The organism is Buchnera aphidicola (Muscaphis stroyani) (assembly GCF_005080865.1).
Taxonomy (GTDB): Bacteria; Pseudomonadota; Gammaproteobacteria; order Enterobacterales; family Enterobacteriaceae; genus Buchnera; species Buchnera aphidicola_AG.
Genome location: NZ_CP034861.1, coordinates 403,700 through 519,042 on the forward strand (window position 1 = coordinate 403,700; position 115,343 = coordinate 519,042).

Consider the following 115,343-nt stretch of genomic DNA (forward strand, 5'->3'; position numbering starts at 1 on the left):
AAATTTCCTTTTTGAACTAATATTGTCGCTATTGGACCTCTTCCTTTATCAACAAAAGATTCTATAACGACACCTTCCGCCATTCCAGTGTTTACTGCTTTAAGCTCTAAAATTTCTGATTGTAACAAAATAGAACTTAAAAGTTTATCAATTCCTTTTCCTGTTTTCGCGGAAATACATACAAATATGTTTTCACCACCCCATTCTTCTGAATGAATATCATACTTCATTAAATCATTTTTAAGTTTTTCAATGTTAGAATCTAATCTATCTATTTTATTAATAGCTACTATTACTGGTACATTAGCTTCTTTTGCATGTTGAATAGCTTCAATCGTCTGCGGCATAACCCCATCATCTGCAGCTACAACTAAAACAACTATATCAGTAACTTTGGCTCCTCGAGATCTCATTGCGGTGAAAGCAGCGTGACCTGGAGTATCTATAAACGTAATAGATCCTGCGTCTGTATTTACATGATAAGCGCCAATATTTTGAGTAATACCTCCAGACTCAGACGAAACTATTTTAGTAGAGCGAATACAATCTAATAAAGAAGTTTTACCATGATCTACATGACCCATAATAGTCACTATTGGGGCTCGATTTATAAAAATTTCATTACCCATATCTCGATCCTTCATTATTAACTCTTCTAATATATTTTCTCGGTGCAAAATTACTTTATGACCCATCTCTTCAGCGATTAATTGAGCTGTATCTTGGTCAAGAACTTGATTTATTCTCCCTGATATCCCCATGTTTGTCATAGTTTTTATGACTTCTGAGCTTTTAGTTGCCATTTTATTAGATAAATCTAAAACACTAATTTTACTTCCAAGTACAACATCTCTATTAATAGTAAAATCAGGTTTTTTAAACGTTTGATGAAATAAAATCGATTTATTTTTTTTATTATTATTTTTAATAAAAACAGATTTTAATTCTTCTTTTTTAATTTTATTATAATTAGATTTATTATTTTTTTTATTTCTATAATTTTTTAAATTTGAATGATATTTTTTTTTATCTTTTTCTAGTAATTTATTGTTATCTTCTTCAGATTCGCGAGAATGTAAAAATGTTGTTAAATGATAATCTGTTTTATTTTTTTGATAAAATTTATGAATTTCTATATTTTCTTTTAAAATTTTTTGAGTGTTTATCTCGTTTATTTTTGAATCAATGATTTTTTTAAATTTTTTATTTTTTATTGTATTGGATTTTTTTAAATTATTTGAAATATTTTGTTTTTTTTGCTTTTTTTGAATATTATTTTTTGTCATTAAAGAATTAGATTCTAAATTTTCGGAAAAAATTTTTGCATCTAATTTAGAATTTTTTACATAAGTTTTATTTTTTCTAATTTCTACTTGAATAGATTTGTTTTTGCCTCCAACTGTTAATACATTTAAAGTCCTTCTCGTTTTTCTTTTAAAGATTAAAGTATTTGATAAAAATTTTTTATTTTTATCTATGTGCTTTAATAAAGAGTTTTTTTCTTCTTTACTAATGGAATCATTCTCATACTTAAATATTCCGATGTTAGATAAATGCTCTATTAAATCTTTAACTGAAATTTTAATTTCGTGTGATAAAGCTTTTAAACTTATATCTGTCATACTATTTATTCCTATTGTCAGATCTCAGTGCCAAACCAGCAAATATTTCTAGCAGTCATAATTAATAAACCTGCTTGTTCAGAATTTAAATTTTCAATATCTGTTAAGTCATCTATTCCTTGATCGGCTAATTCTTCTAAAGTAAATATATTTTTTTTAGCTAATTGAAGAGCTAATTTTAAGTTCATTCCATTAATACTCAATAATTTTTCTGTTATTTTTTTTTCTATAGTTATTTCATTTTTTTTTGATTCCATTTTAATTAATCCTAATTTAGCACCTTCTCTTACTAAAACTGCTTCTTTTTGAGTTAGACTCTTAATAGAGAGTAATTCATTAAATGGTATGTAAGCTAGCTCTTCAAGAGAAGAAAATCCTTCTTTGACCAAAATATTAATAATGTTTTCATTAACTTTTAAGTTTTTTTTAAAAATATCAAAAGCAGCACAGGCTTCCTTTTGGTGTTTTAATTTTAAATCTTCAGTGGTCATAACATTTAATTCCCAACCACTGAGTTGCGACGCTAAACGAACGTTTTGACCATTCCTTCCAATAGCTTGTGCTAAATTTCCAGAATCTACAGCTATGTCCATAGTGTGATTATCTTCATCCACTACAAGAGAAACAACATCAGCTGGAGCCATAGCATTGATTACAAATTGAGTAGGATTATCATCCCATAAAATAATATCAATTCTCTCCCCGCACAATTCGCCGGAAACTGCTTGTACCCGAGCCCCTCTCATTCCAACACAAGCTCCTACTGGATCAATTCTCTTGTCATTGGTTTTTACTGCAATTTTAGCTCGAGATCCAGGATCACGTGCTGCTGCTTTAATTTCAATAACTTCTTCTCCGATTTCAGGTACTTCAATTCGAAATAATTCAATCAACATTTCAGGTTTAGAGCGGCTAATAAATAACTGAGAACCACGAGTCTCTGGATGAACTCCATACAACACTCCTCGAATACGATCACCAGGTCTAAAATTTTCTCTGGGTAGCATTCCTTCTCTTAAAATTGAAGCTTCAGCATTGTTTCCTAAATCTAAAATTAAATTATCTCTATTTATTTTTTTAACTATTCCAGTAATTATTTGACCAATATATTTACGAAACTGATCAACTAACATTGCTCGTTCAGCTTCTCTTACTTTTTGAACAATTACTTGTTTTGCTGTTTGAGTAGTTATTCTATCAAAATTAACAGATTTAATTTCATCTTCTACAAAATCATTTAATTGGACTTTATCCCCTTCAAAACATGCTGCTTCTAAAGTAATCTCTTTAGTTGGGTGAGTTACTTTTTCTACCACCATCCATCTTCTGAAAGTAGTAAAATGTCCAGTTTTTTTATTAATGCTAACTCTAACATCAATTTCTTGTCCATGTTTTTTCTTTGTTGCTGTTGCTAATGCAATTTCTAAAGCTTCAAAAATTTTTTCTCGTGGAAGCGATTTTTCATTAGAAACAGCTTCTACAACAGCTAAAATTTCTTTATTCATCTTGGTAGCCTCAAACTTAAAAGTTTTAAAATGAGAAATAGTTGCTCACTTTATATACCATGATCACAAACAAAAAATTTATTTTTGAAAGCAATAGTGAATATGTCTGATTCTTATTAAAATCATATAATTTTATTTTTTAATTAATACTGAAAGATTTAATTTATATAAAATAAACATTCTATACTAAAAACCCCCGAATTTTCGGGGGTTTTAAAGACGTTAAAAAATTTATAAAAACAAATTTTATAAAATATAAAATTTATGCCGAGGATGGGATTTGAACCCATATGCTTTTAGCACTACCCCCTCAAGATAGCGTGTCTACCAATTTCACCACCTCGGCGTATTTTTAAAAAAACTTATATGCAATAAATATTTTCTAACTCACAATTAATAATATTTAAATTAACGAGGTATTTCAGAAATTTGTTCTTTTTTATCTGATAAAAGATTGTTTAAAATATTTTTTTTATGATCATTTTTTAGAAAATCTAAATTAGTTGTTGAGTTATTAATATTGCATAGAACGATACTTGTTATCAAAAACAAACAAGAAAGAACACTAATAATATTTGTAATTAAATTACCACGACCAAAACTTTTAAATAAATTAATATTATTTTTAGAGTTTAAATGCACTGTATTATTAAGACTTTTTCCTGGTTGAAGTAAAATAAAAGAAATTAAAGAAAAAGAAATAAAAATAAAAAATACCAAAAAACATAAGTACATGTAATATTATTTCCTTTTTATACATTAAAAATTATTATTATAATATAATAGTTTAAATGTAAATTTGTTATTTAAAAAAATTGTGTTAATAAAAAATTTATTGTATTTTTAATTCATTGAGCGATTGAAATAATGTCTTAATGTAATAAAATAATCTTTTAATTTAAAAAAATTTACTGTTTCAGTTATGCTTAGAATATATGATATCATACTGGATTTTATTAATAACATATACCTTTGTTTATTTAACATTTTTAAATTTATTAAGAATAAATGTTAATTTTAACTGTGCTTTAAAATTTAAACTAATATTTATTTTAATACAAAAAATTTTTAATTTTAAAGTACTAATCACTTTTTAGTTTTTATTAGTATTTGTATTATTTTAATTCATCAAAAATTTATATATTAAATCTTAAATCTATTAGTACTTTAGATACTTAGTAATGATTAGTAATATAGTCAAAATTTAAAAGAATTATGAATTAAAATAAATTTATTCTGTTATCAATAGTATTCTTAAAACTTTTATGTATTAAAATTTAAGATTTATAATATTTTTTTAAAACCTCTAAAATCTTTTAAACAAAAGTTATCAAAACAATTATTAAATTATTATTGAATGTAACATTTTATTATCTAATTTGCTTTAATTGATTTTGTAGAAAAAATTTTTATGATTTTTCCTAACAAAGTTATGAAAATGGGAAATAAAAATTTCTGAAGAATTGTTTGAAAATTTTATAAAATATTGAATAAATAAAGCAAACATACATCTAATTAATAAAATAAAAAAATTTTTTAAAACATTATGTTTCAAATCAAATTGCAATATTTAATCTGAGATGCCTTAGTTTTTTCTAATAAAATAATTTTTATGTTTTAAAACTACGTTAGTGTTTTATTTATATTTTAACATAAAATCTAGATTTATTGATATATTTCCAAATCTTTTCTCATTTTTTAATTGAAAATAATTAAATCATTTATATTGATTTAATCTCTACTTTTTAAAAAGATTAAATTTCAAAGATAATAAAAAATACTTAATTAAAATAATAAACTTATATCTATTTAAAAAAAAAGTAAGATGAAGCCATAATAATCTTGTTACTTCATCTTATTTTAAGCAGAACAAAAAAAAATTTTAAAAATATGAATTTCTAAATATTTATAAAAATTAATTATATGCTAATATTTTTTAAAAAATTTATTTGTTAACATTCGTTTCATTCCATCCCTGAGGGTCTCGTACTTTTTTTCTTGCCATTAAATCATCAATCTGAAAAGAATCAATGGTTTCATATTTAATTAAAGCATTTTTCATAGAATGTAGAATATCAATATTTTCATTTAAAATATTACGCGCTCTATTGTAATTTGCTTCAATTAATAATTTTACTTCTTCATCAATAATTCTAGCAGTCTCATCAGACATATTTTTTGACTTAGAAACTGAACGACCTAAAAAAATTTCGCCTTCTTCTTCAGAATATAACAGTGGTCCTAATTTTTCTGAAAAACCCCATTGAGTCACCATATTTCGAGCTAAACTTGTTGCTACTTTAATATCATTAAACGCTCCAGTAGATACTTTCTGAGTGCCATAAATAATTTCTTCTGCTAATCGACCTCCATATAAAGTGGATATTTGACTTTCTAATTTTTGTCGACTAATACTAAGTGTATCTGACTCTGGTAAGAAAAATGTAATTCCTAATGCTCTCCCTCTTGGGATTATAGTGACTTTATGAGCTGGATCATGTTCTGGAACTAATCTTCCAATAATAACATGACCAGCTTCATGGTATGCAGTAGATTCTTTTTGAAAATCACTCATGACCATGGATCGACGCTCAGAACCCATCATAATTTTATCTTTTGCTTTTTCTAGTTCAATCATGGAAACTACTCGATGATTAAGTCTAGCTGCAAAAAGAGCAGCTTCATTTATTAAATTAGCTAAGTCAGCCCCTGAAAATCCAGGAGTTCCTCGAGCAATAATCATAGCATCAACATCTTTTGATAAAGGAACTTTTCGCATGTGAACTTTTAAGATTTGTTCTCTTCCGCGAATATCTGGTAAAGCTACAATAACTTGACGATCAAATCGACCTGGACGCAATAAAGCTGGATCTAATACATCAGGTCTGTTAGTAGCCGCTATTAAAATCACACCTTCATTTCCATCAAAACCATCCATTTCAACTAACATTTGATTAAGAGTTTGTTCCCTTTCATCATGCCCACCACCTAATCCAGTACCTCTTTGACGACCCACTGCGTCAATTTCATCAATAAATATAATACATGGGGCTGATTTTCTTGAATGTTCAAACATATCTCTTACTCTTGAAGCTCCAACTCCAACAAACATTTCAACAAAATCAGATCCAGAAATCGTAAAAAAAGGAACTTTCGCTTCTCCTGCAATTGCTTTAGCTAATAATGTTTTTCCAGTTCCTGGAGGACCAACCATTAATATACCTTTTGGTATTTTTCCTCCTAATTTTTGAAAACGACTTGGTTCTTTAAGATATTCGACTAATTCACTTACTTCTTCTTTAGCTTCATCACATCCAGCAACATCTTTAAAAGTTGTTTTAATTTGATCTTCTGATAACATTCGAGCTTTGCTTTTACCAAACGACATTGCTCCTTTCCCTCCTCCCATCTGCATTTGACGCATAAAAAAAATCCATACACCAATTAACAACAACATAGGAAACCAGGAAATAAAAACAGAAGCAATCAAACTGGGCTCTTCAGGTATTTCTCCTATTACCTTCACATTTTTAGTTAAAAGATTATCTAATAATTTAGGATCGTGAATAGGAATATAAGTAACGTATTTATTACTGTCTTTTCTGGTAACATGAAGCACTCGCCCATGAATATGAACGGAACGTACTTGATCTTCATTTACTTCTGACAAAAAAGTTGAATAATCAATTTTACTATTACTTACATCAGTGGAACTAAAATTTTGAAATATAGACATTAATATAACTGTAATAAATAACCAGAAAATTAGATTTTTAACCATATCACTCAAAGGAACGACCTCTCATTACTTCTATATTATTTAAAAACAAAACAGCATACTTAAAGTATTCATCTAGTTGCTAGAATGAATATTTCTCGAGATCTTGTTCGAGAAGTTTTAGGTTTACAAATTTTAACTTTTAAAAATACATTTTTAACTGATTCATAAAATTCATTGAAACCCTCTCCATGAAACGATTTTACCAAAAAAATACCATGTTTAGATAGTATACTGTTTGATATGTTTAAAGCTATATGGCATAATTCCAGAGCTTGCGACATATCAATAATAGAGTTACCTGTCATATTAGGAGCCATATCAGACATAACTAAATTAAATTTTTTATTATTTGAAAAATTTAATATTAAATCGGATATTTTTTTTTTCTACAATCTAATTTTAAAAAATTAATGCCTATTATTGGTTTCATCGGTAAAATATCACATGCTGTAACTCGTCCATTTTTACCAATTTTACTTAAAGCGTACTGCGTCCAGCTTCCGGGAGATGCTCCTAAATCAATAACTCTCATTCCATTTTGAAATAAATTATTTTTTTTATCGATTTGCTCTAGTTTAAACCAAGCTCTGGAGCGAATATTATTTTCTTTTGACTTAATAACATATTTATCTTTAAAATGTTCTAATAACCAACGTTTAGAACTATCTGATTTTTTTTTATAAATCATATTTTGTACTATTTTTGTGAGATAAACTTAAATCATAACTTGAGAAGTTAATCAATTAAAAGAGATTTAATTTTTAGATGAAGAAAAAAATTTTAAAAAGTGATTTTATTAAATCTAATTACACATATTCTATCTTTAAAATATTAAATTTAACGTTCCCTTTTGGTGTACATATAGTTGCGATAGAATTAATTTTTTTTCCAATTAAACCTCTTGCCATAGGAGAATTAATAGAAATTAAATTTTTTTTGAAATCAGATTCATCGTCTCCTACAATTTGATAATTAAATATTTCATTATTTTTTATATTTAAAATTTGAACAGTGGAACCAAAAATAACTCGTCCATTATTAGGAATTTTAGTTACATCTATAATTTGAGAATTAGATAATTTTGATTCAATTTCTTTTATTCTACCTTCACAAAAGCTTTGTTCTTCTCGAGCAGAATGATATTCCGCATTCTCTTTCAAGTCACCATGCTCTCTAGCTTCTGCTATAGAAATAATGATTCTAGGACGTTTTATTTGTTTTAATTTTTTTAATTCTTTTCGAAGTTGTTCTGCACCTCTTATTGTCATGGGAATTAAGTTAATCATATATATTCCTTTTAATTTTATGCATTTTTATTGAAAAAATAAATTTTTAATGAAACATATTAATTTTTGATGATTTTAAAATTTGAAAATTTTAAAAATTATTTTTTATTTTTTTTAAATAATGTTAAAATATTTAAGATATTAAATTAATTTAAATAAAGTTATTAATCAAAAAAAATAATTTATATATATTGTTTCATTCTTAAAATAATATACTTTTTTATTTAAAGAAATTTTAAAATAATATCATAAGTTGATTAAATTCTAAAAATAGAGATATAAAAAATTTTTAAAAATTCGTATAAAATTTTAATTTTATAGAATACACTTAATTTGATTAAATATTTTTAAATATTAATCTGTTTTGTAGAATTTTATTATATAAGATATACCTATCTATTTTAAATTAAAAAACACAATTTATCAAAAATTAATCCTTTCGTTTTTTTAATAATGTAAATTAAAATAAATAAAATATAAAATTTTTAAATTTCAAATTAATTATTTTCAATTTAATTATTTTGAAATATTTTTTATAAAGAATTTTTAAAATAAATTAAAAGCATATTAAAATGGATAAAAAAATAAAATCGTTACTTTTTAACAAATGGAATCTTAAAGAAATACATGTCACTGGAGACGAGAATCATTTTAAAATCATAGCTGTAGGAAGTGTATTTAAAGGAAAAAGCACAGTAAAAAGACAGCAAATGATTTATGAACCGTTAATAGATTTAATCACACAAAAAAAAATCCATGCTGTATCAATTGTTGCTTATACTTTTGAAGAATGGGAGAAAATTGAAAAAAAATAATTTTTATTATGCATAAAAAATTTCATAAATAAATTTTATAATACAACTTAATTCAGAGCCTTATTTATATGAATCAATTTTGTGTAGAAGGAAATAAAAAATTAAATGGTAATGTAATCATTTCAGGATCTAAAAATGCTGCATTACCCATTTTATTTATGAGTATATTAACAAATCACAAAGTAAAAATAAGTAATGTTCCTAAATTAACAGATATTGATTTAGCCATTCAATTACTAAAATATATAGGGGCTGAAATAAAACATCAAAAATGTATATTAATTGATCCTAAACCTATAAAATTAATTTGCCCTCCACAAAATTTAATATCAAAAATTAGAGGTTCTATCTGGATGTTAGCTCCTCTTTTAACTCGATTCAATCAAGCAAAAATTTTTTTTCCAGGAGGGTGTCAAATAGGAAAAAGACCAATAGATTTACATTTAAAAGGTTTAAAAAAGCTAGGTGCAACAATTAGAATAAAAAAAAATTCCATTCAAGCGTTTATTACAAAACGAATGAAAGGGACACATATTCTAATGGAAAAAATTAGCGTCGGAGCGACAGTTACTATAATTAGCGCCGCTGTTTTAGCTGAAGGTTTAACGGTGATTGAAAATGCTGCGCGTGAACCAGAAATTGTTGATATCGCAAAATTTTTAAATACTTTAGGTGCTAATATTACTGGAGCCGGGAATAAAAAAATATTTATAAAAGGCGTATCCAAGTTAAATGGTGGAAAACATAAAGTAATTCCTGATAGAATTGAAACAGGAACTTTTTTAGTAGCTGCAGCTATTTCTAAAGGAAGAGTAATATGTAAAAAAACAGAACCTAAACACTTAAAACAAGTACTTAAAAAACTTTCAGATTCTGGTGCAATAATTAAGTTTGGAAAGAATTGGATCAGTTTGGATATGAGGGGGAAAAGACCTCATTCTGTTGATATCTCTACAGCTGCCTATCCTGGTTTTCCCACAGATCTGCTAGCTCAATTTACTTTATTAAACTCCATCTCTAAAGGGAAAAGTAAAATTACTGAAACTATATTTGAAAATCGATTTATGCATGTTCCTCAGCTTATCAAAATGGGAGCTAACATCACCACAACTCAAGAAAAAAACATTATTTGCTGCGGAGTTCCTAAATTATTTTCAAAAAATGTTTTTTCTACTGACTTAAGAACTTCTGCAACATTAATACTAGCAGGTTGTATCGCTGAAGGAATTACTCAAGTACACAAGATTTTTCATCTTTTTAGAGGATATGAATACTTTTCTAAAAAATTAAATTTAATAGGAGCAAATATTAAAAGAAATAATAAAAAATAATATTTATACAACTTTAAATTTATAACTGATAATTTTAATTAGATTAAAATAAAAAAATAACCGGAGTATATTATGCATGCTGTTTTTACAAGTGGTGGAAAGCAATACAGAGTGAAAAAAAACCAAATTATAAGATTAGAGAAATTAGAAAAACCAGCTGGTGATACGATAGAATTTGATCAAATTTTAATGATTTCTAATAAAGATTTTGTAGAAATAGGAGCTCCATTTTTAACAGGAAAAACAATAACAGCAAGAATTGAAAATCATGGTCGCTTAAAAAAAATTAAAATTATTAAGTTTAATCGACGCAAGCACTATAAAAAAACACAAGGTCATCGTCAATATTTTACTAATGTAAAAATTGAAAAAATTAATTATTTTTAAGAAAAGGATAAATTTATGGCGCATAAAAAAGCTGGTGGATCTACTAGAAACGGAAGAGATTCTAATGCTCAAAGATTAGGTGTTAAATGTTTTGGAGGGCAATTCATTTCTTCAGGAAGTATTATTGTTAAACAACGTGGAACTAAATTTCATCCTGGTAAAAATGTCCGATGCGGAAAAGACCACACTATTTTTGCTACTGCGAATGGAACTGTACAATTCAAAAAAAAAGGATTAAAAAAAAGACAGTATGTAAATATATTAGTTTAAAAAAATAAATTTAATAAACAAATTATTGTTTAAAAAATAGTATGCCGATTTATCTAATAAAAAATGTTTAATTTTTACATTCTTAGTATTATATCGTAAAACTATTAATTTAATTAAACAAGAAACAGTGATGTTTAATGCACTTTATAAATATCTTAAATACAAAATGAAATTTATTGATCAAATAGTTATTCAAGTAATTGCTGGAAATGGTGGAAATGGATGTATTAGTTTTAGAAAAGAAAAATATATCCCGAAAGGAGGTCCAGACGGTGGAGATGGGGGGGATGGTGGAAGTGTATGGTTTGAAGCTAATAATAATTTAAACACTCTTGTAGATTTTAGATTCAAAAAAATTTTTCAAGCGAAAAACGGTAAAAATGGATCAGGAAATAATTGTTCTGGAAAAAAAGGAGATAATATAAAAATATTAGTTCCTGTTGGAACAAAAATAATTAATTTTGAAACAAAAGAAATTATAAGCGACTTAATAAAACACAAGCAAAAAATATTAGTTGCTCAAGGAGGTTGGCATGGGATCGGTAATACAAGATTTAAATCTTCAACAAATAGGGCACCAAGAAAATGTACATCAGGAATTAAAGGAGAAAAAAGAAATATAAAATTAGAGCTGATATTGATTGCTGACGTTGGAACTTTAGGAATACCTAACGCTGGAAAATCTACTTTTGTTGCAACAGTATCTAGTTCTAAAACAAAAACTGCAGAATATCCATTTACAACCTTAAATCCCATGTTAGGAAGTGTTACCTTAAACAATAAAAAGAAATTCATAATTGCAGATATTCCTGGTTTAATTAAAGGAGCTTCTCATGGAATTGGATTAGGTATTAAATTTTTAAAACACCTAGAAAGATGCAAAATATTATTGCATATCATTGATATAAACCCAAAAGACGGATCTCATCCAATAGAAAATATAAACACTGTTACAAATGAACTAAAAAAATACAGCCCAACGTTATATAATAAACCGAGATGGTTAGTATTTAATAAAATTGATTTATTGAGTAATTCAGAAATAAAAAAAAGAATTAATGAAATTAAAAATTACTTAAAAACAAAAGAAAAACACTATCTTATTTCGTCAACAAAGAAAATAGGCACAAAAGAAATATGTCTTGACATAGCAAAGTATTTAGAAAATGAAGTGTAAATTTTTAATCGAAAAAGAACTCGGTTTATTAAAAAACCAAGTTCTTTAATAATAAATTAACGTTTAGAAAACTGAGGGCGTTTCCTAGATTTCCGTAATCCTACTTTTTTTCTCTCAACCTGACGTGCATCACGAGTCACAAAACCTACTTTTCGTAATTTAGGTCGTAAAGATTGATCATACTCAATTAAAGCTCGCGTAATTCCTTGTCGAATTGCACCTGCCTGACCAGAAATTCCTCCTCCTTTAACTGTAACATAAATATTAAATTTATTTATCATGTCAACTAATTCTAATGGTTGACAAACAATCATACAAGAAGTTTCACGTCCAAAATATTGCTCTAAAGATCTTTTATTTATTATTATTTGTCCATTTCCAGGTCTCAGAAAAACTCTAGCAGAAGAACTTTTTCGACGCCCAGTTCCATAATTTTGAAAATTAATCATTTTTCTATACCTATTTTAAATGTTGAGAAATTTGGGACACTGTGCCGTGTGATCATGATTGTCATTAGAAAAAACTTTCAATTTTTTAAACATAGATCGCCCTAAAGGACCTTTTGGTAGCATTCCTTTTACAGCAATTTCAACAATTTTTTCTGGATAACGCGCCATCATTTCCTCAAATCTTAATTTTTTAATACCACCAACATAACCTGTATGATGATAGTAAATTTTATTAGTTCTTTTTTTTCCTGTAACTAATATTTTTGAGGAATTCAAAACAATAATATAATCTCCAGTGTCTAAATGAGGAGTATATATAGATTTATTCTTTCCTCTAAGATAAATAGCAATTGAACTAGCAAATCTGCCTAATATCTTATTAGTGGCATCAACGTAATACCAGTTTTTTTTTAAATCTCTTTCTTTAGCTGAAAATGTTTTCATTATGATATCTTCTTAAATATAATTATTTATATAAAAATCATACTATCATTAAAATTAATAAGATATAGTAAATATGTTTTTAATGATAAAATCTTGTAAATGATTTTTATATAAATTTATGTTTTTAGAAATAAGTAATTTTTAGTAAAAATTTTTTAAAAAGTTGATAATATCTAAAATAAAAAAATACTTTTTTTGAATAAAACATTTAATTAAAATGTACGTATCTTTTGTACAAAAAATAACGTCTACTGTTAAAAAATATTAAATTTTGTACTAAACACATGTTCATAGGTAACAAATTATGCTTTCTGAAAGTTGTTTATTAAATTTTCGTGATAAAATTAATGAAATTGACAAAAATATAGTTGATTTACTATCTAAAAGAAAGATTTTAGTAAAAAAAATTGCTGAATTTAAAATAAAAAACAATCAATCTATACGAGATAAAAAACGCGAAGAAAATATGTTAAAAAGATTAATTAATTTAGGGAAAAAACATCATCTCCCTTCTAAATATATTACTCAGTTGTTTCAATTAATTATTAAAGAATCTGTAGAAACGCAAGAAATGTTGTTAAAAAATTTTTATATTTTTAATAAAAAAAGAATTTTTAGTTTTTCTTTTTTAGGCCCGAAAGGTTCTTATTCACAGATTGCAACTACAAAATACGCAAATCAAAAATTGATTAATCATGTTGAAAAAGAATGTCAAACATTTAAAGAATGTATTTCAAATGTAGAGAAGAAAATATCAGATTATGCAATTCTACCTTTAGAAAATAGTTACTCCGGTCCTATTAATGAAGTTTTTATTTTGTTAAAAAAGACTCATTTGTTTATTTCAGGAGACATTAAGCTTTCTGTAAATCACTGTTTAGTAGGAATTAAAAAAATAAAATTAACTCATATTAAAACTGTATATAGTCACCCTCAACCTTTTAAACAATGCAGTAAATTTATTAAAAATTTTCCAAAGTGGGAAATTCAATATTCAAAAAGTACATCTGATGCAATGAAAAAAATTATAAAATATAATCAAATAAGCAATGCAGCTTTGGCAAGTGAGGATGGAAGTAAAATATATGGATTAAGCATTTTAGCTAAAAATATTACTAATCAGAAAAAAAATTTTACAAAATTTATATTATTATCACGTGACACTTTACATTCGCCTCAAAATAAAGCATATAAAACAACGTTAATTTTTAGTATTAAAAAAAAATTAGAAATTTTTAATCAATTCTTAATAATATCAAAAAAATATAATTTAATTACAAAAAAATTAATTTTTAAAGATAGCCATGAAAACACATTAGAATATAATTTTTATACTAATATCCAAGATCATGTTTCATCTTTATTGATTCAAAATATACTCCAAGATATTCAAAAAATAACTACGTTCATCAAAATATTAGGTTGTTATCCAATTGAAAATTCGTTACCTATAAAAATATAAATCTATTAAACATAAATATTTTAGCCAAATTTTTATAAAAAATGAAATGATTGTGAGATTTATTCACTGATACCTAGTATTTCAAAAAAATAATTTTAATAATCACTAATGTAAAATTTTAAAATGAGTTGAAAAAATAATGTTCAGTAATCTAACTAACCGTTTTAAACAAAGTTTAAGAAAAATCATTAATTCAGGTCGACTAACAGAGGAAAATATAAAAGAAACAATACGTGAAGTTCGAAAAGCTCTCTTAGAAGCAGATGTGGCTTTATCAGTTATAAAATCTTTTATAAACAATATAAAAACAAAATCTATTGGTCACAAAATTAATAATAGTTTAACTCCAGGACAAGAATTTATTAAAATAGTTAGAAGTGAATTAATATCAGTTATGGGAGAAGAAAGTAGCACCTTAAACTTATCTGATTCACCCCCTGCTATTGTTCTCATTGTAGGTTTGCAGGGATCAGGAAAAACTACCAGTTTAGCAAAAATAGCAAAATGGATTAAAAACAAATATAGAAAAAAAATACTAATAACATCTACTGATGTTAATCGAGCAGCTGCTATTCAACAGCTAAAAATATTATCAAATGATATTGAAATAGATTTTTTTTCAACAAAAGAAAATAAAACATCAATCGAGATATCAAAAGAAGCTATTAAACATGCAAAATTGAAATTATATGACATATTACTAATTGATACAGCTGGACGACTTCATATAAACGAAGAAATGATGAATGAAATAAAAGAAATACAAATTTTTTCTAAACCAATTGAAACTCTATTAGTAGTAGACTCTATGATGGGTCAAGATGCTATTAATATGGCTCAAATTTTTAATAAATTTCTATTTATATCTGGAATTGTATTAAGTAAAGTAGATGGAGATTCTAGAAATGGAGTGGCACTTTCCATGCGTTATATCACTAATAAACCTATTAAATTTATTGGAACAGGAGAAAAAATAACAGAATTAAAACCATTTTGTCCAAAAAAAATAGCAGATAAAATTTTAGGAATGAATGAAGTTTTATCTATTATTGAAGATATTGAAGAAAAAGTCGATAAATCTCATTTAAAAGAACTAAACAATCAATTCAAAAAAAGTCAAAATTTTAACTTAGATGATTTTTTAACACAAATAAAAAAAATGAAAAAAATAGGAGGTTTAAACCATTTGGTAAACAAACTATTAAAAAATTTTCAAACCTCTGATCATGCATCATTTAATACAGATTCAAACACATTAAAAAAAATAGAAGCAATTATTTCTTCTATGACTCGCAAAGAAAGAATGATGCCAATTATTATAAAAGGATCTAGAAAAAAAAGAATAGCATTAGGTTCTGGAACTCAAGTTCAAGATGTAAACAAGTTATTAAAAAATTTTGAAAATATAAAAAGAACAATAAAAAAAATCCAAACAGGAGGAATAGGAAATATAATGAAGAATATAAAAAATATGTTACCTAAAAAATTTTAATTATTTTTAAAATAACATACGTCCAAAAAAAGATTTTTGTGAAAATTTCATGTAAAATAAAATTTATATCTGTATGATTTTAAAAATATCATTTTACATTACTTGCAATTAAGAGAGAAAAATATGGTAAAAATTCGTTTATCAAGATATGGAATAAAAAAACGTCCATTCTATAAAATTGTAGTCGCTGACAGTCGATTTCCTAGAAATGGTAGATTTATTGAACGTATTGGTTATTTTGATCCCATTTCTAAAAGTTTGCTTGGAAGCCTTCAAATAAATTTAAATCGAGTTGAATATTGGATAAAAAAAGGAGCATTAATATCTGAAAGAGCAAAAAAATTAATCCAAATTCAAAAAAATAAAAAGGATTCGAATAATTAATATTAGCATCAAAAAACCTAAAAAATCTTTAATAGTGGGAAAAGTTGGAAAATCTTATGGAATTTTAGGATGGATAACAATTTTTTCTTTTACTGAAAAAAAAGAAAAAATATTCGATTATCTTCCATGGTTTTTCTTAAAAGACAATAAATGGATACAAATTTATTTAAAAAATTGGAAAAAATACAATAAAAATTTTATTATTCTTATAAAAAACATTTATGATCGTTCAACTGTAATGCAATTTACTAATTCAGATATAATTATTGATAAAAATCAGTTACCTTTTCTTAAAAAAAATGAATACTATTGGTATGATATTATCAATTATCAAGTAATCAATACAAATCAAATATATTTAGGTCAAGTTACTGATTTATTAAGAACAAAATATAATGATATTTTAATTGTAAAAAACAAAAAAAATAAAAATAATCATCAAAATACACTTATTCCATTTATTGAAAAAAAAATAATAAAAAAAATAGATCTAAGTAAAAAAATTATAATTGTCATCTGGAACTAAATTATGCCTGATAAATTAAAAAAAAATATAAAAAAACTTTAATGTGGTTTGAAATTATTACTATTTTTCCTGAAATGTTTCAAGCAATTACTGATTATGGAGTCACCGGAAAAGCAATTAAAAAAAACATTATTCATATTAATTTATGTAATTTAAGAAATTTTTCAAAAAAAAAATATAAATCAATAGATGATCGTCCCTATGGGGGGGGATCAGGAATGTTAATGAGTTTTCAACCATTATATAAAGCTATTCAGCATGTCAAATCTAAAATAAAAAACGCAATAGTAATTTATTTATCTCCACAAGGAACTACATTCAAACAAGAAAAAATACCTGAACTAATTAAAAGAAAAAAAATTATTTTTGTATGCGGTAGATATGAAGGAATTGATCAACGTATTATTGATGATCAAATAGACGAGGAATGGTCAATAGGAGATTATGTACTTACAGGAGGCGAACTCGCTGGCATGATTATTATTGATTCTATTTCTAGATTTTTGCCTGGTGTCGTTCATAAAAAAGAATCAGTAGAAAAAGATTCTTTCTCTAAATATCTACTTGATTACCCTCATTATACAAGACCAGAAACTATAAAAAATATGAAAGTACCAAGCGTTTTGTTGTCTGGACATCATGATAATATTCGAATCTGGCGTCTGCAAGAGTCTCTTAGAAAAACATGGATTAAACGTCCAGATCTATTAAAAAAAAAAACATTAACACAGGAAGAAAAAAGTCTGTTAAATGATTTTAAAAAAAAATTAAAAAAAAATAATTAATTTTTATTAGTGTTTCAAGGATAAATTATGTCAAATATTATTCAGAAAATAGAAAAAAAACAACTAAAAAAAAATATTCCAATCTTCAGATCAGGTGACACAGTTGAAGTTAAAGTATGGGTAATCGAAAGCTCTAAAAAAAGGCTACAAGCATTTGAAGGAACAGTAATAGCTATAAAAAATAGATATTTAAATTCATCTTTTACGGTTCGTAAAGTTTCTAATGGAGAAGCAGTCGAGAGAGTTTTTCAAACACATTCTAATAGTATTGAAAGTATTCTTATAAAAAGAAAAGGATTAGTGAGAAAGTCAAAATTGTATTACTTAAGAAATCGAACTGGAAAATCTGCTCGTATTAAAGAACGAATTAATTAATTTTAATATGCAGTCATGGCATAATTCTTGACTGCACTATTTTTATTTTAGTGTTAAAATTGTCAAAGTTAAACTGTACCACCTACAGTTAACTCTTCTATTTTTAAAGATGGCTGCCCTATCCCTACTGGAATATTTTGACCATCTTTACCGCATAATCCTGTTCCATTATCCATTTTTAAATCATTACCTATCATTGATATTTTTTGCATAACTTCTAATCCTGATCCTATTAGTGTTGTATTTTTTATAGGATAAGAAATTTTTCCTTTATCTATTAAATAAGCTTCTGAAGTTGAAAATACAAATTTTCCGGATGTAATATCAACTTGACCTCCAGAAAAATTAATAGCATATATTCCATATTCTACGCTTTTAATAATATCTTCTAATTTAGAATCTCCTGGTAACATATAAGTATTAGTCATTCTTGGCATTGGTAAATATGAATAAGATTGACGACGACCATTTCCGGTAGATTCTACGCCCATTAAACGAGCATTGAGTTTATCTTGCATATATTTTTTTAAAATACCTTTTTCAATCAAAACATTGCGCTGACCAGGAACACCTTCATCATCAATATTTAATGAACCACGATGATTTTTTAGTGTTCCATCATCAATGATGGTGCATAATTCTGATGCTACTTTCTCTCCAATAATATTTGAAAATACTGAAGTTCCCCGTCTATTAAAATCACCTTCTAAACCGTGACCAATTGCTTCATGCAATAAAACTCCTGGCCATCCAGAACCCAAAACTACTGGAAATATACCTGATGGGGCTTCTTTTGAAGATAAATTTAATAATGCTATACGAGCCGCTTCCTTAGCCCAATGATCAATTTTTATTTCTCCAGAAAAAACATCTTTATCAAAAAAAAATTCATATCCTGAACGACTTCCTCCACCACTTCGACCACTTTCTCTTTGGCCTTGATCTTCAACTAAAACGATAATCGAGCATTGTATTAATGGTCTGACATCTGCTGATAAATCTCCGTCGGTAGATGCAATTAAAACTTGCTCATATGAACCAGTCAAAGTGGCATTTACCTCTGTGACACGATGATCATAAGATCGAGCTATATAATTTATTCTATAAAGTAATTCAGTTTTTTCTCTGGCAGATAATGTTGTTAAAGGATTAACACTTGAATAAAATAAATTTGATTTTTTTTCTGATAATAACTTAACTTTTGAAGTTCCTTTTGAATTTATAATACTAAGCGCTATATTTGTGCTTTTTCTCAAAGAATCTATTGATATTTGATCTGCGTACGAAAAACCAGTTGTTTCTCCGATAATTGCTCTGACACTTACTCCTTGATCTGAATGATAACTTCCTTCTTTCACGATTCCATTTTCTAAAAACCAAGACTCATGAAGATGAGATTGAAAATAAAGATCTCCATAGTCTATATTATTCTTGCATAATTCTTCTAAAGATACAAAAAGATCTTGATGATTAATTTTGTTTCTAGTTAATAAAGATTCAGTCACTTTTTTAACTGTCATTTGAACTCACTTATTATATTAATTTTTTAGTTTTTATTAAATTAACAATAAAAATATTTAAAAATAGATAGTATTTTTTTATTAAAATATGTTATTTTATTTTATTTATATTTAATACTTAGATTTTTTAATTTATTTAACCATTTAAATGTTGAAATAAATAGTGTAATATTTTATTAATTATATGATATGCCCTTACATTTATTTTTTGAAAATAATTATAAATGTCTAAAATTTTATTGATTTAAGATAAACAATCTAATAAAAAAATTTAATTTCATCTATTTAAGAGATTTAAAAAATGAAAGACATTTTTCGAATACTATTAATTAACGGACCTAACCTTAATTTACTAGGAACAAGAGAAACTGATATATATGGAAATAAAACTCTTTCTATTTTAATTAGTGATTTAGAAAAAAAAGCCAAAAATCTTAACATATTATTAAGTCATATGCAATCTAATGCTGAACATGTTCTAATTGAAAAAATTCATTCTTCTAAAAATTATATTGATTATATTATAATTAATCCAGCAGCATTTACACATACTAGCATAGCGATTAGAGACGCATTAATTGCAGTGAACATTCCTTTTATCGAAGTACATATTTCTAACATTTATTCTCGCGAAAATTTTAGATCTCATTCATGGTTATCTGATGTTTCCAACGGTGTTATTTGCGGATTAGGTTTAGATGGTTATTATTGGGCATTAAAAACTGCATCTAAAAGATTGATGAATGAAAAGAAAAAATTTTAATTGTTTAATATTCATTAAGTTAAAACCGCTAATTATAAAATAAGTAATTAGCGCTTATCATAAAACTATCTAAAAAATTAATTTTTTAGACAATTTTTGTTATATTAAAGTTTGCATTATAAAAAAATTTTTAAAATATGTATCGTTTGAAATCTTATTTTTAAAAAACAATTTAATTAAATTTAATGCATACCATATTTTTTTAATTTTTTCCTCAGCGTACTTCTATTTATTCCCATCATTAATGAAGCTTTAGTTTGATTTCCTCGGGTAAATTGCATTATCATATCTAATAAAGGCTTTTCTAATTCTGATAGTGCTAATTCATATAAATTATTAATATTTCTTCCATCTAATTGCAATAAGTAATTTTTAATAGATTTTTTAATTAATTTGCTTAAAGGTTTTTTAATAACTTGATTCTGAGAATTCACAATAGAAACAACTAAAAATTCCGAATTTATTGATTCTTCTGACATAAGACTATTAACTCTTTATTTTTATTTATATATATTTAAGAATAGTATTAAAAAATAAGATAATTATAAAATTTAAATTATTAAAAAATAATTCTATACATTAAAAAATAAAATAATATATAAATTTTATAAATATTTTTTAATATTTTGATAAAAACAATCATATGTTTAATTAAAAAGAAATACAATAGATAAAACAATTTTAAATTTGTTTTAAAAATAATTTAATTCAATAAAATTATAAATATGAGAGCAATTCTGTCATGTCTTTTGGAAGAGAAACCGTCCAACTCATTTTAGATCGACTAATAGGATGGAAGAGTGATAAATGATTAGCATGTAATGCCTGACGAGAAAAATAACTTATTCTTTTTTCTACATCCTTACACAATTTATAGTTGAATTTACGATTCATCCCGCTATAAAGTGAATCACCAATCAATGGATGCCCGATATGCAACATATGAACACGAATTTGGTGTGTTCTTCCTGTTTCTAACTGTATTGATACGTGTGTATGAGAATGAAAACGATTAATTATTTGATAATGAGTTACAGATTTTTTACCTAAAGAATGAACCATCATAGATGTTCTTTTCCAATGATGACGGATAATAGGTGCATTTATTGTTCCACCTGAAATCATGCTTCCCTTGACAATTCCCTGATATTTTCGAATAATTTTTCTATTCTTTAGTGAATTAAATAAAAAATTATAAGCTGTTATTGTTTTTGCAATGACCATTAATCCACTGGTATTTTTATCTAAACGGTGAATAATTCCCGCACGCGGCAACTTTATAATTTTTAAGTTAGAATAACGATATAATAAAGCATTAAAAACTGTTCCTTTATGATTACCTGCTCCCGGATGAACAACTAAACCAGAAGGTTTATTAATAACTAAAATATAATCATCTTCATACACAACATTCAAATAAATATTTTCAGGAACATCTTGCTTGATATTTTGTGGTATAGGATAAATAGAAATTCTTTCCCCTCCTAATATTTTTTTATCTGGACGATTAGCAATCATGTTATTGACGTATACATGATTAAGAAGAATCCACTGTTTTAAACAAGAACGAGAATATTGTTTAAATGATTTAGATAACACTTGATCTAATCTCAATCCTGATGAAGAGATATGAGGAACAATTACGGTTAATTCTTTTGTGTTCAACTTAATTTTCCTTAGTTTTAATTAAAAATATATTTCTCTAAATCTATAATTTTTGTAGAATATGATATTCTGTATTACCATCTATAATTTCAAATTATTAAAAAATTAATTAAAATCTTATAAAATCCAATGAAAAAAAAAAATATTATATTTATTTTTATAACACTATTTTTGATTTCAATATTACCTTCTAAATCTCTAGGAAATTCTGTATTTTTGATTAATAATATTTCAATTTTAAAAAATCTTAACAAACCAATAAATAAAAAAATTAATTATATTAATTCAGATTTAGAAGAAATACCAAAAAACAGTATCAATTCAGAAAAAATAGAGATGAATTTAATCTACAATTTCTATAAAAATTCAAACTTTAAAATGGCTCAAATGAAAATAGAAAAATTTCAAAGATTGCATCCAAGTCATCCTAATATGGATTATATTACATATGTTCAAATTTTAATTAATATTGAAATGGATAAAAATACTACTGATTCAAACTACTTTTTTCTTCGGTTTTTTCCTATAAAACGTTATAAAAATGATCCTATTTATGCAATGAATGCATTTTTTCAATTAAAAAAATTTATCAACATTTATCCTAAAAGTTTTTATATTAAAAATGCGAAAAAACATTTAATTTCTTTAAAAAAACGCTTATCAGAAAATGATTTTGAAATATTAAAGTTTTATTTTACAAATCAAAAATATACAGCAGTCATTAATCGCGGAAAAGATATTCTTCAAAAATATCCAGAAACATTAGTTGCTCGAAAAACACTTATATATATGCAAGAATCTTATTCTTCATTAAAAATTTTTAATACAGCTGAAAAAATATCTAAAATAATCTCATCAAACAAAATTTTCAACTTTTTAAATTAATAAATAAAAATTATAATTTTTTATGAAAATACTATATATCATATTTATCATGCCTTTAAATAACATATAAAATTTCATCAATAATAATGTGAATTATAATTGATATGAATTTTAAAATTAATAAGAGTAAATATGAATAAAAGCACAAATCAAATCCGACAAGATTTTTTGAATTTCTTCAAAGAAAAAAAACATGTAATTATTCCAAGCAGCTCTTTAGTTCCAAATAATGACTCTACGCTATTATTTACCAATGCAGGAATGAATCAATTTAAAGATATTTTTTTAGGTTTAAAAAAAACAAAACATGCTCGTGTTACCACAGTTCAACGCTGCTTAAGAACTGGAGGAAAACATAATGATTTAGAAAACGTAGGATATACTCATAGGCATCATACTTTTTTTGAAATGCTTGGTAATTTTAGTTTTGGTGATTATTTCAAAAAAAAAGCTATTATGTATGCATGGGAGTTATTAACTTCTAAAAAATGGTTTAATATACCAAAACATAGACTATGGATAACAGTCTATGAACATGATGATGAAACTTATAAAATATGGAACCAAACAATTCAAATACCTTCTGAAAGAATCATAAAAATAGGTGATTATGAAAACCATAAATATAATTCTGATAATTTTTGGCAAATGGGTGATAGCGGACCATGCGGACCGTGTACTGAGATTTTTTATGATTATGGGAAAAACGCTTTAAATAGTTCTTCTGAATTTATAAAAAATGAAAATCATCGATTTGTAGAAATTTGGAATATTGTTTTTATAGAATATAATCGTATTTCACAAACACAAATAATTTCTTTAAAACAAAAATCCATTGACACAGGCATGGGGTTGGAAAGAATCTCGTCTATTTTACAAAATGTAAATTCTAATTACAATATAGATATATTTCAAACATTAATTAAATCCATATCTCAATTCAGCAAAGTTCAAGATTTTAATAATATTTCTTTAAAAGTTATTGCTGATCATATTAGAGCTTGTTCCTTTATTATTGCGGATAATATATTTCCTTCAAATGAACAACATGGATATGTTTTAAGAAGAATTATTAGACGAGCACTAAGTCATGGATATAAAATAGGAATAAAACAACATTTTTTTTACAAACTAGTTCCGAATGTCATTCGATCTATGGGAATATCTGCTAATATATTGAAAGATAAACAAAAAAAAATAGAAGATGTTTTAAAATCAGAAGAAATGCAGTTTTCTAAAACACTAGAAAAAGGTCTGCAAGTATTAAATAAAGAAATTAAAAATCTAGATAATCAAATCCTACCAGGAGAAATTGTTTTTTATCTGCATGATACTTTTGGATTTCCTTCTGATTTAACAGAAGATTTTTGTCGTGAAAAAAATATTAAAATAGATCATGATGGATATCAAAAAGCTAAAAAAAATCAAAAAAATCAATCTAATTTAAAAAAACCATTTTATAAAAATTATAATAATAATATTTTTTTCAACGATTCATGTATTTTTGAAGGTTATCAAAAACATAAAACTAAATCAATTATAAAATATATTTTTGTAAAAGACCAATCTGTTTTAAATATTACTAAAAACGAAGTTGGAATTATTTATCTCGATAAAACATCGTTTTACGCAGAATCTGGAGGTCAAATAGGGGACATAGGCTATATATATTACAAAAAATCATGTTTTATAGTCGAAAAAACAAAAAAATACGGAAATACAATAGGGCACATTGGAAAATTGATTTCAGGAACGATGACAGTCAATCAATCTGTGTATAATAAAATTGATAAACTTTATAGAAGTTCTGTTTCATTAAATCACTCAGCAACACATTTACTGCATGCAGCATTACGTAATACTTTAGGAGATGGAGTTGTTCAAAAAGGATCTTTTATATGTAATTCATATTTAAGATTTGATTTTTCTTACTCTAAATTAATTGACACATTTCATATACAAGAAATTGAAAATATCGTTAATGTTCAAATTCGAAATAATATTTTTATTAAAATTAAAGAAATGAGCTTTGAAGAAGCAAAAACTAAAAAAGCCACTGCATTATTTGAAAATCAATATAAATCTACTGTTCGAGTTGTATTTATAAGCAATTTTTCAATAGAATTATGTGGAGGTACGCATGCAAAAAGAACTGGTGATATTGGTCTTCTAAAAATTATTTCTCAATCAAGTGTAGCATCTGGAATTAAAAGAATAGAAGCTGTAACGGGACAAGAGGCTATTAACTATTTTCAAAAACAAGATAATAACATTCAAGATATCTCTTTCATGTTAAAAGTTAAAAGTTTTGATATGAAAGAAAAAATTAAAAAATTAATTCATCAAATCAAGTATTTAGAAAAAAAAATACAAGAATTTCAAAAAAAAGAAAATACACATCAAGTAAAAACATTATCTAACAATGCATATGATATTCAAGGAACAAAAGTTTTAATACACACATTTTACAATTATGATCATAAATCTTTAAGAGTAATATCAGATCAAATTACAGAAAAACTAAAAAGTTCAATTATTGTATTAGTTAATGTTACTAACAATCATTTTAATGTAATAACTAAAGTAACAAAAAACTTAATTAACTTTATTACTGCATCAAGCATTATTAACATGATCGTAACTAAAACAAATGGAAAAGGAGGTGGAAAAAAACATATTGCTGAAGGTAGAGGTTTAAATATAAACATAATTCCTGAAATTTTACAAAATATTAAAATTTGGATTAATAAAAAATTAAAAAATAAGTAAAGTTTTTTGAAAAAACATATTTATACATTTAAAAAAATTATTTTGAATCAAAAATATATTTTTTAAAATAATATCTATATATATTATATTCATGTTTAACGGTCTACATTTTAACCCTGTATTATTCATAACGCCAGGAATTAAATAGGTCAAACTTTTCTTTTTTATCTTGCAAGGAGCAAAAAAATGCTTATTCTAACTCGTCGAGTAGGCGAAACGTTAATAATTGGCGATGAAATAACTGTAACAGTACTAGGAGTTAAAGGTAATCAAGTTCGTATTGGTGTGAATGCCCCTAAAGAAGTTTCGGTACATCGTGAAGAAATATATCAACGTATTCAATCTGAAAAAAAACAAAAAAAAAGTTTATGATTTAAACTGCATCTTGATTATTTCAATTAAGATGCAGATCAATTTATATTCATATATCAAGTAAATAAAAATCTGTTTATTTTAAAAATAAAAATATTTGACTTATAAAAAAAAAAAAAGTAAATTAGAATTAGAAAAAATTAAATCAACAGGTGAGATGGCCGAGAGGATTAAGGCACTCCCCTGCTAAGGGAACATGTAGAAAAAACTGCATCGAGGGTTCGAATCCCTCTCTCACCGTTAATATGATTTTTTTATTTTATAAATCATAACATTTAAATTGCATCCGTAGCTCAGTTGGATAGAGTACTCGGCTACGAACCGAGCGGTCGAAGGTTCGAATCCTTCCGGATGCAAATAACAAAAATTAATATTCAAACTCACATTTCTTATTTAAAATCATAAATGCTTTATATTAATGAAATAAAAAATAGCTAACTTTCTTCCAAAAACAGGAGAAAAAATTGATACAAGATATTTCACAAAAAATTTCTTGGCTTCAAGAAAACCCTTTAATATTAAAAGGAATTTGTAGAGGAATTGAACGTGAAACCTTAAGAGTTGAAAAAAATGGTCATTTTTCTAAAAATATGCATCCCTATTTAATAGGATCCTCTTTGACTCATCAATGGATTACTACTGATTTTGCAGAAAATTTATTAGAATTTATCACACCCACTAGCACAAATATAGATAAATTAATGTTTTTTTTAAAAGATCTCCATTCTTTTGTTGCATCTTCAATAAAAAATGAACGTATGTGGCCTTTTAGTATTCCATATATTGGAAATAAAAAAACAAATATAAAAATTGCTCAATATGGCAATTCTAATCTTGGAAAAATGAAAACTACTTATCGAATAGGGTTAAAAAAAAGATATGGAAGTTTTATAAATACTATTGCAGGTGTACATTATAATTTTTCATTGCCTATAAAATTTTGGAAAGAATGGAATAAACAACAGAATAACAAATATTACAATGATTATATTTCAAATGGATACTTGCATTTAATTAGAAATTATTATAGATTTGGGTGGATTATTACTTATTTATTTGGATCTTCACCAGCAATATCCTCAAATTTTATAAAACCTAAAAATAAAAAGTATATTTTTAAAAAATATAACGAAAATGTTTTGTATTTACCTTGGGCTACTTCATTAAGATTAAGTGATATTGGATACACAAAAACTGCAATAGAAGATTTAAACATTACGTTTAACAATCTGAACTCATATACTTCATCATTAAAAAAAGCACTTCACACATCTTCTGATAAGTTTGCTCGATTGAAATTAAAAGATAAAAAAGGAAATTTTCAACAGTTAAATACAAATATATTACAAATGGAAAATGAACTTTATACACAAATAAGACCAAAAAGACGTTTGTATCCTGGAGAATCATTAATAAATGCTCTAGCCAATAGAGGAGTAGAATACGTAGAAGTTCGATCTTTAGACACAAATCCTTTTTCACCCATAGGAATTAATAAAAATCAAATACTGTTATTAGATTTGTTTTTAATTTGGTGCACTTTAATTGAGTCACCTGAAATGAAAAAAAAAGATTTTTTATTAGCGTCAAAAAATTGGGAAAAAATTGTTTTAGAAGGTAGAAAACCTTATCAAACTATCTATATAAATACAAAAAATGAAAAAATTACTTTAATTGAAATGGGAAAAACAATATTTAAAGATTTAAAAATGATAGCAAAAGTAATTGATTTTAATGATAAGAATACTCCATATTACAAAGCTTGCCAAAAATTTATGAAATATCTTTATGATCCAGATCTAACTTATTCATCTAAATTATTAAGATTAATTCTTCGTAAAGGAATAAAATTTTCTGGATTAGAATTAGCTAATCAGCATTATAAAGCTCTTATTAGCAGACACTGTTCTGACGAAAATCTCGCTCTTTTAAAAAAAGAAACTAAACGATCTCATGACAAACAAAAAAAAATAGAAAAAGAAGATTCACTTTCTTTTAGAGAATATATTAAAAAAATAATTCTCCCATGTTAAAAACATGGGGAAAGAATATAAAAAATTAATATTTTGAATTCATAACAAACAATGTTTTGCTTTACAACTTTAAAAAATATTTTTAACATGCTTTATTTTAATAATTTTATCAATTAAATTGATGTTAAAAAATTATTGCAACAATTCTTTTACCTTATCAATTTTTTCCCATGGAAATTCTTCTCTTCCGAAATGACCATAAACAGCTGTTTTTAAATAAATAGGTTGAAGAAGGTTAAGCATTTTAATTAGTCCGTATGGACGCAAATCAAAAACATCACGAATTAAAGAAATTAAATATTTGTTACTTACTTTCCCAGTACCAAAAGTTTCTACCATAATTGAAGTTGGTTCAGATACCCCTATTGCATAGGATAATTGAATTTCACAACGATCAGATAAGCCAGCAGCTACAATATTTTTAGCCACATATCTTGCAGCATATGCTGCAGATCTATCTACTTTAGAAGGATCTTTTCCAGAAAAAGCACCTCCTCCGTGTCTTGACATGCCGCCATATGTATCAACTATAATTTTGCGACCTGTTAAGCCGCAATCTCCCATTGGACCACCAATTACAAATCTACCAGTAGGGTTAATAAAGAATTTTGTATTTTTTGTTAACCATTTTTTTGGTAAAACTTTTTTTATAATTTCTTCCATAACGGCTTCAATTAAATTTTTTTGATTAATATTTTCTTTATGTTGAGTAGAAAAAACTACAGCATCTATCCCAACAATATTTCCTTCATTATATTGAAATGTTACTTGACTTTTTGCATCCGGCCTTAGCCAATTTAAAATGTTATTTTTTCTTAATTCAGATTGTTTTTTAACTAACAGATGAGCATAAGTAATAGGAGCTGGCATTAATACATCAGTTTCATTTGTAGCATAGCCAAATATAATACCTTGATCTCCAGCCCCTTGATCTAAAGGGTCAAATCGTTCTACTCCTTGGTTAATATCTGGTGATTGTTTTCCTATAGCACTTAGAACTGCACAAGAATTAGCGTCGAATCCTGCGTCAGAATCAACGTAACCGATATTACTGATAGTATTTCGAGTTATTTCTTCAACATCAACCCATGCAGTTGTAGTAATTTCTCCTCCAATTAAAACCATTCCTGTTTTAACATAAGTTTCACAAGCAACGTGCGCTCTTTCATCTTGTTTAAGTATTTCATCAAGTAATGCATCAGAAATTTGATCGGCAATCTTATCTGGGTGGCCTTCAGATACTGATTCAGATGTGAATAAATATTCGGTCATATTTTTATTCCTCATTTTTGATTATTTGAAAATAATTCTACTAAAAATATAAAAAATTTAAAAAATTTTTATATATGTTAATTCTTTTTTATTAGTTATACTATACTGCATTAAGAATAAGCGTTAATTTTAAAATAATTATATAAATATTATTATCAGGATAATGTTTAATATGTATTTAAAAAATAAATTCAAATAAAATGATAAAAAAAATATTTATCCCCATAATCAGTATATTATTTTTTTTTTATCTTCAAATAAAAAAACGAATTTTAAAAAAAATAATATAAAAAACTTTTACCAAGCAAAAATTGAAGCAATTAAAATTCATAAATATGCACCTAATTCTTTTTATTGTGGATGTAAAATTATTTGGAAAGAAAAAAAAGGAATCCCAGATTTATTATCATGCGGATATAAAGTTCGAAAAAATAAAAATAGAGCAACAAGAATTGAATGGGAACACGTAGTACCTGCATGGCAATTTGGAAATAAAAAGACATGCTGGAAAAAAGGCGGCCGAAAAAAATGTAAAAATAATAAAGAATATAAATTTTTTGAATCTGATTTGCATAATTTACAGCCTTCTATTGGTGAAATTAATGCAGATAGATCTAATTTTATGTATGGTTTATTGAATCATCATTATGATTTAAAACAATATGGAAAATGTAAAATGAGAATAGATTTTAAAAAAAAAATAGCTGAACCTCCTGAACAAGCTAGAGGTAGTATCGCTAGAACTTATTTTTATATGCATAAAAAATATAAATTTTATTTATCTAAAGCACAAAAAAAATTATTTAAAATATGGAATAAAAACTATCCTGTTACTGAATGGGAGTGTAAAAGAGATCAATTGATTTTTAATGTTCAAGGAAATCATAATCAATATGTTTATACGATGTGCGAAAAATATAAATTACATTTAACATTAAAAAAATAAAAGAAATTTAAAAAATGAAAAATCGAATTCCACGCATCTATATTAATAGTAATTTAAAAATCAATCAAAATCTTGATTTATTCGAACATAATGTTCATTACATTAAAAAAGTTTTACGAATGAAAATTAAGGATAAATTAGAAATTTTTAACAACACTAATTATGTATTTTTTGCTGAAATAATAAATATAAAAAAAAATGAAATTAACGTCAAAATTTTTCAGAATGAATTAAAAAATACTGAATCTTGTTTATATACCCATTTGGGACAAGTTATTTCAAAAAATAAAAAAATGGATTTTGCGATACAAAAATCTGTAGAAATGGGAGTAAACTCTATTACTCCTTTATTTTCTCAATATTGTGTTATTCAAAAAAAAAAGATTATATCTCAAAAAAAATAATACACTGGAAGAAAATTGCTATTTCTGCCTGTCAACAATGCAATAGAAATATTGTTCCAAAAATTCACAATCCTAATCATTTAATCGAATGGTGTAAAAATAAAAAAAATAGCGATACAAAAATACTATTTAATAAAGAATCTTTGTTAAAAATAAATAAATTTTCAAAATCAATTCAACGAATTCAATTATTAATAGGTCCTGAAGGAGGTTTTTCTTCTGAAGAAATAAAAGAAATTATTAATTCTGGATTTGTGTCAATATCACTTGGTCCTAGAAAATTAAGAACAGAAACTGCTGCTCTTGCAGCAATGACTGCTCTTCAAATGAGGTTTGGAGATTTAAGTTAATTAAAACTGATTTTGTTTTACATATTTTTAAATATCCATATATTATTAGGTGTTAGTACAATGGGCAAAGGAACATCCCAAGATTTAGTTGGTATATTTCTAATATATTGAAAATCGTATGCTAAACCCATAATAAAAAATTTTTTTTTGCACCAATTCATCAAAAAAAAATCGTAAAAACCTCCTCCCATTCCTAATCTGGATCCTTTTTGATCAAAAGCTACTAACGGTACTATAATTATATCTAAATACAAATCAGAAATAATATCTTTAGATTCGTAAAAAGGCTCCAATATATTATATTTATTTCGATATAAAATCGAGTTACAAGAAAATCGAACAAAAATCATTTTCTTATTACGTCTGGATTTTATTACAGGGACAAATGTTTTATAGTTATTTAGCCATAGCCTTAAAATTAAAGGATAAGTGTCTAATTCCCCATCAAATGGTATAAATAAGGCTATATTTTTAGAATTACAAAAAAAATTAAAATTAAATGCTATTTTTGATACTTTCATTGATGCAATGCGCTGATCTAAAACGGTTAAAGATTTTCTTAAATTTCGAATATTCTCACGAATTTTTCTACGATAGTTACATAATTTTGTTAATTTTTTCATTTTTAAATAATAAGGCATTAGTTTATAAAATATTTTAAATTCTATAAAAATTTAAAAAAATTTAGCATTTTTAAGTGACAATTTTATTTTTTAATTACTTCAACTCCATTTTTTTTTCCAATTAAAACAATATCAGCACTTCTTTTGGCAAATAAACCAACAGTCACTACTCCAGGAAATGAATTAATTTTATCTTCCATTAAAATAGGATTTTGTATGTGCAAATTATATACATCTAAAATTATATTTCCATTCTCTGTTACAACATTTTTACGAAATTTTGGATTTCCTCCAATTTTAATTATTTCTCTAGATATATAAGTAAGAGCCATTGGAATAATTTCAATAGGTAACGGAAATTTTCCAAGAACATCTACTCTTTTAGACTGATCAATAATACAAACAAATTTTTTAGAAATTTCAGCAATAATTTTTTCTCCCGTTAAAGCAGCTCCGCCCCCTTTAATCATTTGCATTTGATAATTGATTTCATCTGCACTATCTATATAAACATCCAATGAATTAAAATTATTAATATTTAACACTTTTATTCCATATTTTTTAAGTAAAACAGTAGAAGAATTAGAACTGGATATTGCTCCATATATTATTTTTTTTACTGCGCTTAAAGCTTGAATAAAATAAAAAACAGTTGTTCCAGTACCAACTCCTATTACAGTTCCAGGACAAATATAATCTAATGCAGCCCAAGCTGCTTTTTTTTTGAATTCGTTTAGAGTCATGATATAAAAAACCTATTTTCTTTTTTAAGAAATGCACTAAAATATAATTAATAAATATTCAACTTTGTTTCATTAAAAAATTTAATGTACAAAAAATTAATGCACTTTAAAAAAATTATATTTTTTTATTATCTATTAGAAAAAAGAGAGAGAAAAACACTTAGAATGGCTGGGGTACCTGGATTCGAACCAGGGAATGCCGGTATCAAAAACCGGTGCCTTGCCACTTGGCTATACCCCATTTTTTTTTAATATTCTCTTACGGGAGGCGAGACTTGAACTCGCAAACCTTTCGGCGCCAGAACCTAAATCTGGTGCGTCTACCAATTTCGCCACTCCCGCAAAAATAATAGCTACGATGGGAATCGAACCCATGACCTCAGCGTTATGAGTGCTGCGCTCTAACCGACTGAGCTACGTAGCCTATTAAATTAGATGTTATTTTTTTAATACCAATTTTATTTTATAATATATGCGTTGAATAATCAATATAATTTTATCAAATGTTTTTAAAAAATTAAGGAAAAAATATGAATATTAAAAAAAATAAGTTTAGCAACAATTTTATTTGTCATATTATTGAAAAAGATCTTAAAAAAAATAAAAATTTATCTCTTCATACTCGATTTCCACCTGAACCAAATGGATATCTCCACATTGGACATGCTAAATCGATATATTTAAATTTTGAACTCTCAAAATTATATAAAGGACAATGTAACTTACGCTTTGATGATACAAATCCTATCAAAGAACACGTTAAATATATCAACGCTATTAAAAACGACATAAATTGGCTAAAATATAAATGGTATAAAAATGTTCGATATTCTTCTCAATATTTTGAAATACTATATAGTTACGCAAAAGAATTGATTAATAAAAATTTAGCTTATGTGGATGAATTAACAAAAGAAGAAATAAAAAGCTACCGAGGCACTTTACATTCACCAGGAATCAACAGTCCATATAGAAATCGTACTGTAAAAGAGAATTTAGAACTATTTGAAAAAATGAAAAATGGATTTTTTGATGAAGGAAAAGCGTGTTTAAGGGCTAAAATTGACATGAATTCTAACACTATTATCATGCGTGATCCTGTGTTGTATCGAATAATTTTTTCAGATCATCATCAAACAAAAAATAAATGGTGTATATATCCGATGTATGATTTTGCCCACTGTCTTTCAGATTCCATTGAAGGCATCACTCACTCATTTTGTACATTAGAATTTCAAGAAAATAGGTTTTTATATAATTGGATTTTAGAAAACACTACTATAAAAAACTATCCCAAACAATATGAATTTTCTAGGCTAAACTTAGAATATTCAATTCTTTCAAAAAGAAAACTAAAAAAAATTGTTGATTATAAATTTGTTGAAGGATGGGATGATCCTCGTATGCCAACTATTTCTGGACTCAGAAGAAAAGGATATACCCCATCTTCTATCAAAAAATTTTGCCAAAAAATTGGAGTTACTAAACAAAACAGTTTAGTAGAATTATCTGTGTTAGAATATTGTATTAGACGAGAACTTAACCAAACTGCTATAAGAACTATGGCGGTATTAGATCCTATTAAGATATTTTTATATAATTTAGATTCAAGTCACAAAGAAACTTTTACTGTTCCTAATCATCCTAATAAACCAGAGTTAGGAACTCATGAAATTATTTTTACAAATACCATATATATTGAACGTTCAGATTTTAAAGAAAAATACGAAAAAAAATATAAAAGATTAACACTTGGTCAAAAAGTACGATTAAGATATGCCTATATAATAAAAGCAGAAAAAATTGAGAAAGATGATAATAACAATATTATTCATATAATATGCTCATGCGACTTAGACACTTTGGGAAAAAGACCAAAAAATAAAAAAAATCCATCAGTAATTCACTGGATCTCAACAGAAAATTCAATGCCAGCAAAATTTAGGTTATATAACAAATTATTTAATACTAAGAATCCAGAAAAAAAAGAACAATTTCTATCTTATATAAATCCAAAATCACTGATAATAAAATATGGATTTATTGAACAAAAAATAGGATATGAGATTATCAAAAAAATAAAAAAATCTTTAAATCATTTTTTTCAATTCGAAAGAATAGGATATTTTTGTATAGATTTATTTTCTCACGAAAAAAACTGTCTTGTTTTTAATCGTACTGTTCAATTAAAAGATTCATTACGATAAAAATTAAAACACAAAATTTTTAAACTTATTTATTAGTATCAAATAACAAATATAAAATTATAAAAATTAACACATTATACTCTGTATAAAAAATGATTTTAAAGATATTTATTTTAAGAAAAAATTACTTATAAAAAATCTTTAATCTTTATACTAATCACTTATGAATTTCAACTAATATCTTTATATTTAGAATGACTAAAAATTATATTTTTATTACTGGTGGAGTAGTTTCATCTTTAGGAAAAGGAATTACAGCGGCATCTCTTGGAGCAGTACTAGAAGCACGTAATTTAAAAATTACAATTATTAAATTAGATCCATACATAAATGTAGATCCAGGAACAATCAGTCCAATTCAACATGGAGAAGTATTTGTAACGGAAGATGGAGCTGAAACAGATTTAGATTTAGGACATTATGAACGCTTTATTAATACTAAAATGACATGTTTGAACAATTTCACTACAGGCAGTATTTACTCTCAAGTGTTAAAAAAAGAGAGAAGAGGGGACTATTTAGGATCAACTATTCAAGTTATACCTCATATAACTAATGAAATTAAAGAAAAAATTATTTTATGCTCTAAAAATAGCAACATTATTATTGTAGAAATAGGTGGAACTGTCGGAGACATTGAATCTTTACCGTTCTTAGAAGCTATTCGTCAAATGGCTTCTGATATTGGTCGAAAAAATGTTATATATATACATTTGACTCTTGTACCATACATCTCTACTTCTAGAGAAATTAAAACTAAACCAACTCAACATTCTGTAAAAGAGTTGCTTTCGATTGGCATACAACCAGATATTTTAATTTGTCGATCTAATCGTACTGTACCTAATCATGAAAGAAAGAAAATTGCACTTTTTTGCAACGTTCCAGTTAACGCTGTAATATCTTTAAAAGATGTAGATTCAATATATAAAATTCCAAAATTATTGAAGCACCAAAAATTAGACGATTATATTTGTAAATATTTTAAATTAAATGTTCCTAAAGCTAATTTAAAAGAATGGGAAAAAGTCATTTATGAAGAGAAAAATTCACATAAATCTGTAATTATTGGTATTGTTGGAAAATATGTTCAACTTCCAGATGCTTACAAATCGGTAATAGAAGCCCTTAAACATGGCGGGCTAAAAAATAAAATTAAAGTACACATACAATTAATCAATTCTCAAGAAATAGAATATAAAAATTTAAAATTGTTAAAGCATTTAAATGGAATTTTAATACCTGGAGGATTTGGAGACCGTGGAATAATCGGTAAATTAATCGCAGTTAAATATGCTCGAGAAAATAATATTCCATATTTTGGAATTTGTTTAGGAATGCAGATAGCAATCATAGAGTTTGCACAAAACGTTATTGGAATTAAAGAAGCAAATTCAACAGAATTTGATCCTAAATGTAAATATCCTGTTATTGATCTAATTTCAAAATTAAAAGATAATTTATATCAAAAATTGAAACAAAAAAATAAAAATTTAAGTTTAGGGGGGACTATGAGACTAGGAAGTCAATCATGTAAATTAAGCAAAAATAGTTTATCTAGAAAAATATATGACAAAGATGTTATTATAGAGCGACACAGGCATAGATATGAAGTAAATACTATTTTATTGAGAAAAATAGAAAAATTTGGATTTAAAGTATCTGGACGTTCTGAAAACAATAATGTAGTTGAAATCATAGAAATTTCTAATCATCCTTGGTTTATAGGTTGTCAATTTCATCCTGAATTCACTTCTACTCCTCGTTACGGGCATCCATTGTTCACAGATTTTATAAAATCAGCTGAAAAATATCAAAAAACTAATCTGAATAGAAATGCAGTTTCAATTAAATAAAAACAAATTAAAGGTTATAAAATGTCTAAAATTATTAAAATTATAGCTCGTGAAATAATAGATTCTAGAGGTTATCCCACTGTAGAATCAGAAGTTCATCTTGATGGTGGATTCGTTGGAATATCATCTGTTCCATCTGGCGCTTCAACAGGGTCTTTAGAGTCTTTAGAATTAAGAGATGGAGATAAAAATAGATTTGAAGGGAAAGGAGTGCAAAAATCAGTTTATTTTATTAATAATGCAATATCAAATATGTTAAAAAATAAAGATGCAAAAGATCAAAAAGATATTGATTATGCAATGATTCAACTAGACGGAACAGACAATAAATCAAGAATAGGAGCTAATACTATATTATCTGTATCCTTAGCTTCAGCAAAAGCTGCTGCATTATCTAAAGGGATACCTTTATACGAACACATTGCAGAAATCAATGATACTAAAGGTATATTTTCCATGCCACTACCAATGATTAATATCATTAATGGAGGGAAACATGCTAATAACAATATCGATATTCAGGAATTTATGATTCAGCCAGTCAAAGCCTCCACAATAAAAGAATCCATTCAAATAGGATGTGAAATTTTTTGTTCTTTAGGTAATATTTTACAAAAAAAAGGAATGAGTACTTCAGTGGGAGACGAAGGTGGTTACGCGCCAAATTTAAAATCAAACGAAGAAGCATTTAATATAATTCAAGAAGCAGTAGAAAAAACAAAATATAAAATCGGAGAAGATATTAAATTTTCTATAGATTGCGCAGCATCTGAATTATATGATAAAAATTCTAAAAAATATCAACTAAACGGAGAAGGATTAAGCTTTGATTCGCAAGAATTTACTCATTATTTAGAAAAATTATCAAAAAAATATCCTATTATTTCCATTGAAGATGGACAAGATGAGTCTGACTGGAATGGTTTTTCATATCAAACAAAAATATTGGGAAAAAAGATGCAATTAGTGGGAGATGACTTGTTTGTTACTAATTCTAAAATACTAAAATCAGGCATTCAAAAAAATATTGCTAATGCTATATTAATTAAATTAAATCAAATTGGAACTTTAACAGAAACTCTCGAGACAATTAGAATAGCAAAAAAAGCAAAATATAACGTTATTATTTCACATCGATCAGGAGAAACAGAAGATACATTTATTTCCGATTTATCAGTTGGAACCTCTTCGGGTCAAATTAAAACTGGCTCTATGAGTCGTTCTGATAGAACTTCAAAATATAATCAATTAATTAGAATAGAAGAAAAATTAGGGAATAAAAAAGCTCCTTTTAACGGTTTAAAAGAAATTCAAAATAAATTTTAGAAAAACTTATATGTTTAATAAATTTTAATGTACCAAAGAGAATCAGGTATTTTAAAATATATGCCTGTTTCTCACAGAGAGAATATTAAATTACTGTTATTTATAAAATTATCAATGTCACAAACAATTCGATTGATAAACATTTTAAAAATTCAAAAGAAGAGTCTATTTTATCGGTAAATCGTTTATTTTTACTTATTTACATAAATTTTGGGTAAAATATAACTTTATAACACTGAATGTTTATAAAAGAATAATATAAAAAATAAAATTTCTTATAAGGAACAATTAAAAGGAACAAAAAAGAATTAAAATAGAGTTACATATATTTAAAAGATATAATTTTAATTATAAAAAATAAACTGCTCATCGCGAAAAAATAACTAATAAAAAGCTACAAATATAATTTTTTAACAAAATGTCAAAAAAATACACAGATGTTAAATAAAAACTAGTAGAGTTTATCTTATTTATTTTTTTACCTATTTTAGGTAACTTTATCTTTTTACAAACATGTAAATACTTGAAAAATTTTTAACAATAAATATTGTTATATTTATCTTTAATTTATTAGTTGAAATAAAGAAAATTTTAACATTTATATTAAAAATTTTACAATCTACAATTAGAATATTTCAGTACAGATTTGAAAGTAAAGATAATTAATTCCTTAAAAATAATTTTTTAAAACTAATTTCTTTTATAAATATAATCAAATAATTAAATTTATTGAACTAACATCGAGTATAAAAAAAGTTAAATTAGTCTTAAAAACACTCAAATTTATTACCTAATACTTCTCTAATAAAACTTTCTAAATTAAGTATATTATTAAAAATAATAATTTAATTTTTAATAAATTAATTTAAATATTAATTTAAACTCCGAACAATTGATAATACATCTAGTTTATTATTAACTTTTATTTAAATTAACTAAAAAACATAGTTGTACTACTATCTGAACTTATATCAATTAAAAGATATAAGTTAAATAATAAACATCTTTTAAAATTAAAAAGATTTAAATAAAATAATATTTATGTTAAAAAACAATTGTTTATAAAATTACTAGCAATAAAATAAATGCATTTATTTTTATATAGAAATTTTTAATTTTAATGCATTGAGATTAATGATAAAACAAGTTGTTTTAATATATCTTACAAAAAATTATTATTTTTTTAAAATTAAAACAGAAGAATGACAAGCTATACCTTCTTTTCTTCCAATACAACCAATCATCTTAGAACTAGTAGCTTTAATGCTAATATTATCTATAGAAATTTTTAGATATCTTGACAAATTTGATTTCATAGAAAAAATATAAGATGACATTTTTGGATACTCTGCGATAATAGTAATATCAATATTACATATACAATAATTTTTTAATTTAATTTTTTCCCAAATATTTTGTAATAAAATTTTACTATCAATATTTTTATATCTTTTATCTTTGCTAGGAAAAAAAGAACCAATATCACCCATTGCGGCAGCTCCTAATAACGAATCAATGAGAGCATGTATTAACAAATCTCCATTGGAATGAGCAATTAAACCTTTTTTTTTAGAAATTAATACACCACCAATAATTAATGGCTTACTTCCTCCAAAAGCGTGAATGTCAAATCCATATCCTACTCTTATTAGCATATTATTTTTTATTTAATTCTATTACTCTTTGTTAGATAAAATTCAGCAAAAAAAAGATCTTCAAAACAAGTAATTTTAATATTTTGGCTGCTTCCTAGAACCATTAACGGACGATATCCGCAATATTCTAATGCTGAAGATTCGTCTGTAATCACGATTTTATCTTTGATAACCTTGTTTAAACAAAATCGTAACAAATTTAATGGAAAAATTTGAGGAGTTAACGCATGCCATAAATTTTTTCTATCTACAGTTTTTAAAATTCTTTCTTTTTTTACATCTCCATATTTGATTGTATCATGTATAGGTTGGACTAAAATTCCACCTACTTTACTTCTTCTAGTAATTAAAATTATTTTGTTTAAATCTTGACGACTTAAGCAAGGACGAACTGCATCATGTACTATGACCCAATCAGCGTCTATTTGTAAAGATAATCCAGACAAAACTGAATTAATTCTTTCTTTTCCTCCTATAACAGAAATAATACGTACATTAGATGATATAGATAAATTAAAAAAATAGTTATCGTTTCGATTCAAGCTCACAATGACATTGATAATATTAGGATTTGATAATAATGTTGTTAAAGTGTATTCAAGAATCGTTTGATTTTTAATTTTTATATATTGTTTTGGAACATTTGACAACATTCTTTTACCTATACCTGCAGCTGGAACTATAGCTATGATTTTAGGTTTTAAAAAACTTGCCGATTTCATTAAGAACTTTTAAAAAATATTATTAAAAAAATAATTATATCAAAATCATTTTATAAAAACATTTTTTAATTACTTTTATTTTTTTTAATTCCATTAATCTTATTATTTAAATTTTTAATTTCTATTATTAATTTGTTATTTTGAATTTGAAGATCATTGTTATATTTTTCTTCAGAAATAACTATTTTATAAATTCTAATATAATCAAAAATACCATTTTTACTAAACCAAAGAGAATATTGAAGCCATAAAAATATAAAAAATAAAAATGTTTTTAATATTTTCATACTTGTTCCGTATATTAATACATTAATACTAGATAAATGTTTATTATACTTTATATCTAACATATATTAAAAAATGGTATTATGTTACGATCATATAATATTTTAATTAATTTTTTTGCATTATCTTTCAACGATTGTGTTCCATCTAAATGCACGTCCGGTTTTTCTGGAATCTGATATTCAGATTGAATTCCAGTAAAATTAAATATTTCTCCTTTTCGAGCTTTTTTATATAAATTTTTAGGATCACGATTTTCACAAACTTGAATTGGAGTATCAACAAAAATTTCTAAAAAATTACTTTCACCTAACATTTTACGAATTAATTTTCTTTGATATCTATATGGAGATATAATTGCAACTAAAACTATCATTCCTGCGTCTAACATTAATTTTGATACTTCTCCAATACGTCTAATATTCTCTGTTCTATCAGAAATACTAAAGTTTAAATCACTGCACAAACCAGTTCTAACATTATCTCCGTCTAATATATACGTATGAACACATTTTTTAAACAAACATTGCTCTAAAATATTAGAAATACTAGATTTTCCTGAACCCGAAAGCCCTGTAAACCATAGAACTATTGATTTATGATTATGTTTTATTTCACGTTTGAATCGAGTTATTAAGTGTTTCTCCAAAATGACGTTTTTATCAAAATTAGCATTCATGTGCTTATTTAATTCCTTACTTTTAATCAATTCATCTTATTTTCCAATGAGGAAAATATTGACGAATTAAAGAATAGAGATCTTTTTCAAAAGACTGTTGATGTTCAGAAAACATGTTTTTTTTATTGCTAATATTTTCTACAATCATTCCGGCTCCAACCGTTAGATTGCTCAATAAATCTATAAAAATCATGCTTCCTGTAATTCTATTTTTTTTATATGAATCAAACATCATTAGTTCATTAAATTCTACTTTAATTCGACCGATACTATTTAATGAAAGAGAATCGGTATTATTTGGAGTTAAAGTATTAATTTCTATTTTATATAAAATTTCTTTTATGCGCACTCTCGTTTTTTTATTAGATGATTTTACATAAAATGCTTGTCCTTTAAATAAATTGTTCTCACTCATCCAAACCACATCGACAATTGCTTCTTGACACGGTTTTAAAGGAGAATCAAAATTTACAAACAAATCTCCTCTGCTAATGTCTATTTCATCCTTTAATACTATTGTAATTGATTGGCCAGATTCTGATTTTTGTATATCTTCATTAAAAACTACAATGCGAGAAATAAATGAATTAATATTAATTGGAAGTATTTTAACTTTTTGTCCCACATAAACATCACCTGAAACTAAAGTTCCAGAGTATCCACGAAATTCTGAATTAGGACGATTTATATATTGAACTGGAAATCTCATTTCTTTTAAATTTTCAGTATTTTTAATGTTAATCGTTTCTAAAATCTTTAATAATGTATGTCCATTATACCAGGGCATAAAATTATTTTTAAAAACAATATTTTCTCCAACAAGAGCAGATATAGGAACAAAAAAAATTTTAAGATCATTATTAAATTGTTTAGCAAAATCAAGAAATTTATTTTTAATATCTATAAATATTTTTTCTTTATAATTAACTAAATCCATTTTATTAACAGCAACAATTAAATATTTAATTCCTAGCAATATAGAAATAAAGCTATGTCGATAAGTTTGTTCCAATAATCCTTTTGTAACGTCTACTAATAAAATAGAAGCTTCACATGTTGAAGCTCCAGTTACCATATTACACGTATATTGTTTATGACCTGGAGTATCTGCAACAATAAATTTTCTTTTATTAGTGGAAAAATAACGATATGCTACATCTATGGTAATACCTTGCTCTCTTTCGTCATGCAATCCATCAACTAAAAGTGCAAAATCTATTACATCTCCTTGAGTACCATGACGCTTACTATCATCTTTCAGCAAAGTTAATTGATCATCATAAATTTGTTGAGTATCATGTAATAATCGACCTATTAATGTGCTTTTACCATCATCTACACTTCCGCATGTTAATAATTTTAATAAAGTTTTTTTTTGTTGAATATTTAACCAATTTTTAAATTTTTCTTTTTTGCTAATTATAGTATTCATTTTTTATACATCCATTTTTTAAAAATAACCTTTTTTCTTCTTAAATTCCATTGAATTTTTATGATCATAATCAATTGCTCTTCCAGTGCGTTCACTCTTTTTTGTAACTAATATTTCTTCTATTATTTCCATTAAACTTACAGCTTTTGACTCAACAGCACTAGTTAATGGCCAGCAACCAAGAGTTCGGAAACGAACCATTTTTTTTTCTATTATTTCATCAGGTTGAATATTAATTCGGTTATCATTAATCATTAATAACATTCCTTTTCTATTTAATACTGGACGCATATCAGCAAAATAAAGAGAAACAATTTCAATGTTTTCTAAAAAAATATATTGCCAAATGTCTATTTCAGTCCAATTAGAAAGAGGAAAAACACGAATATTTTCACCTTTATTAATTTGACCATTATAATTCCACCATAATTCTGGACGTTGTTTTTTTGGATTCCATTGGTTGAATGAGTCACGAAAAGAATAAATACGCTCCTTAGATCGAGACTTTTCTTCATCTCTTCTTGCCCCTCCAAAAGCTGAGTCAAATTGATATTTATTTATTGCATCTTTTAATCCTTCCGTTTTCATCACATCAGTATATTTATCAATACTATGTAAAAATGGGTTTAAACCAAGTAACTTTCCTTTTTTATTTGAATGAATAATTAAATTTATTTTAGATGATTTAACGATTCGATCTCTAAACAAATACATTTCTTTAAATTTCCATCCAGTATCAATATGTAATAAAGGAAAAGGTATACGTCCAGGATAAAAAGCTTTTTTAGCGAGATGCAACATTACTGAAGAATCTTTACCAATAGAATATAACATTACTGGATTTTCAAAATCTGACATTGCTTCACGAATAATATAAATACTTTCAGATTCTAATTGATTTAAATGATTATTATTTCTTTTAAACATTCTTTTTTTCTCCAATTAAATTTACTATAGAAGATGCATTATTTGTATTATCTAAAAATTTATTTGTATGAAACCATTTTAATTTTTTATGTAACAATACAACATCTCCAATGATTAACAAAGATGGACTATTTGCAAATTTAATTATTTTTTCAAGATTATCTAATCTTTCAATAATCACGTTTTGATTTGAAGTTGTTCCTTGAGAAACAATAGCTACTGGCGTATCTTTTGATCTATTGTGGAAAATAAGTTTTTTAGAAATATCTCCAACTTTTGACTTACCCATGTACACTACTAATGTGTAAGAGGAATCAGATAAAATAGACCAATTATTTGACATACCATGAATACATTTATGCCCTGTAATAAATATTACGCCTTGTGCGTATTTTCGATGGGTTAATGGAATTCCAGTATAAGCGGCAATTCCAATAGCTGCAGTGATACCTGGAATTACTTGAAATTTAACACCTGCTTTTTTTGCTGCTTCTATTTCTTCTCCTCCACGTCCAAAGATGAATGAATCTCCACCTTTTAAACGAACTACTTTTTTTCCTTTTTTAGCTAAAGATATTAAAATTTCAATAATTTTTTTTTGAGTAATATGTTTGAAACCAAATTTTTTCCCTACATATATTTTTTTTGCATCTCGACGGATTAATTCTAAAGTATTTTTAGAAACTAAATTATCGTATAATACAACATCTGCTTGCTGTAATACTTGAAGCCCTCTTAAAGTCAATAATCCACTGTCACCAGGACCTGCTCCAACTAAAATAATTTCACCTGTTAAAAAAAGAGATTTATCTTTAATTAATTTTTTTAAAAAATCTATTGCTTTTTTTTCATTATTGTTAATAATATATTCAACAAAAACGCTTTTAAATAATCTTTCCCAAAAATGACGTCTTTCATCCAAATTAATAAAATTTTTTTTTACTATAGACCTATAATCACCTGCAATTTTTGCAACTAAACCTAATCGAATAGGAAGAATTGATTCTATTTTTTCTCTTAATAAACGTATTAATACTGGAGCAGTTCCTGAAGAAGAAATAGAAATAACTATAGGAGACCGATTTACAATAGAAGGAAAAATAAAAGAACATTTTTTCTTATCATCAACAACATTAACCAGTAAAGAACGATCATTACATAATTGAAATATTTTTTTATTAAAATCTTTATCATTCGTAGCAACAATAACTAAAAATACTTTATTTAAATAAATATTTTTAAACTCTTTAGAAATCCAATTTATTTTTTTTTGGTCTAATAAAATCTTAATTTCTAAACATATTTCTTTTGAAATAATATTTACTATAGCTTTAGCTTGAAGTAAAAGCATTATTTTATGAAAAGCAACTTCTCCAGCTCCAATAACCAATACATTTTTAGATTTTAAATCTACAAAAATAGGAAGATAATTCACATTTACCTGTTCTTAAAATAAACTAATATTTTTAAAAAACGTATTTTTTCGTTAGATAATAATTTAATTATCTTTCATTTAGATGTATAAAAAATTCATGAAGTTGTTATGTAATATATAATTTTAAAAAATTATTCATAAAAAATGTTTCAAAAAACTTTTTAAGTTAATTTTTATGTAAACCACATTCTCTTTTTAATCCAAAAAAACGAGTTTCTTCTTCTGACATACCTGGTTTTAATTTTGAAGTCGTGTGAATATCCCCAACAGATATGTATCCATGTTTCCATAAAGGATGATAATTTAAATTATTATCTATTAAATATTTATGTATTTTTTTAGAAGACCAATCTAAAATTGGAAACACTTTAAAAACTTTTTTTTGAATGGATAAATAAGGTAAATCACTGCGACTTTTTGATTGCTCGCGACGCAGTCCTGAAAACCATGTTTGTACTGATAATTTTTTTATAGCAGCACGCATTGGTTTTACTTTATTTAAAGTATTATATAAATCTATTCCTTTTATCCCTTTTTCCCACAATTTTCCATATCGAGCTTCTTGCCAAGCAGAAGAAAGTTTTGGCCGAAATACTTTTAAATTAAGATTTAATTTTTTTCTTAAAAAATCAATAAAATGATAAGTTTCGGGAAATAAATATCCAGTATCAATTAACACAACAGGAAGATTAGGTTTTTGAAGAGTCATAAGATGTAACAAAACACATGATTGAATTCCAAAACTAGATGAAAGAATATGTGTAGCAGGAAGATTTTTTAATGACCATGAAATTCGTTGTTCTGCAGAATAATCATTTAATAACAAATTGTACTCAGATAACATTTGTTTTTCAGGATCTGAAATATTAATATCATTAAGATTTAATTTAACCATTTTAGTTTTTCTCGATTAGCTCCAAAAATCATGAATAGGATTGATTACTTCATTTACAATTTTTTTTCGAAGAACAAAATCACCAAAATCTTCTTCTTTTTTTCGTTCGTTTGCCCAAGTTTTTATTAAATCTTCTAAATGCACTAATATTTCTTGAGTTGTAACATTTTCTTTATAAATTTTAGGAATTCTATTTCCAATTTTATTTCCACCTATATATAAATTATATCGATTCATTGATTTTCCAATTAAGCCTATTTCTGCTAATAAAGATCTCCCGCATCCATTAGAACACCCAGAAATTCTAAAAACTATTGATTCTTTTTCTACATTGTACTTTGACATAATAATTTCTAATTGAAAAATAAAAAATGACAGTACACGTTCAGCCTCTGCCATTGCTAAAGGGCAAGTTGGAAAAGAAACACAAGCCATAGAATTTTCACGTAATTTACTAATTTTTCTTATTAGTCCATGCGATATTGCAATATTTTCTATAAAATCTTTTTTTTGTTCAGATATTTCAGAAATTACTATATTTTGATTAGAGGTTAATCGGAAATTTCCTGTATGAAAACTTGCTATTTTTGATAATCCTGATTTTAAAAGTGTCTTTTCATCATCATAAATACGTCCATTTGGAATGAATAATGTTAAATTCCAATAATTGTCAATACCTTTCATCCATCCAAATCTATCTCCACGACTAATAAAATGATAAGAACGAACAGATTTAAATTTCGCTTTAGCTCGACGTTCAACTTCTAATTTAAAACCATCTAAACCCATATTATTGATAGTATATCTAGTCTTTGCATTTTTTCGATCAATTCGATTACCCCAATCGCGCTGAGTAGTTACAATAGCTTCTGCAAAGACTAAAGTTTTATCTGCTGAAACATATCCTATTTCTGTTGCAGGAAAAGGCCATGTTGACTTATTTCTATGTTCAATTGATAACCCACCGCCAACTAATATGTTAAAACCCACAATTTTTTGATTATTGGTGATAGCTATAAAGTTCATATCATTTGCATATAAATCTACATCATTATAAGGAGGAACTACTACTGTTGTTTTAAATTTTCTTGGTAAATAACTTTTACCTAAAATAGGTTCATGATCTGGCGTAGTAACTTTTTTTTGATCAAGCCAAATTTCTGCATATGCTTTAGTTTTAGGCAATAGTAATTCTGAAATTTTTTTTGCCCATTGATAAGATTCTTTATGAATTAAAGATTCCATAGGATTAGAAGTACAAAGGACGTTTCTATTGACATCATTAGCTGTTCCTAATGAATCTAGTCCTATTTCAAATAGCATTTTATGTGCATCTTTTAAATCACCTTTTAAAATTCCATGGAATTGAAAAGTTTGACGATTAGTTAATCTAATTGTTCCATAAAGTGTATTTTTGCTAGCAAAAGAATCTATTTTAATCCATTTTTTTGCTTTTATAATTCCTCCTGGCAAACGACATCTTAACATCATAGCATGACGAGGTTCTAATTTCTGCAAATTACGCTCTGAACGTAAATCACGATCATCTTGTTGATACATTCCATGAAATCGAATAAGTGAAAAATTATCCCCACTGAATCCATTCGTAATTTTATTCTTTAAATCTTCAACAATAGTTCCACGAAGATAGTTGCTGTCTTTCTTAATTCGTTCTGCTTCAGTAGATATTTTTTCTAAATTCGATTTTTTAAAATCTTTTTTCATTAATATACATCTCTTTGATAACGTCGATTTTCACGCAATTCATTTAAAAATTCCTCAGAATTTTCAAGATTCATATTACTATTCTGATTAATAATATTTATTAACATCTTCTCTACATCTTTAGCCATTTTAGCAGCATTACCACAAACATAAATTTGAGCTCCTTCTTGTATCCAAGACCATATTTCTTTGCTTTTTTCTTTCATTTTGTCTTGTACATATATTTTATTCTTTTGATCTTTCGACCAGGCTAAATCAATCTTAGTAAGCAGTTGTTTCTTTAAATATTTCTGCCATTCCAATTGATATAAAAAATCTTCTGTAAAATTAGGATTTCCAAAAAAAAGCCAATTTTTTCCTCTAGATCCATCATTATCTCTTTGTTGCATAAAGGCTCGAAACGGAGCAATTCCAGTTCCTGAACCAATCATAATAATAGGTGTATCTTTATCCACAGGAAGCCTAAAATTATTATTAGATTCAATAAAAATATTTATTTTATCATCCATTTTTAAAAATTGTGATAAATAACTAGAAGCGCCTCCAAAATGCATAACACCAGAAAACATTTTTTTAACTAATCCGACTGTAATGTGTATTTCATCATTCTCTTCAGCTTGAGATGAAGATATGGAGTACAGTCGAGGAGTTAAAGGACGCAAAATACTGACAAATTTTCCAGGATTTATTGGAGATGGATGATCATATATCATGTTTACTAAAGGAGTCGTAGCAACATACTTTTTTAAATCTTTTTCATTAGAGATTATTTTTTTTAAATACATATTGTTTGTAAAAATAGCATATTTTCTGACAATTTCTTTTGTATTAACAGTTAACTCATAACTTTTTAAAAGAGCATCAAAGATGTTAAAAGTATTTTTTTTAATTTGAATTGTATCGGTTTTTTTTATAGATAGACATTTAAGTATCTTTTTTACCAAGTTGACATCATTTTTATACCAAATTCCAATTGCATCTCCAGGATGGTATTGTATTTTTAAAGTGCTAATATCAATTTCAATATGATAGATATCTTTAGTAGAATTACGTCCAGTAATTTTCTGACTATTTAACACAATTGCTGAAGCTGGTTTCATCTTTGTATAAACAGATGGTAATTTTTTTAATGTATTTTTTCTTTCTAAAAACGATGAAGAAGAATCCCATTGATTAATTTGATTAATAGAAGTGAACAAATTATACGACCATTTTTTATAAATATCCTCGTACTCAATATCTGCGTCTACTCGATCAATTAAACTTTTAGCACCCAGATCTCTAAATCTTTTATCGAAATCTTTACCTGATTGACAAAAAAAATTATAAGAAACGTCTCCTAAACCAAAAACACTATAATTTAATTTGTTTAATTTAGGAGCTTTTTTCGACATTATAAATTTATAAAAAGATAAAGCTTCTTCTGGAGGTTCTCCTTCTCCTTGAGTGGAAATAATTAAAATTAATATTTTTTCTTCATTTATTTTTTTAAAATTGTAATCAGAAATATTAACCAAATTAACATTTTTTTCTTTATCTTTTAAATATCTACTAAGACGCTGAGACAATAATTTAGAGTTACCAGTTTGAGAAGCATATAATATAGTAATTATATTATTTGATTTTGATTCGTTTAACTCAGATATTAATTCAGTATGTTTTTGATTAGCCGCTTTCCAGAAATAACCAGAAAGCCAAGCTAATTCTATTTTAGAACAAGTTTTTTCTAGTTTTTTTAAGTTTTTTAATTGTTCTGTGTTTAATGGAAGTAAATTGTTATATAAATTCTGATTGTTCATTATACTAAATACCTAAATTACATCATTCCAACATAGCAGATGTAAAAATATCTATTTCATCTGCTATCTGATTATAAAATTAAATTACTTGAAAATAATTATTTATTATCCAATTCTATTAATTTTTTATATATTTATAAAAAATTAAGTAAAATTAATGATAGCCATACTTTTTACATAATTTTTATTAAAGTAACATTTTTAATTTTATTTAATAAATATATTAAATAGTAATAAAAATAAAAAATTAATTATAAATTCAAATATGTTTTTAGCTTTTTAATTAAAAAATACACTGAGAAAAACTTTATAAGTTTAATATGATTAATTGAATGACTAGAAAATAAGTAATCTAAAAATAATTGATGTTTTAGCAGATGCATTTTCTAATTTATATATTAGAAAAATAGGAGATATGTCACATGTAAGAAATTATGCACTTAAGTTATTTACATAATAAAAAATTAAATATAGATTGATCTAATTATTTGAAAATAAAATAAGTGTAAAAAATTTTAAAATAACATTATTTAACTAATTGATAACTTTTTAAAAAATAATTTATAAAATTTATTTAATTATATAAAATAAAGTATATCAAGATATTTAAATCTAAAAAAATAAAAAATTTTTATTTTTTTATTTGTAAGTTTAAAATACAATTTTACATTAAAAAATATAAAAACAGGTTTTGAATATGAAAAAAAAATTAATTATTTTCTCTATTATATTCTTGTCTTTTCAAGCTTTTTCTTATGAACTTTATAATAATGGAGAGTACTCTATATTAAATAAAAGTATGCCTCACACTTCAACGATAATAAATTTTTTTTCGTTTTTTTGCCCATACTGTTATGAAATTGAAAAACAAAACAATATTAGAAATATCATAAAAAACAACATTGATGAAAAAATTGATATTAAAACTTATCATGTTGATTTTTTAGGTGGAAAGTTTAGTTATATATTGACAAAATCTTGGATTATAGCTCAACAAATGGGAATTGAAGAAAAAATTATAATTCCTATTTTTAATGGAATTCAACAAACTCATCAAGTTAATGACATTAATGACATAAAAGAAATATTTAAAGAAAAAGCAGGAATTAACAATCAGACATATCAAAAATTTTGGAATAGTTTTTCAATAAAAGTATTAATTCAAAAAAATAATCAAGAAATAAAAAAAATTAAATTAAAACATGTACCGACAACGATTATCAACGGAAAATACATAATAAACTATTCTAAATTAGAAGAAAATTTCAAATATAATTTTTCTGAAAATTATATTAATCTTATTAAATTTCTAATAAAAAAGCCAACATAAAATAAAAAATAATAAACTGTGTTATTTTGGATATATTTTAAAAAAAATTAATTATATAAAATAAATTTATTTTTTTGTGTTAAAATTATATCGTATACACATTAAATTATTAAATTAATTTAATCTTAAAATAACAAATTTTTTAAAAAATATTAATATTTTATAAAAATTATTAATAAAGTCTATATTTAAAAAAAATTTTATTAAATATATTTCAAACATCTAAAAGATATGTACTATGTGAATTATAAAGTCCTTATCATTGTTTGTATTATTAAAAATTTCAAACTCTTTCATAAAATATTTAATAAATTTTTAATAAAATAAAAAAATAAATAGATATAAAAAGTAAGACACTTATTATGAAAAAAAAACCGGTTCTTATAATAGATGGTAGTTTATATTTGTATCGTTCTTACTATGCATTTCCAAATCTCGTGAATATTGAAGGTCATCCTTACGGCGCAATATATGGGACGATTAAAACAATTTTTAATATTTTAAAACAATATCGTGAATCTAAAAAAATCATTATAATATTTGATTCTTCTCAAAAAACATTTAGAAACCAATTATTCAAAGAATATAAAAAAAATAGATTATCAATGCCTCACTCACTATATGTCCAAATTAATCCTCTCTTAATCGAGCTAAAAAAAATTGGAATAAAAACATTACAAATGCCAGGAGTAGAAGCTGATGATATTATTGGTAGTTTAGCTAAAAAATCCGAACTTCAAGGGGAGTACACGTTAATCGTTAGTTATGATAAAGATATGTTACAACTTGTAACAAATAAAATTAATATACTTCATACTAAAAATAGATCAATTATCACACCCGATGCAATAAAAAATAAATATGGAATAAAACCTATAGAATTTATTGATTTTTTAGCTTTAATGGGAGATACTTCGGATAATATCCCAGGAATACCTGGAATTGGTAAAAAAATTTCATTATCTCTTCTAAAAAAATTTTCAAATATTAAAAATATTTATAACAATATTGAAAAGATACAACATTTATCATTAAGAAGCGCTAAATACATTTCTAATCAACTAAAAATATATAAAAAAAACGCTTTTTTATCATACAAACTAGCAAAAATTAAATTAGATATAGCGACTAATATACGTTTAAAAGAAATAGAGTTAAATACAGTTTGTATGAAAAAATTTTATAGTTTTTTTAAAAAATGTAATTTCTAATAAGAAAAAAAGTTTTCATGTAAAAATACTAAAAAAATTTTATTAATTCTCACTTTATCATCTCTTTATTCAAAGAATATATTTTTTTTATACCAAAAATTTAATTTCAATTCCAATTTTTTAATTCCGATTCTTTTTAGAGATGAAAAAAATTCAATCTGAAAAGTATCTAACAACTGAATTAATTTTTTATTAACTATTTTAAATTGAAAATTTTTTTGACTCGTCGTTAGCTTATCGCATTTAGTTAAAAGTATTAAGATAGGTATATTTCGCTTTACGGAAATATTAATTATTTTCTGATCAAGTATTTTTAAAGGATGTCTAATATCCATTAAAAGTACTAAACCCTTAATTTGTTTACGTTTTGATAAATAATTATACAATATATTTTGAGATTTTAATTTTTTTAATATAGAAAATTTAGAATAACCATATCCAGGAAGATCCACTATTCTAAAATTTGAAACTACTTCAAAAAAATTAATCAATTGAGTTCTTCCGGGAGTTTTACTGGATCTAGCTAATTTTTTATGATTAGCTAATGAATTAATAGCACTTGACTTTCCTGAATTAGAATAGCCAACAAATGGAATTTCAATACCATTTTTAATATCTATGTTAGTTGTATTAGAAAAACTTTTTAAAAAAACTGTTTGATTATAATTAATTGAATTCACAATTTTTCCTAAAACTTTAAAAGTTGTAAAAAGTATACATAAAAAATATTGTTGTTTGTATAAATTATTTTAATCAAAGTAATTTTTACTATTCGCTGTTTATTTAATTTAAACAATATAAAAAATAATTTACACGTTTCCTTAAAAAATTTTATATTTAAATATTACAGATTTTATTTTTTTAAAAAGTTATTTTTCTTTTTTTGCGAGTCTTTAAATTTTTAAACTATTTATAATAAACCATTTTCTATAAATTTAAGGAAAAAAAATGCATCAAAATATAAGAAACATTGCTATTATAGCACATGTAGATCACGGAAAAACTACATTGCTCGATAAATTACTTCAACAATCTGGAACTTTTGAAGAACATGAAAAAAAAACTGAACGTATCATGGATTTTAACGATTTGGAAAAGGAAAGAGGCATTACAATTGTATCTAAAAATACTTCTATTAGATGGAAAAAATATAAAATTAACATAGTAGATACACCTGGACATGCTGATTTTGGAGGTGAAGTAGAACGTGTAATGTCTATGGTAGATTCAGTTTTACTAGTTGTTGATGCTTTAGATGGACCAATGCCTCAAACAAGATTTGTAACTAAAAAAGCATTTAAATATAACTTAAATCCCATTGTTGTCATTAATAAAATTGATCGAATAAATGCAAGGCCAAATTGGGTCGTAGATGAAATTTTTGATTTATTTGTGAGTCTTGATGCTAGTGATAAACAACTAGATTTTCCAGTAATTTACACTTCCGCTCTTCTTGGATCATCAGGTCAAGACTACTTAAAAATGGGAAATGACATGACTGCACTATATAAATCTATCATCGAAAACGTTCCATTTCCCAGAGTTAATGTTAACGAAAAATTTCAAATGCAAATTTCACAACTAGATTATAGTAATTATTTAGGAATTATAGGAGTAGGACGTGTTACACAAGGTTCAATTAAACCCAATGAACAAGTTGTTATTATAGATAAATTAGGAAAAATTAGAAACGGAAAAATTAGCAAAGTTTTGAATTACTTCGGACTAAAAAGAATCGATTCAAAAATAGGACAAGCTGGAGATATTATTGCTATTTCTGGTTTAAATGAAATACACATTTCAGATACCGTGTGTCATCCAGAAAGTATTAAACCATTGCCCGAATTGAGTATTGATGAACCTACAGTTAATATGTTTTTTTTAGTGAACACTTCACCTTTTTCTGGAAAAGAAGGAAAATATATTACATCTCGTCAAATTTTAGAGAGATTGAAAAAAGAAGCAATACATAATATTGCTCTTCAAATAAAAGAAACAAAAGATACGAATGTTTTTTCAGTATCAGGGCGTGGAGAATTGCATCTATCAATATTAATTGAAAATATGCGTCGTGAAGGATTTGAGCTAGCAGTATCTCGTCCTAAAATAATTTTCAAAGAAATTGAAAAAATAAAAAAAGAGCCATTTGAAAATGTTATTTTAGATATCGAGGAAAAACACCAAGGCAGTATCATGAAATTTATAGGAGAAAGAAAAGGTGAATTAAAAAATATGATTACCGATGATAAAAAAAGAGTGAAATTAGAATATATATTATCTAGTCGTGCTCTAATTGGTTTTCGTTCTGAATTTATGAACGTTACTTCTGGAAGTGGACTTTTTTATTCATCTTTCAGTCATTATGGAGAAGTTCAAAAACATGATATTGGGCAAAGAAAAAATGGAGTTTTAATATCAAATAGTTCAGGAATGGCTGTTGGATTTTCTTTATTTAACTTACAAGAAAGAGGGAAATTATTTATAAAACATGGCGTTCAAATTTATGAAGGACAAATAGTAGGAATTCACAACAGATCCAATGATTTGACAGTAAATTGCTTAACTGGAAAAAAACTTACTAATATGAGAGCTTCCGGAACTGATGAAGCAATCTCCTTAACAACACCTATTAATTTTACATTAGAAGAAGCCTTAGGGTTTATCAATGATGATGAACTTGTAGAAATCACACCAAATTCCATACGTTTAAGAAAACGTTATCTAAAAGAAAGTCAAAGAAAAATAAAAAATCGAAAAAAAAATATTGATTAAAAATTAATTATATAATTCTATTTACTTAATAGAATTATATAAAAATTATAAAAAATGACTAAATTAATATGTTTTTTAATTATCTAGCGTATTTCTTAAATAAACTAATGTTGCAGTAAATTTTTAATTAAAATTTTATGGATTTTTTTTTGATGCAGTAAGCATAAATGAGCAGAATTGATAATCGTCTTCAAATCGTTTACAGCAGTTTGAAAATCATCATTAACAATCAAATAATCATATTCGGAATAGTGATCCATTTCAGCTATAGCTTTTTCCATTCTCTCTTCAATAATTATATTAGTATCTTGGCCTCTTTTTTTTAATCTTTTGTATAGCGCATCTTTAGAAGGTGGTAATAAAAAAATACTTTTTGATTCTGGCATTTGAAATCGAATTTGTTTTGCTCCTTGCCAATCAATATCTAAAAAAACATCAATTCCAGAAAAAATCATTTTTTCAATATCTTCACGAGCTGTTCCATAATAATTTCTAAACACTTTTGCATGTTCCAAGAACAAATTATTTTTAATCATTAATCTAAATTTTTTTTTAGAAACAAAATAATAGTGCTTTCCATCAAATTCACCAGGACGCATATTTCGAGTCGTGTAAGAAATAGATACTTGAGCATTATACAATGGTTTTAATTTTAATAACTCTTTGATCAAGCTAGACTTTCCTGTGCCACTTGGAGCTGAAATAATAAAAAGAATACCTTGAGTCATAATATTTTAAAATATATTAATAAATAATATTATCTAAGTGCAAGATGTATAAAATATTTAAATAAAAAACATTTAAATTATTTATATATTTACAAAAGAAATATATAGTTATATTAAATTTTTTTTTCGTATAAAAAAAATATTTTTAAGATCATTTACCTTAAAAACGCTATTTATGTCTACATATTTATTCAATACAACTTGTATTTGAGTTTCTTTTTCTCTGATATGAACTACAGCTAATAATAATCCAATTTTTAACCATTCTCGTTGGGTTTTAATTTTTATAATTGACCCAATTTTACATGAAACTATTTCCCTACTATATAAAACACAAAGAAAACGCTTGTTTAATTTTTTAAAATATGTTTGAGCAATTATTTCTTGTCCATAATAGCATCCTTTATTAAAATTTATTCCATTTAAATTTTCTAAATTAATTGCCTGAGGTAAAAATTTTGAAGATGATTCTTTGTCTATTATGGGAAATCCGGACTCTATTTCTAATAGTAACCATTGCTTACTATCACTAAATAAAACTTTTGAAATTTTTTGTTTGTTAAAAATATTTACATCTTTTTTAGATAAAATCAACAAAAATCTCTCTAATGGATCTGAAAAAAAAAGAATAATTCTACTATCTTCTAAAATTAAAGGAGATAATTTATCGGGTACTCTAGTAAAAAAATTTAATAAAAATGATCTAGCGTTTAATCCAGCAACACCCAGTAAAAAAGTGTTTTTTTCTTCTTCAATAGTTACTTTGGAAAAAATAGAATATTTTCTTAATTCTTTAATCTGCATCTCAACAACGCTAGTTCTTACAATATAAGCATATCCTTGTTTATAATGAAATATACGCAAAGTACTCCATACTTTTCCATTGAAATTACAATGCGCACAGAGTACATGTTCGTTTTTGACTAATAAATTAATATCGATTGTTAATTGATTTTGAAGATATTTCTTATCATCTTTTCCTTTTACATAAACCAAGGACCATTCTTTAAGCGACATTAATGTTAACGGTAATTGATTAACAGGATAGATAAAATTTTTTTTTAATAAAGTAAACAACATTTGTTTTTCCTAAAATTTTTAGAAATTATACTATTTAAACAAAAATAAAAAATTTAACATAATTAAATATATAATTTCATAAATAGAAAAGATATAATTTTTATAAAAAATAACAAGAAAATACATAAAAATACCACTATATTTTATGTTTTTCAGGAATAGAGATCATCAATTTATGTTAGAAACAAATACAATTAAAAATCAAATTAATACTTTTATTAAAAAATTAACAGATATAAAGAGGTATCTTTGACTACAAAGAAAAAATAACACGTATTTCAGAAATCAATTTAGAATTGTTATTGCCTGAAACATGGAAAATCCAAAAAAATGTAAAAAAACTTAATAAAGAAAAAACAAAATTAAATACAACAATTAAAAAAATTAATACAATAGAGAAACAGATAAAAGAAGTAACCATTTTTTTAGAATTAGCAATCGAAACAAAAGATTCTATAATTTTAAAAGAAATTATTAAAGAACTTGAAAACATAAAAAAAAAAATAAAAACAATTGAATTTTATCGAATGTTTTCAAAAAAATACGATCATTACAATTGTTATATTGACATACAATCAGGTTCAGGAGGGATAGAAGCTCAAGATTGGTCTAAAATGCTTCTTAGAATGTATATTAAATGGGCTGATAAAAAAGGTTTAAAAACAGAAATTATTAATGAGTCATTTGGAGAAATAACTGGGATTAAGTCTGCTACAATTAAAATTTCTGGTGAATATGCATTTGGATGGTTAAGAACTGAAACAGGAGTTCATCGCTTAATTAGGAAAAGTCCTTTTAATGCAGGGAATAGACGTCATACTTCTTTTAGTTCTACTTTTATATATCCAGAAATAAAAAATAAAATTAATGTTAACATTCGTCTTTCAGATCTCAGAATAGATGTTTATAGAGCTTCCGGAGCTGGAGGTCAACATGTAAATAGAACAGAATCTGCTGTTCGTATTACGCACCTTCCTACTGGTATTGTTACTCAATGCCAAAATAATCGATCTCAACATAAAAATAAAGAACAAGCCATGAAACAAATGCAATTAAAATTGCACAATATACAAATAAAAATAAAAGAATTAGAAGAAAAAAAAATAGAAAAAAATAAATCAGATATTACTTGGGGTAATCAAATACGTTCGTATATATTAGATAATTCAAAAATTAAAGATCTTCGAACTGGTATTGAAAAAAATGATGTCCAATCCGTATTAAATGGAGATTTAGATGATTTTATTGAACAAAGTTTAAAAATGGGATTATAAAGGAAAAATAATGTGTAAAATAAAAAAATGTAAAAATCATTTCGCCAATCTTTCAAACAATGAAACAAACAATAGGGAAAAAAAATTTATTAATATAAAGAAAAAAGGATTTAATTTTCCAAATGACTTTAAAAAAAATGAAACCTCACATTTTATCTTTAAAAAATATCAAAACAAAACATTAAAAGAACTTAACATACTCAGCATTTACGTTTCTGTTGCTGGTCGGATGATACAGAGACGAATTATGGGTAAAGCATCTTTTTTTACTTTACAAGATATGGAAGGAAAAATACAGATATATATAACAGAAAAAGAAATGACTGATGAATTTTACAATGAACATTTTAAAAAAATAGATATTGGAGATATTTTAGGCGTTCAAGGAGTACTATTTAAAACTCGTACAAACGAATTATCCATCTTTTGTAATTTTTTAAAAATACTTAATAAATCATTAAAACCTCTACCAGACAAATTTCATGGTTTATCCAATCAAGAAAAACGCTATCGACAACGTTATTTAGACTTAATTAGTAATCAAAAATTATTTAACGTTTTCAAAATGCGCTCTAAAATTATTATGGAAATTCGAAAATTTATGACAGAAAATAAATTCTTAGAAGTAGAAACTCCGATGTTACAGAATATTCCAGGAGGAGCAAGCTCAAAACCGTTTAGAACATATCATAATGAATTAAACAAAGAAATGTACTTAAGAATAGCGCCAGAATTATATTTAAAACAACTTATAATTGGTGGATTTGAACGCATTTTTGAGCTCAACAGAAATTTTAGAAACGAAGGAATTTCTACTCGTCATAATCCGGAGTTTACTATGATGGAAGTGTACATCGCTTATTCTGATTACAAAGATATGATGATATTGATCGAAAATTTACTCAGAAATTTAACTTATTCTCTATTTGGAACTACAAAAATAAAGTATGATTCACATGATTTTGATTTTCAGATTCCGTTCAATAAATTCACTATGAAAGATGCAATTCTTAAATTCAATTCAAACTTAAATTTAAGCGATTTAGAAAACCTTAAAAAAATACAAAAAATTGCAAAATCTATTGGTATTGAATTAAAAAAAAAATGGGGAATAGGTCAAATAATTAATCAGATTTTTGAAAAAACTGTAGAAAAAAAATTAATTCAACCTACATTCATAACTCACTATCCAATTGAAGTATCACCATTAGCTAGAAGAAACAATTTTGATTTCAATCTTGCTGATAGATTTGAATTTTTTATTGCTGGATATGAAATAGGAAATGGATTTTCAGAATTAAATGATGTTCAAGATCAAAAAAATAGATTTTTAAATCAAATTGAAAATAAAAAAAGAGAGATGAATCAAAATATTTTGTATGATGAAAATTATATAGAAGCGCTTGAATACGGATTGCCTCCAACCTCAGGACTAGGGATAGGAATTGATCGTTTAATTATGATATTAACTAATCAAACTAGCATTCGCGATGTAATTTTATTCCCAACACTACGTTCACTAAAAACAAACAATTGATAAAGTAAATAAAAAATTTAAAAATTAAAAACATTATAAAAATACTTTTATTATATTAAAATGTTTGCAGAAAGGAAAAAAAATGCCTCAGTTATTAACTGATAAAAATAGCAACATTAATCTAAAAAATATTAAATCTTTGATAAAGAAATATGAATCTCCTTTTTGGGTTTACGACTCTGATATGATTCATAAAAAAATTAATTTACTGAAGCAGTTTGATATTATCAGATTTGCACAGAAAGCGTGTTCTAATATTCACATACTTCGTATTATGAAAAAAAATAAAGTAAAAATTGATGCAGTATCACTAGGAGAAATTGAGCGAGCTTTAGTTGCTGGATTTAAGCCCAAAAATAATGAAATAATTTTTACAGCAGATATCATAGATCAAGACACTTTATCTAAAATAGTAGATTTAAAAATACCTGTTAATGTTGGATCTTTAGATATGTTGACTCAAATTGGAAAAAGATCTCCTGGTCATCATATTTGGATCCGAATTAATCCAGGATTTGGATATGGACACAGTAAAAAAACAAACACTGGAGGAGAAAATAGCAAACATGGAATTTGGAGTCCTGACTTAGCCATTCCAATAATTCAAAAATATCAACTAAAATTAATTGGATTACATATGCATATAGGATCTGGAGTAAACTATACTCATTTAAAAAAAGTATGCAAATCAATGACAGAAAATGCAATAAAATTAAAACAAAAAATATCGTTTATTTCTGCAGGTGGAGGATTACCTATACCTTATAAGGTTAATGAAAAACCAATGGATGTAAAAAAATATTTTGAATTATGGAATGATTCCAGAAACAAAATTTCTAATTTTTTGGGTCAAAATATTCAATTAGAAATCGAACCAGGACGATTTTTAGTGGCAGAATCTGGAATTTTAATTTCGCAAATTAGAGCTATAAAACAAATGGGAAATAAAAATTTTGTTTTAATAGATGCTGGATTTAACGATTTAATGAGACCTACTATGTATGGAAGTTATCACCATATATCTATTATTCCTAAAAACGATAGATATATTAATGAAAAAAAAACCATAGAAACAGTAATTGCAGGTCCTTTATGTGAATCAGGAGATGTATTTACGCAAACAAACAAAGGTGATTTAGAAACTAGAAAATTACCAATTACACAGGTAGGAGATTATGTTGTTTTTCATGATACCGGAGCTTATGGCGCTTCTATGTCGTCTAATTACAACACAAGGCCTCTAATTCAAGAAATATTATTAGAAAAAAATCATTTTCGAACTATTAGAAGACGTCAAACAATTAAAGAACTATTAAATTTAGAAATATGATTTTTATATTTAATGCTCATAGGAACATCATTTAATAATATGTATATCAATTTTCCATCATTTAATCCTGTTGTCTTTTCTATTGGACCTATATCTGTTCACTGGTATGGTGTTATGTATTTTTTTGGATTCATGTTCGCAATATGGTATGGAAAAAAAAATCATAATAATAAAATTAAATTTAATCACAATCAAATAGAAACACTTTTATGCTCGACTTTCTTAGGAGCTTGTATTGGAGGTCGAATTGGATATATAATTTTTTATAATTTTTCATATTTCTCTCATAATATACTATCTTTGTTTTACATTTGGAAAGGTGGCATGTCATTTCATGGAGGACTAATAGGATCAATAATAGTTATTATTTATTACTCTTTTAAATACAATAAAAAAATATTAGAAATATCTGATTTTATAGTTCCATTAGTCCCATTTGGATTAGGAGCGGGAAGATTAGGAAACTTTATTAATGATGAATTATGGGGTCGAGTTTCTCCCAAAATGACATGCGCTATGCTCTTTCCTAACTCTTACTACAGAGATTTACATGAAGTATCTGAACATCCTGAATTAAAAATATTGATGGATAAATACGGAGTCTTGCCTCGTCATCCTTCGCAGTTATATGAATTCTTTTTAGAAGGTATTATATTATTTTTTGTTCTTTATTCATTTCAAAAAAAAAAAATATCAACTGGAATTTTAAGTAGTTTATTTTTAGTTATTTATGGTATTTTTAGGTTTTTTATAGAATTTTTTAGAGAACCAGATTTTAAAATTAAGTTATTTCAACACACCATTACAATGGGTCAAATCTTATCTTTTCCGATGATTATAATTGGAATAATAATTATAATTAAGACTATTGTTACAAAATAATTATATTTTAAGAAAATATGAAACAATACTTACAATTAATAAAAAAAATAATTAAGATTGGAAATCTAAAAAAAGATCGAACAGGAACAGGAACTTTATCTATTTTTGGTCATAATATGAAATTTAATTTAAAAAAAGGATTTCCTCTAGTTACTACAAAAAAATGCCATATTCCTTCTATTATTCACGAACTTTTGTGGTTTCTAAAAGGAGATACTAATATAAAATATCTTAATAAAAACAAAGTATCCATTTGGAATAATTGGGCAAATAAATTTGGTGATCTCGGGCCTGTGTATGGAGCGCAATGGAGGAGCTGGAAAACATCAGAAGGATTAAAGATTGATCAAATAAAAAAAATATTGAAACAACTAAAACACGATCCTAATTCTCGCAGAATTTTGGTATCTAGTTGGAACGTAGGAGACATAGACAAAATGGCTTTACCGCCATGTCACGTATTGTTTCAATTTTACGTATTTAATAAAAGATTAAGTTGTCAAATATATCAGAGATCCTGTGATGTATTTCTTGGTTTACCATTTAATATCGCAAGTTATTCTATACTAATCCATATGATAGCTCAGCAATGCAATTTATGCGTTGGAGATTTTTTATGGACAGGAGGAGACGTTCATCTATATAACAATCATATTATATTAGCAAAAAAACAAATGCTTAGAATACCACGAAAACTTCCAGAATTAATTTTTCTTAGAAAACCTAAATCACTATTCGATTATTCTATTAAAGATTTTCACATTAGTGGATATAAACCTTACCCATCAATCAAAGGAAAAATTTCTACATAAAAGATAACTGTTTCAAGTTTAAATATCTAATAAATTATTATATAACATACAAATAACACAGAAAGATTATTACTCGAGTTTAACTTGCACATATGAAATATATATACATAAAAACATGGGGCTGTCAAATGAATGAATATGACTCATCCATGATAATTACAATTTTACAAAAAAAAAATAAATATTCAATTACTCAATCAGCAGAAAATGCTGATGTTTTAATTCTAAATACATGCTCTATACGAGAAAAAGCGCAAGAAAAAGTTTTTCATCAACTGGGACGATGGAAAAAATTAAAAAATAAAAATACAAATATTATCATTGCTGTAGGAGGTTGTGTAGCAACTCAAGAAGGTAAAGAAATTTTTAAAAGAGCTCATTATGTTGATATTGTTTTTGGAACTCAAACTTTACACAAATTACCTGAAATGATCAATGAAGTGGAAAAAAGAAAACAATTCATAATAGATATAAGCTTTCCTAAATTAGATAAGTTTAAACATTATTTAAAACCTAAAAAAAAAAGCTGTACAGCATCTGTTTCTATTATGGAAGGATGCAATAACTACTGTTCGTTCTGCGTTGTCCCTTATACAAGAGGTAACGAAGTAAGTCGTTCATGTGACGAACTTATTTTTGAGATATCTTCTTTAGCGGATCAGGGAGTAAGAGAAATAAATCTATTAGGACAAAACGTTAACTCATACCAAGGATTAACTTTTGATGGTCAAATTTGTTGTTTTTCAGAATTACTAAGATTAGTAGCAGAAATAGATGGAATTGATAGAATTCGATTCATTACCAGTAATCCTCTTGAATTTACAGATGACATCATACAAGTCTATAAAGATGTACCAAAATTAGTCAGTTTTCTTCATTTACCTGTTCAAAGTGGTTCGAACAAAATACTCCAATTAATGAAGCGTTCATATACTGTAGAACAGTATGAGTTAATTATAAAAAAACTAATAAAAGCTCGATCTAATATACAAATTAGTTCTGATTTCATTGTAGGTTTTCCAGGAGAATCCGATCAAGATTTCCAAAAAACAATGGATTTTATAAACAAAATTAATTTTGATATGAGCTTTAGCTTTATATATTCTAAAAGACCTGGAACACCCGCTTCTAAAATGACTGATAATGTTAGCGAAAAAGAAAAAAAACAAAGATTATACATTTTACAAAAAAGAATTAATATTCAAACTATGTCATGGAGCAGAAGAATGTTAGGAAGTATACAAACTGTTTTAGTAGAAGGAATATCGAATAAAAAAAATACAGAACTATATGGTCGAACAGAAAACAATAGAATTGTCAATTTTAAGGGTTCACCTGAAATGATTGGAAATTTAATTAAATTAAAAATTGATCAAGTGCACACTCATTCTTTAAAAGGGAAAATAATATAATGAAAAATGTTATTTTAAATCTTCAGATTCTTTGTGAAAAAAAAAATATACCTACTAAAATAAATTTTAATCAATGGATTCAAAAAGTTTTACATAAAAAAAAAATTAATGAAATTACGGTACGAATTGTAAATGAACTAGAAATTCAATATTTAAACTATACTTATAGAAAAAAAGATAAAACAACTAATGTACTTTCATTTCCTATGAACATATTTTTAAAAAAAAATCATATTATATTAGGAGATTTAGTATTTTGTAAGTCAGTGATAGAGCAACAAGCGATAAAATATAAACAAGAATTAGAATCTTATTGGGCTCTTATGACAATACATGGCACTCTCCACTTATTAGGATATGACCATAAAACCAAAAAAACATCAATAAAAATGGAAAAAATAGAAAATAAAATTATGTTGTCATTAAATTATTCAAAACCATATTTATAACAAATATTATCATTTATGCTGTTCTTTGATAGAATAGCTCCATATTTTAAAATGTAGATACTTCAAAACCATGAGAGATAATCATTCAAAAAATCACGATAAAATAAATAGAAAAGGTTTTTTTTCTCTTTTATTAAATCAGATTTTTCATGATGAACCTAAAAACCGAGAAGAATTGCTGGTTCTAATTCGGGATGCAGAACAAAATGAACTTATTGATCAAGATACATGTGACATGTTAGAAGGAGTCATGCATATTGCAAAAAAAAGAATTAAAGATATTATGATTCCAAAAACACAAATGATAACATTAAAATTAAACTATAACTTAAACAAATGTCTTGAAATTATTATTGAATCTGCACATTCAAGATTTCCAGTGATGAGCAGCGATAATAATTATGTTGAAGGATTTTTAATCGTAAAAGATTTATTACCTTTTATGAGAACTGAAAAAAAAATTTTTTGTATTAAAAATATATTACGTTCAGCAGTAGTAGTTCCAGAAAGTAAAAATGTAGATAGAATGTTAAAAGAGTTTCGTTCAAAAAGAAATCATATGGCAATAGTAATTGATGAATTTGGAGCTGTATCAGGATTAGTAACTATAGAAGATATTTTAGAGCTGATCGTTGGAGAAATTCAAGATGAATATGATGAAGAAGAAAAATTAAATGTCAGAAAAATAAAAAAAAATACATTCTCTGTTAAAGCTCTTACAGAAATTAAAGAATTTAATAATATATTCGACACTAATTTTATTGACAAAGAAGTAGATACAATCGGAGGATTAGTAATGAAAGAATTTGGGCATTTACCAATTCGTGGAGAAAACATTAATATCAGCGATTATAATTTTAAAATATCTATCGCAGATAGTCGAAAAGTGATACAGATACATGTAACTGTTCCGGATAATAAAAAACCACCTATATTGGAACCATAAAATTTAGTTGAATGTTTTGAAAATATGTAATTTCTTAAAGTTTTTTATTTTAAAATGAATATTTAAAAAATAAGAAATTTTTATGAATTTTAAGTAATCAATTTAACAGTTTCATTATAAATATTAACATTTAAAATGTTATTAAACACACTTGTTTATTTATATAAATTGAGAAGTTTATTATAAAATATAATATATTTTTTAATTATTTTTGGTTACTACAAAATAAATAAAAAATTTTATACGAATTAAAATAAATCTTATCATCTAAGAAAATATCAGTTAATTTTATATAGAGAAAATATGAAAAAAGAATATACTCCAAAGGAAATAGAATTTTATGTTCAAAAACATTGGGATAAAAACAAAACTTTTCAAGCGAATGAAGATTCTACTAAAAAAAAATACTACTGTCTTCCTATGCTTCCATATCCATCTGGAAAATTACATATGGGTCATGTGAGAAATTATACAATTAGCGATGTAATTTCTAGATATCAAAGAATGTTGGGAAAAAATGTATTACAACCAATTGGTTGGGACGCTTTTGGCTTACCAGCCGAAGAAGCTGCGATTCAAAATAATATTGTTCCAGATGATTGGACTTATAAAAATATAAAATACATGAAAAATCAATTAAAATCAATGGGTTTTAGTTATGATTGGAACAGAGAATTAACTACATGCAAACCAGAATATTACCGATGGGAACAATGGTTTTTTATCAAATTATATAAAAAGAAATTAGTTTATAAAAAAAATAGTCTTGTGAATTGGTGTCCTTATGATAAAACTGTTTTGGCTAATGAACAAGTTGTTAATGGTTGTTGTTGGAGATGTCATAGTCAAATAAAAATAAAAAAAATTCCTCAATGGTTTATAAAAATAAGAAGTTATGCTGAATCTTTGCATAAAGATTTAGAAAAATTAAAAAATTGGCCTGAAAAAGTAAAAAACATGCAAAAAAATTGGATAGGAAGGTTAAAAGGATTTGATATTACTTTAAATCTTGAAAATAGTAATAAAACTATAACAGCATTCATTACTCAAATAGAAACTATAATGGGAGCGACTTACATCGTAATATCTCCTTGTCATAAAATTTCTATAGAAATATCAAAAAAAAATAAAATTATAAAAAAATTTATTCAGGAAAAATCCAGAAAAAACACTTTAATAAAAGAAACAAAAGAAGTAAAGTACGAAGGAACAAATAGTCATTTATTTGCACTTCACCCAATTACAACAAAAAAAATACCAATTTGGATATCTAATTTTATTGTAGAAGAATATGGGGTCACTTCAATGATATCAACTCCGGCTCATAATCAACATGATTGGAACTTTGCTACTCAAAACAATTTAAAAATTAAATATGTTATAAAAAATAATAATTTAAAAGAAATAAAACAATCACCTTACCTTTCTATTAAAAAAAAAGAAATATTATGCAATTCTGGAATATTTAATGGTTTTAATTTAACAGATGGAAAAAATAAAATTAAAAATTTTTTAATCAAAAAAAATGTCATAAAAGATAAAATAAATTACAAATTACAAGACTGGTGCATATCAAGACAACGTTATTGGGGAGCTCCAATTCCCATGGCTACTTTAAAAAATGGAAAAGTAGTACCCGTGCCGGAAAATGAATTACCTATTCTTTTGCCTCAAATCAAAAAATCAATTAATACGCTATACTCTACTCCTTACCACTCTTTGTCTAATAAGATATACATTAATAATGAACCAGCAATCAGAGAAAAAGACACTTTTGACACTTTTATGGAATCATCTTGGTATTATGCTAGATATACATGTCCCGATTTTCATACAGCAATGATAGATCCTGTTCGATCAAAATATTGGTTGCCTGTAGATCAATATATTGGCGGGATAGAACATGCAATTATGCATTTAATGTATTTTAGATTTTATCATAAGCTTCTTAGAGATTTTAAGTTAGTAGACTCTGATGAGCCAGTAAAAAATTTATTATGTCAAGGCATGGTTTTATCTGAAGCTTTTTATGAATCAGAAGATCACTCAAAACGTAATTGGATTCATTCATCATCAGTTTCAACTATACGAGATTCCAAAGGAAGAATTATTAAATCATATAATAATGAAGGAAAAGAAATTATTTACGCTGGTATGATCAAAATGTCTAAATCAAAAAAAAATGGAATTGAACCAGAATTAATGATTCACCGTTATGGAGCAGACACAGTTCGATTATTTATAATGTTTGCTGCACCTGTTGAATCTTCTCTTGAATGGCAAGAATCGGGAGTTAAAGGAATATATCGTTTTTTAAGAAAATTGTGGAAGTTAGCTTATAACTATGTTCAAATAAAACATACGCATACAGATATAAATTTTATTAATCTCAATAAACAGCAAAAAGAACTACGCTATTTATTGCATAAAACTATTGATAAAGTATCTGATGACATAGGGCGTCGAACAACATTTAATACAGCTATTTCTTCAATTATGGAATTATCAAAAAAATTGTTAAAAGCCCCAATGAAGACTCAAAAAGACAAATCTATTATGAAAGAAGCACTGTGTTGCATTATTAAAATGCTTTACCCATTTACCCCTCATTTTTGTTTTTTAATATGGGAAAACTTAAACAATAACAGTTCTATCGATTATGAAAGATGGCCTGTTTCTCATAAAGAAGCGCTATTCAAAGAATTTAATATTCTAATCATTCAAATAAATGGAAAAACAAAATGTACTATTAAAATTCATAAAAATTTAACAAAAGAGGAAATTTTATTAAATGCAAAAAGTGAACCTAAAATTAAGAAAAAAATAAAAGATATTAATATTCAAAAAATTATTTATATTCCAAAAAAAATAATAAATTTTATAACATAAAATAAATAAAAAATGATTCTTATCTACTTTTAAATAAAATTTAAAAAAATAGTCTTATAAACATTGATTATCATATGAACAACATATATCCAATAGAACTTAAAAACAAGTTAAGACAAAAATTTTACAATTGCTATATATTATTAGGAGAAGATTCTTATCTTCAATATCAAAGCCAAGATTTAATATTAAAATTTGCCAAAAAGAAAGGATTCTTCAAAAAAACTATAATTGATATAGAAAAAAGTGAAAATTGGATAAAAGTTGATCATTTTTATAAAAAAAAAGATTTATTTTCTCAAAAAAAAATATTAATTGTTAATTTGATTATTAATTCGTTAGATATATTATCAATAAAAAAAATCCAAAAAATATCTTCTTTATCAAATTTAGATGTTTTGTTAATATTAAAGTTTAATCATCTTTCTTTTACTTTTAAAAAAAATCAATTTAAAAGACCTCAATTGAATGTAATTATAATTTATTGTTTTACACCAAATAATTTTTATTTTAATAATTGGATTAAATATGAAATTAACAAGAGAAATTTAAAAATAGAAAAAAGTGCATTTTTATTACTATGTAAGCATTATGAAGGAAATACTCTATTCATACATCAAATTTTAAATATGCTATCAATGATATGGCCTGATAAAAATATCACTGAAAAAAAAATACAAACAGTTATAAATAAGTTCTGTAACTTTTTTCCATCACAATTAATTGATTCAATATTTAATCATGATATAGAAAGAGCTCTTTATATTCTAAACTCTTTTTATAAACAAAAATATAATTGTCTTCTTTTACTTCGTTCTTTACAAAAAGATTTATTAATCTTACTTTTGATGAAACGTAAAAAAAATTTAAATACAAAAATATTTTTAAAAAAAAACAATGTATGGGATAAAAGACATTCATTTTTTGAAAAAGCTTTTTTTCATATTAATTACGACAATTTATGTTATTCAATGACTATACTGCTTAAAATCGAAATACAAATAAAAAAAAATAACAACTTTTCTATATGGATGCAATTAAAAACATTAATATTGACACTTTCTTAAATTAAATTAAATATATTAATAATTATATGATAAAATTATATGCGGTTTTTGGTGGAAATTTTGATCCTATTCATAATGGTCATATCTATTTATCGGAACAACTAGCTAAAGAAATTTATATTAAAAAAATAATATTATTGCCAAACCATAATCCGCCACATCGAGATAAAACAGAAACCTCTATCACTGATAAAATTAAAATGATTAAATTAGCAATTTTTAATAATCCTTTATTTAAAATTAGCTATCTAGAAACAAAAAAAAAACTTTTTATACAATAGACACTCTTAAAAAAATTAGAAAAAAAATCGGCGCTTCAAGACCTTTGTGCTTTATAATAGGAGAAGACAATCTACAAAATTTTAATTTTTGGAAAAATTGGAAAGACATATTATATGTTTCTCATTTATTAGTTCTTAGTAGAACATGCATCAAAAAATATAATCCTCAATTAAAAAAATGGATTGATTCTCATCAAATTAAAGATTACCGTTTTTTATATAAACAATCATTTGGATATATTTTCTTTTCAAAAACAAAAGTAATAAATATTTCTTCTAGTCAAATACGAAAAAATTATTATGAAAAAAAAAAATCATGCACACTTTTACCATTAAGTGTTCAAAAATATATTGAATTAAACAAACTATATTATAAAAAATAAAATTACTAATAATTTTTTATTTTTAAAACATAAAAAGATTAATTTTAATAATTAAAATGTTAGAACATGAAAAAAAACACTATTTTAGATTTAATTGGGCTTAGATGTCCAGAACCAATTATGATGATCAGAAAAACTTTTCGTAATATGAAAAATAATGATCAAATATTAATTTTGTCAGATGACCCTTCCACGATTAGAGACATTCCAAATTTTTGTTTTTTTATGAAGCATCAACTTTTAGAAAACAAAATTAAAATTAAACCTTATTGTTATTTAATAAAAAAAGGAATATAAAAAATATTAATAAATACACTACAATTTTAATATATAGAAAACTTTTTATATATTAAAATATAGTGTAAATTTTACATGTAATGTATATTTATGTAATTTATTTTATTAATAATTAAATACTGATTTAATTTTTTATTTATATATTAATTTATAAAAAAATAAATAAAAAATACACAATTATACTTTAACTAATAAATTCAAAATTCTTCTTAAAGGTTCTGAAGCTCCCCACAATAATTGATCACCAACAGTAAAAGCAGACAAATATTTTTTTCCCATGTTTAATTTTCTTAAACGACCAATTGGTATATTCAAAGTACCAGTCACTGCTGATGGAGTTAATTTATTTAAAGTACTTTTTTTATCATTAGGAATTATATTAACCCATTCATTATGATTTGAAATAATATCTTTAATATCCTGTAAAGGTACATCTTTTTTTAATTTGACAACAAAAGATTGACTATGACATCGAAGAGAACTAATGCGAACACATGTACCATCAATTGAAATTGGTTTTTTTAATTGTAAAATTTTGTTAGTTTCAGCTTGACCCTTCCATTCTTCTTTAGTTTGACCATTTGTCATTTTTATATCAATCCAAGGTATTAAACTACCAGCTAAAGGTACGGAAAAATTTTCTACTGGAAAACTAAAATCACGAGATTTTTGAGTAACTTTATGTTCAATATTTAAAATAGAAGAGTTATTTATTAAATCTTCTGAAATTTCTGAAAATAAAACTCCCATTTGTTTTAATAATTCTAATATATGAGAAGCACCAGCACCAGAAGCGGCTTGATAAGTAGACACTGCCACCCATTCTACTAATTGATTAACAAATAGCCCTCCTAAAGACATTAGCATTAAACTAACTGTGCAATTTCCTCCCACAAAAGTTTTTATTCCTTTATCAATAGCATTTTTTATTAACTTATAATTGACAGGATCTAATGCAATTACAGAATCTTTACTCATACGGAGAGTAGAAGCGGCATCTATCCAGTACCCCTTCCATCCATTAATTCGTAATTTAGGATACATGTATTCAGTATAAATACTACCTTGACAAGTAATAATAATGTCCATTTTTTTCAATAAATTAATATCATATGCATTCTTTAATTTTTTACATGAAATACCATTTATATTAGGACCGTTTTGACCTTTTTGAGAAGTTGAGAAAAACTCAGGATTAATAGATAAAAAGTCATTTTCTTCTTGCATTCTTTGAATTAATACTGACCCTACCATTCCACGCCAACCAATAAATCCAACAGATTTCATCATTAATGTACAGATCATATGAACTAATATTTTAATGAATTAAAAATTAGTTTAAATAAGAATGATCCATCCTCCTTAAAAAAATAATTAATAATTTTGAATATACTATAAAATAGAAATTTTATGATAAAAATCATTTTTTATACAACAAATATCTTAAAACATAAATAAATTATTAATATAATAGTATATAATTTTTATTATTAAATCATTTTTATACAAAAAATATGCATTTTAAAAAATTTTAAAATAAATATATTTTATTAAAACACATAGTTTTTAAAAGGATACAATAAATTAAAATGAATGAAATAATTTCTACAACTATACTACTAGTGTTAATAATGGATCCTTTAGGCAATCTTCCAATTTTTATGACAATATTGAAACATTTAGAAGCAAAAAGAAGAAGAATTATAGTAATTCGGGAAATGATTATAGCTTTAATCATCATGCTTCTTTTTTTATTTGTAGGAGAAAAAATACTTGTTATTTTAAATTTAAAAACAGAAACAGTATCAATATCGGGAGGTATTATTTTATTTTTAATAGCTATTAAAATGATTTTTCCTAATGAAAATCAAAATGAAAATTGTTTTCCAAAAGAAGAACCTTTTTTAGTACCATTAGCTGTTCCATTAGTAGCTGGACCATCTTTGTTAGCTACATTAATGTTGTTATCGCATCAATACTTAAATAATATCTCTTGTTTAATTGGATCTTTGTTTCTTGCTTGGGTTTTAACAGTAATAATACTATTACTATCTGGTATTTTTTTAAAATTATTTGGATCAAAAGGAGTTAACGCTTTAGAACGTCTAATGGGTTTAATTTTAATAATGCTATCAACTCAAATGTTTCTTGATGGTGTGAAAACATGGTTTCAAAGTTATACATAAAATTTTTTAAAATAAAAAGTATATTTAAAAAGTTATTGCTATAAAAATAATCATTCAGTTAAAAAATATAAAAAGGTAAAATTTTATGACCATAAAATTAATGAACGAACTTGAAATTTCAGAAAAAAAAGTTTTAATTAGAACAGATTTAAATGTTCCTATAGAAAATGGAATTATTAAATCTGATGCTAGGATACTTGCTGCAATACCCACAATAAAATTAGCAATTGAAAAAAATGCTAAAGTAATTGTCATGTCTCATTTAGGAAGACCAGTTGAGGGTTATTATTCAGAAAAATACTCTTTACTACCTGTTTTTGAATATCTTAAGAAAAAATTAAATAAAACTAAAATTTATTTTTCTAGAAATTATTTTGATAATATTTCAATTAATCCTGGAGAAGTTTTAATTCTAGAAAATGTTCGTTTTAATAAAGGAGAATCAGAAAACAGTGATGAATTATCCAAAAAATACTCTAGTCTATGTGATGTATTTGTTATGGATGCTTTTGGTAGTGCACATAGAATGCAATCATCAACGTACGGAATTGGAAAATTTGTTAAAATTGCATGTGCTGGTCTTCTTTTAATGTCAGAAATTAATGCACTGAAAAAAGCACTAAAAAAACCAAAACGCCCAATGATATCAATAATTGGAGGTTCTAAAGTATCAACTAAATTCAACGTATTGAATGAATTATCTAAAATTTCAGATACAATGATAGTAGGAGGTGGAATTGCTAATACTTTTTTAGCTATCAATCACAAAATTGGAAAATCACTACATCAGCCAGAATTTATATCGACAGCTAAAAAATTACTTGATACATATAATATTGTTATTCCAATTGATTCACGTGTAGGAAAACATTTTAATAATACATCCGAATCTATTAATAAATTGCCTTCTGATATTTTAGAAGATGAAGAAATTATGGATTTTGGAGATGAAACTATTAAAAAAACCGTCAATATTATTAAAAAAGCTAAAACAATTATCTGGAATGGTCCGGTAGGAGTGTTTGAATTTCCAAATTTCAGAAAAGGAACCGAATTTATTGCTAAAGCCATTGCAAACAATAATGGATTTTCTATAGCTGGCGGAGGAGAAACCTTATCTGTGATTGACATGTTTAATATCAAAGAACATATCTCTTATATATCTACTGGTGGAGGAGCTTTCTTAAAGTTTATAGAAGGAAAAAAACTACCTGCAATACAAATGTTAGAAAACAATTTTAAAAAACAATTTTAAAAAATTTACATGGACAAAAAATTGAACATTTTAAATACAATTAAACCAGGTGTAATAACAGGTGATGAAGCTCAAATAATCTTCAATTTCGCTAAGAAAAAAAACTTTGCTATACCAGCCGTTAACTGTATAGGAACTGACTCTATTAACGCAGTATTAGAGACTGCCGCTCGACAGAGGTCACCAGTAATAATACAATTTTCTTATGGAGGAGCTGCTTTTATTTCTGGGTACAGTAATAGATTTTCAAAGAAAGCAGAACAATCGATTAAAGGAGCTATCTCTGGAGCTCAACACGTTCATTTAATGGCAAAACATTATAATATTCCGGTGATACTTCATACAGACCATTGTTCCAAAGAAAATTTAATTTGGATTGATCAGTTACTAAAAGAAGGTGAATCATACTTTAATTTTCATGGAAAACCTTTGTTTACATCTCATATGATTGATTTGTCAAAAGAAAATTTAAAAGAAAATATAAATATATGCAGCAAATATCTAAAAAAAATGAATAAAATTAATATGATGTTGGAAATAGAACTGGGATGTACAGGTGGAGAAGAAGATGGTGTAGATAACAGCCAAATAGATAAAAAACTACTTTACACGCAACCAGAAGATGTCAATTACGCCTACGAACAACTAATCAAAATTACTAAAAATTTTAGTATTGCTGCTGCATTTGGAAATATACATGGTGTATATAAATTAGGAAACGTAGATCTTAAACCAATTATTCTAAAAAATTCACAAGAATATGTAAGAATTAAACATAATTTAAATTTTAATCCATTAAATTTAGTTTTTCATGGAGGTTCAGGTTCAACTTTAAAAGAAATAAGAGAATCTATCACATATGGTGTAGTGAAAATGAATATTGATACTGACATTCAATGGGCTGCATGGACAGGAGTTTTAAAATTTTATCAAAAAAATAGAGATTTTTTACATCGTCAATTAGGAAATAAAAATGGTATAAATCAACCTAATAAAAAATACTATGACCCTAGATCATGGATAAGAAGCTCACAAGAATCAATATCGAAGAGACTATCTAAAACATTTAAAGAACTTAATTCCTTTAATATATTATAAAATACCAATTTAAACTCTATTCCGGGGAATAAAATGAAAAATATTCTCCGAATATTTTTTTAATATAAAAATAAATATTATGTTAAAAAAATAACATTTAATCATCTTAATATCATTCAAAATTAAGCACTAATAATTTATCTTTTATTAAAATAAGTAATTTTTTATTAAAAAATGTTTAATGTTGAAATTTACAAATATATTAACAAATAAAATCATATTTTATATTTTCATAAGATTTATAAATATGTTTAATAAATTTTATGAAACCCACTATATAAAACATTTCAAAATTACTTTAAATCAATTAAAAGAGGTAAAAATGAACGATTTAGATGTAGTCAATGATATTAATCATGCAGGAAATTGGATAATACGAAATCAAGAATTACTAATTTCATATGCAATAAATTTAACATTTTCTACTTTAATTATCATTACTGGTCTTTTCATTTCCAAAATAATTTCCCATGGAGTTCATCAAGTATTAATCACACGTCGTATTGATGCTACTATTGCAGGTTTTCTATCTGCTTTAATAAGATACATTATAATTACTTTTGCGTTAATTGCTGCATTAGGGAAAATTGGAGTACAAACCACATCAGTTATTGCAATATTAGGAGCTGCTGGCATGGCTATTGGACTAGCATTGCAAGGATCTTTATCCAATTTTGCAGCTGGAGTTTTGTTAGTTACTTTAAGACCATTAAAAACAGGAGAATATGTTGATTTAGGAAATGTTTCAGGAACTGTATTAAACATTCATGTTTTTTACACCACATTACGCACTTTAGATGGAAAAATTGTTGTAGTGCCGAACAATAAAATTATATCTGGTAATATCATTAATTACTCTAGAGAACCAGCTCGTAGAAATGAATTTATTATCAGTGTTTCATACAATTCAGATATTGATTTAGTAAAAAAAATTTTAAGAAACGTTATAGAAAAAGAAAATAGAGTGATTAAAGATCGAGATATTATCGTTGGTCTCAGTGAATTAGCTCCATCTTCTTTAAATTTTATTGTTCGATGCTGGAGTAAAACTGATGATTTGAATCAAGTATATTGGGATTTAATGGCTGAATTTAAAAAAGCTTTAGATAAAAATCACATTAGCATCCCTTATCCACAAATAGATATTCATTTATATAAAAAAAATAAAAAAATTTCTTGAAAATTTTTTTAAAAATTAATTAGGCGCTTATGTTTAATATCTACGAATCTAATAAAATCAGTATACTAATTGAAAAAGTATGTGACATTATTCAAAAAAAACCATTACTTAACATTTTTGAAAAAGAAATATTTATTAATGATAATTATATATTATTTCAATGGATAAACATGTTTATTGCTAAAAAAATAGGCATTTCAGCTAATTTAGAATTATATCATTTTAATCATTTTATATGGAGCATATTTGAAAAAACAAAAAATAAAAAGATAAAAAATGTGTATAAAAAATCGATTTTAACCTGGAAAATAATGAAAATTATAGAAAAAAACAATTATTTTCAAAATATCTATAAAATAAATCGTCAAATTAACAAATTTAATTTTTCTTTTTTAATGGGAAAATTATTTGAAAAATATATAATCTATAGACCTGAATGGATTAGTTCATGGGAAAATAAAAAAAAAGCATTAAAAAATTGTAATATTGAAAAATGGCAAAAAAAATTATGGATAGAAATTGAAAATTACGACAAACAATATAATCAATTAAAATACAATTTAGCATATCTAATCAACAATATTAATGCATTTATCAATGAAAACACAATAAAAAAGATGAATCTTCCGCATCGAATATTTGTAATTTCTTCACTTTCATTAAATTTAGCTCATATGAAGATATTAAAAAAAATGAGCAATTACATTGATGTACATTTTTTGTATATTACACCTTTTAAAAAAGATGTTTCTTTTAGTTTTAAAAAAATAAAAAAAAATAGAATGTTAGAAAAAAATTGTTTACAAAAAAAATTTAATAACTTTTCTTTTGAATCATGGGGGGCATTTGAAAATTTTTATATTTTTTTTATTCAATCTTTTAAACCTAAAATTTTTAATAAATTTAAAATAAACCAAGAAAATAACTTACTAAATATGATTAAAAAAGATATTTTAATGTCAAAAATAAATATGTTAAGAGGTGTAAATATTAATAAAAATAAAAGAGTATTTTCTAAGAAAGATGATTCAATTTGCATTAGTATATGTGATAATAAATTTCATGAAATTGAAATTTTGTATAAAAAATTAACATTAATTTTAAAAAATAACCCTAATATAAAGCCAAGTGATATTGTAGTTATTTCATTTTCAATGGATTCTTATATTCCATCAATTGAATCAATATTTAAATCATCAAATAAAACAAAAAATATGCCATTTTTTATTTCTAATGTACACTCTAAAAAAACAAATTTAATATTATCTATTTTTCAAAAAATATTAGATTTAAAAAATTGTCGATTTAACAATCTGGAAATATTAAAGTTATTAGATTTTGAAGCAATATCAAAAAAATTTGAAATTTCTGAAACAGAAATAGACACTCTATATAGTTGGATAAAAGATGTTAATATTAGATGGGGTGTTAATAACAAACATCAAGAAGATTTATTGCTACCAAAAAATCACCAAAACACTTGGCTATATGGTATTGAAAGATTACTCCTTAGTTACGCTTTAAACGATGATAAATATATTTGGGATAATATCTTGCCTTCTACTTTTATTAACGGATCTAAATCACAACTTGTAGGTAAATTAGTTAAATTTATTAATACTCTTGAAAAATGGAGAAAAAAGTTATTATATCCAAAACATCTTAAGTCTTGGTATAATTTGTTTAATGATTTTATTGACGATTTTTTTATCTATGATCAAGAAACGGAAAAATTCATTGTAATTATTCGTAAAAGTTGGAAAAATATGATTAATGATGGTTTATTATCTCAATATAAAAAAAAAATCTCTGTTAATCTAATAATTCAACATTTTTTTAGTTTAATGCGTAAAAAGATTAAAGAAGAATTTTTACCTGGAGTTATTAATTTTTGTCATCCTTCATCTATTCTTTTTATGCCTTTTAAAGTTATATATAATGTTGGATGTGATCAAAGTAGCATTCCTAAGAAAAATGAATTAAAAAATTTTAATTTATTAGAAAAACATTCTTTATCTAAAGATTTTAATGCTCAAGATAAATATGCCTATTTATTTCTTCAAAGCATTTCATGTGCTAAACAATATTTTTATATCAGCTATATCGGAAAATGCATTAAGAATAATACCAAAATATATCCGTCAATATTTGTTGATCAATTGTTTAATTATATATTATATAATTTTTGCTTTAAAGAAAATATAAAAAACAATTCAGAAGATAACATAAAAAAAATGTCTAATCATCTTATAAAAATATATGAAGCAAAACATTTTTATAAAAAAAAATTAATCATTAATAATTCTTATAAAAATTTTAAAAAATATAACTCTTTAATTTATAATAAAACAATTTTTTCTGAAGAATCAAAAAATACATCTGTTTTAACTGATTTAAATTTAAGACAATTAATTTTTTTTTGGCAAAATCCTATTCGTTATTTTTTTAATTTTAAGTTAAATATTAAAATGCATATTTTGAAAAAAAATATGAGTATAACCGAACCTTTTTCAATCAATACTTTAGAAAAATTTCGTATGAATCATTTAATCTTAAAGACCATTATATATAAAAAAAGCACAGAGAAATTATTCCAATATTACTCACTTTCAGGAATTTTACCATATGGAAACTTTGGAAAAGTGCACTGGAATCAACAAAAAAAAGAAATGGAAAATATAGCTAAATTAGTTTCTAAATTTAAAAATTCTAATAAAAAAGAACAGTTTAATTTAAAAATAAATAAATACCATCTAATCGGAACTTTAAAAGAAATTCAAAAAACAGGATTATTACGTTGGAAACCAAACAAAATAAATTATAGTGATCGTGTTTCTTTGTGGTTAGAGCATTTAATTTATTGCGCATTGGGTAATGTTGGATCAAGTATAATCGTGGGTTATAAAAATGAAGTGTGGTCTTTTTCTCCGATAAAACCAAAAATTGCATGTAACTATCTTTCTTTTTATATGTCAGGATACATAAAGGGCATGCATAAACCCTTATGGTTAACAAGATCCGGAATATGTTGGTTAGATAAAGTTTATGATAAAAAAAATGACTGTATCGTCCAAGACGAATCAGAGATAAAAAAAGGACGTGATGCGATCTTTAAAACATGGAGGGGAGACGATTATATTAAAGGAGAAAAAGAAGATATATATATTCAAAAAATAATTTTAGAATTAAATACGAAAAACATAAAAAAAATTTGTAATACGGCAGAAAAATGGATGATTCCAATGTTAAGGCATCAAGAATAAAAAATATAAATAAAATTTTTAAAATATTTATTATAAAAATTTAAAAAATTAATTTTTTAATATAAAATGTAAAAGTATCATATAAAAAGACATGAATAAAATAAACATAAAAAAACTAAATATATTTAAAATTTCTCTAAACGGTCTTAAATGGATTGAAGCTTCAGCAGGAACGGGAAAAACTTTTACAATTGTATTATTGTATTTACGCTTATTACTAGGTGTAGGAAATCAAAACAATTGCATAAAAAAATTATCAGTACATGAAATACTCGTTGTAACATTTACTAAAAAATCAAAAGAAGAATTATACATTCGAATAAAAAAAAATATTGAAAATTTATACTTAGCATGTATCTCAAAAACTAGTAAATATAATTATTTAAATGAATTTTTAGAAAAAATAGAAAATTTAAAAGAAGCTATGTACCTGTTAAAAAAAGCAAAAAATGAAATAAATACAGCCTCTATTTATACTATACACGGATTTTTTCAACAAATTCTTCAATTAAACAAATTAGATTTTCATTCTGTTTTTCAAAAAAAAATTATCGAAAATGAAGATGATTTATACTTGCAAGCTACTGAAGATTTTTGGAGATTTTTTTTTTACTCTTTACCAAAAGATATTGTAAAAATTGTTCATCAAGAATATAAAAATCCAGAATATTTGTTAAGTGTAGTAAAACCATTTTTAAAATTATATTCAATAAATTTTACAGAAAAATTTAAAAAAAATGAAACATTAACAATGTATCATAAAAAAAATATTTATAGAATTAATATTCTAAAAATAATATGGATTAATAACATTAAATCTATTTTAAAAAAAATAAAATATTTAACAATCAACAAAAGAACATATAGCGAATCTAACGTTAATAGATGGATGAAAACCATCACAGAATGGGCCATTTTAAAAACTAAAAATTATAATATTCCCATTCCGTTAAAATATTTTACTAAAAGTGTTATCAAAAAATATTCAAATAATAAAAACAATGATCAATATTTAATTTTTGAAAATATTGAGTTTTTATTAAGAACAGATATTTCTTTAAAAAAAATTATTTTATTTTTAGCCATTAAAAATATCCCAAAATTTTTACAAAAAGAAAAAAAAAGACAATCAATTATTAGCTTTAACGATTTATTAAAATTATTTTTAAAAAATGTAAAAGAAAAAAAAACATTTAGAAAATTAATAAGAACAAAATATCCAGCAGTATTTATTGACGAATTTCAAGATACTGACATTCAACAATATAAGATATTCGATTTAATTTATAAAAACAGTACAAAAACAATCCTATTTCTTATAGGAGATCCAAAACAAGCTATTTATAGTTTTAGAGGAGCAGATATTTTTTCTTATTTATATGCTAGATCTAAAATTCAAACACAATACTATCTAAATATTAATTGGAGATCTTCATTAGATATAATTAAAGGTATTAATTTTTTATTTTCTCAAAATCAATATCCGTTTTTATTAAAAAGTATCAAATACACACCTGTTGTACATGCTTTTCAAAATTTAAAAATGAATTTTACAATTAAAGGAGAACCTCAAACGGCAATTCATTTTTTTTACAATGAAGAAAAAGAAATGAGCATCAATGAATATCGTCAATGGATTTCAAAACAGTGCGCAAAAGAAATTTGTTACTGGTTAAATAAAGCTAATAAGGGGGATGCTTTAATAAATGTTAAAAATCAAGAAACAGTCTTGCAATCAAACGACATTGCAGTGTTAGTAAGAAATAAAAAAGAAGCTTGTATGATTCAAAGAGAATTAAAAAATGTTGGAATTACTTCAATATATTCATCAGATGAAAATAACATTTTTAAGAGTTCTGATTCAATCGAATTGTTATGGATATTAAAATCTATTATAGAACCAACAAATGAAATGTTTTTAAAACAATCTATATCTACTCATATTTTTAAAAACTTGTTACTTAAAACAGAAAAAAAATCAAATAAAGAATCTTTATATTTTATAATAGAAAAATTATATGAATATTACAACATTTGGGAAGAAATTGGAATTTTTAATATGATTAAAAAGATCATATTAGAGTATCAAATAAATCATGATGAAATGAATATTAATTCTGATTCTCAAAAAAATATAAATTTTTTACATTTAGGAGAATTATTACAGGAAAAAAGCTATCTTTATCATAAAAAATTATCTTTAATACGATGGTTTCAAAATAAAATTTTAGAGAAAAAAAATCAAACAAACCAAGATCAAATTCGTATTATCGATCATTCTAATATAGTTAAAATTGTTACTATACATAAATCAAAAGGATTAGAATATCCAATAGTATGGATACCCTTTATGATGGATTATCATCCATCAAAAACGGCTATATATCATCATGAAAAAAATTTCAAAATTTTGTTTGATCTAAATCAAGAAAAAAGAAACTTAAAAAAATCTGAAAAAGAAAGAATTGCGGAAGATCTAAGATTTTTATATGTTGCTTTAACTCGATCTATTCTTCATTGTAGCATAGGTGTTGCATTAATACGAAAAAAAAAGAAAAAACAAAATGTTAAAAAATTTATGCTCAGAAGCGCTTTAGAATATATCATCAACTATCAAAATATTGAATATCAAAAGACATGGAATGATAAATTAAATCAATTTAAAAAACATTCATTTATTAAAATTAAAAATATAAAAAAAAACTACATATTGATTGAACAAAAAAAAGAAATTTATTTAATACAAAAACCTGAAGAAACACATGAAAAAACCAAAAAAATTTGGAATGTAACCAGTTATACTAAACTATATAAAGAAAATTTATTTTTTTTAAAAAATAAAAATCCATTCTTTGAAGAAAAATTGTTAGTTTGTGATAAATCAAAAAATGTTAGAAATTATACTACTCATAATTTTCCAAAAGGAAAAAAAGTTGGATTATTAATTCATGATATACTAAAAAATCTAGATTTTATTAAAGAAATAAATTCTCAATGGATATCTCATAAATTAGAAAATTACAATATATCTCAAAAATGGAATAAAATGCTGATTTCTTGGATTGAAAATATTATTAGTTACCCATTAAATAATCAAAAAATTTTTCTATCAAATTTAAAAAAAGAAAATTATATAAAAGAACTAAAATTTTTTTTACCAATAAAAAATATTTTAAAAAGCTCAAAACTTAATAAAATAATGAAATCGCTTGACCCCATATCACATTTAGCTCCTAATTTAAAATTTGATTCCATTACTGGATTTATGACGGGATCTATTGATTTAATTTTTTTATGGAACAAAAAATATTATATAATAGATTACAAAACTAATTGGCTAGGAAAAAATAATAATTTTTATTCCGAAACGTATATGAAAAAAGAAATTATTAAACATCGATATGATTTACAATACCAAATATATACTGTAGTAATGCATCAATATTTAACTAAAAAAGATAAAAAATATAATTATAAATCTAATTTTGGTGGAATTTTTTATTTTTTTTTACGTTCTGTAAATGCAGAAAATAAAAAAAATGGTATTTTTTACATTTATCCTGATTATTCTTTAATAAAACAATTAAAAATTTTATTTTCAAACAATTAAATTCATAAAAATGATGATTTTACTTAAAAAAGCCATGATTCAAAAAATCATACATCCAATTGATTTTTATTTTGCAACGTTTATATCTAAAACGAATCCCATTATAATGCTGATATCTGCTTGTGTAAGTTATGAAAATAGAAATGGTCATATTTTTTTACCAATAGAATACTTTGAAAAAAATAGTTTTTTTTCTAGTTTAAATTTAAAATTTATTAAAAAAATTCTAATTCAATTAGGTAAAAATCCGAAATGGATATTAGAATTATCAAAATGTAAAGCTGTTAGCAATGGAACTATTCCGACACCTCTAGTGTTGTTTCAAAAAAAGATATATCTTTATAAAATGTGGAAAGCTGAAGATAACATTCTAAACTACTTATATGAAAATAACGTTTCACATGCAATTAATATATCAAAGTGTGCTAAAATATTAAAAAATTTATTTTGTGATAACGACAAAAATATCCAAAAAATAGCAGTTGCACTCAGTTTAATTCGAAATGTAATATTTATTACAGGAGGACCTGGAACTGGAAAAACAACTACTATTTATAAAATTATCGTTGCTTTAATTAAAATTTCAAACAAAAAAATAAAAATTCAATTATCAGCTCCAACTGGAAAAGCAACTGAAAATTTAACAAAAAATTTAAATAATAGTGTTTTCAATACCTTTCTTAATAGTGAAGAAAAAAATAATGTCATAAAAAATGCTATAACATTGCATAAATTACTCGGAATTCAAAAAATATCACAAAAAAAATTTTTTAATGAGAAAAACAAATTAGATATAGATGTTTTAATCATTGACGAAGCATCTATGATAGATGTTTTAATGATGGAAAGTATACTATTAGCATTAAAAAAAAATACTAAAGTCATTTTCGTGGGAGATTATAATCAGTTGAGCCCCATAGAAACCGGTGCTATTCTAAAAAATATTTGTTATTACTCTAATGAAGGATATCATAATCAAACTTTATCTTTGTTAGAAAAAATAACAAATTGCAAACTATCTTTCAAAAAAAATGAAAAAAAAACCGCATTCATTAGTGATAACATATGTACATTAACAGATAATTATCGATTTAAAAAATCTTCTAATATTAATATTTTAGCTGATGCAATATACAAAAATGACAAAAAAATAATTCAAAATCTATTTAAAAATTTAATAAAAAATGTTTATTTTTATGAAGTTAATCATGATCAAGATTATGAAAAAATGATGGAATTTATATTTCTTAATTATTTAGATTATTGGAATATAATTCAAAAAAAAGTAAATATTAAAGAAATAATTAAAAGTTTTCAAAAAAATCAGATATTATGTATTTTAAAAAATGGTTTATTTGGAACGCGAAATTTAAATAAAAAATTAGAAGAAATTCTAAATAGAAAAAAAATAATTAAATGTTTTTCTATAAAAAATAAATTATGGTATGTAGGAAAACCTATTATGATTGTCGAAAATAACAGAAGTTTTGGTTTATCTAACGGAGATATTGGGATTTCAAATATGAATTCTAAAGGAATACTACAAGTTTCTTTTCTGTTAAAAAACCAAAAAATTATAAACATACCGGCTCAAATTTTAAACAATTATCAAACTGCTTGGGCAATAACTGTACATAAATCACAAGGTTCTGAATTTAGCAATATAATTTTGGTTTTACCAAATGACGATTTAGAAATTTTAAAAAAAGATATCTTATATACTGCTGTAACTCGATCTCGAGAAAAAATTTTTATTTTTTCAAAAAAGAAAATATTTAAAATGGCTATTTTGAAAAAAACAAAAAAAGAAAATAGTTTAATAAAAAAAATTAATATTTTAAATAAAATACATGAAACTAAGACATAAAAATTTTATTTAATTTTTTATTAAAAATAAATTAACTGATAAAAATTTATATATTTGTAAAAAATAAGTAAATTTTTTTTGATTGATAAATCATAATTTTTGATTTTATATTGAATAATATAAAAATTTGGTTGCGGGAGTTGGATTTGAACCAACGACCTTCGGGTTATGAGCCCGACGAGCTACCAAACTGCTCCACCCCGCTTCTTTAAGATAATTATTATAAACTTATATTAAAAAAATTGCAAATATTTTATATTAAAAAACCAAAAAATTTATTATTAGAATCAAAAATGAAACTATTGTTTATATTTTTATATTACAACATAAATTTCTTTATAAATATGTTATAAAATAGATAAAAAATAAATTTAATCACTTTAAAATAAAAAAATAAAATTTATAAACTTGTTATGTAATATAATAAACAATCAAGCACAGTAGATAGATTTTATAAAAAATTATAAACATCTTAATTATTAAAAAAATAAGTAAAATTTAATTTATAAACATAACGTTTCAACGATATAATCAAGTTACTCTATTTAAATTACATAAAAAAATATGAATACAATTAATTCAGGAATCACAGTAAAAAACTCTTCTATTGCTATTATAATTTCCAGATTTAATGAATTTATTAATAAAAATTTGTTATTAGGAGCGCTGGACACGCTAATTCGACTAGGTAAGATGAAAGAAGAAGAAATCTTGAAAATATACGTTCCAGGAACAAATGAAATACCAGTAGTTGCAAGTTATATTGCAAAATCTCAAAAATATCATGCTATAATTGCAATAGGAACTATCATAAAAGGAAATACAGATCATTTTAAATATATATCAAATAATACTTTCAGTAATCTTTCAAAAATTAGTACAAAATATTTTATACCCATCACATTAGGAATATTGATTACAGACAACATAAAACAATCTATTGAAAGATCTGGAACAAAAATGGGAAATAAAGGATCTGAAGCAGCTTTAGCTGCATTAGAAATGATCAACACTATGAAATATGTTAAAAATAGATTTTAATTTAAAGTATATTATAATTTTAAAATTATTTTAATTAAATAAAAACATTTTATAAATAAAATCGGTTTAAAAAAATGAAAGATGAATTTTATATGAACAGAGCAATTAAAATTAGTAAACTAGGCCAATTTACGACGTCACCCAATCCTAATGTAGGATGCGTTATTGTTAAAAATGATAATATTATAGGAGAAGGATGGCATAATCAGTTTGGAGAAAATCATGCCGAAATAAACGCTCTGAAAATAGCTGGAAAAAAATCTAAAGGAGCAACTGCTTACTTAACTCTTGAACCTTGTAGCCATTTTGGGAAAACACCTCCTTGCTGTGTTGCACTTTTTCAATCTGGTATAAAACACGTTATTATTGCAAATATAGATCCTAATCCAAAAGTTTCTGGTAAAGGAATTTCGTACTTGACTAAAAAAGGTGTTTTAGTTAAAACAGGAGTACTGTCTCAAGAATCTAAAAAATGTAATAATGGATTTTTTAAACGAATGCATACAGGACTCCCATGAGCTCGGCTTAAATTAGCTATGTCAATAGATGGTAGAATAGCTTTAAAAAATGGTGAAAGCAAATGGATTACTTCTTTATTCTCAAGAAAAGATGTACAAATTTTCCGAGCAAAAAGCTCTGTAATTCTTAGTAGTAGCTCAACTATATTAAGAGATGATCCATTTTTAAACGTACGTTATAATTTATTTAACAAAAAAATGCTGTCTACATTCCCTAAAAAAATATTTAAACATCCAATACGAGTTATTATAGACAGTAAAAATCAAATTACTCCATTTCATAAAATTATTAACACTAAAGGAGAAATATGGTTAATAAGAATCAAACCAGATAATCAATTATGGCCTAAAAATGTCACACAAAAAATATTAAAACCATATAAAAATAAAATTAATCTTGTATCTTTATTTAAATTATTGGGAAAATTGGAAATTAATAATATATGGATAGAAGCTGGTAGCACTTTGTCTGGATCTTTACTAAAACTAAAATTAATAGATGAAATTATTATATACATCGCTCCTAAAATACTTGGTCATGAAGCAAAACCACTCTTTATTCTTCCAGATAAATCGAATTTAATTAAATGTATTCCATTTAATTTTCACAATATTTGTCAAATAGGTCCAGATATAAGATTAACACTTATACGTCAATAAAAAAAATAATATCTGTTTAAAAAAAAGAGATTTTTATGAAACCATCCTTTCGAAGAAAAGCACGTGCATGTGCTTTGCAAATGTTATACTCTTGGGAAATATCAAAAAATGAAATTAAAAATAGCGCTGTTCAATTTTTAAAAGAAAAAAATAAAAAAAATATTGATATTCCATATTTTTATGAATTAATTGTTGGAATAACTTTTGATTGTGAAAACATAGATAACTTAATGCAACCTTACCTCTCTAGAACATTAAAAGAGTTGGGTCAAATTGAAAAAGCAATTCTTAGAATATCATTCTATGAAATGTACAAAAGAACAGATATACCTTACAAAGTATCAATTAATGAAGGAATTGAATTAGCAAAATTATTTGGATCTGAAGACAGTCATAAATTTATTAATGGAGTTTTAGACAAAGCTGCATTAAAAATTAAATTAAAATAAAATATATAATTTTTCTTAAAAATTTATATTTTAAAATTTATGTAACCAAGAAGATATTTGTTTTTCAATACCTTTAGAATCTAATTGATAATCACGTAGAATTTCTTCTTGAGTGCCTTGAGGAATAAACAAATCAGGTAATCCAATGTTTAAAACTGGGATTAAAATTTTTTTTAACATTATAAATTCATTTACAGAACTTCCAGCTCCTCCTGATATTACTCCTTCTTCAAGAGTAACAAAATATTTATGCGTACGTGATAACTTAATAAGTATATTTTTATCTAAAGGCTTCACGAAACGCATATCAACTAAAGTAGTGTTTAAATTTTCTGCTACGCAAAAAGCATTTTTTAACAAAACTCCAAAATTTAAAATAGCGATTTCAACTCCAATTCTTTTTACAATAGACTGTCCAAGAGGGATAACACGCATTGGAGTTAAAAAAGATCCAATTCCACAACCTTTTGGGTATCTTACTGCACTCGGTCCTTTTTTATGCATATAACCAGTATAAAGCATTTGTCTCAATTCATTTTCGTTACTTGGCGTCATAAGCACAATTCCTGGGATACACCTTAAATAACATAAATCAAAAATGCCTTGATGTGTTTCGCCATCATTTCCAACGACACCACTTCTATCAATGGCAAATAAAACAGATAATTTTTGAAGTGCTATATCATGTATTAATTGATCATAAGCACGTTGTAAAAATGTGGAATAAATAGAAACAACCGGTTTATAACCTCCAATTGATAAACCAGCAGCAAAAGTAACTGCATGTTGCTCGGAAATAGCAACATCAAAATATTGATTAGGGAAAAGACGTGAAAATTGTACCATTCCTGAACCTTCGCACATAGCAGGTGTAATAGCAATTAATTTTTTATCAAATTGAGCCGTTTCACATAACCATGCACCAAATACATCTGAATAGCTCATAGAGTTTGATTTTAAAACATCATCCTGAGGAACTGTATGCCATTTTACAGGATCTAATTCTGCCGGTAAATGACCCTTTCCTTTTTTAGTTAAAAGATGTAAAAAATAAACTCCTTGTTTATTTTTAATATTTTTAAGGATTTTAATAATAGATAAAATATCATGACCATCAAATGGACCTAAATATTTAAAACCTAAACTTTGAAAGATAGAATTGAAACAACAATTTTTTTTTTTAATTTAATAGGATGAGAACTATTTTTTTTATTATTTTTTAAAACATTTAAATGGTTTTGTAAAGCACCTACATTTTTAGAAATAGACATTTCATTATCATTTAATATTACCAGTAAATTAGACTGAACATGCCCTGCATGGTTCATAGCTTCAAACGCCATTCCGGCAGTCATTGCTCCATCTCCAATAACGCAAATAGTTCTTCTATTTCTTCCTTCTTTTTGAGATGCAATAGATAGTCCCAAACCAGCGCTAATAGAAGTAGAAGAATGACCAACACTTAAAACATCATAAATGCTTTCTGCTCTACAAGGAAATGAATGTAATCCATTTTTTTTTCTAATACTCTGAATTTGGTGCATTCTTCCAGTAAGTATTTTATGAGGATATGCCTGATGACCTGTATCCCATAATAAATTATCAAAGGGAGTATTATAAATATAGTGTAATGCTACTGTAATTTCAATTACTCCTAATCCAGAAGCTACATGACCTTTAGGGGAATACGATGCATCTAATAAGTATTCACGTAATTCCATGCACAATTTAGACAATTGTTTAGTAGACAATAATCGTAAATTTTTTACTGAATTAGCAAACGACAAAATAGGGTATTTTTTAAAATTAAAGCTCATTAAAATGCTCATTTTTTAAATTTGTTAAATTGTATTAATTATGAATTTAATTAATATTTCTAATGTACTTATATTGAATTTTTTTTTTAAATCCCGCAAAGCAAAAAACGCTTCTTGATATAATTTTTTTATTTTTTCATATGATTGATCTAATCCGAATTTAAAGGGATATGTATAAATTCTTGAATTGCTTTTTTTAAATTTTTTAACATCACTTTTAAAATCAATAATATCATCTTGAATTTGAAAAGCTAAACCAATAGCTATAGAAAAACGATCTAAAGTTGATAAAGTTGTTTTAGAAAAATACTTAGAAGAAAGATAAGCTAAACGTACAGACGATCGAATTAAAAATGCGGTCTTGTATAAATTTATTTTTTCTAATTTATTTGTACTTTTTCCTGCTCTTAAATCTAATACTTGACCCATACACATACCAGAAAACCCAATTGAGTTAGAAAGTTCAGAAATCATTTTTAAACGCTTATAATAAGATACACCAGGCATTGATCTAGATGAGAGAATATTAAAAGAAAGACTCTGAAAAGCATCTCCGGCAATTAAGGAAACATCTTCACCATATCTTTTATGGCAGGTAAGTTTTCCTCTTCTAAAATCGTCGTTATCCATACATGGTAAATCATCATGGATTAAAGAATATAAATGAATGCATTCAACAGCCAAAGATATTGAATCAAGAGTAATGATATTAACTTTAAACATTGTTCCAAAAACATATATTAAACATGGACGTATTCGCTTTCCACCTGAAACAATGCTGTATTTAATAGATTCTAAAAGAACAGAATTCTGAAAAGGTAATTTTCTTATCATCTTTAACAATTTTTTATTTATACGATGTCTATACATTTCGCATAAATTAATAGAATTCATTTTACAACGCCTAATTAAGATAATTAATTTTTTTGAGTTTTATTTTATAAAAACATTATAATATATAATGTTAATCTAAAAAATATAAAAAAAAGTGTTTTATAATTTATATTTTTATTTATTCATTAAAATAACCAAATTAACTGAAAAAACTAACCATTAACCAAAATAAAACAAACAACGTTTCTAATAAAAATATCTCAGAAACATCAAAAAAACTACACAACCACCCGCTCAACACACCTCCAAAAAAAACACCTAAAAACTGACTAGTGGAATAAATACTCATCACTCTACCCCTACTGCTTATTGGTGCTTCTTTATTTAAAAATGAAGGGAAAAATACTTCAAGTAAATTAAAAGCAATAAAAAACAATTGTAATGAACATATTAAAACAAAAAGATTTTTGTTACACGCGTGCAATATAAAAAAAGAACAAAAAATAAAAAAAATACATATTTCAATAATGTTTTTTAAAATGCGTTTAGATTTTAAAAAAAACACAACAAAAAACAAAAAAATAAAAGAAGACGCAATAATGCTTAAATATACTTTCCAATGATTATTTAAAGATAATCCAGACAATATAAGTTGATGAGGTATAATCATAAAGTTTATCATTAATAAACAATGAAGACAAAATATACCTAAATAACACCTAAAAATTTTACTTCTGACAAAAAAAATTGATGATTTTTTAGATGAACAATATTGATTTTTTTGTAACTCTATATTTTTTGATTCAGGGATAAAAAAAATAACAGTAAAAATACATAGAACTGAAAAAAATACAGATATCCAAAAAATTGAAAAAAATCCAAAATATTCAAAAACCAATGGACCAGAAACAATAGAAAATAAAAAAGAAAGAGCAAAGCTGGCTCCTATTGCAGATATAGCTTTAACACGATGTTCTTCTCTGATTAAATCAGATAGCAAAGCCATTAAAACTCCAGATATAGCCCCAGATCCTTGTATAGCTCTGCCGACAATAATGCCCCAAATGGAATCAGTATCAGCGGCTATAAAACTTCCAATTAAAAACATCAGTAAACCTAATATAATTAATCTTTTTCTACCAAATTTATCAGATAAAATTCCATATGGAACTTGAAAAATAACTTGAGTAATTCCATAAATTCCAATTGATAAACCAACTAAAAAATGACTTCCATCTTTAAAAGACATACCGTATTCACTTAAAACAGGAAGAACCATGAACATTCCTAACATTCTAAATAAAAAAACAACAAAAAGACTGAATGTGACTTGTAATTCTATAAAATTCATCTTATAATTTTTCATTGTTTGCTCAATTCATATAAAGTTTGTGTTTATTGTAACGTCTTTAGGAAAATAAAAATGAAAGATGCTATTAATAAAAATTTATTTAAACATAAAAAAATTGAAACAGATCCAGAAGGATATCTTAAAAAAACTAAAGATTGGAATATTATTTTAGCTAGAGAAATAGCTGAAAAAGAAAATATTTTTTTAAAAAAAGATCACTGGAAAGTTATAAACTTTGTTCGAAATTTTTATTTAAAATTTAATACTACTCCCTCTATGAGAATGCTTATTAGAAGTATTAAATTAGAAATAGGAGAAAAAAAAAGCAACAGTATTTATTTACATAAATTATTTCCTCAAGGCCCAGCTAAACAGGCCAGTAAAATTGCTGGTATACCTAAACCCGTAAAATGTCTATAATTAAAATATAAAATCTAAAGAAATCAAAAAATTAAACATAACAACAACTACAATTGAAAAATAAAATAACTGCAAAGAATTTTTATGATTCTCTTTGTTTCTATTGTTTAAATTAACAAATGATAAATATAACCAAAAAAAATCAATTATAAATAAAAAAAATAAACATTTATCACTAATATAGTTCAGTATTTTCAATATGATATTAGAAATAATAAAACCGACTATATAATACACAATATGTTTTTTAGTTAAATAAACTCCTTTTATTACTGAAAAAACTGGAATTTTTGCGTTTTTATAATCATTTAATCTAAAAATGGAAATAGAATAAAAATGAGCCATTTGCCAAAATACAAAAGTAATGAAAAACAATACAGCACATAAATTTATATTGTTTGTAGCTGCCGTATGACCAATGACTGAAGGAATAGATCCTGAAAAACTTCCTACAAAAGTTGAATATATTGAATTTCTTTTATATATTAACGTGTATAAAAACACGTAAACTAAAAAACCAAAAACTGATAAAAACATTGATAAATAATTCACTAAATAACCTAATATAAAAACTCCAATTATCCCCAAAAATAAACTAAAAATTATAGCATTTATAGGTTTTATTAATTTTCTAGCTAAAACTCTATTTTTAGTTCTTTTCATTTTTTGATCTATATCAAAATCTATTAGATTGTTTAAAACACAGGCAGAAGCCATTACTAAAGACGTACCTAAAATTGTATTTAAAAATAAAAACGGACTAAATTTTATATGAGAAGAAAATAAAAAACCACCCATTATTAAAATTATATTACCAAATATAATACCTGGTTTAATTATTTCACAGTAATGCTTAATAGAAATTATCATATTTAAGTATCTTTAAAAAATTATCGTATGATGATTTAAATTCCACATAATCCATATCGAACCAAATAATACAATAAATAATATTATTAACGTAAATAATAAAGATACTATATTCCATTGATTTTTTTTAGATGGATTTAAATCTAAAAAACACAAAAAATGAATTACAATTTGAATTAAACATGAAGATAATATAACTATATAAGTTATTTTTTTAGAAAATAACTCATTAATTACAGACAAAAATGAAATTGCTGTAAATACAGCAGAAAATAAAAAACCAAAAATATAATATTTAATTTCTCTGTGACAATTTTTTAATAATGGAAAAAAATTATTCATAAAATAGCCTCATTTAAATAAACAAAAGTAAACACACAAATCCATATAATATCCAAGAAATGCCAAAACAAACTCAAACATAAAATACGAGTATGAACTGAATTAGTTACACCCGATATTATAGTTTGAAAAAAAATAAATAACATAAAAATTAAACCTAAAACAACGTGTGCTCCATGAATACCCACTAAAGAAAAAAAAGAAGATAACAAAGCATTTTGATTAGGACCTAAGTCATTAACAATAAGTTTATAAAATTCATTAATTTCCATTGTAATAAAGCATATACCTAAAATAAAAGTTATTATTAAATATACAAAAATCATTATAGTATTTTTTTGTTTAGCAGATATAACTATCATTCCACATGACAGTGAACTTAATAAAAGAACAATTGTCTCTAAAAATACATCAAACAAATTTAAAATTTTATAACTGAAATGAAAAGATGAACTGGAATGAGCAACAACATATACCGCAAACAAAACTGAAAACATTATGCAATCGCTCATAAGATACAACCATAATCCAAGTAATTTATTATTTTTAGACTGCTTCTTATGAAAATTATGCACAGTATTTGAATTAATGCATTTTATTTTTTTTTCTATCATTTTACTCTCACTTTAAAAATATTTTTAAAATTTTGATTTTTCTATTTTTTCAATTTCATCTATAGATATATTATATTCAAGGTCTTTTTTAAGACTATAAAAAAACAAACTTAAGATAATAGAAAAAAAAGAAAAAATACATAACCAATTAATATGCCATACCGCTGCAAAACCAAAAAATAATGCAAAAATGCTAATAAAAAAACCAAATCCTGTATTTTTAGGTATACAAATTTCTTTATAATTTTTTTGATTATATCTTTTTTCTTGAAATTGTTTATGAAACCAAAAATCATCTTTATATTTAATATTTGGAATAATTGCAAAATTATATATAGGAGCAGGTGAAGATGTAGACCATTCTAAAGTTCTTCCATCCCATGGATCTCCAGTAGTATCTAAATAAAATTTACGATCTTTTATTGAAACCCAAAACTGTACAATTTGACAAATAATTCCTATTCCAATTAAAATAGCTCCAAAAGCGGAAATAGACAACAATAGATGAAATTCTGGATTAATGTCTTGACTTAACCTGCGTGTCATTCCCATAAAACCTAAGAAATAAAGAGGCATAAAAGCAATAAAAAAACCTATAATCCAAAACCAAAAAGCACGCTTACCCCATTTTTCATTTAAAATAAAACCAAAAAGTTTAGGAAACCAATAAGTGATTCCAGAAAAACATCCAAAAACAACTCCTCCGATAATTACATTATGAAAATGAGCGACTAAAAATAAACTATTATGTAATATAAAATCAGCTGGAGGAACTGAAAGTAAAACGCCTGTCATCCCTCCAATAGAAAACGTAACTAAAAATCCAATAGTCCATAACATGGAAGAATGCATTTGAACGCGACCTTGATACATAGTAAATAACCAATTAAAAATTTTTACTCCAGTAGGAATAGCTATGATCATTGTAGTTATACCAAAAAATGCATTTACATCAGCCCCTGCGCCCATTGTAAAAAAATGATGCAACCAAACAACAAAAGATAAAATAGTAATAGCCAATGTTGCCCATACTAAAGAAGTGTATCCAAATAAAGTTTTTTTTGAAAAAGTAGCAACTACCTCTGAAAAAACACCAAAAGCCGGTAAAATTAAAATATATACTTCTGGATGCCCCCAAATCCATATTAAATTAACATACATCATTGCGTTTCCACCTAGATCATTAGTGAAAAAATGAAAATCAAAATAACGATCTAAAGTTAAAAAAATCAAAGTCATAGTTAAAACAGGAAAAGAGATAATAATTAAAATATTCGTGCACAGAGACGTCCAAGTAAAAACAGGCATTTTAAAAAAGTTCATCCCTGGAGCTCTCATTTTTAAGATAGTTACTAAAAAATTAATACCTGTTAATGTAGTTCCAATTCCTGCGATTTGCAGACTCCAAATCCAGTAATCAACTCCAACACCTGGGCTGTATTTAATTTCAGATAGCGGCGGATAAGATAACCAACCTGTTTCAGCAAATTCTCCTATTCCTAAGGATAAAGTAATTAATACTGCGCTGCTTGCATTTAACCAAAAACTTAAATTATTAAGAAACGGAAAAGCTACGTCACGAGCTCCAATTTGTAATGGAACGACTAAATTCATCAATCCGATCACAAATGGCATGGCTACAAAAAAAATCATTATTACGCCATGAGCAGTAAATATTTGATCATAATGATGAGATGGTAAAAATCCTTTACAACCAGATGACGAAATAACTTGTTGTGTGCGCATTAAAAGTGCATCAGCAAAACCTCTAAAAAGCATAATAAAAGCAAGAATTCCATACATAATAGATATTTTTTTATGATCAACTGTAGTGACCCACTCAGACCATAAATAATTCCATTTTTTATAATAAGTAAGCCCTGAAGCAATGCTTATTCCAATAAAAATTATTAAACTATATGTAACCATAATAATTGGTTCATCATAAGGTATCGCATTTAATGTTAATTTTCCCAACATTTTTTATTCCTCATAATTAAAAATTAAAACAATTTTTTAAAAATTTTATTTTTAAATTTTTTTTGTTTTATCATGAAATTGATGAATTATTTCATCAAACAAATTTTTTTTAACATCTGAAAAATATTCTATAAAATTGTTCTCACTTGGATCAGATATAATTTTAAAATTTTTTTTTGTGTTTATTTTTTTATTCGAATTTTGAATTTTTTTTACCCATCTCATAAATTCTTTATTTTTTGATACGCATAAAACAGTGAATTTCATGTTAGAAAAACCTTTCCCGCTATAATTAGATGATATTCCCTTGTATTTTCCAGAGTAATTAGAAATTAAATTTAATTGAGTTGTCATACCAGGCATGGCATATACTTGACTACCTAAGGATGGAATAAAAAAGGAATTCATAACAGAATTCGAAGTAATTCTAAAAATAACAGGATGATTTATAGGAAATACAATTTCATTAATAGTTGCAATATTATATTCCGGATAAATAAACAACCATTTCCAATCCAAAGCAATAACATCAATTTTTATTGAAGAATTTTTAGATTCTATTGGTTTTTTTGGATCTAATTCGTGACTAGAATTCCATGATAAAAATGCTAAAAAAAATATAATTAAAATAGGAATAGTCCAAACTGTAATTTCAATTTTTTTTGAATCAGACCAATTTGGCTTATAAATTTGATTTTGATTGGAAGCTTTATATTTTATTGAAAAATATATTGTCATAAAAATTACTGGAACAATTACTAAGAGCATTATAATAAATACTGTTAATATCAGCGATCTCTCCTTTATAGCAACTAATCCATGGGGATTTAATAATACACTATCGCAACCATTTAACAAAAAAACAACAGAAATCAAAAATATTTTTTTTAAATAATTGTTAAAATTTATATATTTCATTTAATAACCTCAAATTACAATAGTGTTTATTTTGTAATTAAAATAGTATCCTATTTAATATTTTATTACATGTGAAACTATGATTAAAAGTGTTATTTATTAGAATAGTTATTTTAATTATATATATTCAAAAAATAATAAATGCTTTAGGGAAATAATTGAATTTTTTATAAAAAATTGATAAAATTTAATCTTTTAATTTTACGTTTAAATTTTAAGTCTCTATTGTTGGATTTTATTGTAAAATTTTTAGAATTAAATAAATTTAAAATTTATTTTTAAAAAATAAAAATATTTTTTGAAAATGTGTTATTTTACTTTTCTAGAAAATAGAGGATATAAAACGTATTAATAATGCTAAAAAAAATAAAAAAATTTTTAATATCTCAAATGAAAATTGTTGATATTGAAATTTATAACGATAGCAATTTACATTACCATTCAAAAAAATGCCTAACGCACTTAAGATTACTGATTATTAGTGACGATTTTGTAAATCAAACATCAGTTTTTAGACATCAAAAAATTTTTTTAATGCTACAAAAAGTGAATAAAAAAAAAATATATTCAATAACACTTTACACTTACACTTTAAGTGAATGGAAAGATAAAAAAAATAAAAAAATCCATTGTATACAATGTTTTAAAAAAAGAAAAAATTACTTTTTATAAACTATATTCCAAAAGATAAAACATTAAAAAATTTATTTTTTAAGGTTATTAATTTTATTAATGAATATTTAAAAACCATATAATTGAATTAAATATAACGTTCACTAAAATAAATAAAAATTGTATGTAAGAAAACATCTCAAATTAACTAATTAATATGATTTATTTTAAGGTAAAATCAAGATGAAATTTTTTTTGGAAAAAAACAAAGATGCAGGTTATCGTGTCACAATTGAAATTCCAGAAACAATAGTTAAACAGACTGTTTACAAAGAACTTTACAGAATCAGTAAAAATGTAAATATTAATGGATTTAGAAAGGGAAAAGTTCCTATTAATATCATACAAAAAAAATATGGCAACACAGTGCATTATGATGTATTCAACAAAATGATGCAAAAATATTTTTACAAGTTCATTCAACAAAAAAAAATAAAAATTATAGGATCTCCGAAATATGAGATATCTGAAAATTTACAGGATCAAAAAAATTTAAAATATTCTGTAATTTACGAACTTTATCCGAATGTTAATATCGAAGATATCAATCTTATAAAAGCTCCAAAAATAATAGTACCAATTTCAGATGAAGAAATTAAAGAACAAATTAAAAAAAATAAAGAAAATATTATAGTATGGAATAAAGTAAATCGCACTATTAAAAATAATGATCGTGTAACTATTAATTATCAGATTTACGATAATAAAAAAGAAATAACAAAATTTAGAGCAGAAAATGTTACGTTTATTATCTCTAATAACACTTTTGTGTCTTTGTTAAATCAAAAATTAATAAATCATTATACTGACGATATTCTTTTTTTTAAAATAAAATTTTCTGATTTTCATCCAGAACAAGATCTTCAAAAAAAAGACATTACGTTTAAAGTGTATATTAAAAAAGTTGAAGAAAAACAAATACTAAAAAATAATAAAACATCTCAAGATAGCATTGAATTAAATCAATTTATCGAATTAAATTACAAAAAAATTAAAGACAATTTAGTTCAAAAAATAAAAATTCTTTCTGAAAATTACTTAAAAAATCAAATTATAAAAAAATTAATCCAAAAAAATTCAATCAAAATACCTTTGACATTATTAAAAGAAGAAATAAAATTTTTAAAAAACAAATATATAAAAGAATATAAAGAAAAAAAACACAGCATTCTTGAAGAAGAATATCATAATGATATTGGGGCTAAAGCTAGAGATAAAATTCATATTAATTTAATTATTCAAAAAATTATTACTGATAACAAAATTGTATCGAATCCAATAGAAATACAATCACTTGTTCAACAAATATCTAAATGTTCGAAAAAACCATCAGAAATTATTAATTTTTGTAAAAAAAATAAAGATTTAATAGATATTATTAAAAATATAGAGTTAGATAGAAAAATTATGAGTTTCTTATTAAAAAAAATTAAAATTTATAAAAAATATTTAACTCTCGAAGAAGCAATTAATTTTAAATGGATAAATAATATTACATTATTTGAATGAAATTTAACATAATCATGTTTTACTATTTAATTAAAAAAAATCTAAATAAAATTCTATAAATCGTTTTAAACTAAAATATCACAACCAAATCTATCATATAAAAAATTAATAGCATTATTAAAAAATTTAATATTAATTATTTTAAAATATTTAATATTTTTAGGAAAAAATATGCTGAATAATCAAAGAAAAATAAAAGAATCTTATTCAACAATAATCCCTACAGTTGTGGATCAAAATTCTAGAGGGGAACGTTCATATGACATATATTCTCGTTTATTAAAAGAACGAATAATTTTTATAACAGGTGTCATCGAAGATAATATGGCTAATAACATTATAGCCCAAATACTCTTTCTTGAATCTGAAAACACAACAAAAGATATATTTTTATACATTAATTCTCCGGGAGGAATTATTACCTCAGGAATGTCTATTTATGACACTATACAGTTTGTTAAACCAGATGTCAGTACTATTTGCTTAGGTCAAGCCTGTTCCATGGCTGCTTTTTTATTGACTTGTGGGAAAAAAGGAAAAAGATTTTGTTTACCAAATTCAAGAATAATGATTCATCAACCGTTAGGTGGTTATCAAGGACAGGCTTCCGACCTTGTTATTCATACTCGTGAAATAATAAAAATGAAAAAAAAACTTATTCAATTAATGGCACTTCATACTGGAAAAACAGCAAAAAAAATTGAAAAAGACACAGAAAGAGATTGTTTTATGTCAGCTGAAGAATCCATTAAATACGGTTTAATTGATTGCATTTTAACCAGTCGATAATACAACGACATTAATTTGATAAATTTTATATGACTTATACAATAGAAAAAATACAATAGAATCTATTTACTCAAAAAATAAAAAAGTTATTAAAAAGAGAGGATGCATGAAAGATAAGAGTAAAGATGATTCTAAAAAATTGCTTAATTGCTCTTTTTGTGGAAAAAATCAACAAGAAGTGAAAAAATTAATTGCTGGATTATCAGTTTACATATGTGATGAGTGCATTAAATTATGTAATGATATTATTCTTAAAGAAGTTTATAATAATGAAAAAAAAGAAAAAAAATATCAAAAAAAAATTTTACCTAAACCCAATGAAATCAAAAAATATCTTGATAATTATGTAATTGGACAAGAACATACAAAAAAAATATTATCTGTTGCTGTTTACAATCACTATAAACGTCTTCAAAATATCCAAAAAAATATAGATGAAGTAGAGCTGGATAAAAGTAATATTTTATTAATTGGACCTACTGGAAGCGGAAAAACACTGTTAGCTGAAACACTAGCTAGATTATTAGAAGTGCCTTTTGCAATCGCAGATGCAACTACTTTAACAGAAGCTGGTTATGTAGGAGAAGATGTTGAAAACGTAATACAGAAATTACTACAAAAATGCAAATATGATGTAAAAAAAGCAGAATTAGGAATTATTTACATAGATGAAGTGGATAAAATTTCAAAAAAATCTGAAAATCTTTCTATTACTAGAGATGTTTCTGGAGAGGGAGTGCAACAGGCTTTATTAAAATTAATTGAAGGAACTCTAGCTTCTGTACCTCCTCAAGGAGGACGAAAACATCCTCAACAAGAATTCTTACAAGTTAATACAAAAAATATTTTATTTATATGCGCAGGGTCTTTTTTAGGATTATCTGGAATTATTTCGAAAAGACTAGATAAAAAAACAGAGATAGGATTTAATGCAGTTATAAAAAATACAGAAATCAAAAAAATAAAAGACATTTTCTTAAAGCAAGTAGAACCAAAAGATTTAATAAAATTTGGACTCATACCTGAATTTATTGGTCGTTTACCCATAATTACTACATTAAATGAACTGACAGAAAATGCATTAGTAAAGATACTTTGCAATCCTAAAAACGCTTTAATTAAACAGTATCAAACACTATTTAAATTAGAAAAAGTAAAATTAGAATTCGATAAAGAATCTATTGTTGCTATTGCGAAAAAAGCTATGTTAAAAAAAACCGGGGCTCGTGGATTAAGATCCATAGTTGAAACAATTTTATTAGATATAATGTATGAATTACCGTCAATGACTAATGTAACAAAAATATTAATTAATGCATCAGTCGTTAATAATAATGCGCATCCTGAAATAATATATGAAAAACATAAAATATAGAAAGTATTAGATGAACAAAAAATAAATTTTAGTAATTAAAATTTTTTTTTATTCTCATCTTTTAACATTTAGTATGATTTAACCATTCCTAAAAAACTTATCTAATTGTAGATGTAATTTTATATTTTATTGCATCTTATAGTTTTCTAATAAATAAATAACGGAAATTCAAATAAGAGAGAGCTCTATGAATTCTGAGCGTTCTGAACGCATTAAAATTCCTGTTTTACCATTAAGAGACGTAGTCGTCTATCCTCATATGGTAATTCCATTGTTCGTAGGTCGAAAAACATCAATTAAATGCATTGAAACATCTATGAACAATGATAAAAAAATTATGCTGATTGCACAAAAAGACGCAGCTAAAGATGAACCTTCTACGAATGATTTATTTAAAATAGGTACCATTAGTTCAATTTTACAAATGTTGAAATTACCAGACGGTACAGTAAAAGTATTAGTCGAAGGTTTGCAACGTGCTTGCATTAAAAATTTAATAAACAATAATCATCATTTTATAGCAGAAGTTGATTTAATTGTTTCAAGAGACGTTTTGAATAAAGAAAAAGAAGTGCTAATTCGAACAACAATCAATCAATTTGATTCTTACATAAAATTAAATAAAAAAATACCGTCAGAAATATTAAATACACTTAATAATATTAAAAATTTAGAAAAATTAGCTGATACAATAGCAGCTCACATGCCATTAAAAATAAAAGATAAACAATCAGTATTAGAAATTGTTAACATTAACGAAAGATTAGAATTTTTAATGGCAATCATGGAAACGGAAATAGATTTATTACAAGTAGAAAAAAGAATTCGAAATCGTGTTAAACAACAAATGGAAAAAAGTCAAAGAGAATATTATCTGAATGAACAAATAAAAGCAATCCAAAAAGAACTAGGTGACATAGATGAAATCCCAGATGAAAACAAAATTTTAAAAGAAAAAATTAAAGCTTCAAAAATGACGAAAGAAGCTAAAGAAAAAACAGAATCTGAACTTCAGAAGTTAAAAATGATGCCTTCTATGTCAGCAGAAGCAACAGTTGTACGAAGCTATATTGATTGGATGATACAAGTACCTTGGAGCCTTAGGACAAAAACTAAAAAAAATCTTAGCCAAGCCAAAAAAATTCTTGATACAGACCATTTTGGACTTGAAAATGTTAAAGATCGAATACTAGAATATTTAGCAGTACAAAGTCGAACCAATAAAGTCAAAGGTCCTATTTTATGTTTAATCGGGCCTCCTGGTGTAGGAAAAACATCATTAGGAAAATCAATCGCTAGATCTACAGGAAGAAAATATGTTAGAATGGCTTTAGGTGGCATAAGAGATGAAGCCGAAATAAGAGGTCATAGACGCACATATATAGGATCAATGCCAGGAAAAATAATTCAAAAAATGGCAAAAGCAAAAGTTAAAAATCCTTTATTTTTGTTAGATGAAATTGATAAAATATCATGTGATATCAGAGTAGATCCCGCATCCGCATTATTAGAAGTGTTAGATCCTGAACAAAACGTTAATTTTAATGATCATTATTTAGAAGTTGATTATGATCTTTCAGATGTTATGTTCGTAGCAACCTCAAATTCTATGAATATCCCATCTCCACTACTTGATAGAATGGAAATAATTCGATTATCTGGATATACTGAAAATGAAAAGTTAAACATAGCTAAAAAATATTTATATCCCAAACAATTAGAAAGAAATGCACTGAAACAAAATGAACTAACAATTAGCGACTGCGCTATTATTAGTATAATTCAGTATTATACTCGAGAAGCTGGAGTTCGAAGTTTAGAAAGAGAAATATCAAAAATATGTCGAAAAGTAGTAAAAAATCTACTTTTGAAAAAATCAATAAAAACAGTAAAAATAACCCAAAAAAACTTAAAAAAATTTTTAGGCATTAAGCGTTTCGATTATGGAAGAGTAAATATTTCTAACCAAATCGGACAAGTGATGGGTCTTGCATGGACTGAAGTTGGTGGAGAATTATTGACTATTGAAAGCGCTTGTGTAATTGGAAAAGGAAAATTAACTTATACAGGATCTCTTGGAGAAGTAATGCAAGAATCTATTCAAGCAGCTCTGACTGTAGTTCGTTCTCAAGCTAATAGATTAGGGATAAAAAAAGACTTTAATGAAAAAAATGACATTCATGTTCATGTTCCAGAAGGAGCTACACCAAAAGATGGTCCAAGTGCTGGAATTGCTATGTGTACAGCTATCGTCTCTTCTTTGACAAATAATCCTATTAAGTCAGATGTTGCTATGACAGGAGAAATTACACTTCAAGGAAAAATACTGCCCATTGGAGGATTGAAAGAAAAATTACTAGCTGCTCATAGAGGGGGCATTAAAAAAGTTTTAATACCATACGAAAATAAGCGTGATTTAGAAGAAATTCCTAAAAATATTATTGACGGATTAATTATTTATCCAGTACAGCACATTCAAGAAGTTCTAAAATTAACATTAGAAAATTCTCCGTATAATTAGTTAGAATACATTACAAAAAACTTGGCTGACATAAAAATGTCAGCCTTTCTCATTGAACTAGAAGTAAATTTTTTATTTATTACTATTTTCAAAACTATATGGAATTGTTAGATGATGATGAAAAGTATAAAATCAAGATCAAACCGTATTATAGTAAAGTGCATATTAGGAATAATAATTTTGTCATTAATATTAAGCACTATGAATGGTTTTTTTTATAAAGATCTTGAGAACTATGCCGCACAAGTTAATGGAGAAAATATAAGTTTAAAAACACTACAAAATATGTATCTTATTGAACGATTAAATCAAAAAAAAATGTTAGGAACAAATTTTTCAAAAATTGAAAATAACCAACAAATCAAACAAGAAACATATAACTATGTTTTATCTCAGCTAATCAATAATGTTCTTTTAGAACAATATGCTAAAAAAATGAAATTTCAGATAGAAGATGAAACAATTAAAAAAACGATATTAAACGCTTCTATTTTTCAAAAAAATAAAAAATTTGATGAAAAAAAATATTTACAATATCTTTCATCTATGAATTTAAGAGATGATGAATATATTAATATTATCAAAAGAAAAGTTAACGCTGATAATTTTATTCATACTATTAGTAATACTGATTTTATTTTAGAAAATGAAAAAAAATATATTATAAAGCTGTTGTCTCAAAAAAGAAAAATTAGAACAACAGTATTAAATAGCAATTTATTTATTAATAAACAAAATATAAGCTATCAAGAAGCATTTAACTATTTTCAAAAAAATAAAAATCTCTTCTATATTCCAGAAAAATTTAAAATGAGTTATGTTAGACTGACACCTAAAATTTTTAAAATAAAATGCAATGAAAAAGAAATTCAAAATTGGTATATTAAACATAATAAACGTTATTTCACCGAAGAAAAAAGAAAATATGGTATTATTCAAATAAAAGACAAAAATGAAGCATCTTTACTGCTATCTCAAATAAATACGCCAGAAGATTTTTCAAGAATTGCTAAAACAAAATCAATTGATCCTATTTCTTCTAAAAAAGGAGGAGATATTGGATGGATGTCAATCCATTCGATTCCCAACGAAATTCAACAAGCTCATTTATGTAAAAAAAATCAAATATCTAATGTCATTCCTTTTAATAATGAATTCTTAATAATTAAACTAATTGATATCATTCCTAGTCAAAAAAAAAACCTATCTAAAGTTTATCAAACTATTAAAAACGAAATAAAAAATAAAAAATCATTAGATTTATATCATAAATTAAAAAACAAAATAAAAGAAATTACAAAAAATAACCCTGATAAACTTGATATTATTATACAAAAGATTAATTTAAAACCTATAAAGACCGATTGGTTTGATAAAAATTCTATACCGATATCATTAAATACACCTATACTCAAGTCAAAAATTTTTAAAACATTATTAATACAAAAAGAAAAAAAAAATAAATCTTATTCAAATTTAATTGTTTTAAAAAAACATCAATCATTTTTAATAAATTTAACAAAATATCAAAAAAAACAAATAAAAAAATTTGAAAATGTAAAAGATGAAATTATAAAAAAAATAAAAAAAATAAAAGCGATAGAAGAAACTAATAAAAATGCAAAAAAAATTGTTTTAGATTTAAAAAAAGGAAACAAAAATTTATTAAAAAAATTTAATTTATTTTTTAATAAATCAGAAATTATATCAAGATATGATAACAATGACATTTCAGAATTTATTTTTTCATTACCACATCCAAACAAAAAACAAAAAATATATGATACATTTCAAGATGAAAATAAAAATAGCGTTATTGTCGCTTTTGAAAGAATTTATTATGATGATTTTTCTGATGAAGAAAAAAATATTATTGTTAAATACTTGGAAAAAAATAACAAAGAAACTACGTTTTATTCTATTCTTAAAAATCTTTATCAAAAATCCAAAGTTATATATAAAAAATAAAGAAAATTCAACTTCTTTTAAGTAAACCATTTTCAAACATACAAATTAGACCTTTAACTCCTCAATCATATGTAATGTTATAATCAAAAAATCAATTTTATTAATACCGGAGAACGCTAAACTGAGTTTATGATGATATACATACATAGATGATAAATTAAAAAACAAAATATTTTGATTTAAAAACGCGCTTAATAAAGATTTATTTAAAGAATAAAGATCATTTAATAACATTTTATTGTTCGTTAAATTGATAATGAACATATCTTTATACATAAAACACCTAAAAACGTGTATTATTTCATCTCAATTTTTGAAATAAAAAATAAACAGCATAAATTTTAAATCAATACAATTAATTTTAAGTTAAAAGTTATTCAATAAACTTTATTATGTGAATTAACACAATAAATTAAACATGTTTTTTAAATTTTAACTGTTACCGAAAAATTATTTTTTTCATTTTTTATAGTTTTAATATATTTTTTAAAAAAAATTTTTGATGATAAAAGATAAAAACAAATTTCAGGTTTAAAAAAAACTATAATATGAAACATACATTTACCAATACTTAACTTTTAGGATTTTTCGTGAGATTGTTTAATCAATTAAAATGGTATTTTATAAGAGAATGGAAACGATATTTAGGAGCAATTTTATTATTATTAACAATCGCCATTTTGCAATTATTACCACCTAAAATTGTTGGAATTTTAATAGATTTAATCATAAAAAATAAAAAAAATGGAATAGAAATATTACCATGGATTTCCATCATATTTTTTGTAGCTATTACTGTATATATATTACGCTATTTATGGAGGGTATTGCTATTTGGAGCATCTTATCAATTAGCCACTGAACTTCGAGTAAAATTGTACTCTTATCTCAGCCAACAAAGTCAAGAGTTTTTTTTAATGAATAGAACTGGAGATTTAATGGCTAGAGCTACAAATGATGTTGATCGAGTTGTCTTTGCCGCAGGAGAAGGTGTTCTCACTCTTGTAGATTCTTTAGTAATGGGGCTGTCTGTTTTAATAATAATGAGTACTCAAATTAATTTTTTATTAACAATGATTGCCTTAATACCCATGCCTGTTATGGGAATCTTAATTAAGCAATATGGAAAAAAACTGCATCATAGTTTTCTAAATGCTCAATCAGCTTTTGCTTCTTTGAATAATCAAACACAAGAAATACTGACAAGTATTCGAATGATTCGATCTTTTGGATTAGAAAAGAATCAATTAGATAAATTTTATGCTATTGTTAATAAAACAGGCCGGAAAAATATGCAAGTTGCGAAAATAGATGCACGTTTTGATCCGGTAATTTATCTTTCAGTCGCTTGTTCTAATTTATTATCTGTTATAGGAGGAGGATGGTTAGTATGGAACAATCAAATCACAATAGGACAATTAACTAGTTTCATAATGTATCTTGGTTTAATGATTTGGCCAATGTTAGCATTAGCATGGATGTTTAACATCGTTGAACGAGGAAGCGCTGCTTGGGATAGAATTAATTCACTCCTGAATTTAAAATTATCTATAAAAGACGGAGACAAATTAATTTCTTCTTCGCCCGGAATATTAAAGATTAATATTAATTTATTTATTTATCCAAAAAATAATATTCCATCTTTAAAAAATATTAATATTATTTTAAAACCAGGAAAAACCTTAGGAATTTGCGGTCCTACAGGGTCAGGAAAAAGTACTTTATTAAAATTGATTCAACGTCAATTTAACATTACAGATGGAGATATAATTTACCATTCTCACTCAATTTCAGAATTAAAAATACATCAATGGAGAAGTAAGATTGCAGTTGTAAATCAAACTTCATTTCTATTTTCAGACAGCATCTATAACAATATTTCTTTAGGAAAACCAAGAGCCACTTATAAAGAAATTGAAACTGTTTCTAAAATAGCTGATATTCATAAAGACATTATTAGTTTTCCAGATGGATATAAAACTGAAGTTGGAGAAAGAGGTGTAATGCTTTCTGGTGGACAAAAACAAAGGATTTCTATTGCTCGTGCGTTATTATTAAATGCAGAGATATTAATATTAGATGATGCTTTATCTGCCGTTGACGGCGCAACTGAAAATAAAATTCTCAAAAACATTAACAATTGGAAGAAAAACAATCATTCTTTCATTGTTACTGCTCATCGCTTATCTTCGTTAATTAAATTAGATGAAATTATAGTTATTAAAGATGGATTAATAATACAAAGAGGAAATCATTTATCTTTAATTCAAGAAAAAAATTGGTACAGATCTATGTATAATTATCAAAAATTAGAAATCAAACTTGAGGATCAACAAAATCTAAGTGAAAACTTATAATATCGATTATTTAATAGAATTTTGGCCAATTTTAAAAAGATTAATAAAATATGTAACACCGTGGAAAAAAACACTAATATTAGCATTTTTTTTTCTTTTAGGTGGTTCAATTTCTGAAGTTTTAGGGCCTATTTTAATAAGCTATTTTATTAATAATATTTTATCTCAACATCAATTGCATTTGAAATTAACATTGATTATTGTGTTTGTTTTTTTAACTTTGCAAATAATATCAGTTTTTTTGAATTATTTTCAGAGCATCTTATTCAATAAAATTGCTGTTAGGGTAATTAATAAATTAAGAAAAGATGCAATGAATGCTGCATTAAATCAACCAATTAACCAATTTGACTGTCAACCTATTGGTCAAATAATTTCTAAAGTAACAAATGATACAGAAGCTATTAAAGATTTATATGATACTGTTATTCCATCTTTATTTAAAAGTATTACACTAATTTTTATGATATTATTTGCAATGTTTACTCTTGAATGGCACATGGCGATTATAGCTACATTTATTTTTCCGTTAATTATTACAATTATGTTAGTATATCAATATTATAGTACTCCACTTTTAAGAAAAGTGCGATATTATTTAGCTAACATTAATAACAAATTTAATGAAATAATTAATGGAATTAATATTATTCAGCAATTTGGTCAACAAAAACGATTTAAAAAAAACATAGAATATACAAGCCATTTACATTATCAAGCTCGAATGAAAATATTAAGATTAGATAGCTTTTTATTAAGACCTCTTTTGAGCCTTATATCAGCTTTAGTATTATGTAGCTTTATATTTTTGTTTAGTTATTGTACGGTTGGCTTTTTTAAAGTAGGAGTGCTATATGCATTCATTACTTATCTTGGTCGTCTTAATGAACCTTTAATTACTATCACTGTTCAGCAATCTTCTTTACAACAAGCTATTGTTGCAGGAGAAAGAGTATTTTTTTTTATAGATTCACCGAGACAAAAATATGGAAAAAAAAATAAAATATTAACAAATGGAAGTATAGATATTAAAAACCTTAGTTTCAATTATGAAAAAAGTAAAAAAAATACACTTTTTAACATTAATGTTCATATTCCTTCTAAAAGTTTTGTAGCGTTTGTAGGGCATACAGGGAGTGGAAAAAGTACTTTAGCAAATTTATTGATGGGACATTATCCAATAAAAAATGGACAAATATACTTAGATAAAAAACCAATTAATTCTATCAGTCATTATATCTTGAGAAAACACATATTAATAGTTCAACAAGACCCAATCATTCTTTCAGATACTTTTTTCAATAATATTGCTCTCGGAAGAAAAGTCTCTGAAGAAGAGGTGTGGAAAATATTAAAAACAGTACATCTTTTAAAATTAGTTAAGTCGATGCCAAAAGGAATTTATTCTGTTTTGAGAGAAGAAGGAAATGACTTATCTATAGGGCAAAAACAACTTTTATCTATTGCTAGAATATTAGTTATGCATCCTAAAATATTAATACTTGACGAAGCTACTTCTAACATTGATTCTGGAACAGAGCGATTAATTCAAAAAACATTATCATTTATACAAAAAAATTCAACTTTAGTTGTTATAGCTCATCGATTGTCAACTGTCGTTAAAGCTGATTTTATTGTAGTTTTGAAACAAGGAAGAATAATTGAGATTGGAACACACAATCAACTTTTGAGAAAAAAAGGAGTTTATTGGAAAATGTATAAATTTCAATTATTTAAATGTTAATTAACATTTTTTAGAGATTCTGTTAGCTTGTTCAAAACACCTGTATCATTTAATGTAGCTGCTTCTTTCCAGACCTGACTAATTATTTAAATTAACAGTGTCTGAGACTAACAGAAATCTCTTTTATTTTTATAATTTTTTATATTCTTAAGTTATTATTTATTGTATTATTAAATTATATATTTTACAAATAATATTTTTAATAAATAAAAAATAAATATATTTATATCTCAAAAATTTTATATAAAAAATAACATTTTTACATAAAAAAATAATATGAACTATGAAATATTAGCTAGAAAATGGAGACCTCAATCTTTTCAAGATATTATTGGTCAAAAAAATATTGTTTCTGCTGTATCTAATGGATTATCTCTTGGAAGAGTGCATCATGCATGGTTATTTTCTGGAGCGAGAGGAGTTGGAAAAACAACTATTTCTAGGTTGCTTGCAAAAAGTTTAAACTGTAAAGAAGGAATCACAGCAGCACCTTGTAGAAAATGTGATATTTGTCAAGATATAGAAAAAGGATTATGTTTAGACTTTATTGAGATAGACGCCGCTTCTCGAACAAAAGTAGAAGACATTAAAGAAATTTTAGATAATATCTATTATTTTCCTAATAAAGGACGTTTTAAAATCTATTTAATTGATGAAGTCCACATGCTCTCTCGTCATAGTTTTAATGCACTTCTTAAAACTCTTGAAGAGCCTCCAAAACATGTAAAATTTATCTTAGCTACTACAGATGTAGATAAAATACCTAAAACAATTATTTCTCGTTGTTTGTATTTTAATTTACAGTTACTTTCTGAAGAAAATATTTTTAAACATATAAAAAAAATTTTAGTAAAAGAAAACATTGATTTTCATGAAAACGCTTTAAAAACAATATCTTACTATGCTCAAGGAAGCATGAGAGATGCTTTAAATTTAATTGAACAAGCTATACAATTAGGAAAAGGTTACATTTCTTTTAATAAAGTTACAGAAATGCTAGGAATTCCAACTCAAAAACAATCTTTTTTACTGACTGAAGCGCTTTTAAATAAAAATTTTAAAAAGATAATCTTTTTACTAAATGAAATAAGTCACACGGGAATATCATGGGAAAAAATATTAATAGAAATGTTACATTTCCTGCACCATATTGCAATGTTACAGTCTTTTCCTTTAATATGGGAAGAAAATCAAGTAAAAAATTTTAAATATAAAATTAATAGTATAGCTAAAAAAACTAAAAAAAGTGATATTCAGTTATGCTACAAAATACTATTAAATGGAATAAAAGAATTAGAATTTGCTCCTAGTCAAAAAATAGGAGTAGAAATGACGTTGCTTAGAGCAATAAATGAAATATAAAAATTATAAGTGAAACATTTCATAATTTTAAACAAAAAATAATAAAAAGAGAAAATAAAATATGTTTACTAAAAATAGTTTAGGAAACTTAATGAAGCAAGCGCAACAAATGCAAGAAAAAATGGCAAAAATTCAAGCGGAAATGGCTAAAATAGAAGTGACAGGAGAAGCTGGAGCAGGATTAGTAAAAGTTACAATTAATGGCGCTCACAATTGTAGACGAGTAGAACTAGATCCTAGTTTACTGAAAGATGATAAAGATATGTTGGAAGATTTGGCTGCTGCTGCATTTAATGATGCCGCAAGAAGAATATCTGAAGAACAAAAAAAGAAAATGTCTTCTATATCTACAGGCATGCAAATTCCATCTGAATTTAACCTGCCTTTATAAAAACTAACAAAAAAAAATTTAAATATTATTAAAAAACATATTATTAATGCATATCTATTTTTTAAAAAAATATTTGTTTTAAAAAAGTACTTTTATTAAAAAATAAAATAATCATGATTCAATAAGAGACATTTAGATGAATATGCAAAACAAAGAAGTGTATAATTTTCAATCTGAAGTAAAACAATTGTTACATTTAATGATTCATTCTTTATATTCAAATAAAGAAATTTTTTTAAGAGAATTAATATCTAATGCATCAGATGCAATTGATAAATTAAGATTTGAATCTATATCTTCACCAGATTTATATGAAAACGATAGAGACACTCAAATTCAAATATCCATTAACAAAGAACAAAAAACAATAATTATCAGTGATAATGGAATAGGAATGACTCGTCAAGATACAATTGAAAATTTAGGTACTATTGCTAAATCTGGAACTAAATCATTTCTTGAATCCTTAGAAAGAAATAATAAAAAAAATGAACTTATTGGAGAATTTGGAGTTGGATTTTATTCATCTTTTATTATATCTGATAAAGTTTCTTTAAGAACTCGATTTGCCGGATCTCCACATAATACGGGAACGTTATGGGAATCTTTTGGAAAGGGAGAGTATAACGTCTCTGATATTGTTAAAAAAACAAGAGGTACAGAAATCACTTTATATTTAAAAAAAGAAGAAAATGAGTTTCTAGAAACATGGCGAATTCAAAATATTATTAAAAAATATTCTGATCACATTACTGTACCAATAAAAATACAAAATTATGATGAAAAAAATAAAACTTATTCTTGGGAGCAAATTAATAAAGCTCAAGCTCTTTGGACTTTGAATAAATCATCTATTAATGAACATGAATACAAAGACTTTTATAAACATCTTACCAATGATCAGAACGATCCACTGATATGGAGCCATAATCATGTAGAAGGAATTCAAGAATATATAAGTTTACTATATATACCAAAAAAAGCTCCTTGGGATATATGGAATAGAGATCATAAACATGGTTTAAAATTGTATGTTAAACGTGTTTACATTATGGATAATGCGGAAGAATTTCTTCCTAATTATTTAAGATTTGTTAAAGGATTAATTGATTCTAACAATTTACCTTTAAATATTTCGAGAGAAATACTTCAAGACAATCGAATTACACAAAACTTAAAGAAAGCATTAGTCAAAAGATCCTTAAACATGCTTTCTAAATTATCAAAAAATGACCCTAAAAAATACCAAATTTTTTGGAATGAATTTGGATTAATTTTAAAAGAAGGTCCTGCTGAAGACAGTAAAAATATAAATTTAATTTTAAATCTTTTACGATTTACATCAATAAAAAATAACAGTTCTGAACAAAATATGTCGTTAAAAAAGTACATATCTGAAATGTCTAAAGATCAAGACAAAATCTATTTCATAACAGCAGATAGTTATATATCAGCAAAAAATAGTCCGCATTTAGAATTATTTCATAAAAACAATATTGATGTGTTATTACTATCGGATAGAATTGATGAATGGATGATGAATTATCTAATTGATTTTGAAGGTAAAAAATTTCAGTCAATTAGCAAAGAAGATTCATCTCTCAGTAAAATAACAAAAGAAAAGAAAATAAAAAATGATGAATTTCCAAAAGAAATAATTAATTTTTTAAAAAATGTAAAAAAAATACTTGGTGATAGAGTTAAAGATGTAAGATTAACGAATCGATTAACAGATACTCCATGTATTTTAATTAGTGATTCTAATGAAATGACAACTCAAATGGCTAAACTTTTTTCTGCAGCGGGACAATCTGTACCAGATCTAAAATATATCTTTGAAATTAATCCAAAAAACAATTTAATAAAAAAAATATGTTCCATTAGTGATACAATTGAATTAAATGAATGGATTCAATTATTATTTGATCAGTCTTTACTCTCAGAAAAAGGAAATTTAGACAACCCACATGAATTTATTGCTAGAATGAATAAGTTATTAATTAAATAATAAAAAATATGATTACTACTCTACATAGTAGTAATCTCAAAACAACTATATTTACATATTAATAAGAAATAAAAATGCGTATTGTTTTATTAGGTGCACCTGGAACAGGTAAAGGAACTCAAGGAAAATTTATTGTAGAAAAATACAAAATTCCCTCAATATCAACTGGTGATATTCTAAGAGAAAATATTTATTTAAAAAACGAGATAGGTAACAAAATAAAGAAAAAAATCCAAAAAGGACAATTAGTTTCTAATAAAATTGTTTGTAATGTAATCAAACAAAGAATTGAAAAAAATGATTGCATAAATGGATTCATGCTAGATGGTTTTCCAAGAACAATTGATCAAGCTCATTTTTTATCAAAATTAAACATCAAAATTGATTATGTAATTGAATTTATAGTACCATATGAATTAATATTAGAACGAATTTCTGGAAGAAGAATACATGTTCCATCAGGAAGAGTTTATCATATTAAATTTAATCCACCTCAGATAGAAGAAAAAGATGATGTAACTGGTGATTTGCTCAGTCTTAGAAAGGATGATAATTTAGAAATTTTAAAAAAAAGATTAGAAGAACATAAAAAAAATAAAAATTTGTTAGATCAATATTATAAAAATGAAAAAAAGATTGGAAATATTAAATATTTTAAAATTAATGGCACTGATTCAGTTTTAAACATAAAAAATAAAATTCAATTTATTTTACAATAAATTATTTAAACATTTTTTATGCGTTCTACAGGATTCGAACCTGTGACCTACGGCTTAGAAGGCCGTTGCTCTATCCAACTGAGCTAAGAACGCATAAATAATTAAAATTAATAATATTAATATAATATATATATAATTAAATTGCCAGAAATATTATTATATTTTATTTTATGAAAGATAAAAAAATTCTTCTAACTTTATTATATAACTTTTTAATTTTTAAAATAAATAATCGAGTTACTAATGTCAGCAATAATTATAGATGGCTATAAAATATCACAAAATATACAATTGAAAATTTCAAATGAAATAAAAATACGAAAAAAAAATGGGAAAAGAATACCTGGATTAGCAATGATATCCATTGGTAATCATATTCCATCTCAAATTTATATTCAAAACAAAAAAATAGCATGCAAGAACGTTGGATTTTTTTCAAAATGTTGGAATTTTAATGAATATATTAATGAAAACGAAATACTTAATCTTATTGAAAAATTAAATAATGATAAAAATATTGACGGTATTTTAGTTCAATTACCACTTCCAAAACAAATTAATTACTCTAAAATACTGAGTAGCATTTCTCCTGATAAAGATGTAGATGGTTTTCACCCATATAATACAGGCTCTCTTTGTCAAAGAACTCCAAAATTAAGAGCTTGTACTCCAAGAGGAATTATTACAATACTAAATTATAATAATATTAAAACACACGGACTTCATGCGGTAATGGTTGGTGCATCTAATATAGTAGGAAGACCAATGAGTATGGAATTATTACTAGCAGGGTGCACTACTACTGTTACGCATCGATTTACAAAAAACTTAAAAAATCATGTAAAAATTGCAGATTTATTAGTTGTAGCAATTGGAAAGCCAAATTTTTTAAAAGGAGAATGGATTAAAGAAGGGTCTATTGTGATAGACGTTGGAATCAATCGATTAAAAAACGGAAACATAGTAGGAGATGTAGACTTTAAATCTGCTTACTTAAAAGCATCTTATATAACTCCAGTTCCTGGTGGAGTAGGGCCTATGACTGTTGCTATGTTACTTCAAAACACATTAGAAGCATGTGAAAAATATCATGATTAATATATAATGTATAACTTAAATTAAATAAAAATAGAAAAAGTATTTTTTAACATTATTAACATTTTTATTTTTTTCTCCATATTGTTTTTTCTGGTAAATCTTCTAATATTATGTCTAAATCTTTTAAATTTTTTCTTAAACTATCAGCTTCTTTCCATAATTTGTATTTTCTAGCTATATTTCTTTTTTCTATTAAAAATTCAATTTTTTTAATTATATTCGGATTTAAATTAGATTTATTTTTTAAAAAATCTTGTGGATTTTTTAGTAAAAAACCCAACTTTCCTGCTAAAAAACGTAATCTAAAAGCAAGACGACTAGCTTTTAGATTATCTTGATGTTTAATAGAGTTAATTTTTCGAGATAATAAAAACAGAACAGAAAAAGCTTTAGGAGTATTAAAATCATCATTCATAGCATTAAAAAATTCAGTTTCAAAATTCATTCCTTCTGTCTGATTATAGATGGGATCAACATCGTTTAGTGATACATATAAAT

92 protein-coding genes, 8 tRNA genes, 1 other RNA gene and 5 pseudogenes (2 of these 106 running past the window's edge) are annotated in these 115,343 nt (G+C 24.9%); 62 read left to right on the top strand and 44 right to left on the bottom strand.

The window, feature by feature from the left end; all coding sequences use genetic code 11:
* The 7 genes and pseudogenes from infB to greA form a co-directional block, all read right to left on the bottom strand.
* Window positions 1-1,622, bottom strand: partial view of a translation initiation factor IF-2 gene (infB, locus tag D9V75_RS01820; RefSeq protein WP_158343676.1) — the 5' portion only. The gene continues 898 nt to the left of window position 1, outside the view; the window shows 1,622 of its 2,520 coding nt (coding positions 1-1,622); it begins with the start codon at window positions 1,620-1,622; its stop codon lies off the left edge, out of view.
* A 17-nt stretch (window positions 1,623-1,639) separates the two neighbouring features.
* Window positions 1,640-3,127 carry a transcription termination factor NusA gene (gene nusA / locus D9V75_RS01825; protein ID WP_158343678.1) on the bottom strand — a complete coding sequence of 496 codons (1,488 nt, stop codon included), beginning with the start codon at window positions 3,125-3,127 and terminating at the stop codon, window positions 1,640-1,642.
* Window positions 3,128-3,392: 265 nt separating this feature from the next.
* Window positions 3,393-3,473, bottom strand: a tRNA-Leu gene (locus D9V75_RS01830).
* Between the two features lie 62 nt (window positions 3,474-3,535).
* Entirely contained in the window at window positions 3,536-3,862 is a 327-nt protein-coding gene (gene secG / locus D9V75_RS01835) for a preprotein translocase subunit SecG (protein WP_158343680.1), read from the bottom strand.
* A gap of 1,210 nt (window positions 3,863-5,072) precedes the next feature.
* On the bottom strand, window positions 5,073-6,908 hold the full coding sequence (gene ftsH, locus D9V75_RS01840) for an ATP-dependent zinc metalloprotease FtsH (RefSeq protein ID WP_158343682.1): 1,836 nt from the start codon (window positions 6,906-6,908) through the stop codon (window positions 5,073-5,075).
* Between the two features lie 68 nt (window positions 6,909-6,976).
* Window positions 6,977-7,596: pseudogene (locus tag D9V75_RS01845) on the bottom strand (RlmE family RNA methyltransferase).
* Window positions 7,597-7,714: 118 nt separating this feature from the next.
* Window positions 7,715-8,194, bottom strand: coding sequence for a transcription elongation factor GreA (gene greA / locus D9V75_RS01850; RefSeq protein ID WP_158343684.1), 480 nt, complete (start codon window positions 8,192-8,194; stop codon window positions 7,715-7,717).
* A gap of 572 nt (window positions 8,195-8,766) precedes the next feature.
* Between greA and D9V75_RS01855 the strand changes: the two genes are divergently transcribed.
* From D9V75_RS01855 to cgtA, 5 genes are all read left to right on the top strand, one after another.
* Window positions 8,767-9,009 carry a BolA family protein gene (locus D9V75_RS01855; RefSeq protein ID WP_158343686.1) on the top strand — a complete coding sequence of 81 codons (243 nt, stop codon included), beginning with the start codon at window positions 8,767-8,769 and terminating at the stop codon, window positions 9,007-9,009.
* 68 nt (window positions 9,010-9,077) lie between these two features.
* Entirely contained in the window at window positions 9,078-10,340 is a 1,263-nt protein-coding gene (murA, locus tag D9V75_RS01860; RefSeq protein WP_158343688.1) for a UDP-N-acetylglucosamine 1-carboxyvinyltransferase, read from the top strand.
* Window positions 10,341-10,412: 72 nt separating this feature from the next.
* A complete protein-coding gene (gene rplU / locus D9V75_RS01865) occupies window positions 10,413-10,727 on the top strand; it encodes a 50S ribosomal protein L21 (protein ID WP_158343690.1) in 315 nt (104 codons plus the stop codon).
* Between the two features lie 15 nt (window positions 10,728-10,742).
* Window positions 10,743-10,997, top strand: a complete 255-nt coding sequence (gene rpmA, locus D9V75_RS01870; protein ID WP_158343692.1) for a 50S ribosomal protein L27 — start codon at window positions 10,743-10,745, stop codon at window positions 10,995-10,997.
* A 166-nt stretch (window positions 10,998-11,163) separates the two neighbouring features.
* The gene (gene cgtA, locus D9V75_RS01875; RefSeq protein WP_158344067.1) at window positions 11,164-12,174 is read left to right on the top strand and encodes an Obg family GTPase CgtA; all 1,011 of its coding nucleotides are present in this window, start codon (window positions 11,164-11,166) and stop codon (window positions 12,172-12,174) included.
* 56 nt (window positions 12,175-12,230) lie between these two features.
* On the opposite strand, the gene rpsI is transcribed toward cgtA, so the two are convergent.
* Entirely contained in the window at window positions 12,231-12,623 is a 393-nt protein-coding gene (rpsI, locus tag D9V75_RS01880; protein ID WP_158343694.1) for a 30S ribosomal protein S9, read from the bottom strand.
* A gap of 15 nt (window positions 12,624-12,638) precedes the next feature.
* Window positions 12,639-13,067, bottom strand: coding sequence for a 50S ribosomal protein L13 (rplM, locus tag D9V75_RS01885; protein WP_158343696.1), 429 nt, complete (start codon window positions 13,065-13,067; stop codon window positions 12,639-12,641).
* 304 nt (window positions 13,068-13,371) lie between these two features.
* Here rplM and D9V75_RS01890 point away from each other — a divergent pair, with 304 nt between their 5' ends.
* The 6 genes from D9V75_RS01890 (at window position 13,372) to rplS (ending at window position 18,091) form a co-directional block, all read left to right on the top strand.
* Window positions 13,372-14,529, top strand: coding sequence for a chorismate mutase (locus tag D9V75_RS01890; RefSeq protein WP_158343698.1), 1,158 nt, complete (start codon window positions 13,372-13,374; stop codon window positions 14,527-14,529).
* Between the two features lie 139 nt (window positions 14,530-14,668).
* Entirely contained in the window at window positions 14,669-16,021 is a 1,353-nt protein-coding gene (gene ffh, locus D9V75_RS01895; RefSeq protein ID WP_158343699.1) for a signal recognition particle protein, read from the top strand.
* A gap of 123 nt (window positions 16,022-16,144) precedes the next feature.
* The gene (rpsP, locus tag D9V75_RS01900; protein WP_158343701.1) at window positions 16,145-16,405 is read left to right on the top strand and encodes a 30S ribosomal protein S16; all 261 of its coding nucleotides are present in this window, start codon (window positions 16,145-16,147) and stop codon (window positions 16,403-16,405) included.
* The gene (gene rimM, locus D9V75_RS01905; protein ID WP_158343703.1) at window positions 16,398-16,931 is read left to right on the top strand and encodes a ribosome maturation factor RimM; all 534 of its coding nucleotides are present in this window, start codon (window positions 16,398-16,400) and stop codon (window positions 16,929-16,931) included. Before rpsP ends, rimM begins: the two co-directional genes overlap by 8 nt.
* 14 nt (window positions 16,932-16,945) lie before the next feature.
* Entirely contained in the window at window positions 16,946-17,716 is a 771-nt protein-coding gene (trmD, locus tag D9V75_RS01910) for a tRNA (guanosine(37)-N1)-methyltransferase TrmD (RefSeq protein ID WP_187306305.1), read from the top strand.
* Between the two features lie 27 nt (window positions 17,717-17,743).
* Window positions 17,744-18,091, top strand: a complete 348-nt coding sequence (gene rplS / locus D9V75_RS01915) for a 50S ribosomal protein L19 (protein WP_158343707.1) — start codon at window positions 17,744-17,746, stop codon at window positions 18,089-18,091.
* Window positions 18,092-18,159: 68 nt separating this feature from the next.
* Here rplS and tldD read toward each other — a convergent pair whose 3' ends face one another.
* Window positions 18,160-19,611 carry a metalloprotease TldD gene (gene tldD, locus D9V75_RS01920; protein WP_158343709.1) on the bottom strand — a complete coding sequence of 484 codons (1,452 nt, stop codon included), beginning with the start codon at window positions 19,609-19,611 and terminating at the stop codon, window positions 18,160-18,162.
* A 301-nt stretch (window positions 19,612-19,912) separates the two neighbouring features.
* Between tldD and aroQ the strand changes: the two genes are divergently transcribed.
* The gene (aroQ, locus tag D9V75_RS01925) at window positions 19,913-20,374 is read left to right on the top strand and encodes a type II 3-dehydroquinate dehydratase (RefSeq protein ID WP_158343711.1); all 462 of its coding nucleotides are present in this window, start codon (window positions 19,913-19,915) and stop codon (window positions 20,372-20,374) included.
* A gap of 182 nt (window positions 20,375-20,556) precedes the next feature.
* On the opposite strand, the gene fis is transcribed toward aroQ, so the two are convergent.
* Both fis and rluD read right to left on the bottom strand, forming a co-directional pair.
* Window positions 20,557-20,853 carry a DNA-binding transcriptional regulator Fis gene (gene fis / locus D9V75_RS01930; protein ID WP_158343713.1) on the bottom strand — a complete coding sequence of 99 codons (297 nt, stop codon included), beginning with the start codon at window positions 20,851-20,853 and terminating at the stop codon, window positions 20,557-20,559.
* Window positions 20,854-21,091: 238 nt separating this feature from the next.
* The gene (rluD, locus tag D9V75_RS01935; protein WP_158343715.1) at window positions 21,092-22,039 is read right to left on the bottom strand and encodes a 23S rRNA pseudouridine(1911/1915/1917) synthase RluD; all 948 of its coding nucleotides are present in this window, start codon (window positions 22,037-22,039) and stop codon (window positions 21,092-21,094) included.
* A 129-nt stretch (window positions 22,040-22,168) separates the two neighbouring features.
* Here rluD and D9V75_RS01940 point away from each other — a divergent pair, with 129 nt between their 5' ends.
* From D9V75_RS01940 to gshA, 6 genes are all read left to right on the top strand, one after another.
* Entirely contained in the window at window positions 22,169-22,924 is a 756-nt protein-coding gene (locus D9V75_RS01940) for an outer membrane protein assembly factor BamD (protein ID WP_158343717.1), read from the top strand.
* Between the two features lie 132 nt (window positions 22,925-23,056).
* Entirely contained in the window at window positions 23,057-25,693 is a 2,637-nt protein-coding gene (alaS, locus tag D9V75_RS01945) for an alanine--tRNA ligase (RefSeq protein WP_158343719.1), read from the top strand.
* Window positions 25,694-25,879: 186 nt separating this feature from the next.
* Complete coding sequence (csrA, locus tag D9V75_RS01950; RefSeq protein ID WP_158343721.1) at window positions 25,880-26,065, top strand: carbon storage regulator CsrA; 186 nt, start codon at window positions 25,880-25,882, stop codon at window positions 26,063-26,065.
* 151 nt (window positions 26,066-26,216) lie between these two features.
* Window positions 26,217-26,305 (top strand) — tRNA-Ser (locus tag D9V75_RS01955).
* 42 nt (window positions 26,306-26,347) lie between these two features.
* Window positions 26,348-26,421, top strand: a tRNA-Arg gene (locus D9V75_RS01960).
* 108 nt (window positions 26,422-26,529) lie between these two features.
* The gene (gene gshA / locus D9V75_RS01965) at window positions 26,530-28,098 is read left to right on the top strand and encodes a glutamate--cysteine ligase (RefSeq protein ID WP_158343723.1); all 1,569 of its coding nucleotides are present in this window, start codon (window positions 26,530-26,532) and stop codon (window positions 28,096-28,098) included.
* A gap of 132 nt (window positions 28,099-28,230) precedes the next feature.
* On the opposite strand, the gene metK is transcribed toward gshA, so the two are convergent.
* Window positions 28,231-29,370: a methionine adenosyltransferase gene (gene metK, locus D9V75_RS01970; protein WP_158343725.1), complete on the bottom strand. Its 1,140-nt coding sequence runs from the start codon at window positions 29,368-29,370 to the stop codon at window positions 28,231-28,233.
* A gap of 235 nt (window positions 29,371-29,605) precedes the next feature.
* Between metK and D9V75_RS01975 the strand changes: the two genes are divergently transcribed.
* Both D9V75_RS01975 and D9V75_RS03070 read left to right on the top strand, forming a co-directional pair.
* On the top strand, window positions 29,606-30,316 hold the full coding sequence (locus D9V75_RS01975; RefSeq protein ID WP_261979450.1) for an endonuclease: 711 nt from the start codon (window positions 29,606-29,608) through the stop codon (window positions 30,314-30,316).
* 14 nt (window positions 30,317-30,330) lie between these two features.
* Window positions 30,331-31,070 (top strand): annotated as a pseudogene (locus tag D9V75_RS03070) (16S rRNA (uracil(1498)-N(3))-methyltransferase).
* A 17-nt stretch (window positions 31,071-31,087) separates the two neighbouring features.
* Here the strand turns inward: D9V75_RS03070 and D9V75_RS01985 are convergent.
* From D9V75_RS01985 to D9V75_RS02005, 5 genes are all read right to left on the bottom strand, one after another.
* Complete coding sequence (locus tag D9V75_RS01985) at window positions 31,088-31,693, bottom strand: 5-formyltetrahydrofolate cyclo-ligase (protein ID WP_187306300.1); 606 nt, start codon at window positions 31,691-31,693, stop codon at window positions 31,088-31,090.
* Between the two features lie 83 nt (window positions 31,694-31,776).
* Window positions 31,777-32,436, bottom strand: a complete 660-nt coding sequence (gene rpiA / locus D9V75_RS01990) for a ribose-5-phosphate isomerase RpiA (RefSeq protein ID WP_158343730.1) — start codon at window positions 32,434-32,436, stop codon at window positions 31,777-31,779.
* A 166-nt stretch (window positions 32,437-32,602) separates the two neighbouring features.
* A tRNA-Gln gene (locus D9V75_RS01995) sits at window positions 32,603-32,677 on the bottom strand.
* Between the two features lie 19 nt (window positions 32,678-32,696).
* Window positions 32,697-32,778, bottom strand: a tRNA-Leu gene (locus D9V75_RS02000).
* An 8-nt stretch (window positions 32,779-32,786) separates the two neighbouring features.
* Window positions 32,787-32,860: transfer RNA gene (locus D9V75_RS02005), tRNA-Met, on the bottom strand.
* 106 nt (window positions 32,861-32,966) lie between these two features.
* On the opposite strand from D9V75_RS02005, the gene glnS reads away from it, so the two are divergent.
* The 3 genes from glnS to eno all read left to right on the top strand — a co-directional run bounded on the left by glnS (window position 32,967) and on the right by eno (window position 37,825).
* Window positions 32,967-34,643 (top strand): glutamine--tRNA ligase, encoded by a 1,677-nt coding sequence (gene glnS, locus D9V75_RS02010; RefSeq protein WP_158343732.1) that lies wholly within the window; start codon window positions 32,967-32,969, stop codon window positions 34,641-34,643.
* 194 nt (window positions 34,644-34,837) lie between these two features.
* Window positions 34,838-36,499, top strand: coding sequence for a CTP synthase (locus D9V75_RS02015; RefSeq protein ID WP_158343733.1), 1,662 nt, complete (start codon window positions 34,838-34,840; stop codon window positions 36,497-36,499).
* Window positions 36,500-36,520: 21 nt separating this feature from the next.
* The gene (gene eno, locus D9V75_RS02020; protein WP_158343735.1) at window positions 36,521-37,825 is read left to right on the top strand and encodes a phosphopyruvate hydratase; all 1,305 of its coding nucleotides are present in this window, start codon (window positions 36,521-36,523) and stop codon (window positions 37,823-37,825) included.
* 1,175 nt (window positions 37,826-39,000) lie between these two features.
* Here eno and ispF read toward each other — a convergent pair.
* The 10 genes from ispF to D9V75_RS02070 form a co-directional block, all read right to left on the bottom strand.
* Window positions 39,001-39,474, bottom strand: coding sequence for a 2-C-methyl-D-erythritol 2,4-cyclodiphosphate synthase (ispF, locus tag D9V75_RS02025; protein ID WP_158344069.1), 474 nt, complete (start codon window positions 39,472-39,474; stop codon window positions 39,001-39,003).
* 14 nt (window positions 39,475-39,488) lie between these two features.
* Entirely contained in the window at window positions 39,489-40,202 is a 714-nt protein-coding gene (ispD, locus tag D9V75_RS02030) for a 2-C-methyl-D-erythritol 4-phosphate cytidylyltransferase (RefSeq protein WP_158343737.1), read from the bottom strand.
* A gap of 65 nt (window positions 40,203-40,267) precedes the next feature.
* Complete coding sequence (locus D9V75_RS02035) at window positions 40,268-40,489, bottom strand: septum formation initiator family protein (RefSeq protein ID WP_158343739.1); 222 nt, start codon at window positions 40,487-40,489, stop codon at window positions 40,268-40,270.
* A gap of 56 nt (window positions 40,490-40,545) precedes the next feature.
* Window positions 40,546-41,166, bottom strand: coding sequence for an adenylyl-sulfate kinase (cysC, locus tag D9V75_RS02040; RefSeq protein WP_158343740.1), 621 nt, complete (start codon window positions 41,164-41,166; stop codon window positions 40,546-40,548).
* Window positions 41,167-41,197: 31 nt separating this feature from the next.
* A complete protein-coding gene (gene cysN / locus D9V75_RS02045) occupies window positions 41,198-42,598 on the bottom strand; it encodes a sulfate adenylyltransferase subunit CysN (RefSeq protein ID WP_158343742.1) in 1,401 nt (466 codons plus the stop codon).
* A gap of 18 nt (window positions 42,599-42,616) precedes the next feature.
* Window positions 42,617-43,525, bottom strand: coding sequence for a sulfate adenylyltransferase subunit CysD (gene cysD / locus D9V75_RS02050; protein ID WP_158343744.1), 909 nt, complete (start codon window positions 43,523-43,525; stop codon window positions 42,617-42,619).
* Complete coding sequence (cysG, locus tag D9V75_RS02055; RefSeq protein WP_158343746.1) at window positions 43,518-44,960, bottom strand: siroheme synthase CysG; 1,443 nt, start codon at window positions 44,958-44,960, stop codon at window positions 43,518-43,520. The genes cysD and cysG overlap by 8 nt, the downstream gene beginning before the upstream one ends.
* 166 nt (window positions 44,961-45,126) lie before the next feature.
* A complete protein-coding gene (locus D9V75_RS02060) occupies window positions 45,127-45,855 on the bottom strand; it encodes a phosphoadenylyl-sulfate reductase (RefSeq protein ID WP_158343748.1) in 729 nt (242 codons plus the stop codon).
* Between the two features lie 15 nt (window positions 45,856-45,870).
* Entirely contained in the window at window positions 45,871-47,580 is a 1,710-nt protein-coding gene (cysI, locus tag D9V75_RS02065) for an assimilatory sulfite reductase (NADPH) hemoprotein subunit (RefSeq protein ID WP_158343750.1), read from the bottom strand.
* On the bottom strand, window positions 47,580-49,379 hold the full coding sequence (locus D9V75_RS02070; protein ID WP_158343751.1) for an assimilatory sulfite reductase (NADPH) flavoprotein subunit: 1,800 nt from the start codon (window positions 49,377-49,379) through the stop codon (window positions 47,580-47,582). The genes cysI and D9V75_RS02070 overlap by 1 nt, the downstream gene beginning before the upstream one ends.
* A 697-nt stretch (window positions 49,380-50,076) precedes the next feature.
* Here D9V75_RS02070 and D9V75_RS02075 point away from each other — a divergent pair.
* Window positions 50,077-50,709: a DsbA family protein gene (locus D9V75_RS02075; protein ID WP_158343753.1), complete on the top strand. Its 633-nt coding sequence runs from the start codon at window positions 50,077-50,079 to the stop codon at window positions 50,707-50,709.
* A 362-nt stretch (window positions 50,710-51,071) separates the two neighbouring features.
* The gene (locus D9V75_RS02080) at window positions 51,072-51,920 is read left to right on the top strand and encodes a 5'-3' exonuclease H3TH domain-containing protein (RefSeq protein WP_158343755.1); all 849 of its coding nucleotides are present in this window, start codon (window positions 51,072-51,074) and stop codon (window positions 51,918-51,920) included.
* A 65-nt stretch (window positions 51,921-51,985) separates the two neighbouring features.
* Here D9V75_RS02080 and yihA read toward each other — a convergent pair whose 3' ends face one another.
* On the bottom strand, window positions 51,986-52,600 hold the full coding sequence (yihA, locus tag D9V75_RS02085; protein ID WP_158343757.1) for a ribosome biogenesis GTP-binding protein YihA/YsxC: 615 nt from the start codon (window positions 52,598-52,600) through the stop codon (window positions 51,986-51,988).
* A gap of 268 nt (window positions 52,601-52,868) precedes the next feature.
* Here yihA and typA point away from each other — a divergent pair, with 268 nt between their 5' ends.
* Complete coding sequence (gene typA, locus D9V75_RS02090; protein ID WP_158343759.1) at window positions 52,869-54,692, top strand: translational GTPase TypA; 1,824 nt, start codon at window positions 52,869-52,871, stop codon at window positions 54,690-54,692.
* 104 nt (window positions 54,693-54,796) lie between these two features.
* Here the strand turns inward: typA and gmk are convergent, their stop codons facing one another.
* Together gmk and ygfZ are read right to left on the bottom strand one after the other, a co-directional pair.
* Entirely contained in the window at window positions 54,797-55,420 is a 624-nt protein-coding gene (gene gmk, locus D9V75_RS02095) for a guanylate kinase (RefSeq protein ID WP_158343762.1), read from the bottom strand.
* Between the two features lie 108 nt (window positions 55,421-55,528).
* Complete coding sequence (gene ygfZ / locus D9V75_RS02100) at window positions 55,529-56,500, bottom strand: tRNA-modifying protein YgfZ (RefSeq protein ID WP_158343764.1); 972 nt, start codon at window positions 56,498-56,500, stop codon at window positions 55,529-55,531.
* A 175-nt stretch (window positions 56,501-56,675) separates the two neighbouring features.
* Here ygfZ and prfB point away from each other — a divergent pair.
* The 12 genes and pseudogenes from prfB to tusA all read left to right on the top strand — a co-directional run bounded on the left by prfB (window position 56,676) and on the right by tusA (window position 70,059).
* Window positions 56,676-57,774, top strand: a protein-coding gene (gene prfB / locus D9V75_RS02105; RefSeq protein WP_158343766.1) for a peptide chain release factor 2 whose coding sequence is annotated in 2 segments (ribosomal slippage) — window positions 56,676-56,750 and window positions 56,752-57,774 — 1,098 coding nt in all. Because the reading frame shifts where the segments join, the coding sequence is not laid out codon by codon here.
* A 10-nt stretch (window positions 57,775-57,784) separates the two neighbouring features.
* On the top strand, window positions 57,785-59,311 hold the full coding sequence (lysS, locus tag D9V75_RS02110) for a lysine--tRNA ligase (protein WP_158343768.1): 1,527 nt from the start codon (window positions 57,785-57,787) through the stop codon (window positions 59,309-59,311).
* A gap of 82 nt (window positions 59,312-59,393) precedes the next feature.
* A complete protein-coding gene (lysA, locus tag D9V75_RS02115) occupies window positions 59,394-60,641 on the top strand; it encodes a diaminopimelate decarboxylase (protein ID WP_158343770.1) in 1,248 nt (415 codons plus the stop codon).
* A gap of 39 nt (window positions 60,642-60,680) precedes the next feature.
* On the top strand, window positions 60,681-61,523 hold the full coding sequence (gene lgt / locus D9V75_RS02120) for a prolipoprotein diacylglyceryl transferase (RefSeq protein ID WP_158344071.1): 843 nt from the start codon (window positions 60,681-60,683) through the stop codon (window positions 61,521-61,523).
* 17 nt (window positions 61,524-61,540) lie between these two features.
* Window positions 61,541-62,335: a thymidylate synthase gene (gene thyA, locus D9V75_RS02125; protein WP_158343771.1), complete on the top strand. Its 795-nt coding sequence runs from the start codon at window positions 61,541-61,543 to the stop codon at window positions 62,333-62,335.
* A gap of 92 nt (window positions 62,336-62,427) precedes the next feature.
* Window positions 62,428-63,747, top strand: a complete 1,320-nt coding sequence (gene miaB / locus D9V75_RS02130; protein WP_158343773.1) for a tRNA (N6-isopentenyl adenosine(37)-C2)-methylthiotransferase MiaB — start codon at window positions 62,428-62,430, stop codon at window positions 63,745-63,747.
* A complete protein-coding gene (gene ybeY, locus D9V75_RS02135; RefSeq protein ID WP_158343775.1) occupies window positions 63,747-64,196 on the top strand; it encodes an rRNA maturation RNase YbeY in 450 nt (149 codons plus the stop codon). The genes miaB and ybeY overlap by 1 nt, the downstream gene beginning before the upstream one ends.
* A 70-nt stretch (window positions 64,197-64,266) precedes the next feature.
* Window positions 64,267-65,142 carry a CNNM family magnesium/cobalt transport protein CorC gene (corC, locus tag D9V75_RS02140; protein ID WP_158343777.1) on the top strand — a complete coding sequence of 292 codons (876 nt, stop codon included), beginning with the start codon at window positions 64,267-64,269 and terminating at the stop codon, window positions 65,140-65,142.
* 303 nt (window positions 65,143-65,445) lie between these two features.
* The gene (leuS, locus tag D9V75_RS02145) at window positions 65,446-68,031 is read left to right on the top strand and encodes a leucine--tRNA ligase (protein ID WP_158343779.1); all 2,586 of its coding nucleotides are present in this window, start codon (window positions 65,446-65,448) and stop codon (window positions 68,029-68,031) included.
* Between the two features lie 74 nt (window positions 68,032-68,105).
* Window positions 68,106-69,098 (top strand): DNA polymerase III subunit delta, encoded by a 993-nt coding sequence (holA, locus tag D9V75_RS02150; protein ID WP_158343781.1) that lies wholly within the window; start codon window positions 68,106-68,108, stop codon window positions 69,096-69,098.
* A 26-nt stretch (window positions 69,099-69,124) separates the two neighbouring features.
* Window positions 69,125-69,762 (top strand): annotated as a pseudogene (gene nadD, locus D9V75_RS02155) (nicotinate-nucleotide adenylyltransferase).
* Window positions 69,763-69,828: 66 nt separating this feature from the next.
* Window positions 69,829-70,059 (top strand): sulfurtransferase TusA, encoded by a 231-nt coding sequence (gene tusA, locus D9V75_RS02160; protein WP_158343783.1) that lies wholly within the window; start codon window positions 69,829-69,831, stop codon window positions 70,057-70,059.
* Between the two features lie 177 nt (window positions 70,060-70,236).
* Here the strand turns inward: tusA and asd are convergent, their stop codons facing one another.
* Window positions 70,237-71,349: an aspartate-semialdehyde dehydrogenase gene (asd, locus tag D9V75_RS02165; RefSeq protein ID WP_158344073.1), complete on the bottom strand. Its 1,113-nt coding sequence runs from the start codon at window positions 71,347-71,349 to the stop codon at window positions 70,237-70,239.
* 299 nt (window positions 71,350-71,648) lie between these two features.
* Between asd and D9V75_RS02170 the strand changes: the two genes are divergently transcribed.
* The 7 genes from D9V75_RS02170 (at window position 71,649) to recD (ending at window position 84,518) form a co-directional block, all read left to right on the top strand.
* On the top strand, window positions 71,649-72,245 hold the full coding sequence (locus D9V75_RS02170; protein WP_158343785.1) for a YhgN family NAAT transporter: 597 nt from the start codon (window positions 71,649-71,651) through the stop codon (window positions 72,243-72,245).
* Between the two features lie 85 nt (window positions 72,246-72,330).
* Entirely contained in the window at window positions 72,331-73,500 is a 1,170-nt protein-coding gene (locus tag D9V75_RS02175) for a phosphoglycerate kinase (protein ID WP_158343787.1), read from the top strand.
* A 21-nt stretch (window positions 73,501-73,521) separates the two neighbouring features.
* On the top strand, window positions 73,522-74,598 hold the full coding sequence (fbaA, locus tag D9V75_RS02180) for a class II fructose-bisphosphate aldolase (protein ID WP_158343790.1): 1,077 nt from the start codon (window positions 73,522-73,524) through the stop codon (window positions 74,596-74,598).
* Between the two features lie 322 nt (window positions 74,599-74,920).
* On the top strand, window positions 74,921-75,778 hold the full coding sequence (mscS, locus tag D9V75_RS02185) for a small-conductance mechanosensitive channel MscS (protein ID WP_158343792.1): 858 nt from the start codon (window positions 74,921-74,923) through the stop codon (window positions 75,776-75,778).
* Window positions 75,779-75,807: 29 nt separating this feature from the next.
* Complete coding sequence (gene recC, locus D9V75_RS02190) at window positions 75,808-79,041, top strand: exodeoxyribonuclease V subunit gamma (RefSeq protein ID WP_158343794.1); 3,234 nt, start codon at window positions 75,808-75,810, stop codon at window positions 79,039-79,041.
* 91 nt (window positions 79,042-79,132) lie between these two features.
* On the top strand, window positions 79,133-82,651 hold the full coding sequence (gene recB / locus D9V75_RS02195) for an exodeoxyribonuclease V subunit beta (RefSeq protein WP_158343796.1): 3,519 nt from the start codon (window positions 79,133-79,135) through the stop codon (window positions 82,649-82,651).
* 10 nt (window positions 82,652-82,661) lie between these two features.
* The gene (gene recD / locus D9V75_RS02200; RefSeq protein ID WP_158343798.1) at window positions 82,662-84,518 is read left to right on the top strand and encodes an exodeoxyribonuclease V subunit alpha; all 1,857 of its coding nucleotides are present in this window, start codon (window positions 82,662-82,664) and stop codon (window positions 84,516-84,518) included.
* Window positions 84,519-84,646: 128 nt separating this feature from the next.
* Here the strand turns inward: recD and D9V75_RS02205 are convergent.
* Window positions 84,647-84,723: transfer RNA gene (locus D9V75_RS02205), tRNA-Met, on the bottom strand.
* Between the two features lie 359 nt (window positions 84,724-85,082).
* Here D9V75_RS02205 and ribE point away from each other — a divergent pair.
* From ribE to nusB, 3 genes and pseudogenes are all read left to right on the top strand, one after another.
* Window positions 85,083-85,559 carry a 6,7-dimethyl-8-ribityllumazine synthase gene (gene ribE / locus D9V75_RS02210; protein WP_158343800.1) on the top strand — a complete coding sequence of 159 codons (477 nt, stop codon included), beginning with the start codon at window positions 85,083-85,085 and terminating at the stop codon, window positions 85,557-85,559.
* Window positions 85,560-85,633: 74 nt separating this feature from the next.
* Window positions 85,634-86,737 (top strand): annotated as a pseudogene (ribD, locus tag D9V75_RS03055) (bifunctional diaminohydroxyphosphoribosylaminopyrimidine deaminase/5-amino-6-(5-phosphoribosylamino)uracil reductase RibD).
* Window positions 86,738-86,772: 35 nt separating this feature from the next.
* Window positions 86,773-87,186, top strand: coding sequence for a transcription antitermination factor NusB (gene nusB, locus D9V75_RS02225; RefSeq protein WP_158343806.1), 414 nt, complete (start codon window positions 86,773-86,775; stop codon window positions 87,184-87,186).
* Between the two features lie 30 nt (window positions 87,187-87,216).
* Here nusB and dxs read toward each other — a convergent pair.
* The 3 genes and pseudogenes from dxs to D9V75_RS02240 form a co-directional block, all read right to left on the bottom strand.
* A pseudogene (dxs, locus tag D9V75_RS02230) lies at window positions 87,217-89,003 on the bottom strand (1-deoxy-D-xylulose-5-phosphate synthase).
* A gap of 24 nt (window positions 89,004-89,027) precedes the next feature.
* Window positions 89,028-89,897: a polyprenyl synthetase family protein gene (locus D9V75_RS02235; protein ID WP_158343808.1), complete on the bottom strand. Its 870-nt coding sequence runs from the start codon at window positions 89,895-89,897 to the stop codon at window positions 89,028-89,030.
* A 139-nt stretch (window positions 89,898-90,036) separates the two neighbouring features.
* On the bottom strand, window positions 90,037-91,203 hold the full coding sequence (locus tag D9V75_RS02240) for an MFS transporter (RefSeq protein ID WP_261979424.1): 1,167 nt from the start codon (window positions 91,201-91,203) through the stop codon (window positions 90,037-90,039).
* A gap of 57 nt (window positions 91,204-91,260) precedes the next feature.
* Here D9V75_RS02240 and D9V75_RS02245 point away from each other — a divergent pair, with 57 nt between their 5' ends.
* Window positions 91,261-91,608 (top strand): TusE/DsrC/DsvC family sulfur relay protein, encoded by a 348-nt coding sequence (locus D9V75_RS02245; RefSeq protein WP_158343809.1) that lies wholly within the window; start codon window positions 91,261-91,263, stop codon window positions 91,606-91,608.
* Here D9V75_RS02245 and cyoE read toward each other — a convergent pair whose 3' ends face one another.
* The 5 genes from cyoE to cyoA are packed head-to-tail and all read right to left on the bottom strand — an operon-like array spanning window position 91,609 to window position 96,332.
* Window positions 91,609-92,478, bottom strand: coding sequence for a heme o synthase (gene cyoE, locus D9V75_RS02250; RefSeq protein ID WP_158343810.1), 870 nt, complete (start codon window positions 92,476-92,478; stop codon window positions 91,609-91,611).
* 12 nt (window positions 92,479-92,490) lie between these two features.
* A complete protein-coding gene (cyoD, locus tag D9V75_RS02255; RefSeq protein ID WP_158343811.1) occupies window positions 92,491-92,820 on the bottom strand; it encodes a cytochrome o ubiquinol oxidase subunit IV in 330 nt (109 codons plus the stop codon).
* Window positions 92,817-93,434 carry a cytochrome c oxidase subunit 3 gene (locus tag D9V75_RS02260; protein WP_158343812.1) on the bottom strand — a complete coding sequence of 206 codons (618 nt, stop codon included), beginning with the start codon at window positions 93,432-93,434 and terminating at the stop codon, window positions 92,817-92,819. Before D9V75_RS02260 ends, cyoD begins: the two co-directional genes overlap by 4 nt.
* Window positions 93,435-93,458: 24 nt before the next feature.
* Window positions 93,459-95,414: a cytochrome o ubiquinol oxidase subunit I gene (gene cyoB / locus D9V75_RS02265; protein WP_158343813.1), complete on the bottom strand. Its 1,956-nt coding sequence runs from the start codon at window positions 95,412-95,414 to the stop codon at window positions 93,459-93,461.
* A gap of 51 nt (window positions 95,415-95,465) precedes the next feature.
* Window positions 95,466-96,332, bottom strand: coding sequence for a ubiquinol oxidase subunit II (gene cyoA / locus D9V75_RS02270; RefSeq protein ID WP_158343814.1), 867 nt, complete (start codon window positions 96,330-96,332; stop codon window positions 95,466-95,468).
* A 354-nt stretch (window positions 96,333-96,686) separates the two neighbouring features.
* On the opposite strand from cyoA, the gene D9V75_RS02275 reads away from it, so the two are divergent.
* The 8 genes from D9V75_RS02275 (at window position 96,687) to D9V75_RS02310 (ending at window position 109,267) form a co-directional block, all read left to right on the top strand.
* On the top strand, window positions 96,687-97,004 hold the full coding sequence (locus tag D9V75_RS02275) for a BolA family protein (protein ID WP_410051785.1): 318 nt from the start codon (window positions 96,687-96,689) through the stop codon (window positions 97,002-97,004).
* A 183-nt stretch (window positions 97,005-97,187) separates the two neighbouring features.
* The gene (gene tig / locus D9V75_RS02280; RefSeq protein ID WP_158343815.1) at window positions 97,188-98,513 is read left to right on the top strand and encodes a trigger factor; all 1,326 of its coding nucleotides are present in this window, start codon (window positions 97,188-97,190) and stop codon (window positions 98,511-98,513) included.
* 171 nt (window positions 98,514-98,684) lie between these two features.
* The gene (gene clpP / locus D9V75_RS02285; protein WP_158343816.1) at window positions 98,685-99,302 is read left to right on the top strand and encodes an ATP-dependent Clp endopeptidase proteolytic subunit ClpP; all 618 of its coding nucleotides are present in this window, start codon (window positions 98,685-98,687) and stop codon (window positions 99,300-99,302) included.
* Window positions 99,303-99,408: 106 nt separating this feature from the next.
* On the top strand, window positions 99,409-100,677 hold the full coding sequence (gene clpX, locus D9V75_RS02290; RefSeq protein ID WP_158343817.1) for an ATP-dependent Clp protease ATP-binding subunit ClpX: 1,269 nt from the start codon (window positions 99,409-99,411) through the stop codon (window positions 100,675-100,677).
* 187 nt (window positions 100,678-100,864) lie between these two features.
* Window positions 100,865-103,198 (top strand): endopeptidase La, encoded by a 2,334-nt coding sequence (gene lon / locus D9V75_RS02295; protein WP_158343818.1) that lies wholly within the window; start codon window positions 100,865-100,867, stop codon window positions 103,196-103,198.
* Between the two features lie 111 nt (window positions 103,199-103,309).
* A complete protein-coding gene (gene ppiD / locus D9V75_RS02300) occupies window positions 103,310-105,166 on the top strand; it encodes a peptidylprolyl isomerase (RefSeq protein WP_261979425.1) in 1,857 nt (618 codons plus the stop codon).
* Window positions 105,167-105,756: 590 nt separating this feature from the next.
* Window positions 105,757-107,523 (top strand): SmdA family multidrug ABC transporter permease/ATP-binding protein, encoded by a 1,767-nt coding sequence (locus D9V75_RS02305; protein ID WP_158343819.1) that lies wholly within the window; start codon window positions 105,757-105,759, stop codon window positions 107,521-107,523.
* 1 nt (window position 107,524) lies between these two features.
* The gene (locus D9V75_RS02310; protein ID WP_158344081.1) at window positions 107,525-109,267 is read left to right on the top strand and encodes a SmdB family multidrug efflux ABC transporter permease/ATP-binding protein; all 1,743 of its coding nucleotides are present in this window, start codon (window positions 107,525-107,527) and stop codon (window positions 109,265-109,267) included.
* Window positions 109,268-109,284: 17 nt separating this feature from the next.
* Here the strand turns inward: D9V75_RS02310 and ffs are convergent.
* Window positions 109,285-109,380: signal recognition particle sRNA small type (ffs, locus tag D9V75_RS02315), an RNA gene on the bottom strand.
* Between the two features lie 163 nt (window positions 109,381-109,543).
* Between ffs and dnaX the strand changes: the two genes are divergently transcribed.
* From dnaX to adk, 4 genes are all read left to right on the top strand, one after another.
* Entirely contained in the window at window positions 109,544-110,629 is a 1,086-nt protein-coding gene (gene dnaX, locus D9V75_RS02320; protein WP_158343820.1) for a DNA polymerase III subunit gamma/tau, read from the top strand.
* Window positions 110,630-110,690: 61 nt separating this feature from the next.
* Entirely contained in the window at window positions 110,691-111,020 is a 330-nt protein-coding gene (locus tag D9V75_RS02325; RefSeq protein WP_158343821.1) for a YbaB/EbfC family nucleoid-associated protein, read from the top strand.
* 136 nt (window positions 111,021-111,156) lie between these two features.
* Window positions 111,157-113,028 carry a molecular chaperone HtpG gene (gene htpG, locus D9V75_RS02330; RefSeq protein ID WP_158343823.1) on the top strand — a complete coding sequence of 624 codons (1,872 nt, stop codon included), beginning with the start codon at window positions 111,157-111,159 and terminating at the stop codon, window positions 113,026-113,028.
* A 74-nt stretch (window positions 113,029-113,102) separates the two neighbouring features.
* Complete coding sequence (adk, locus tag D9V75_RS02335; protein WP_158343825.1) at window positions 113,103-113,747, top strand: adenylate kinase; 645 nt, start codon at window positions 113,103-113,105, stop codon at window positions 113,745-113,747.
* Between the two features lie 19 nt (window positions 113,748-113,766).
* Here adk and D9V75_RS02340 read toward each other — a convergent pair.
* Window positions 113,767-113,840 (bottom strand) — tRNA-Arg (locus D9V75_RS02340).
* A gap of 150 nt (window positions 113,841-113,990) precedes the next feature.
* On the opposite strand from D9V75_RS02340, the gene folD reads away from it, so the two are divergent.
* Window positions 113,991-114,845 (top strand): bifunctional methylenetetrahydrofolate dehydrogenase/methenyltetrahydrofolate cyclohydrolase FolD, encoded by an 855-nt coding sequence (folD, locus tag D9V75_RS02345; RefSeq protein WP_158343827.1) that lies wholly within the window; start codon window positions 113,991-113,993, stop codon window positions 114,843-114,845.
* Between the two features lie 64 nt (window positions 114,846-114,909).
* Here folD and cysS read toward each other — a convergent pair whose 3' ends face one another.
* Window positions 114,910-115,343 carry the end of a cysteine--tRNA ligase gene (cysS, locus tag D9V75_RS02350; RefSeq protein ID WP_158343829.1) on the bottom strand. 952 nt of this gene lie beyond the right edge of the window, so 434 of the gene's 1,386 nt are visible here — the last part of the coding sequence; its start codon lies beyond the right edge, outside the window; its stop codon occupies window positions 114,910-114,912.

Coding starts and splice junctions, on each gene's coding strand:
- adk (WP_158343825.1), top strand. CDS start 113,103: ATGCGTATTGTTTTATTAGGTGCACCTGGAACAGGTAAAGGAACTCAA.
- glnS (WP_158343732.1), top strand. CDS start 32,967: ATGAATATTAAAAAAAATAAGTTTAGCAACAATTTTATTTGTCATATT.
- rplS (WP_158343707.1), top strand. CDS start 17,744: ATGTCAAATATTATTCAGAAAATAGAAAAAAAACAACTAAAAAAAAAT.
- secG (WP_158343680.1), bottom strand. CDS start 3,862: ATGTACTTATGTTTTTTGGTATTTTTTATTTTTATTTCTTTTTCTTTA.
- ribE (WP_158343800.1), top strand. CDS start 85,083: ATGAATACAATTAATTCAGGAATCACAGTAAAAAACTCTTCTATTGCT.
- lysA (WP_158343770.1), top strand. CDS start 59,394: ATGCCTCAGTTATTAACTGATAAAAATAGCAACATTAATCTAAAAAAT.
- ispD (WP_158343737.1), bottom strand. CDS start 40,202: ATGAAATCGGCAAGTTTTTTAAAACCTAAAATCATAGCTATAGTTCCA.
- cysI (WP_158343750.1), bottom strand. CDS start 47,580: ATGAAAAAAGATTTTAAAAAATCGAATTTAGAAAAAATATCTACTGAA.
- ffh (WP_158343699.1), top strand. CDS start 14,669: ATGTTCAGTAATCTAACTAACCGTTTTAAACAAAGTTTAAGAAAAATC.
- recC (WP_158343794.1), top strand. CDS start 75,808: ATGTTTAATATCTACGAATCTAATAAAATCAGTATACTAATTGAAAAA.
- dnaX (WP_158343820.1), top strand. CDS start 109,544: ATGAACTATGAAATATTAGCTAGAAAATGGAGACCTCAATCTTTTCAA.
- cyoE (WP_158343810.1), bottom strand. CDS start 92,478: ATGATAATTTCTATTAAGCATTACTGTGAAATAATTAAACCAGGTATT.
- D9V75_RS02325 (WP_158343821.1), top strand. CDS start 110,691: ATGTTTACTAAAAATAGTTTAGGAAACTTAATGAAGCAAGCGCAACAA.
- D9V75_RS02060 (WP_158343748.1), bottom strand. CDS start 45,855: ATGGTTAAATTAAATCTTAATGATATTAATATTTCAGATCCTGAAAAA.
- D9V75_RS02175 (WP_158343787.1), top strand. CDS start 72,331: ATGACCATAAAATTAATGAACGAACTTGAAATTTCAGAAAAAAAAGTT.
- csrA (WP_158343721.1), top strand. CDS start 25,880: ATGCTTATTCTAACTCGTCGAGTAGGCGAAACGTTAATAATTGGCGAT.
- gmk (WP_158343762.1), bottom strand. CDS start 55,420: ATGACTCAAGGTATTCTTTTTATTATTTCAGCTCCAAGTGGCACAGGA.
- rpiA (WP_158343730.1), bottom strand. CDS start 32,436: ATGACTCTAAACGAATTCAAAAAAAAAGCAGCTTGGGCTGCATTAGAT.
- ybeY (WP_158343775.1), top strand. CDS start 63,747: ATGAAAAATGTTATTTTAAATCTTCAGATTCTTTGTGAAAAAAAAAAT.
- ftsH (WP_158343682.1), bottom strand. CDS start 6,908: ATGGTTAAAAATCTAATTTTCTGGTTATTTATTACAGTTATATTAATG.
- D9V75_RS02275 (WP_410051785.1), top strand. CDS start 96,687: ATGCTAAAAAAAATAAAAAAATTTTTAATATCTCAAATGAAAATTGTT.
- D9V75_RS02035 (WP_158343739.1), bottom strand. CDS start 40,489: ATGAAAATATTAAAAACATTTTTATTTTTTATATTTTTATGGCTTCAA.
- ppiD (WP_261979425.1), top strand. CDS start 103,310: ATGATGATGAAAAGTATAAAATCAAGATCAAACCGTATTATAGTAAAG.
- rpsI (WP_158343694.1), bottom strand. CDS start 12,623: ATGATTAATTTTCAAAATTATGGAACTGGGCGTCGAAAAAGTTCTTCT.
- lon (WP_158343818.1), top strand. CDS start 100,865: ATGAATTCTGAGCGTTCTGAACGCATTAAAATTCCTGTTTTACCATTA.
- greA (WP_158343684.1), bottom strand. CDS start 8,194: ATGATTAACTTAATTCCCATGACAATAAGAGGTGCAGAACAACTTCGA.
- corC (WP_158343777.1), top strand. CDS start 64,267: ATGAGAGATAATCATTCAAAAAATCACGATAAAATAAATAGAAAAGGT.
- cyoB (WP_158343813.1), bottom strand. CDS start 95,414: ATGTTGGGAAAATTAACATTAAATGCGATACCTTATGATGAACCAATT.
- D9V75_RS02080 (WP_158343755.1), top strand. CDS start 51,072: ATGAAAAAAAAACCGGTTCTTATAATAGATGGTAGTTTATATTTGTAT.
- recB (WP_158343796.1), top strand. CDS start 79,133: ATGAATAAAATAAACATAAAAAAACTAAATATATTTAAAATTTCTCTA.
- D9V75_RS02260 (WP_158343812.1), bottom strand. CDS start 93,434: ATGATAGAAAAAAAAATAAAATGCATTAATTCAAATACTGTGCATAAT.
- cysN (WP_158343742.1), bottom strand. CDS start 42,598: ATGAATACTATAATTAGCAAAAAAGAAAAATTTAAAAATTGGTTAAAT.
- lysS (WP_158343768.1), top strand. CDS start 57,785: ATGTGTAAAATAAAAAAATGTAAAAATCATTTCGCCAATCTTTCAAAC.
- D9V75_RS02075 (WP_158343753.1), top strand. CDS start 50,077: ATGAAAAAAAAATTAATTATTTTCTCTATTATATTCTTGTCTTTTCAA.
- typA (WP_158343759.1), top strand. CDS start 52,869: ATGCATCAAAATATAAGAAACATTGCTATTATAGCACATGTAGATCAC.
- mscS (WP_158343792.1), top strand. CDS start 74,921: ATGAACGATTTAGATGTAGTCAATGATATTAATCATGCAGGAAATTGG.
- leuS (WP_158343779.1), top strand. CDS start 65,446: ATGAAAAAAGAATATACTCCAAAGGAAATAGAATTTTATGTTCAAAAA.
- folD (WP_158343827.1), top strand. CDS start 113,991: ATGTCAGCAATAATTATAGATGGCTATAAAATATCACAAAATATACAA.
- recD (WP_158343798.1), top strand. CDS start 82,662: ATGATGATTTTACTTAAAAAAGCCATGATTCAAAAAATCATACATCCA.
- nusA (WP_158343678.1), bottom strand. CDS start 3,127: ATGAATAAAGAAATTTTAGCTGTTGTAGAAGCTGTTTCTAATGAAAAA.
- cyoD (WP_158343811.1), bottom strand. CDS start 92,820: ATGAATAATTTTTTTCCATTATTAAAAAATTGTCACAGAGAAATTAAA.
- cyoA (WP_158343814.1), bottom strand. CDS start 96,332: ATGAAATATATAAATTTTAACAATTATTTAAAAAAAATATTTTTGATT.
- D9V75_RS02015 (WP_158343733.1), top strand. CDS start 34,838: ATGACTAAAAATTATATTTTTATTACTGGTGGAGTAGTTTCATCTTTA.
- D9V75_RS01855 (WP_158343686.1), top strand. CDS start 8,767: ATGGATAAAAAAATAAAATCGTTACTTTTTAACAAATGGAATCTTAAA.
- D9V75_RS02240 (WP_261979424.1), bottom strand. CDS start 91,203: ATGAAAAATTATAAGATGAATTTTATAGAATTACAAGTCACATTCAGT.
- asd (WP_158344073.1), bottom strand. CDS start 71,349: ATGATGAAATCTGTTGGATTTATTGGTTGGCGTGGAATGGTAGGGTCA.
- fis (WP_158343713.1), bottom strand. CDS start 20,853: ATGTCAGAAGAATCAATAAATTCGGAATTTTTAGTTGTTTCTATTGTG.
- D9V75_RS01890 (WP_158343698.1), top strand. CDS start 13,372: ATGCTTTCTGAAAGTTGTTTATTAAATTTTCGTGATAAAATTAATGAA.
- ygfZ (WP_158343764.1), bottom strand. CDS start 56,500: ATGTTGTTTACTTTATTAAAAAAAAATTTTATCTATCCTGTTAATCAA.
- D9V75_RS01985 (WP_187306300.1), bottom strand. CDS start 31,693: ATGAAAAAATTAACAAAATTATGTAACTATCGTAGAAAAATTCGTGAG.
- D9V75_RS02170 (WP_158343785.1), top strand. CDS start 71,649: ATGAATGAAATAATTTCTACAACTATACTACTAGTGTTAATAATGGAT.
- D9V75_RS02070 (WP_158343751.1), bottom strand. CDS start 49,379: ATGAACAATCAGAATTTATATAACAATTTACTTCCATTAAACACAGAA.
- lgt (WP_158344071.1), top strand. CDS start 60,681: ATGTATATCAATTTTCCATCATTTAATCCTGTTGTCTTTTCTATTGGA.
- D9V75_RS02235 (WP_158343808.1), bottom strand. CDS start 89,897: ATGAATTCTATTAATTTATGCGAAATGTATAGACATCGTATAAATAAA.
- cgtA (WP_158344067.1), top strand. CDS start 11,164: ATGAAATTTATTGATCAAATAGTTATTCAAGTAATTGCTGGAAATGGT.
- alaS (WP_158343719.1), top strand. CDS start 23,057: ATGAATAAAAGCACAAATCAAATCCGACAAGATTTTTTGAATTTCTTC.
- tusA (WP_158343783.1), top strand. CDS start 69,829: ATGAAAAAAAACACTATTTTAGATTTAATTGGGCTTAGATGTCCAGAA.
- D9V75_RS02245 (WP_158343809.1), top strand. CDS start 91,261: ATGAAAGATGCTATTAATAAAAATTTATTTAAACATAAAAAAATTGAA.
- tig (WP_158343815.1), top strand. CDS start 97,188: ATGAAATTTTTTTTGGAAAAAAACAAAGATGCAGGTTATCGTGTCACA.
- D9V75_RS01940 (WP_158343717.1), top strand. CDS start 22,169: ATGAAAAAAAAAAATATTATATTTATTTTTATAACACTATTTTTGATT.
- cysC (WP_158343740.1), bottom strand. CDS start 41,166: ATGAATGCTAATTTTGATAAAAACGTCATTTTGGAGAAACACTTAATA.
- rpsP (WP_158343701.1), top strand. CDS start 16,145: ATGGTAAAAATTCGTTTATCAAGATATGGAATAAAAAAACGTCCATTC.
- eno (WP_158343735.1), top strand. CDS start 36,521: ATGTCTAAAATTATTAAAATTATAGCTCGTGAAATAATAGATTCTAGA.
- tldD (WP_158343709.1), bottom strand. CDS start 19,611: ATGACAGTTAAAAAAGTGACTGAATCTTTATTAACTAGAAACAAAATT.
- htpG (WP_158343823.1), top strand. CDS start 111,157: ATGAATATGCAAAACAAAGAAGTGTATAATTTTCAATCTGAAGTAAAA.
- clpX (WP_158343817.1), top strand. CDS start 99,409: ATGAAAGATAAGAGTAAAGATGATTCTAAAAAATTGCTTAATTGCTCT.
- aroQ (WP_158343711.1), top strand. CDS start 19,913: ATGAAAGACATTTTTCGAATACTATTAATTAACGGACCTAACCTTAAT.
- murA (WP_158343688.1), top strand. CDS start 9,078: ATGAATCAATTTTGTGTAGAAGGAAATAAAAAATTAAATGGTAATGTA.
- nusB (WP_158343806.1), top strand. CDS start 86,773: ATGAAACCATCCTTTCGAAGAAAAGCACGTGCATGTGCTTTGCAAATG.
- rpmA (WP_158343692.1), top strand. CDS start 10,743: ATGGCGCATAAAAAAGCTGGTGGATCTACTAGAAACGGAAGAGATTCT.
- metK (WP_158343725.1), bottom strand. CDS start 29,370: ATGACCGAATATTTATTCACATCTGAATCAGTATCTGAAGGCCACCCA.
- cysD (WP_158343744.1), bottom strand. CDS start 43,525: ATGTTTAAAAGAAATAATAATCATTTAAATCAATTAGAATCTGAAAGT.
- thyA (WP_158343771.1), top strand. CDS start 61,541: ATGAAACAATACTTACAATTAATAAAAAAAATAATTAAGATTGGAAAT.
- miaB (WP_158343773.1), top strand. CDS start 62,428: ATGAAATATATATACATAAAAACATGGGGCTGTCAAATGAATGAATAT.
- holA (WP_158343781.1), top strand. CDS start 68,106: ATGAACAACATATATCCAATAGAACTTAAAAACAAGTTAAGACAAAAA.
- rplU (WP_158343690.1), top strand. CDS start 10,413: ATGCATGCTGTTTTTACAAGTGGTGGAAAGCAATACAGAGTGAAAAAA.
- clpP (WP_158343816.1), top strand. CDS start 98,685: ATGCTGAATAATCAAAGAAAAATAAAAGAATCTTATTCAACAATAATC.
- rplM (WP_158343696.1), bottom strand. CDS start 13,067: ATGAAAACATTTTCAGCTAAAGAAAGAGATTTAAAAAAAAACTGGTAT.